The organism is Sphingomonas sorbitolis (assembly GCF_036663875.1).
In the GTDB taxonomy this organism is placed as follows: domain Bacteria; phylum Pseudomonadota; class Alphaproteobacteria; order Sphingomonadales; family Sphingomonadaceae; genus Sphingomonas.
Genome location: NZ_JAXOJS010000004.1, coordinates 1 through 115343, shown reverse-complemented (window position 1 = coordinate 115343; position 115343 = coordinate 1). Strand labels below are relative to the sequence as shown.

General features: G+C 65.1%; 105 protein-coding genes, 2 tRNA genes and 1 pseudogene (1 of these 108 running past the window's edge). 61 read left to right on the top strand and 47 right to left on the bottom strand.

The genetic code is table 11. The features are described 5' to 3' along the window. Positions 1 to 269: the 3' end of a glutamine--fructose-6-phosphate transaminase (isomerizing) gene (gene glmS / locus U1763_RS12620; RefSeq protein WP_332755486.1), read on the top strand. It extends 1555 nt beyond the left edge of the window; 269 of the gene's 1824 nt are visible here — the last part of the coding sequence; its start codon lies off the left edge, out of view; it ends in the stop codon at positions 267 to 269. 440 nt (positions 270 to 709) lie between these two features. Here glmS and U1763_RS12615 read toward each other — a convergent pair whose 3' ends face one another. From U1763_RS12615 to U1763_RS12595, 5 genes are all read right to left on the bottom strand, one after another. Then, entirely contained in the window at positions 710 to 2383 is a 1674-nt protein-coding gene (locus U1763_RS12615) for a TnsD family Tn7-like transposition protein (RefSeq protein WP_332755485.1), read from the bottom strand. Then, positions 2380 to 4128, bottom strand: a complete 1749-nt coding sequence (locus U1763_RS12610; RefSeq protein WP_332755484.1) for an ATP-binding protein — start codon at positions 4126 to 4128, stop codon at positions 2380 to 2382. The genes U1763_RS12615 and U1763_RS12610 overlap by 4 nt, the downstream gene beginning before the upstream one ends. A 1-nt stretch (position 4129) precedes the next feature. Next, complete coding sequence (locus tag U1763_RS12605) at positions 4130 to 6337, bottom strand: TnsB C-terminal domain-containing protein (protein WP_332755483.1); 2208 nt, start codon at positions 6335 to 6337, stop codon at positions 4130 to 4132. Beyond that, the gene (locus U1763_RS12600) at positions 6334 to 7131 is read right to left on the bottom strand and encodes a TnsA endonuclease N-terminal domain-containing protein (protein WP_332755482.1); all 798 of its coding nucleotides are present in this window, start codon (positions 7129 to 7131) and stop codon (positions 6334 to 6336) included. The genes U1763_RS12605 and U1763_RS12600 overlap by 4 nt, the downstream gene beginning before the upstream one ends. 220 nt (positions 7132 to 7351) lie before the next feature. Beyond that, on the bottom strand, positions 7352 to 7846 hold the full coding sequence (locus U1763_RS12595) for a hypothetical protein (RefSeq protein WP_332755481.1): 495 nt from the start codon (positions 7844 to 7846) through the stop codon (positions 7352 to 7354). A gap of 312 nt (positions 7847 to 8158) precedes the next feature. Between U1763_RS12595 and U1763_RS12590 the strand changes: the two genes are divergently transcribed. After that, the gene (locus U1763_RS12590; protein ID WP_332755480.1) at positions 8159 to 9106 is read left to right on the top strand and encodes a TniQ family protein; all 948 of its coding nucleotides are present in this window, start codon (positions 8159 to 8161) and stop codon (positions 9104 to 9106) included. Positions 9107 to 9640: 534 nt separating this feature from the next. Here U1763_RS12590 and U1763_RS12585 read toward each other — a convergent pair. Next, positions 9641 to 10243: a Dps family protein gene (locus tag U1763_RS12585; RefSeq protein WP_332755479.1), complete on the bottom strand. Its 603-nt coding sequence runs from the start codon at positions 10241 to 10243 to the stop codon at positions 9641 to 9643. Positions 10244 to 10431: 188 nt separating this feature from the next. Between U1763_RS12585 and U1763_RS12580 the strand changes: the two genes are divergently transcribed. From U1763_RS12580 to U1763_RS12570, 3 genes are all read left to right on the top strand, one after another. Then, a complete protein-coding gene (locus U1763_RS12580; protein ID WP_132737796.1) occupies positions 10432 to 11346 on the top strand; it encodes an ROK family protein in 915 nt (304 codons plus the stop codon). A gap of 91 nt (positions 11347 to 11437) precedes the next feature. Continuing rightward, positions 11438 to 13339: a GGDEF/EAL domain-containing response regulator gene (locus tag U1763_RS12575; protein ID WP_332755478.1), complete on the top strand. Its 1902-nt coding sequence runs from the start codon at positions 11438 to 11440 to the stop codon at positions 13337 to 13339. After that, entirely contained in the window at positions 13339 to 15222 is a 1884-nt protein-coding gene (locus tag U1763_RS12570; protein WP_332755477.1) for a CHASE4 domain-containing protein, read from the top strand. Before U1763_RS12575 ends, U1763_RS12570 begins: the two co-directional genes overlap by 1 nt. A gap of 20 nt (positions 15223 to 15242) precedes the next feature. On the opposite strand, the gene dinB is transcribed toward U1763_RS12570, so the two are convergent. Further along, positions 15243 to 16325, bottom strand: coding sequence for a DNA polymerase IV (gene dinB, locus U1763_RS12565; RefSeq protein ID WP_332755476.1), 1083 nt, complete (start codon positions 16323 to 16325; stop codon positions 15243 to 15245). 100 nt (positions 16326 to 16425) lie between these two features. Here dinB and U1763_RS12560 point away from each other — a divergent pair, with 100 nt between their 5' ends. Beyond that, entirely contained in the window at positions 16426 to 17853 is a 1428-nt protein-coding gene (locus U1763_RS12560; protein WP_332755475.1) for a phospholipase D-like domain-containing protein, read from the top strand. 169 nt (positions 17854 to 18022) lie between these two features. Here the strand turns inward: U1763_RS12560 and ctrA are convergent, their stop codons facing one another. From ctrA to U1763_RS12545, 3 genes are all read right to left on the bottom strand, one after another. Further along, positions 18023 to 18724 (bottom strand): response regulator transcription factor CtrA, encoded by a 702-nt coding sequence (gene ctrA, locus U1763_RS12555; RefSeq protein WP_055872989.1) that lies wholly within the window; start codon positions 18722 to 18724, stop codon positions 18023 to 18025. Between the two features lie 265 nt (positions 18725 to 18989). After that, positions 18990 to 19247, bottom strand: coding sequence for a hypothetical protein (locus tag U1763_RS12550; RefSeq protein ID WP_332755474.1), 258 nt, complete (start codon positions 19245 to 19247; stop codon positions 18990 to 18992). A 111-nt stretch (positions 19248 to 19358) separates the two neighbouring features. Then, positions 19359 to 20252, bottom strand: a complete 894-nt coding sequence (locus U1763_RS12545) for a LysR family transcriptional regulator (RefSeq protein ID WP_132896179.1) — start codon at positions 20250 to 20252, stop codon at positions 19359 to 19361. Between the two features lie 246 nt (positions 20253 to 20498). Here U1763_RS12545 and U1763_RS12540 point away from each other — a divergent pair, with 246 nt between their 5' ends. Together U1763_RS12540 and wrbA are read left to right on the top strand one after the other, a co-directional pair. Next, complete coding sequence (locus U1763_RS12540) at positions 20499 to 21218, top strand: pirin family protein (RefSeq protein WP_332755473.1); 720 nt, start codon at positions 20499 to 20501, stop codon at positions 21216 to 21218. A 122-nt stretch (positions 21219 to 21340) separates the two neighbouring features. Then, positions 21341 to 21943, top strand: coding sequence for an NAD(P)H:quinone oxidoreductase (wrbA, locus tag U1763_RS12535; RefSeq protein WP_332755472.1), 603 nt, complete (start codon positions 21341 to 21343; stop codon positions 21941 to 21943). A gap of 49 nt (positions 21944 to 21992) precedes the next feature. Here the strand turns inward: wrbA and U1763_RS12530 are convergent, their stop codons facing one another. Further along, positions 21993 to 23243 (bottom strand): arsenic transporter, encoded by a 1251-nt coding sequence (locus U1763_RS12530; protein WP_332755471.1) that lies wholly within the window; start codon positions 23241 to 23243, stop codon positions 21993 to 21995. A 79-nt stretch (positions 23244 to 23322) separates the two neighbouring features. Beyond that, positions 23323 to 24471, bottom strand: coding sequence for a metallophosphoesterase (locus tag U1763_RS12525; RefSeq protein ID WP_332755470.1), 1149 nt, complete (start codon positions 24469 to 24471; stop codon positions 23323 to 23325). 227 nt (positions 24472 to 24698) lie between these two features. Between U1763_RS12525 and U1763_RS12520 the strand changes: the two genes are divergently transcribed. Further along, positions 24699 to 25979 (top strand): MFS transporter, encoded by a 1281-nt coding sequence (locus U1763_RS12520; RefSeq protein WP_332755469.1) that lies wholly within the window; start codon positions 24699 to 24701, stop codon positions 25977 to 25979. A gap of 80 nt (positions 25980 to 26059) precedes the next feature. Here U1763_RS12520 and U1763_RS12515 read toward each other — a convergent pair whose 3' ends face one another. Together U1763_RS12515 and U1763_RS12510 are read right to left on the bottom strand one after the other, a co-directional pair. Next, positions 26060 to 26755 (bottom strand): HD domain-containing protein, encoded by a 696-nt coding sequence (locus tag U1763_RS12515; protein WP_332755468.1) that lies wholly within the window; start codon positions 26753 to 26755, stop codon positions 26060 to 26062. 96 nt (positions 26756 to 26851) lie between these two features. Beyond that, positions 26852 to 27679: an alpha/beta fold hydrolase gene (locus U1763_RS12510; protein ID WP_132737829.1), complete on the bottom strand. Its 828-nt coding sequence runs from the start codon at positions 27677 to 27679 to the stop codon at positions 26852 to 26854. A gap of 264 nt (positions 27680 to 27943) precedes the next feature. Between U1763_RS12510 and U1763_RS12505 the strand changes: the two genes are divergently transcribed. Next, the gene (locus U1763_RS12505; protein ID WP_332755467.1) at positions 27944 to 28972 is read left to right on the top strand and encodes a GlxA family transcriptional regulator; all 1029 of its coding nucleotides are present in this window, start codon (positions 27944 to 27946) and stop codon (positions 28970 to 28972) included. 52 nt (positions 28973 to 29024) lie between these two features. Here U1763_RS12505 and U1763_RS12500 read toward each other — a convergent pair whose 3' ends face one another. Then, a complete protein-coding gene (locus U1763_RS12500; RefSeq protein ID WP_332755466.1) occupies positions 29025 to 29903 on the bottom strand; it encodes a LysR family transcriptional regulator in 879 nt (292 codons plus the stop codon). Positions 29904 to 29996: 93 nt separating this feature from the next. Between U1763_RS12500 and U1763_RS12495 the strand changes: the two genes are divergently transcribed. The 6 genes from U1763_RS12495 to U1763_RS12470 are packed head-to-tail and all read left to right on the top strand — an operon-like array spanning position 29997 to position 36207. Further along, entirely contained in the window at positions 29997 to 31166 is a 1170-nt protein-coding gene (locus U1763_RS12495) for an isovaleryl-CoA dehydrogenase (protein ID WP_332755465.1), read from the top strand. After that, positions 31166 to 32761 (top strand): carboxyl transferase domain-containing protein, encoded by a 1596-nt coding sequence (locus U1763_RS12490; RefSeq protein WP_332755464.1) that lies wholly within the window; start codon positions 31166 to 31168, stop codon positions 32759 to 32761. The genes U1763_RS12495 and U1763_RS12490 overlap by 1 nt, the downstream gene beginning before the upstream one ends. A 5-nt stretch (positions 32762 to 32766) precedes the next feature. Then, a complete protein-coding gene (locus tag U1763_RS12485; protein ID WP_165886499.1) occupies positions 32767 to 33042 on the top strand; it encodes a barstar family protein in 276 nt (91 codons plus the stop codon). Positions 33043 to 33044: 2 nt separating this feature from the next. Continuing rightward, positions 33045 to 34916 (top strand): acetyl/propionyl/methylcrotonyl-CoA carboxylase subunit alpha, encoded by a 1872-nt coding sequence (locus tag U1763_RS12480; protein WP_332755463.1) that lies wholly within the window; start codon positions 33045 to 33047, stop codon positions 34914 to 34916. Then, positions 34916 to 35368, top strand: a complete 453-nt coding sequence (locus tag U1763_RS12475; RefSeq protein WP_332755462.1) for a MaoC family dehydratase — start codon at positions 34916 to 34918, stop codon at positions 35366 to 35368. The genes U1763_RS12480 and U1763_RS12475 overlap by 1 nt, the downstream gene beginning before the upstream one ends. Next, positions 35365 to 36207 (top strand): HpcH/HpaI aldolase/citrate lyase family protein, encoded by an 843-nt coding sequence (locus U1763_RS12470; RefSeq protein ID WP_332755461.1) that lies wholly within the window; start codon positions 35365 to 35367, stop codon positions 36205 to 36207. Before U1763_RS12475 ends, U1763_RS12470 begins: the two co-directional genes overlap by 4 nt. Before the next feature lie 142 nt (positions 36208 to 36349). On the opposite strand, the gene U1763_RS12465 is transcribed toward U1763_RS12470, so the two are convergent. The 5 genes from U1763_RS12465 to U1763_RS12445 all read right to left on the bottom strand — a co-directional run bounded on the left by U1763_RS12465 (position 36350) and on the right by U1763_RS12445 (position 41422). After that, positions 36350 to 36424, bottom strand: a tRNA-Glu gene (locus U1763_RS12465). A gap of 61 nt (positions 36425 to 36485) precedes the next feature. Then, positions 36486 to 38261: a single-stranded-DNA-specific exonuclease RecJ gene (gene recJ / locus U1763_RS12460; protein WP_332755460.1), complete on the bottom strand. Its 1776-nt coding sequence runs from the start codon at positions 38259 to 38261 to the stop codon at positions 36486 to 36488. A gap of 433 nt (positions 38262 to 38694) precedes the next feature. Then, a complete protein-coding gene (locus U1763_RS12455) occupies positions 38695 to 39378 on the bottom strand; it encodes a prolyl hydroxylase family protein (RefSeq protein ID WP_431358286.1) in 684 nt (227 codons plus the stop codon). A 131-nt stretch (positions 39379 to 39509) separates the two neighbouring features. Then, complete coding sequence (locus U1763_RS12450) at positions 39510 to 40457, bottom strand: RcnB family protein (RefSeq protein ID WP_332755459.1); 948 nt, start codon at positions 40455 to 40457, stop codon at positions 39510 to 39512. A gap of 419 nt (positions 40458 to 40876) precedes the next feature. Then, positions 40877 to 41422 (bottom strand): (2Fe-2S)-binding protein, encoded by a 546-nt coding sequence (locus tag U1763_RS12445; RefSeq protein ID WP_132738018.1) that lies wholly within the window; start codon positions 41420 to 41422, stop codon positions 40877 to 40879. A gap of 104 nt (positions 41423 to 41526) precedes the next feature. Between U1763_RS12445 and U1763_RS12440 the strand changes: the two genes are divergently transcribed. After that, positions 41527 to 42822 (top strand): sugar MFS transporter, encoded by a 1296-nt coding sequence (locus tag U1763_RS12440; RefSeq protein WP_332755458.1) that lies wholly within the window; start codon positions 41527 to 41529, stop codon positions 42820 to 42822. A 61-nt stretch (positions 42823 to 42883) separates the two neighbouring features. Here the strand turns inward: U1763_RS12440 and U1763_RS12435 are convergent, their stop codons facing one another. The 4 genes from U1763_RS12435 to U1763_RS12420 form a co-directional block, all read right to left on the bottom strand. After that, positions 42884 to 44023: a CaiB/BaiF CoA transferase family protein gene (locus U1763_RS12435; RefSeq protein ID WP_332755457.1), complete on the bottom strand. Its 1140-nt coding sequence runs from the start codon at positions 44021 to 44023 to the stop codon at positions 42884 to 42886. Positions 44024 to 44156: 133 nt separating this feature from the next. Beyond that, positions 44157 to 45341 carry an acyl-CoA dehydrogenase gene (locus U1763_RS12430; RefSeq protein WP_332755456.1) on the bottom strand — a complete coding sequence of 395 codons (1185 nt, stop codon included), beginning with the start codon at positions 45339 to 45341 and terminating at the stop codon, positions 44157 to 44159. Between the two features lie 67 nt (positions 45342 to 45408). Next, positions 45409 to 45729 carry a hypothetical protein gene (locus U1763_RS12425; protein ID WP_332755455.1) on the bottom strand — a complete coding sequence of 107 codons (321 nt, stop codon included), beginning with the start codon at positions 45727 to 45729 and terminating at the stop codon, positions 45409 to 45411. Between the two features lie 2 nt (positions 45730 to 45731). Further along, positions 45732 to 45908, bottom strand: coding sequence for a hypothetical protein (locus U1763_RS12420; protein ID WP_165911374.1), 177 nt, complete (start codon positions 45906 to 45908; stop codon positions 45732 to 45734). 89 nt (positions 45909 to 45997) lie between these two features. Between U1763_RS12420 and U1763_RS12415 the strand changes: the two genes are divergently transcribed. Continuing rightward, entirely contained in the window at positions 45998 to 46630 is a 633-nt protein-coding gene (locus U1763_RS12415; RefSeq protein ID WP_332755454.1) for a S24 family peptidase, read from the top strand. A gap of 402 nt (positions 46631 to 47032) precedes the next feature. On the opposite strand, the gene U1763_RS12410 is transcribed toward U1763_RS12415, so the two are convergent. Beyond that, the gene (locus U1763_RS12410) at positions 47033 to 47230 is read right to left on the bottom strand and encodes a hypothetical protein (protein ID WP_132738033.1); all 198 of its coding nucleotides are present in this window, start codon (positions 47228 to 47230) and stop codon (positions 47033 to 47035) included. A gap of 219 nt (positions 47231 to 47449) precedes the next feature. Between U1763_RS12410 and U1763_RS12405 the strand changes: the two genes are divergently transcribed. From U1763_RS12405 to tatC, 8 genes and pseudogenes are all read left to right on the top strand, one after another. Further along, complete coding sequence (locus tag U1763_RS12405) at positions 47450 to 49441, top strand: autotransporter assembly complex protein TamA (RefSeq protein ID WP_332755453.1); 1992 nt, start codon at positions 47450 to 47452, stop codon at positions 49439 to 49441. A gap of 59 nt (positions 49442 to 49500) precedes the next feature. Continuing rightward, positions 49501 to 53580 carry a translocation/assembly module TamB domain-containing protein gene (locus U1763_RS12400; RefSeq protein ID WP_332755801.1) on the top strand — a complete coding sequence of 1360 codons (4080 nt, stop codon included), beginning with the start codon at positions 49501 to 49503 and terminating at the stop codon, positions 53578 to 53580. 107 nt (positions 53581 to 53687) lie between these two features. Continuing rightward, positions 53688 to 54689, top strand: coding sequence for a glycoside hydrolase family 3 N-terminal domain-containing protein (locus tag U1763_RS12395; RefSeq protein ID WP_332755452.1), 1002 nt, complete (start codon positions 53688 to 53690; stop codon positions 54687 to 54689). A gap of 407 nt (positions 54690 to 55096) precedes the next feature. Further along, on the top strand, positions 55097 to 55819 hold the full coding sequence (locus tag U1763_RS12390) for a segregation and condensation protein A (protein WP_332755451.1): 723 nt from the start codon (positions 55097 to 55099) through the stop codon (positions 55817 to 55819). After that, positions 55816 to 56424 (top strand): SMC-Scp complex subunit ScpB, encoded by a 609-nt coding sequence (gene scpB / locus U1763_RS12385; protein WP_332755450.1) that lies wholly within the window; start codon positions 55816 to 55818, stop codon positions 56422 to 56424. Before U1763_RS12390 ends, scpB begins: the two co-directional genes overlap by 4 nt. A 28-nt stretch (positions 56425 to 56452) precedes the next feature. Next, positions 56453 to 56698 (top strand): Sec-independent protein translocase subunit TatA, encoded by a 246-nt coding sequence (locus U1763_RS12380; protein ID WP_056416986.1) that lies wholly within the window; start codon positions 56453 to 56455, stop codon positions 56696 to 56698. A gap of 53 nt (positions 56699 to 56751) precedes the next feature. Further along, a pseudogene (gene tatB, locus U1763_RS12375) lies at positions 56752 to 57004 on the top strand (Sec-independent protein translocase protein TatB); the annotation flags it as partial. Positions 57005 to 57364: 360 nt separating this feature from the next. Continuing rightward, entirely contained in the window at positions 57365 to 58147 is a 783-nt protein-coding gene (tatC, locus tag U1763_RS12370; RefSeq protein ID WP_132738053.1) for a twin-arginine translocase subunit TatC, read from the top strand. A gap of 77 nt (positions 58148 to 58224) precedes the next feature. On the opposite strand, the gene U1763_RS12365 is transcribed toward tatC, so the two are convergent. The 3 genes from U1763_RS12365 to U1763_RS12355 all read right to left on the bottom strand — a co-directional run bounded on the left by U1763_RS12365 (position 58225) and on the right by U1763_RS12355 (position 60539). Further along, positions 58225 to 58359 (bottom strand): entericidin A/B family lipoprotein, encoded by a 135-nt coding sequence (locus U1763_RS12365; protein ID WP_132738056.1) that lies wholly within the window; start codon positions 58357 to 58359, stop codon positions 58225 to 58227. A 327-nt stretch (positions 58360 to 58686) separates the two neighbouring features. Then, on the bottom strand, positions 58687 to 60216 hold the full coding sequence (locus U1763_RS12360) for a sensor histidine kinase (RefSeq protein ID WP_332755800.1): 1530 nt from the start codon (positions 60214 to 60216) through the stop codon (positions 58687 to 58689). A 119-nt stretch (positions 60217 to 60335) separates the two neighbouring features. Next, on the bottom strand, positions 60336 to 60539 hold the full coding sequence (locus U1763_RS12355) for a NepR family anti-sigma factor (protein WP_332755449.1): 204 nt from the start codon (positions 60537 to 60539) through the stop codon (positions 60336 to 60338). 247 nt (positions 60540 to 60786) lie between these two features. On the opposite strand from U1763_RS12355, the gene U1763_RS12350 reads away from it, so the two are divergent. From U1763_RS12350 to U1763_RS12340, 3 genes are all read left to right on the top strand, one after another. Next, a complete protein-coding gene (locus tag U1763_RS12350) occupies positions 60787 to 61590 on the top strand; it encodes a response regulator (protein ID WP_132738061.1) in 804 nt (267 codons plus the stop codon). A 133-nt stretch (positions 61591 to 61723) separates the two neighbouring features. Beyond that, positions 61724 to 61861 (top strand): hypothetical protein, encoded by a 138-nt coding sequence (locus tag U1763_RS12345; RefSeq protein ID WP_332755448.1) that lies wholly within the window; start codon positions 61724 to 61726, stop codon positions 61859 to 61861. 128 nt (positions 61862 to 61989) lie between these two features. Next, entirely contained in the window at positions 61990 to 62643 is a 654-nt protein-coding gene (locus U1763_RS12340; RefSeq protein ID WP_132896205.1) for a sigma-70 family RNA polymerase sigma factor, read from the top strand. A gap of 178 nt (positions 62644 to 62821) precedes the next feature. Here U1763_RS12340 and U1763_RS12335 read toward each other — a convergent pair whose 3' ends face one another. Continuing rightward, a complete protein-coding gene (locus tag U1763_RS12335; protein WP_332755447.1) occupies positions 62822 to 63013 on the bottom strand; it encodes a hypothetical protein in 192 nt (63 codons plus the stop codon). Between the two features lie 143 nt (positions 63014 to 63156). Between U1763_RS12335 and U1763_RS12330 the strand changes: the two genes are divergently transcribed. The 7 genes from U1763_RS12330 to U1763_RS12300 all read left to right on the top strand — a co-directional run bounded on the left by U1763_RS12330 (position 63157) and on the right by U1763_RS12300 (position 69838). Beyond that, positions 63157 to 65766: a bifunctional [glutamine synthetase] adenylyltransferase/[glutamine synthetase]-adenylyl-L-tyrosine phosphorylase gene (locus U1763_RS12330; protein ID WP_443026921.1), complete on the top strand. Its 2610-nt coding sequence runs from the start codon at positions 63157 to 63159 to the stop codon at positions 65764 to 65766. Continuing rightward, a complete protein-coding gene (locus tag U1763_RS12325) occupies positions 65759 to 66211 on the top strand; it encodes a peroxiredoxin (RefSeq protein WP_332755445.1) in 453 nt (150 codons plus the stop codon). Before U1763_RS12330 ends, U1763_RS12325 begins: the two co-directional genes overlap by 8 nt. Positions 66212 to 66497: 286 nt before the next feature. Further along, positions 66498 to 67250: a M23 family metallopeptidase gene (locus U1763_RS12320; RefSeq protein ID WP_332755444.1), complete on the top strand. Its 753-nt coding sequence runs from the start codon at positions 66498 to 66500 to the stop codon at positions 67248 to 67250. A 353-nt stretch (positions 67251 to 67603) separates the two neighbouring features. Beyond that, on the top strand, positions 67604 to 67942 hold the full coding sequence (erpA, locus tag U1763_RS12315; RefSeq protein WP_056057508.1) for an iron-sulfur cluster insertion protein ErpA: 339 nt from the start codon (positions 67604 to 67606) through the stop codon (positions 67940 to 67942). 7 nt (positions 67943 to 67949) lie between these two features. Beyond that, the gene (gene xth, locus U1763_RS12310; protein WP_332755443.1) at positions 67950 to 68720 is read left to right on the top strand and encodes an exodeoxyribonuclease III; all 771 of its coding nucleotides are present in this window, start codon (positions 67950 to 67952) and stop codon (positions 68718 to 68720) included. Then, positions 68717 to 69511, top strand: coding sequence for a transporter (locus tag U1763_RS12305; protein WP_332755442.1), 795 nt, complete (start codon positions 68717 to 68719; stop codon positions 69509 to 69511). The genes xth and U1763_RS12305 overlap by 4 nt, the downstream gene beginning before the upstream one ends. Then, entirely contained in the window at positions 69512 to 69838 is a 327-nt protein-coding gene (locus U1763_RS12300; protein ID WP_332755441.1) for a hypothetical protein, read from the top strand. A 48-nt stretch (positions 69839 to 69886) separates the two neighbouring features. Here U1763_RS12300 and U1763_RS12295 read toward each other — a convergent pair whose 3' ends face one another. Then, positions 69887 to 71038, bottom strand: a complete 1152-nt coding sequence (locus tag U1763_RS12295; protein WP_332755440.1) for a GNAT family N-acetyltransferase — start codon at positions 71036 to 71038, stop codon at positions 69887 to 69889. A 161-nt stretch (positions 71039 to 71199) separates the two neighbouring features. Between U1763_RS12295 and U1763_RS12290 the strand changes: the two genes are divergently transcribed. Then, on the top strand, positions 71200 to 72300 hold the full coding sequence (locus U1763_RS12290; protein WP_443026920.1) for a fatty acid desaturase family protein: 1101 nt from the start codon (positions 71200 to 71202) through the stop codon (positions 72298 to 72300). A gap of 75 nt (positions 72301 to 72375) precedes the next feature. Here the strand turns inward: U1763_RS12290 and lptG are convergent, their stop codons facing one another. The 9 genes from lptG to U1763_RS12245 form a co-directional block, all read right to left on the bottom strand. Then, positions 72376 to 73473, bottom strand: a complete 1098-nt coding sequence (gene lptG / locus U1763_RS12285; RefSeq protein WP_132738088.1) for an LPS export ABC transporter permease LptG — start codon at positions 73471 to 73473, stop codon at positions 72376 to 72378. Further along, the gene (gene lptF / locus U1763_RS12280) at positions 73470 to 74675 is read right to left on the bottom strand and encodes an LPS export ABC transporter permease LptF (RefSeq protein ID WP_207894149.1); all 1206 of its coding nucleotides are present in this window, start codon (positions 74673 to 74675) and stop codon (positions 73470 to 73472) included. The genes lptG and lptF overlap by 4 nt, the downstream gene beginning before the upstream one ends. A gap of 89 nt (positions 74676 to 74764) precedes the next feature. Further along, complete coding sequence (locus tag U1763_RS12275; RefSeq protein WP_332755439.1) at positions 74765 to 76717, bottom strand: ATP-binding protein; 1953 nt, start codon at positions 76715 to 76717, stop codon at positions 74765 to 74767. A 203-nt stretch (positions 76718 to 76920) separates the two neighbouring features. Further along, complete coding sequence (spt, locus tag U1763_RS12270; protein WP_332755438.1) at positions 76921 to 78183, bottom strand: serine palmitoyltransferase; 1263 nt, start codon at positions 78181 to 78183, stop codon at positions 76921 to 76923. Between the two features lie 126 nt (positions 78184 to 78309). Beyond that, a complete protein-coding gene (locus U1763_RS12265; RefSeq protein ID WP_133020934.1) occupies positions 78310 to 78555 on the bottom strand; it encodes an acyl carrier protein in 246 nt (81 codons plus the stop codon). A 58-nt stretch (positions 78556 to 78613) separates the two neighbouring features. After that, a complete protein-coding gene (locus U1763_RS12260) occupies positions 78614 to 79513 on the bottom strand; it encodes an NAD-dependent epimerase/dehydratase family protein (RefSeq protein WP_332755437.1) in 900 nt (299 codons plus the stop codon). Positions 79514 to 79604: 91 nt separating this feature from the next. After that, a complete protein-coding gene (proB, locus tag U1763_RS12255) occupies positions 79605 to 80702 on the bottom strand; it encodes a glutamate 5-kinase (protein WP_332755798.1) in 1098 nt (365 codons plus the stop codon). Positions 80703 to 80853: 151 nt separating this feature from the next. Further along, on the bottom strand, positions 80854 to 81900 hold the full coding sequence (gene obgE, locus U1763_RS12250; RefSeq protein WP_056055836.1) for a GTPase ObgE: 1047 nt from the start codon (positions 81898 to 81900) through the stop codon (positions 80854 to 80856). A gap of 66 nt (positions 81901 to 81966) precedes the next feature. After that, entirely contained in the window at positions 81967 to 82566 is a 600-nt protein-coding gene (locus U1763_RS12245; RefSeq protein ID WP_332755436.1) for a TetR/AcrR family transcriptional regulator, read from the bottom strand. A 63-nt stretch (positions 82567 to 82629) separates the two neighbouring features. Here U1763_RS12245 and U1763_RS12240 point away from each other — a divergent pair, with 63 nt between their 5' ends. Then, positions 82630 to 83499 (top strand): metal-dependent hydrolase, encoded by an 870-nt coding sequence (locus U1763_RS12240; RefSeq protein ID WP_332755435.1) that lies wholly within the window; start codon positions 82630 to 82632, stop codon positions 83497 to 83499. A gap of 269 nt (positions 83500 to 83768) precedes the next feature. Here U1763_RS12240 and U1763_RS12235 read toward each other — a convergent pair whose 3' ends face one another. The 4 genes from U1763_RS12235 to hspQ all read right to left on the bottom strand — a co-directional run bounded on the left by U1763_RS12235 (position 83769) and on the right by hspQ (position 85780). Further along, complete coding sequence (locus tag U1763_RS12235; protein WP_332755434.1) at positions 83769 to 84314, bottom strand: GNAT family N-acetyltransferase; 546 nt, start codon at positions 84312 to 84314, stop codon at positions 83769 to 83771. A 174-nt stretch (positions 84315 to 84488) separates the two neighbouring features. Continuing rightward, positions 84489 to 84779, bottom strand: a complete 291-nt coding sequence (rpmA, locus tag U1763_RS12230; RefSeq protein WP_132738101.1) for a 50S ribosomal protein L27 — start codon at positions 84777 to 84779, stop codon at positions 84489 to 84491. A 13-nt stretch (positions 84780 to 84792) separates the two neighbouring features. Further along, positions 84793 to 85140, bottom strand: coding sequence for a 50S ribosomal protein L21 (gene rplU / locus U1763_RS12225; RefSeq protein WP_107963253.1), 348 nt, complete (start codon positions 85138 to 85140; stop codon positions 84793 to 84795). Positions 85141 to 85384: 244 nt separating this feature from the next. Next, on the bottom strand, positions 85385 to 85780 hold the full coding sequence (gene hspQ, locus U1763_RS12220; protein WP_332755433.1) for a heat shock protein HspQ: 396 nt from the start codon (positions 85778 to 85780) through the stop codon (positions 85385 to 85387). A gap of 155 nt (positions 85781 to 85935) precedes the next feature. Here hspQ and U1763_RS12215 point away from each other — a divergent pair. From U1763_RS12215 to U1763_RS12190, 6 genes are all read left to right on the top strand, one after another. Continuing rightward, positions 85936 to 86025 (top strand) — tRNA-Ser (locus U1763_RS12215). Between the two features lie 172 nt (positions 86026 to 86197). Then, on the top strand, positions 86198 to 86884 hold the full coding sequence (locus U1763_RS12210; RefSeq protein ID WP_332755432.1) for a hypothetical protein: 687 nt from the start codon (positions 86198 to 86200) through the stop codon (positions 86882 to 86884). Between the two features lie 670 nt (positions 86885 to 87554). Continuing rightward, the gene (locus U1763_RS12205) at positions 87555 to 88805 is read left to right on the top strand and encodes a lipoprotein-releasing ABC transporter permease subunit (protein WP_332755431.1); all 1251 of its coding nucleotides are present in this window, start codon (positions 87555 to 87557) and stop codon (positions 88803 to 88805) included. A 31-nt stretch (positions 88806 to 88836) separates the two neighbouring features. Then, the gene (locus tag U1763_RS12200) at positions 88837 to 89511 is read left to right on the top strand and encodes an ABC transporter ATP-binding protein (RefSeq protein ID WP_332755797.1); all 675 of its coding nucleotides are present in this window, start codon (positions 88837 to 88839) and stop codon (positions 89509 to 89511) included. Then, entirely contained in the window at positions 89508 to 90104 is a 597-nt protein-coding gene (locus tag U1763_RS12195) for a GNAT family N-acetyltransferase (protein WP_332755430.1), read from the top strand. The genes U1763_RS12200 and U1763_RS12195 overlap by 4 nt, the downstream gene beginning before the upstream one ends. Next, positions 90101 to 90580 carry a glutathione peroxidase gene (locus tag U1763_RS12190; protein WP_332755429.1) on the top strand — a complete coding sequence of 160 codons (480 nt, stop codon included), beginning with the start codon at positions 90101 to 90103 and terminating at the stop codon, positions 90578 to 90580. Before U1763_RS12195 ends, U1763_RS12190 begins: the two co-directional genes overlap by 4 nt. A gap of 222 nt (positions 90581 to 90802) precedes the next feature. Here the strand turns inward: U1763_RS12190 and U1763_RS12185 are convergent, their stop codons facing one another. Then, entirely contained in the window at positions 90803 to 91396 is a 594-nt protein-coding gene (locus U1763_RS12185) for an HdeD family acid-resistance protein (protein WP_332755428.1), read from the bottom strand. A gap of 105 nt (positions 91397 to 91501) precedes the next feature. Here U1763_RS12185 and dnaE point away from each other — a divergent pair, with 105 nt between their 5' ends. Together dnaE and U1763_RS12175 are read left to right on the top strand one after the other, a co-directional pair. Beyond that, positions 91502 to 95065 (top strand): DNA polymerase III subunit alpha, encoded by a 3564-nt coding sequence (gene dnaE, locus U1763_RS12180; RefSeq protein WP_332755427.1) that lies wholly within the window; start codon positions 91502 to 91504, stop codon positions 95063 to 95065. An 18-nt stretch (positions 95066 to 95083) separates the two neighbouring features. Beyond that, positions 95084 to 96676, top strand: coding sequence for a long-chain fatty acid--CoA ligase (locus U1763_RS12175; protein WP_332755426.1), 1593 nt, complete (start codon positions 95084 to 95086; stop codon positions 96674 to 96676). A gap of 64 nt (positions 96677 to 96740) precedes the next feature. Here the strand turns inward: U1763_RS12175 and U1763_RS12170 are convergent, their stop codons facing one another. Together U1763_RS12170 and U1763_RS12165 are read right to left on the bottom strand one after the other, a co-directional pair. Beyond that, positions 96741 to 98519, bottom strand: a complete 1779-nt coding sequence (locus U1763_RS12170) for a cation:proton antiporter domain-containing protein (protein WP_332755425.1) — start codon at positions 98517 to 98519, stop codon at positions 96741 to 96743. 216 nt (positions 98520 to 98735) lie between these two features. Beyond that, on the bottom strand, positions 98736 to 99956 hold the full coding sequence (locus U1763_RS12165) for an NADP-dependent isocitrate dehydrogenase (RefSeq protein WP_132738123.1): 1221 nt from the start codon (positions 99954 to 99956) through the stop codon (positions 98736 to 98738). Between the two features lie 142 nt (positions 99957 to 100098). Between U1763_RS12165 and U1763_RS12160 the strand changes: the two genes are divergently transcribed. Next, positions 100099 to 100827: a phosphatidylserine decarboxylase gene (locus U1763_RS12160; protein WP_332755424.1), complete on the top strand. Its 729-nt coding sequence runs from the start codon at positions 100099 to 100101 to the stop codon at positions 100825 to 100827. Continuing rightward, the gene (locus U1763_RS12155) at positions 100824 to 101675 is read left to right on the top strand and encodes a CDP-alcohol phosphatidyltransferase family protein (RefSeq protein WP_332755423.1); all 852 of its coding nucleotides are present in this window, start codon (positions 100824 to 100826) and stop codon (positions 101673 to 101675) included. Before U1763_RS12160 ends, U1763_RS12155 begins: the two co-directional genes overlap by 4 nt. Here U1763_RS12155 and U1763_RS12150 read toward each other — a convergent pair. Further along, entirely contained in the window at positions 101614 to 101847 is a 234-nt protein-coding gene (locus U1763_RS12150; protein WP_056489532.1) for a hypothetical protein, read from the bottom strand. The two genes, U1763_RS12155 and U1763_RS12150, sit on opposite strands and share 62 nt — an antisense overlap. Before the next feature lie 325 nt (positions 101848 to 102172). Here U1763_RS12150 and rpsB point away from each other — a divergent pair, with 325 nt between their 5' ends. From rpsB to U1763_RS12085, 13 genes are all read left to right on the top strand, one after another. Further along, positions 102173 to 103027 carry a 30S ribosomal protein S2 gene (gene rpsB, locus U1763_RS12145; protein WP_107954782.1) on the top strand — a complete coding sequence of 285 codons (855 nt, stop codon included), beginning with the start codon at positions 102173 to 102175 and terminating at the stop codon, positions 103025 to 103027. A gap of 89 nt (positions 103028 to 103116) precedes the next feature. Then, positions 103117 to 104049, top strand: a complete 933-nt coding sequence (gene tsf, locus U1763_RS12140) for a translation elongation factor Ts (protein ID WP_332755422.1) — start codon at positions 103117 to 103119, stop codon at positions 104047 to 104049. Between the two features lie 763 nt (positions 104050 to 104812). Further along, the gene (pyrH, locus tag U1763_RS12135) at positions 104813 to 105541 is read left to right on the top strand and encodes a UMP kinase (protein ID WP_107954783.1); all 729 of its coding nucleotides are present in this window, start codon (positions 104813 to 104815) and stop codon (positions 105539 to 105541) included. 1 nt (position 105542) lies between these two features. After that, positions 105543 to 106100 (top strand): ribosome recycling factor, encoded by a 558-nt coding sequence (gene frr / locus U1763_RS12130; protein WP_056055952.1) that lies wholly within the window; start codon positions 105543 to 105545, stop codon positions 106098 to 106100. Next, positions 106097 to 106864 (top strand): isoprenyl transferase, encoded by a 768-nt coding sequence (locus U1763_RS12125; RefSeq protein ID WP_132738141.1) that lies wholly within the window; start codon positions 106097 to 106099, stop codon positions 106862 to 106864. Before frr ends, U1763_RS12125 begins: the two co-directional genes overlap by 4 nt. Before the next feature lie 181 nt (positions 106865 to 107045). Beyond that, positions 107046 to 107801, top strand: coding sequence for a phosphatidate cytidylyltransferase (locus U1763_RS12120; RefSeq protein ID WP_332755796.1), 756 nt, complete (start codon positions 107046 to 107048; stop codon positions 107799 to 107801). Further along, the gene (locus tag U1763_RS12115) at positions 107798 to 108955 is read left to right on the top strand and encodes a 1-deoxy-D-xylulose-5-phosphate reductoisomerase (RefSeq protein ID WP_332755421.1); all 1158 of its coding nucleotides are present in this window, start codon (positions 107798 to 107800) and stop codon (positions 108953 to 108955) included. The genes U1763_RS12120 and U1763_RS12115 overlap by 4 nt, the downstream gene beginning before the upstream one ends. Then, positions 108952 to 110085, top strand: coding sequence for an RIP metalloprotease RseP (gene rseP / locus U1763_RS12110; RefSeq protein ID WP_332755420.1), 1134 nt, complete (start codon positions 108952 to 108954; stop codon positions 110083 to 110085). The genes U1763_RS12115 and rseP overlap by 4 nt, the downstream gene beginning before the upstream one ends. A 65-nt stretch (positions 110086 to 110150) precedes the next feature. After that, complete coding sequence (gene bamA, locus U1763_RS12105; RefSeq protein ID WP_443026926.1) at positions 110151 to 112901, top strand: outer membrane protein assembly factor BamA; 2751 nt, start codon at positions 110151 to 110153, stop codon at positions 112899 to 112901. Next, positions 112901 to 113566 (top strand): OmpH family outer membrane protein, encoded by a 666-nt coding sequence (locus U1763_RS12100; RefSeq protein WP_132738152.1) that lies wholly within the window; start codon positions 112901 to 112903, stop codon positions 113564 to 113566. Before bamA ends, U1763_RS12100 begins: the two co-directional genes overlap by 1 nt. Positions 113567 to 113575: 9 nt before the next feature. Continuing rightward, the gene (fabZ, locus tag U1763_RS12095) at positions 113576 to 114079 is read left to right on the top strand and encodes a 3-hydroxyacyl-ACP dehydratase FabZ (protein ID WP_332755419.1); all 504 of its coding nucleotides are present in this window, start codon (positions 113576 to 113578) and stop codon (positions 114077 to 114079) included. A 104-nt stretch (positions 114080 to 114183) separates the two neighbouring features. Further along, positions 114184 to 114414, top strand: coding sequence for a 50S ribosomal protein L31 (rpmE, locus tag U1763_RS12090; RefSeq protein ID WP_055880673.1), 231 nt, complete (start codon positions 114184 to 114186; stop codon positions 114412 to 114414). Between the two features lie 124 nt (positions 114415 to 114538). Further along, complete coding sequence (locus tag U1763_RS12085; RefSeq protein WP_332755418.1) at positions 114539 to 114853, top strand: PilZ domain-containing protein; 315 nt, start codon at positions 114539 to 114541, stop codon at positions 114851 to 114853. Positions 114854 to 115343 lie beyond the last annotated feature (490 nt).

Below are 115343 nucleotides of genomic sequence, written 5' to 3'. Positions count from 1 at the left end.
CGTCGGGGCCGCTGTTCGACAAGACTGTCAGCAACATGCAGGAAGTCATGGCACGCGGCGGCAAGGTCGTGCTGATCTCGGACTATGACGGGATCCAGGCGGCCGGCGAAGGCTGCATGGCGACGATCACCATGCCCAAGGTCCACCCGCTGATCGCGCCGCTGGTCTATGCGGTGCCGGTGCAGCTACTGGCGTATCACGTGGCGGTGCTCAAGGGCACGGATGTCGACCAGCCGCGCAACCTCGCGAAGAGCGTCACGGTCGAGTAGCGTACGAGCGTTCAAATCCTCCTCCTGTGGAACGGTAATAAAGTCGTTCCAAAATCTTAAAGTCGTTCCAAAATACAAGTCGTTCCATTCTTCCGGCGGAATAAAATCATTCCATTCCGCCGGAAGTGAGCGGAAGATCGGCTAAAAAGCAGCCAAACTTGTAAATTAAGGGATTCCTGAATGGGCTTGGTGGCACAGAACGGAACGTCTCTATTCCACCCATTTTCCGGCCGCATCGGAGGTAAAGTTGGAATGGAACGGCTTTAGTTGAAAATGAACCTGAACTATCGTTAATGTGGGAATTGGGGATGAATCCCAAACGGCCTGACAGGCCGTCGATCCGCGAGAATAAAGTCGTTCCAAAACGGAATAAACCGGTTCCATTCCTCGAAAACAAAAAAGAGCCGATTTAATAAAGTCATTCCACTTTCGGTGGGCGCTCAGAGGGAGGGGCTAGATTCGCCGCGCATCAGGTCGTGCACCATCTTCAATTCCGATCCCTTCAGGCCGGCCGCGCGCATCACCTTCCACGCCTGCGCGGTAGGCAGCGCGGTGATAATGGCCTGAGTGCGTCGACGCTGGAATGCCTCGATGGTCTCGCTCATTGCGTGGGCCAACGCGTGCGATCGCGGCATCTTCGCCGCGCGCTTGCGTAGCCAGCCGCGACCGACCGTCTCGCGTTCCAGCGCTTCATAGCTGACACGTCCGGGCGGCACACGAACGCGGATGGCAGCCTCGGCAACAATCAACTCTTTAACCGTATCCCCATCCAGCGCCTGCCAGTCGCGGCGGATGCCGGAAGGTGTACGATTACGTCCTTTCATTTGGCGTTGTAGAGGATCAGCGGCGACAGCCTTCGGCTTTCCCGAAGGCTTGGTCGACCAGGGCAGCGCTAGGCCGAGCGAAGCAGCTTCGCGCACCACAGTCTTGGGATCCAACCCGGTCAGACGTCCGACCTCGCGCAGACTCGCATCAGGCTTCACGAGACGCCTCAGGGCGGCTTCCATTAGCGGACCGCCGCTCCTCAGGCGAGGAGGCCCGACGATCCCTGCAGGCGAAAGGCCGCGCGTGTAGGCATAGCCGCAACCACAGACGAACACGCCGATGCGGGCCGAGCGGTTCGCATAGTGGGTCATGGTCGCGATCACCGTCTCGCTATAATGATCGGCAAGCGGATTCAGGCACGGCCACGGACCAACTCCAAAAGGACCCATGCTGTCGGCTTGTGCATCCAAGAACACGTTCAGCAGGGCGTGAAGCAGCGGATGTACGGCCTTCCGGTGACGGCGCGGCATCGCGGCCAGCCAACCGTGTTCGCCGAGCGACGAGACCGCCGGCGGCAAAAGCTCGAGAGAGGTGTCATAAAAAGTCAGAAAGGCGTCCTCGAGGCGCACCTGCTCCACCTGGCGGCCAGCCGGAACAAAGCCAGCCCTCGCAAGACGACGGTGGTAGTGCGGTCCCCAGTGATCGAAGTCGTGCGCGGGCTGGCCGCCCAGCATCGCCGCCTGCGCGGCCGCGACGAGCTGGAGGCGCTCCCTCACGGTATCGCTGAACGCGACCCCGCCTGTCATGGGCAGACTGACCGGGTCGGGCGCCCAAAATTCATGTCGGCCACGTTCGCTGGCGTCGGCCAACAACAACGATGCACCATGGAGGTGGCAGACAAGGCTTCCAGGCAGTTGATGCGCCCTCAGCCAGCATTCCTCGCCAACCTGTCCTGCCGAGATCATTACGCACACGGGGCAGTAGCGTAGATTGTTCAACGGCTGGATTCTGAAGGCGACGAGGCCAAGGGCCGTCTTCATACTGCCACCGTCACCACTCCTAACCGCTTGCAGTGCCTTCTTACGTCGATCATCCGTCTGGTGGGCGGTGTAATAGGGGAAAAGGGTATGGTCATAGGTCAGACGATCCGCGTCGAACCCACTGCCCACGCGCTCCGCCAGTGCCGAGAGGCCCACCGGCAAATCTAGCGCCGCCACGGTCGTCCTGTGGCCGAACATCGTCTCAACGTGCTTCGACGCCGGCGGGAGACCCACCGAGCGGCGATGACGTGACAGGAAGCCGAACAGAAGTTCGTCTTCAACGATCTCGGGCAGGAAGGACGCCGTCACGCTTTGATGGCCTCCTTCACCGTCTTAGCCAGCCCGGCAGCCTTCAGTGCCTCGATTGGATCCTCAGCGCCCTCGATCGTGGCGCCGATGCCACCAGGCAGATGTGGCTTTGGCGTGAGCTTGAGCCCGGAGCCGCCTGCGCCGCCGCTGCGCTTGCGCGGCGACTTCTCCGCCTTCAACAGGTCAGCTACGGTTTCGGTGATGCCGTAGATGTCATCCAGGGCATTGGACGCAACGGCCTGCGCCACGATGCGCTCGACCAACTCTGCCGCGTGGCCACGCCGGATCAGACCCACCTTCAGACCGGCGAGATGGGAGGATTCGGAATCCTTCTCAGCCGAAGCGATCGCCGTGCGGAGATCGCGCAGACGGCGAAACTCCGTTGCCGGCATGCCCAGAGCGCGTTCGAGCACGTCCTCGACATGCTTCTCGAGCGGCATCAGGTCCGGGATCGTCGCAAGGATGGCCATGTTGCCGTCCCGCAGCGCCGCTAGCATCGGTGCCACGATGCCGAACTCCTCCTTGGCGACCAGGCGGTAGAGCTGCTCGTCAAGCACCTCCTCGTCCCCCATTTCCCCCTTGGAAATGGCGCGCATCTGCGCGAGGATGAGCAGCTTCACGGCGATGTCGATAATGCCCTGGCTTTCGTCGAAGACGGCCTCGGAGATCTCTGGCGTCAGCGGACTGTGAACATTGGTCCACTGGTAGCGCCACATCTCCGTCAGCCAGTCGTCCCACTCCTCTCCACGGCGCAGGGGCTCCCAGTTCGGCTGGCCCAGGCCAGAAGCGCGACGCGCCTCGCGGAACGCGGTCTGGATGATGCTGCGCGCCTCGTTCGTCCCGATCAGCATGATTGGCACGCCAAGCAGGTTCACGAGCGTAACCAGGAAGTTGATCAGCGGCCGCGGTCCCTCGGACGACTGCAGCAGGTGCTGGAGCTCGTCGACCACGATCAGGCCGATTCCATGCAGAACCGCTAGGTGTTGGAGGAGCAGCATCATGTGATCGGCGCCGATCCGCGAGTTTGCGCTGAACGTCTCCGAATACTTCGTGCCTAGACGCTGGTCGATTGCGTCGAACGCCGAGATACAGAAGCTGCGCCGCCCGCCCTTCGACGGACATTCAATCTTGAGGCACGGGATCTGAACGACGTGGTACGACGTCTCGGGGACCACCGTCTCGGGCAAGGAGGACACCACCCGGTCGGAAACCATGGTCTTACCCATTCCCGGCGGACCGATCAGCACGAAGCCTGACGCGCCCATGCCCACGGTGGGCGGACGGGTGGCGGCGACCGCCTTCGCGGTCTCGGTCACGAACCCCTCGTCGACGTTCATCTCCGCGAACTCCTTGGCGAAATCGATGCCCTGCTTGCTGCGAGATCCCAAGAAGCGCTCGATGCCCGCCGCGCTAGAGAGATAGGCCTTGCGGTGCCAGCCGTTGGCCGGGTTGCGCGCCTTGTATCCCTGGCGGATTACCATGTGGATGCGCTCCACCAGCATCACGTGGCGCTCGATCGGCACGCTGACCTCGAACAAGCGCAACACGGCATATTTGCGCTGGTCGTGGGGAAGCTCTCGCTCGCTGTCAGCGTGTTCGGCCGGTACGGTCAGCAGGTCGATCCGCTCAGCCAGCGTCGGCGGCTTGCCGAGAGCACGCGTGAAGGGATTGTTCCAGAGTTCGGGCAGCCAACCGTCGGGTACTTCAGAACTGGTGGGATTGGCTTTGCTGTCAGTCGTGCTCACGCTACTTACTCCTTCCTGCTGCCTTCATCATGTCGCGCATGGTGGGCTTCGCATGCGGTTTCTTGGATACTTCGGGGAATGTGTCTGCCTCGCTCATCCTGCTCGCGTTCTCGGACAGCGACGTCGGTGCTACGACCGGCTCGACGTTCGTTCCCGGCTTCCTCACGCCCATCTTGGTCTGGTATTCCGCGACGTCATCGGCACGATCGAGCTCGCGCTCTACGGCCGTCTTCGCCCGTAGATCACTCGTCTGCTCGGAGTTGCGGTCCTTGTTGGGCAAGGCGTCGTATTTGGCCTTCGCCTCTCCGACTTCTGACTCGTTTTTGGACTCCATGCCGACACGTTTCATGGTTTGCTCGTCCCGACGGTCGGCGGACACATGGTTGACCTCGCGGATATCGTCCTCGACCTCCCATCCGTCCCAGCCCAAGCGACGACGACTGGTTGGGGTCAGCTGCGCGACCTCATATCCGTTCGGCTCTCCGTCGATGTGAACGTAGATAAGATCGACATCGCGTTTGTCGTAGCTGATCGTGACCTTGAAGCGCTTTTTGCGGGCCTTCTCGAACCAGCGTTTCTTGACGGCGTAAGGGCAGGTGTAGTGATTGCCGTGATAGGAGATTCCGAACGGCGTGACAGACGCTTCCGCGGTGGGCAGCAGCGCGAAAAGGAAAAGCTCCTCCTTGGGCGCACGCGGTAGGCCACCGATGTTGCCGATGCCCCAGTTCCAGATTTCGCGCGGCACCGAGGGCACCTTGTCCTCGGTCATCCCTGAGTCGCGCTGATACTTCTTCAGTTCATGGTGGTTGTTGAAGTAGAGGATCTGTCGAATGATGATCCGAGTCAGATCGTCGATGTCGAGCACGGCATCCAGCCGGTAGTCGCGACCGCCGCGCTCCTGGTAGTCGGTGTCTATATACCCTTCGACATAGGGCTTCCAGTCGACCTGTAGGATGCGAAAACGGGATTCGACGATCCCTTTCCAGTCCGCCCTGTAAGCGGCCGCATTCTCAACGGAGATATTGAAGCGCTCGATCGCGCCCAGGATTTTCTGGCTCTCGATCTCGCCGCGATCGCCCTCGAGGATCCCGCAAATGTGATTGCAGGGCCATTCCTCGGGAATAATGGAGATCCCATACTTCGCGCAGAAAGCGACCTTGTCCGTAACGGCATTGGCAAGCGCCGTCATTGCCGCCTGCCATGAGGGCGGATCGAGGCTCAGGGAGAAACCGACGATCATGCGGGAAAAGACGTCGATGACGACGTAGAGCGTAGCCCGCCTCATCAGCTTGCGGCGATTGCGCCGGGAACGGAGATAGACGTCGATGATCGTCGCATCGATCTGGAAGCGTGCCCCCGGACCCCACGCTTCAATGTTGGAATCACTCAACAGAGCGCGGTTTTTCATGTCCCACTTGCGAGCACCAAGACGGCGGCGCTCGGATTCAATACGATCTCGATTACGTTTGACGTGGTAGACGAACTGCTCGAAGCGCGGCAGGCCGGCAGCTTCGTATTCCCCGGTGGGAATGTATTTCGGCCACACCGAGTGCAGTTCTTCCACAATCTCGGAGAAGAACATCCTCATGCAGCGGCGGTAGGCTGCGGGCATGTCGATCTTCGACTTGCGCTCCCACTCGTCCGCTGAGATGAGGAACATGCGCTTCATGTCCTCGGTCACGTTCTTGCCCGACTTGGCGCCATAAACGACAGTACGCCCGCGCTTGGGATCGCCGTCCCGCGCGGGACGATCCTCGCCTTTCGCTCCACAGTTTTCAAGTTTGGAGTCGGTGGAGCCGCGTACCATCCCGCCATCGAAGGCACGCAGCAGAAGGGTTTTAATCCAGCGTTCCGACAAGCCGAGCCGCTGCGCCGTCTCCGTGACAAGCGTGACGCGGTGACGTTTGATGAAAATCGAAGGGACGTGTGTAGTGACAAGGGGCTTAACCACGGACCAGTTCGCCACGCGCTTGGCGAGTTGGGCGTCGGTGAGTTTGTCGTCCGGAGGATAGACAGGCATCATGCCCGTTTGGATGGTCCACGCACCGGACTCGACCATATCGGCGACGTCGACCAGATCAACGGAATGCGGATATTCCTTCGGCTTATCGGCATCCTTGACGAAAATCACCTCGGCTCCGACCCAGAGCACCTTGAGGCGCGGGGGCTCGTTACCGGTCAGAATGATGTCGTGAGGCTGGAGGTTCACGAGGCACCTCCAGCAATGACGACCTGCGTTACAGGACCGCGCATGTTGAGGCGACCGTCACCGACGTGGATCAACAGTCCAGTGGCCAAAAGTCGCTTGCAGGCGCGGATGCCAGTCCCTGGAACCCAGCCGTACTTCGCCTCGGCTTTCTTGATGGCGTCAATCAGCCGGTTCTGAACGGTGTTGGCCAACTCGAACAGCATGTCGGCCGACTCAGCTTCGATGACGTCGCCGCCGACGAGATTGTCGATGTTGCGCCATTCGGCGACCTGCTGGCGGTTCATGCGGTGGTCGACATTCTTGCCGTCCACGACCAGCACGCACTCGATCCCGCGACGCGCCCAGTAGGTGCGCTCGATCTCCAGCTTCTGGATCGTGCGCGGCTTGAGCATGTCTTCGCCCGTTTTGACAGAGAACGCGACCTGCCGACCGCCAACGAGATCCACGAGCAGGTCGGTCGTCATCACCGCGTCGACGCCGTTGGCCGCCGGGTGGCGGACGCCCAGTTCCTCTGCGATGATGATCGTCGTGTGCCGGGGCAGGGGGTACTGCTCTCGGATGTCGATGACACGCGGTGAGGCGTCGAGTTCGAGGAAAACCTCGTTCTCGCCATCGGACAGCAAGTGCATCACGCGACGCGTCTTCGCGCTTAGGGGGCGATGAACGCGGCCTAGCGATGAAAAGTCGTGGATCTTAATCCAGGGGATGTAGTCCTTGCCATGCCCCTGGCCGCGTCCTTCGCACACCAGCTTGGCGATCCTCTTCTCGGTATTGGGATAGCGATGCTTCGCCATGTCCTTCTCCTGCACGCATACGGGGACAGCCGCCCTGACGAGCAGGGACGTCAAACTGTCACCCACCTTGTTCACGGGTGGTCTGTGAGCCGAAGAGGTGTGGAAAAGTTAAGCGCAGCGAACGGGCCACAGCGGGCGAAAACGCACGCTTGACCCGGAATTCGGTATCTGCGATTCAGAACTGGTGGTGACCACGACGACTTCGGTTTGCCGGCTTCGTCTACGACATTTCGATATCCCCTTTTTCGCTCTTGCTGGGTTGAGAAAAGAAATCAGATGACCGGTCATCATCCGTGGGACCGTCCGTTGGCGCGGACGGTCCCTTTCCTTTCATGATCCATGTGGTGCCGACGTGCTCGACGAGCCCACGGCCTTCCATCTTCTTTAGAATCGGCGACAGGCTGGTGCGCGCGACCCGCGTCCCGAACCTAGCCTCGATCGCATCGATGATCTCGCGCACGCCCATTGCCCGACTAGTGTCGTCCAGGACGCCGAGCGCCATGTCGCGGATGGACGGCGTGTCGCCGATCTGGCGGCGATCAGGAAAGTAGCCGAGCAGAGCTTGGTTGGCGGCTAGATCGGTCCGGACGCGCACGGCGCGCGCCTCCAGATCCAGCGCCTCCTTCTCAAGCCTGACGATCGTCGCCCGCACGTCACTCTCCCGCACAACGAGCTGCCGATCGGCAGAATTCGTATCATCAACGTCCATGACCATCTGGATTCCACGCCACCCTCTGAGAGTCAACGTAGATTCCTGATGAACACTAGAGACGGTCTCTAGATTGGCTTGACGATCTAGATCGTGCCCGGATGGGAATACGCAAGTCAGCGCTATTTGAAGAATGTGCTTTCGAGCTTGACATGTTGCGCGGGAGCAACACTAAAGGCCAGAGCTAAAACACCGGAGTCCCGTCACTATGATACGGCCCGTCATACTCGTGATAATGACGCGGTTCCGTTCAGACACGGGAGGTCAGGTTGAGCCTTCTCAACCGAATCACAAGACTGATGATGCCATGCTTCTGGCGTGCCATCGAATTCGCGTCCCCAGTCTCGTGCCCGAAGCGCTATTGCGACCGGCGGCCAAGCGCCGTTCTTCCCTGACCCGTATCCCGGCGAAACCATATACAGCATCGTCGCACGTTATCAGCGGATACGGGGTCTCGATCACGTCGCGCTCTGCATCGATCTGTTCGGCATGGAGAAGCGGGTATTCTCGCCTACGCTACCTACAAGTATCAATCGGATAGCGATGAGGGGAGCGGGTTTGGGACTGCAACCGGAGGATCTCCTCCGAGAGAATACTGCACATGGCTACTATACGGCCTATGCGACCACCGATGCCGCAGATCGGCTAACCGCTGAAATGTTGCCTGATGAAGGAAAGCCGGTGATGTTTGCCGGTCAGCGTGGCGCGCCAGTCGGCCTTCTTGCGCGATTGAGGTTCTGCCCAGCATGCCTGGAATACATGAGGTCCGAGCATGAGGAGACACACTGGCGCCTCATACACCAGATCCCAATTGTCCTGGTGTGCCCACAGCATGGCGAGATCCTGCGCGAAAGTGTTATTTCTGGGACCGGCGTCGTACCCGGATTTCAGGTTCCCAATTCCAAAAACTGCCCGGACGATGCGTCGCCGGTTGTTGCCGAGCACGTGAACCGAGACATGCTCGCGAGGCTCGCGATGGCCGCGACCGAAACGATGTCGAAGCCGCGTCGGAGCCCAGTCGAATGGCGTGAGCTTTTACGTTGCGTACTTGCCGAGCGAGATTTGCTTACGCCTGCAGGGCGCTTACGATTTACGGACATACAGGACGAGATAAACCGCTCGCTCGGGCCCATTGCGCAGGCGTTCCCGCGCATCCGGCTCAAAATTTCCAGTAGGCAGACCTGGTTTGACACCCAGATGACGTCGAGCACATCGAGTTCCACAGATCGGGCCTTGCTAATCGAGCTGGCGTTCGGGTTGATCTGACGATCGCGATCAGGATCATCGCGCGTTAGGGTAAGGGCGCGCCGATTAGGCTGTCTTCGCCACGTTCCGCACGGCTACCTGACCACAAGGACCTCGACGTAAGACGTCCTCAGAGCGTTAACCCGGTCCGCCTGACGGCATACCGAACGCCGTCCCCGCGGAATGTGCCAGGAAATCCTACGTACATCTCTGGCGCTTGCGGTCCTACCATCCTACAATATGTTCCGAGAGAGATCGTGCATCGTGCGACACCCTCGGGGCATTAACGCAACGGAATGGAACGACTCCATTCAGGACGCTACAACCCGAAGGAATGCATAATGCAAAAAATGGAATGAGTTTCACGAACGCAGATCGATTGGATGCCGTGAGGCCGAATGGAACGGCTTTATTCAAGTTCCACACCTCCGCCAGGGGGAGGTGTCACCGAAGATGACGGAGGGGAGGATGCGGAACGCCGGTTTCGCGTACCTCCCCCTCCGTCAGGCAAGTGCCTGCCACCTCCCCCTTGCGGGGGAGGATTTCAGTCTCGCCTTACTTGTCGCTGCGGACCAGTTCGGTCTCGGCGAGATGCTCGGCCAAGAACCACACCTGCGGCTCGTGCGTGCGGATGATGTTGCTCACCAGCAGGTCGTTGGTGCCGTCGTCGCCGGACTCGTCGGCGGCTTCCGCGCCCTCATGCGCCTGTCGCAGGATGATCTCGTGCGCCTCGAGCAGACGTGCGAGCTGGGTCGGGACATCCTCGCGGCCCTTGGGCGGGCGGGGGATCGTCGTCATCTCGGCGACGTCGTGCGCCATCGCGATCGAGATGCCGCCAAGCGCCATGATCCGTTCCGCAATGAGATCGACCAGCGCAGCCTGCTCCTCGTAATGTTTGTCGAGCAGCAGGTGCAGTTGGTAGAAGGTGGCGCCCGACATCTGCCAATGATGCTTCTTGTACATGTCGCGGATCGTCATCGTATCCGCGAGTACCTGGTTCAGCGTCGCGACGCTCTGCGCGCGGGCGTTGTCCTCCAGCGCGATCGGCAGGCGCTTGAGCGCGCCGTAAGGCTGAATCTCGCGGTATTCGACCTTGTACTGCGGCTGCGCCTCGACCGACGTATCGAGCTTGGGCAATTTTGCGGGCTTCTTCGCCATCGGGAAATTCCTGTCTGTTGACGTAAACCGAACTCGTTGAACGCACGACTGCGCGGATCGACTGCGAACGAATTGTCCGCTCACAGTGATCGCGTTCGGTGGGCTTAGCATCATTACCCGTCGGCGCCCCCTTGACTGTGTGGCGTCCACAAAGGAAGCGGGCCGCCGCAACGTGTTGGGAGTTTGGGATGACGGAAGCACCTCTGGTCGCAGGTATCGAACTTGGCGGGACCAAATGCATCTGTATTCTTGCGCGCGGGCCCGACCAGATCGAGGAAACCGTGCGTATCCCGACTACCCGGCCCGACGAGACGATGGCGGCGATCGAAGCCGTGCTCGACCGGTGGAGCGGGTTCGTCGCGATCGGTATCGCCAGCTTCGGTCCGGTCTCGATCGATCGGCATTCGCATGATTACGGCCACATCACCTCGACCCCCAAGCCGGGCTGGGCGGGCACCGATGTCGCAGGGCGGTTGCAGCGCCGGTACGGCGTGCCGACCGGCTTCCACAGCGACGTCGTCGGCGCGGCGCTCGCCGAGGCGTTCTGGGGCGCGGCGAAGGGGCTGCCCGATATCGCGTACGTGACCGTCGGTACCGGCGTCGGCGCGGGGTTGATCGCCAACAACCGCCCGGTCGACGGGCTGACGCATTCCGAGCTCGGCCATATCCGGCCTGCGCGGTTCCACGGCGACGACTGGATCGGCAATTGCCCGTTCCACGGCGCCTGCATCGAGGGGCTCGTCGCCGGTCCGGCGATCGCCGCACGGATCGGTCATCCTGCGGATGAGGCACCGGCCGAGCATCCGGTCTGGGACGGGGTCGCCGATGCGCTGGGGCAGCTGTGTCACACGCTGGTGCTGACCGGGATCCCGCGACGCATCGTGATGGGCGGCGGTGTGATGGGCGCGTCGCACCTGTTCCCCCGCGTCCGCGCAGCGATGACGCGCAGCCTGGGGGGCTATATCACGCTGCCCGAGGTCGCGTTGACCGATACGTTCATCGTACCGCCTGCGCTGGGCAACAATGCCGGGCCGCTCGGGGCGATCGTGCTCGGCGGACAGGCGCTCGGCCATCAGCTGGAAACGTCGTTTACGGCGTCTTAACCGTACCTCGTTACCGCTTCGTAGCAAGAACTGGAGGCACGTATGCCATCGCTGGACGGCGACGGTCGTGTCTCACGAGGAGCGGTTTCCGATGCGCATTCTGATCGTGGACGACGAGCCGCCGATGCACGACAGCTACCGGCGTAGTTTCGCCGGGCCACGATCGCGTACCGGGTCCGCCTTGGACGCGATGGCGGTCGAGCTGTTCGGCGACGACGGCGTCGATGCGACCGACGATGCGCCCCCGTTCGTACTGACCTATTGCGACCAGGGGCTCGACGCGGTCGCCGCGATCGAGCGGGCGGTGGTCGACGATGAGCCGTTCGCGGTTGCGTTCATCGACGTGCGGATGCCGCCGGGAATCGATGGCCGCGAAACCGCGAAACGCATCCGCGCGCTCGATCCGGACATCAACATCGTCATCGTCACCGGCTATTCGGATTTCTCGCCGATCGAGATCAGCAAGGTCGCCGGCCCCGCCGACAAGATCTTCTACATCGCCAAGCCATTCGAGGTTGCCGAGATTTTGCAGACCGCGACCGCACTCGCGCAGCGCTGGCGGAACGATCGTGATCTGGCGACGGCGCGCGACCTGCTCGCGGCACAGGTCGTGCAACTCGAGGAACAGGGTGCCGAACTGGCGGCGAACGAGAGTCGCGCGCTGCACATGGCGACGCACGATTCGCTGACCGACGCACCCAACCGGCTCGCCTTTTTGCGGGCGCTGGCGGCACGGACGCGCGACGAAGGGCTGTTCGCCACCGTGATGATCGATCTCGATCGTTTCAAGCTGGTCAACGACACGCTCGGGCATCTCGCCGGCGATGCGCTGATCCGCGAAATCTGCGTGATACTCAATCAGGCTGCGCCCGAGGGAGCGATCGTCGCGCGGCTCGGCGGCGACGAGTTCGGGATCCTGTTCGAGACGGCGGGCGAGGCGGCGGCGGTGATGGCCTGCGAACTGATCGTGAGCGCGTGCTCGGTCAGTCTGCAGGTGTTCGGCAATTCGGTGCAGGGTGGGGCCTCGGCCGGACTGGTTGTGACCGCGGGCGGGCAGGGCGGCGATCCGGTCGACGTGATCCGCCGTTCCGACCTTGCCCTCAACGACGCGAAGCGCGGCGGGCGCGGCATCGTCCGGCTGTTCGACGAGAGCATGGACGAAGGCATCCGTTTTCGCCGCCGCGTCGAATCCGGTCTCGGCCAGGCCATCGAAAGGGGCGAACTCAGCCTGGTCTATCAGCCGATCGTCTCCCGCGATGCGATCGAGGTGGTCGGGTTTGAGGCGCTGGTCCGGTGGAATACACAGGAATATGGGCTGATGAGCCCGGCGATCTTCATTCCGATCGCGGAGGAATCGAACCTCATCCACGAACTTGGCGACTGGGTGCTGGGCGAGGCGCTCGACGTGCTGAAGCAATGGCCTGGCCAATATGTCTCGGTGAACTTTTCCCCGCGCCAGTTTCGCCGCCACAATTTCGTCGGGCACATCATGAAGAGCGTTCAGCGCGCTGGCATCGCGCCGGCGCGGCTGCAGATCGAGATCACCGAAACCGCGATCTTCGACGATGCGGAGCGTGCCGCCGAAACGCTCTACAAACTTCGGCAAATGGGCTTCCGGATCGCGCTCGACGATTTCGGCACGGGCTATTCGAGCCTCTACAACATCCGCAAGTTCGCGCTGGACTGCCTCAAGATCGACAAGTCGTTCATCGATGGCATGGGCCGCGAACGCGAAAGCGCGGCAATCGTCCATTCGATCATCCATCTCGGCCGCGCCCTCGGCCTCGGCGTCATCGCGGAAGGCGTCGAGACCGAGGCGCAGGTCCAGGCGCTTCGCCTCGCCGGCGCGAGCCATATGCAGGGGTATTTCTTCTCGCGCCCGGTCACCGCCGATCGCGCGCTCGAGATGGCGCTGACCGGCACGGTCGACGGTAGCGACGACGTGTCCAACGACGACCACAAGATCCGCCAGACGTTCGGGATACGCGGCTAATGCCGTCTGCCGCGATGGGCCGGCTGCCGCCTGTTCTGGGCCGGCAGTTCGGACGCACGCGGACACGCTCGTCGCTCGGTGCCAAGCTGGTGATGATCATGACCGCGGTAGGGCTGGTCGCGACGATCGCGATCACGCTGCTGCTCGCCAGCATCATCACGCCCAGCTTCACCCAGCTCGAAGACAAGGCTACCGCCGGGCAGGTCGCGCGGGCGCGCGCTGCGGTATCGGACTATGCCGCCAGCGTCGAAAGTGCGGTGCGCGACTATGGCGACTGGAACGGCAGCTATGCCTACATGGCCGACCCACGCGCCGGTTTCGATCGCGAAAGCCTTTTACCGCAGGCGATGTACGAGATCGGTGTCGACGGCATGGCCTATGTCAGCCCCGCCAATAGCGTCGTGATCGCCCGCTGGCGCGATGCGGCTGGTAGCATGCAGGCGAACATCCGGCGTCAGCAACTGACGACGATGATCGCGCGAACCGATCTTGCCACGGTGCTTGGCCGGCGCAGCTCGGGACGGTTCTATGCCCGTATCGGCGACTCGGTGGCAGCGATCGGCGTTGCCCGCGTCCGTCGTTCGGACGGTAGCGGCACTCCGCGCGGTTATGTCCTGATGGCGCGCGTGATGACGACCGAGCAAGCGTCCACGGTGCTGCGGGCCCGCGCGCAGATCGACACCACAGCGCCCGGCAATGCCGTCGCCATTGCCGCCGACCCCACGAAGCTGACGATTGCGGTGCCGATGATTGGGGCCGATCGTCATGCCGTCGCCAGCGCGCGGTTCAGCGTCCCCCGCGATGTCTCGCTGTTGGGGCGGCGCATGCTGCTGCTCGCGGTTGTCGGCTCGACCATGTTGCTCTTGCTGGTACTGGTGATGCTCCGGCGGATGATCGAGCGGCTCGTGCTGCGTCCGCTGCACCGTGTCGAAAGCCACATGCAGCGGGTGCGGGCATCGGGCTCGCTAGCGCTGCTGGAAGAGGACGGCCGGCGCGACGAGGTTGGCTCGCTCGGCAGGAGCTTCAATGCGATGCTGCGTCAGTTGAAGGACCTGCGCGAACAGATCGAAGTCCAGTCGTTCGATTTGGGACGAAGCGAAAGCGCGGTCGCGGTCATGCACAACGTCCGCAACGCACTGAATCCGATCAGCACCATCCTCAGCCAGGGAATTACGCAGTCCGCCGCGGTCGACCGGACGACGATCGATCGTGCGATCGCCGAACTCGCGCGCGGCGACATACCCGATGCACGTCGCCGCAAACTCAGTATGTTCGTCGCGGCCGCGATCGACGCCGAAACCACCGATCGCGAGACCATGCGCCGCGAACTGGCGATCGGCCGCGAGGCGATGGCGGATGTTCTGGAAATCATCGGCCAGCAACAACGCGCCGCGCATGAACGCCCCGCGCTGGAGGTGTGCGACGTCAGCGACATCATCGCCCGAAATGCGACGATCGCGCGCTATTCGCTGGACACCTCGATCGCGTTCAGTTTTCCCGCCGGCCCGAGCCCGGTGATGGCGAGCCGGGTCATCCTCAGTCAGGTGATCGGCAACATCTTCGGCAACGCGGTCGAATCGATCGTCGCGCGCGGCACGGGCAGCGGATCAATCGTGGCGACCATCACCGAAACGGCAGGCCGGGTCACCGTGGCGATCCGCGACGACGGCGAAGGCTTTTCCCCCGAAGCCGGGGCGATGCTGTTTCAACGCGGGTTCTCGACGCGCGCGCACAAGTCGGGCGGGCTCGGGCTCCACTGGTGCGCCAATTCGATGGCCGCGATGAAGGGAACGCTGCGGTTGGAAAGCGACGGGCCCGGGCTTGGCGCCGTCGCGCTGCTGACGCTGGATGCGGCGGATGCAGCGATCTCCAACGCGGCGTAGCGCGCACCGGGCCGAACAGGTCACAACAGGCTCGGTTGCACCTCGTCGTCGTCGCCCATGATCCCGGACAGCGTCAGGCCGAGCAGCCGCACGCCGTCGGGTACCGGCAGTTGCGCCATCAGCAGTTCGAGTCCTGCTGCAAGGAACGCCGCCTTGTCGGTCACTGCAGCCTGCGACGACCTGGCGCGGGTGATCGTACGGAAATCGGCGTGGCGGAGTTTCAGCGTGATCGTCCGACCGCGCGTGCCGTGTCGTTCGATCCGTACCCATGCAGCATCCGCCACGCGGTGAAGCGCCGCGCGGAGGTCTTCCGCGGTGGTCAGGTTGGTCTCGAACGTGCGCTCCGCCCCAACCGACTTGGCCGCCCGATCGACCCGCACCGGGCGATGGTCGATGCCGCGCGCCGCGCCGTAGAGATAGTCCGCATAACTCCCGAAATGTGCCTGGAGGAACGTCAGCGTCTGCGCGAACAGGTCGGCACCCGTTAGGATCCCCAGCCGCTCCATCTTCTGCGCGGTCACCGGTCCGACGCCGTGGAACCGCTTGACCGGCAGCGACTGGACGAACGCAGCGCCGCGTTTTGGCGTGATGATGCACATCCCGTCGGGCTTGTTCTGATCCGAGGCGAGCTTGGCGATGAACTTGTTGTAGCTCACCCCGGCGGACGCGGTCAGTCCGGTATCCGCCTTGATCCTGGCGCGGATTTCCTCCGCGATCGCCGCCGCGGTGCCAAGACCGCGGATATCCTCGGTCACGTCGAGATACGCTTCGTCGAGCGACAGCGGTTCGACGAGCGCGGTGTAGTCGGCGAAGATCGCGCGGATCTGGTCGGAGACGCCGCGGTACACGTCAAACCGCGGCGGCACGAACACCAGGTCGGGGCAGCGCCGGATCGCGGTTACGGAGGGCATCGCGCTGCGCACACCGAACGCGCGCGCTTCGTAGCTTGCCGCCGCGACCACGCCGCGCGCGCGCGATCCACCGACCGCCACCGGTCTGCCCTTTAGCGAGGGATCGTCGCGCTGCTCGACCGATGCGTAGAAGGCATCCATGTCGACATGGATCACCTTGCGCTGCGCAGGAGGCTGGGTAGGAGGAAGCATCAGCGCGTTAGATAGGCGCGTGAGGGGCGGCGATACAGGGTGCATCCGCAACCAATCGCGCGGCCGCGGGTACTGCCGACGGGCAAACGAAGGGACGCGAATGCAGGTCGGGACGGAATGCTGGCGGGTCGAACGCGCCGAACAGATGGCGGTGATCGTCGATGCGGAGAAGTATTTCCGGACCGCGCGCGTTGCCATGATGGGGGCAAAGCGCCGTATCCTGTTGATCGGCTGGGATTTCGACGCCCGCATCGAGCTCGAACCTGGCGTCGCGAGGCCCGGCGAACCCAAGAAGCTCGGCGAATTCATGCTGTGGTTGGTCGAGCGCGAGCCCGAGCTCGAAGTGTTTGTGCTGCGCTGGGATACCGGCGCGATCAAGTCGCTGTTCCGCGGCTCGACGATTTTCACGATGATGAAGTGGATGAAACATCCGCGCATCCACACCAAGCTCGATGGGCATCATCCGACCGCGGCGTCGCATCATCAGAAGATTGTGATCATCGACGATGCGCTGGCGTTCTGCGGCGGGATCGACATGACCGGCGACCGCTGGGACACGCGCGATCACCGCGACGACGAGCCGCACCGCGTCCAGCCATCCGGCAAGCCGTACAAGCCGTGGCATGACGCGATCAGCGCGGTGCAGGGCCCGATCGCGCATGCGCTGGGCGAGCTGTTCCGTCGCCGCTGGCATCTGGCCGGCGGGATGAAGATGGCGGCGGGTAAGCCGGGCGGGAAGAGCTGGCCCGAGGGGCTTGAGGTCGATTTCCACGACGTCGACGTCGCGATCGCGCGCAGCGAACCCGAAATGTCGGACCAGGAGCCGGTCTACGAGAGTGAGGCGCTGTTCCTGGGCCAGATCGCCCGCGTAAAGCGGCATCTGTACATCGAGAGCCAGTATTTCGCGTCGCGGAAGATCGCCGAGGCGGTCGCCAAGCGGCTCGGCGAAGCCAACGGCCCCGAGATCGTCATCATCAACCCGACCACCGCGCAAGGCTGGCTCGAGCCGATCGCGATGGACACCGCACGCGCGCGGCTGATGGAGGCGCTGCACCGGCGCGACACGTATAACCGGCTGCGGATGTATCATCCGTACACCGCGGGGGGCGAGGCGATCTATTGCCATGCCAAGATCCTGATCGCCGACGAGGACGTGTTCCGGCTCGGCTCTTCGAACATGAACAACCGCTCGCTGCGGCTCGATACCGAATGCGACCTCGCAATCCGCGCCAGCGACGAAGCGACGTCGCAGGGCATTGCGGCGATTCGCGATGGGCTGATCGCGGAACATCTCGGTGTGGAGGTATCGGTGGCGACCGATCTGATCGCCGAGACGGGCTCACTGATCGAAACGATCGAGCGGCTGCGCGGCGAAGGCAAGACGGTACGGCCCTATGAGGTGCCCGATCTGACGTCGGTCGAGGAGTGGCTGGCCGACAACGAGGTGCTCGATCCCGAAGGGCCGGAGGAAATGTTCGAGTCGCTCAGCAAGCGCGGGCTGTTCCGGCGGTTGCGGCGGAAGAAGTAGGGGCGGCCCCGCCCGCGACCCGTCATCCTTACGATAGTCAGGACCCAGGGTTCCGAATACATCGCTTGATTGCCCTGGATCCTGACTTTCGTCAGGATGACGGGGAACACACAAAAGGCCGCGGCACCCCCCGGTACCGCGGCCTCTAGCGCTCCCGAAAACTGGGGAGTTACGCGACCTGTGCTTCGAGCACCTCGTCGGGTTCGCGCAGCACATAGCCGCGACCCCAGACGGTCTCGATGTAATTCTCGCCATCGCATGCCAGGCTGAGCTTCTTGCGGAGCTTGCAGATGAACACGTCGATGATCTTCAACTCGGGCTCGTCCATCCCGCCATAAAGATGGTTGAGGAACATTTCCTTGGTCAGCGTGGTGCCCTTGCGGAGCGAGAGCAGCTCCAGCATCGCATATTCCTTGCCGGTCAGATGGACCCGGCTGCCATCGACTTCGACCGTCTTCGCGTCGAGGTTGACCGCGAGCTTGCCGGTGCGGATGACCGACTGGCTGTGGCCCTTCGAGCGACGGACGACGGCGTGGATGCGCGCGACCAGTTCCTCGCGGTGGAACGGCTTGGTGACGTAATCGTCGGCGCCGAAGCCGAAGCTGCGAACCTTCGAGTCCATCTCGTTGACGCCCGACAGGATCAGTACCGGCGTCGACACGCGCGCGACTCGCAGCCGCTTGAGCACGTCATAGCCGTGCATGTCGGGCAGGTTTAGGTCGAGCAGGATGATGTCGTAATCATACAGCTTGCCCAGATCGAGGCCTTCTTCCCCGAGATCGGTGATGTAGACGTTGAACCCTTCGGTCGTCAGCATCAGCTCGATAGCCTTCGCCGTGGTCGGCTCGTCCTCGATCAGCAGCACCCGCATGCGTCGTCCCCTTTTCGCGAGACCGCCCGACACCCCATGTCAGCAGCTCGACTTCGATTTATTAACCACACAACATCTGAAGGCAAAAGGTTAATTTCGAACTAAGGCTCGCGGCCCTGTACGGTGGCGGGCCAAATCGACGCGCGCTCTGGCGCAGGGGAAATGTAGCCGCCCGGCGGATCGGCACTGCGGCGAGGTTGGCGGATAATTCCAGGCGAGCCCGCACCGTGACGCGAAACGTGCCGCGACATCAGCAATTATTTCATCAACCGCGTGCTGTCTGTCGGTCGACGTCATGGCGAGTCGTTTCGCTGAGCGTCGCGTAGACCGATGCCTGATCAAGATGCGCCCGACGTTGGGAGAGGGTATCGGCAATCGCGGCGGCATTGAGCTCCGCGTCGGCCAACCGCTCATAGTCGGCGGCGGTAACGATGGTGGACAAGGAAAATCTCGATCGCTGGCGGTTGCGCGCATATCGACGCTCGGCGCCGACGTCGATTTGAAGCGACGCCAGGAACGGCACGTCACCGCATAAGGATGCCGATCTGACCCGGAGTGAGCTCTGGGCCGCGTCAGGGCGAGCCGGGGCCGGGACGAGTCGCGCCGCTGAATCGCAGCCGCGCATGCTGTGCGTTCAGAGCGGGTCGCGCAGTCGCCGCGTCAGGAACTCTATCAGTGCTTCGACACGGGCGGGGCGGAGCGGACTGGGTGGGGTCAGAAGATGTAACCCGATCGGGGCAGGCGCCCAGTCGCACAGGATCGTCGTGAGCGCGCCCGTGGCGAGATACGCGTCGATGATGAAATCGGGAAGTCGCGCGATCCCGAGCCCTGCGACCAACGCCGGTATGATCGCCTCGCCGCTATTGGCGGTCAACGGCCCGTGTGCGCGCACCGAAACCTCCGCGCCGCCTGGGCCCTGAAAGCGCCAGGGTCCGACGACGTTGGAATAGCCGAACAGCTTGTGTTCGCCGAGTTGCGCGGGATGTGTCGGCGTACCATGGGCTTCGAGATAGCGCGGCGCTGCGACGAGATGCGCCTGGATCGTGCACAGCCTGCGCGCGCGGAGCGAACTGTCGGGGAGTTCGGCGATACGCAGTGCGACGTCGAACCCTTCGGCGACGATGTCGACGCGCGCGTCCGACAGGTGCAGGTCGACCTCGATCCCCGGATGCGCGGCGAGGAATTCGGCGAGCAAGGGCGCGACGTTGGTGATGCCGAAGCTCATCGGCGCGGCGAGGCGGACGCGGCCGGTCGGCGCGCTGGCCGCGTCGTTGGCAGATTCCTCCGCAAGCCGCGCTTCGGCGAGGATGCGCGCGGCGTGCTCGGCGAGCGGCTTGCCGGCCTCGGTCAGCGCGAGCCTGCGCGAGGTGCGGTGGAACAGCGACTGGCCGAGATGCGCCTCCAGCCGGGTGATCGCCTTCGACACGGTCGCCTTGCTCAGCCCGATCGCATCGGCGGCGGCGCTGAACGAGCGATGCTCGACGACGCTGGCGAAGATCGCCCATGCTTCGAGATCGGGCAGGCGCATAAGGGGAGCTCCTCCATTGTATCCCCCCGCAAGGGGGAGGTGGCGCCGTAGGCGACGTAGGGGGAGGACACGCAACAGACGTAGCGCCTGCCTCCCCCTCCGTCTGGCAAGTGCCAGCCACCTCCCCCTGGCGGGGGAGGATTAAATCCTACCCGCTACGCTAGCACCGAAACGATCGGTTTCCAGCGTTTCTATTTACGTTCCTATCGCCGCGCTTATCTTGGCTGCAACCAGTGGAGACATTTCATGACGACCACGACGATGACCAAGATCGACCGCCGCCCCTTCGAAAGCCTCGGCCATGCCGATCATGGCTGGCTTAATGCGCGTCACCATTTCTCGTTCGCTAGCTACTATGACCCCGCGCGGATGGGCTGGGGCGCGATCCGGGTGTGGAACGACGACCAGATCGCCGCGAATTCGGGCTTCCCGCCGCATCCGCACCAGGACATGGAGATCATCACCTATGTCCGCAGCGGCGCGATCACGCATCAGGACTCGCTCGGCAACAAAGGGCGTACCGAAGCGGGCGACGTCCAGGTGATGAGCGCCGGCACCGGCGTCCGCCATGCCGAGTATAACCTCGAGCCCGAGACGACGACGATCTTCCAGATCTGGATCGAACCTTCGCGCAAGGGCGGTTCGCCGAGCTGGGGTGCCAAGCCATTCCCTAAGGGCGAACGCTCGGGGCAGTTCGTGACGCTCGCGAGTGGGTTCGAAGGGGACGGCGATGCCTTGCCGATCCGCGCGAATGCCCGTGTCCTGGCGGCGACGTTGAAGGCCGGCGACAGCGTCAACTATGCGATTGGCGAGGGGCGGCACGTGTATCTGGTGCCTGCGACCGGCGCGATCACGATCGGCGACGAAGCGTTCGGCGCACGCGACGGTGCGGCGCTGCTCGGCGGTCAGACTGTCACGATCACGGCACAGGATGATGCCGAGATCGTTCTGGTCGACTCGGAATAAACTCGCGCGGCAACCTAACCGTCACCCCAGCGAACGCTGGGGTATCCCGGTTCGGGCCGCCGCACTCGCCTCATGAAGACCCCAGCGTCCGCTGGGGTGACGGACTTTCCAGGAGACTGACAATGACCAAGGTTCTCGTGCTGTATTACTCGTCCTACGGCCATATCGAGCAGATGGCGGATGCCGTCGCCGAGGGCGCGCGCGCCGGTGGTGCCGAGGTCGATATCCGCCGCGTCGCCGAAACCGCACCGCAGTCGGTAGTCGAAGCCGCGCACTTCAAGACCGACACCGCGCATGCCGAGATCGAAGGCCCCGCCGCGCTAGAACAGTATAACGCGATCATCGTCGGCGCACCGACCCGCTTCGGCCGGATGCCCGCGCAGATGGCGCAGTTCTGGGACACGACCGGTGGCCAGTGGTTCTCGGGCGCGCTGATCGGCAAGGTCGGCGGCGCGTTCACCTCGACCGCCAGCCAGCATGGTGGGCAGGAAACGACGTTGTTCTCGATCATCACCAACCTGATCCATCACGGCATGACGATCGTCGGGCTCGATTACGGCTTCCAGGCGCAGATGGGCGTCGACACGGTCAAGGGCGGCTCGCCCTACGGTGCGACGACGATCTCGGACGGCGACGGCAGCCGTATGCCGAGCAAGGAAGAGCTCGGTGGCGCCCGCTATCAGGGCAAGCGGATCGCCGAGACCGCGGCCAAGCTGAGCGCCTGAACCGAGACGCGACGCGGGCGACAACGCCCGCGTCGTTTTGCGCTTGCGATCAGCCGATCAGCAGGCGCGCGCCCAGCGCGGCGAACAGGGCGGGTGGCATGACAACCGCGCCCACCTTCAGGAAGCGCCAGAAGCCGACATCCTCGCCTTCGCGACGGATCGCGGTGAGCCACAGGATCGTTGCCAGCGAGCCGGTGATCGACAGGTTAGGCCCGATGTCGACGCCGATCAGCAACCCGTCGGTGACGATCTGCGGGACATGCGCCTGACCAAGCGTGGTACTGGCGATCAGTCCGGCGGGCAGGTTGTTCATCAGGTTCGATCCGAACGCCAAGATCGTTCCTGCGATCCCGGCAGTTGCCGCTGGCGAATGTGCAGCGCCCTCCGCCAGCCAGCGCGCAAGCATCGCGATCACGCCGGTGCTCGCCAGCGCCTCGACCAGCACGAACAGCCCCGCTACGAGCGGCAGCACTGCCCACGACACCGATCGCAGCGTCGTCACCGGCGATTTGCGGCCACCGATGCAGATCGCCGCGGTGGTCGCGATGCCCGCCAGGCACGTCGGCAGCCCGAGATCATAGCCGCGGGCCGACGCGACGATCAGCAGCACCGCGGTCGCGACAATCCCGCCGAGCGCGACCAGCCCGCCACGTGGTAGCCTGGTGGTTTCTACGTCGGTCTCGCACGTCCCGCCGAGCCGCTCGCGCTCGACCCAGCGCAACATCGCGAACGTCACGCCGATCGCCATCACCGACGGCAGCGCGAACGACGCCATCCACGCGCCGAGCGTCGGCATCTGGCCACCGTACAGTACGAGATTGGCGGGGTTCGAGATCGGCAGCACGAAGCTCGCCGCATTGGCGATCAGCGCGCACGCGAACAGCATCGGCAGCGGATCCGCCTTCGCCTTCTTCGCCGCGGCATAGACCGCCGGCGTGAGCACGACCGCGGTCGCATCGTTCGACAGGAACGTCGTGACGACGATGCCGACGCCGAACACCAGCGCGAACAGCCGGCTGGTCGAGCCCTTCGCCATCTGGACGGCGTGCACCGCGACCCAGTCGAACAGCCCTTCCGCGCGCGCCACCTCGGACAGCAGCATCATGCCGATCAGGAACAGATAGACGTCGCCGCCTTTCAGCACTGCGGTCCACGCATCGCCGATCGGCAGCAGGCCGAACACGATGAGCACGACCGCGCTGGTCACGGCCCACACCGCTTCGGGAAGCTTGAACGGCCGGGTAATGACGCCGAACGTCGCGATGAAGCAGATCGCCCAGATCGCGTACCGGGCCACCATGTCGGGGTGTGTCACGTATGGGGTACCCCGTTAGAAACCATCTGTCGTGCGGCTAGAGCATGGTCGCTCGTCATGCGGATCACCAGTCCAGGCCGTTCTTGTTCGGGCCACGCTGCGCACCGTCGATCCCACGCTCAGGCCATGCGCCAATGGCGTGGACGTCGCGGCCCAGGGCAGTTGGCGGATTGCGCTTGAGACGCGGTGGTCCGGGGCGGTCGACGGGCCGAGGCGCGCGGACGAGAATCTCGATCACGTCCTCACCGCCATCGCTGCGGACTGTCAGCCGGTGTAGACCATCGGCGGCACCGTCGATCGTCGCTTCCCACAGCCCCGCTTCGTTGCGCGTCATCGCGACCGCGACGCCATCGTCGAGCCGGGCGAAGGCTTGGGTCGGGGCAGGGTGGCCGAAGATCTTGGCGCGAACGACGAAGGACCCGTTCGGGACATGGCCTAAGTGATCCGGATCGGTGATCAGGCGACGATCGGCGGGCGCGGTGATCTGCACCAAAGGCCAAGGATCGTCGATCGCCTGGAACCGCCAGCTCGGCACGCCGTCGTCGAGCGTTACGACCGAGAACCCCGGTGCGCCCTCTTCGATCTGGCCGGTCGAGCGCGTCGCGCCATAGACGACGCGGCCATCGTTGAGCAGCTCGTTGTAATGCGTGTGCCCGGTATCGACGAACGCGACGCGGTGTGCGGCGAACAGCCCGGCAATCCCGTCCGGGTCGTCGCGCAGATCACCTGGATACGCATGCATGAACACGGCGCTGCGCAAACCGGCGGCGGTCGCGGCGCTCAGTTCGCGTTCGATCCACCGCCGCTGGTCGGGGTCGATCCGAAAATCGGGGCCACCGTCACCGGCGGATACGATATCGAGGAACAGGCAACGATAGCCGTTCATCGTGACGGCATAGGGCGCCAAGTTGGTCGTGATCGCATGCATTGCGGTCAGGTCGCCGGGTTCGAAATCATGATCGCCTGCCAGCACATGCCAGGGAAGCGACAGCCCGGTCATCGCGTCGGCGATCCGCGCATATTGGTCGTCCGTCCCGTGATTGGCATTGTCGCCCGGCAGGAATGCGAAATCGACGGCGCTGCCCTCAGGCCCCCGACCCATATGCGCCTGCGCCGTCGCCACAAGTGCGCGAAATCGCGACAGTCCTTCATACCCATCGGCGTCGTCGACATGCAGGTCGCCAAAGTGAATCCAGGTCAGGCATCCTGCCATTATAGTTGCTTTCAAGTCATTTCTGCCTTTCGCAGCCAAGCGCAACGATGAAGGCATCGTTCCGTGACATTTTCTTCATGATTTGAACCTGAACCTGCTCGTTCAGTTTCGGTTTAACCTACGAGATCATTGGAAAAAAGCGGATCGTATATATTCTTCGGCATCGGAAACTTTGCCGCCGGCCAGATCTTTAGCGCTCGACGAAAAGCGACTTCGAAGGACTCTTGATGGCCACTACCGCGGACAAGGCGCCCGAAATCACAAGTGGAAGCGGGCAGTCCGGCAAGGTCCCCACGCGGACCCTCGACGCGCTGAACTTCTTTCTGGCCGACGTCCGCGATGGTCTCGGGCCGTATCTGGCGATCTACCTGATCGCGGTGCGTGGGCCCGCGCATGGCTGGAACGAAGCGACCGTCGGCGCGATCCTCACGATCGCCGGGATCGTAGGGCTGATCTCGCAGACCCCGGCCGGCAGCCTGATCGACCGCGCCAAGAACAAACCCCGGATCGTGATGATCGCTGCGTTGCTCGTCACGCTCAGCAGCATCTCGCTGCCGGTCGTCAGCGGCTTTACCGCGGTCGCCGTGACGCAGTCGATCGCGGCGATCGCCGGCGCGGTGTTCGCCCCCGCGATCTCGGCGATCACGCTCGGGCTGGTCGGACCCAAGCTGTTCGCCAAGCGCGTCGGCCGCAACGAGGCGTTCAACCACGCCGGCAACGCGGTGTCGGCGGCGCTGGCGGGCGTTCTCGCGTGGAAGTTCGGCCCGGTCGTCGTGTTCTGGCTGATGGGCGGGTTGACCGTCGCCAGCATCATCAGTGCGTCGCGCCTGAAGAACGAGGATATCGACAATGCGGTCGCGCGCGGGCTCGATTGCGAACCCGACGAGGGCGACGACGATTGCGAGCAGCCGAGCGGGTGGAAGGCCTTGCTCGAGAACAAGCCGCTGATGATCTTCGCGCTGACCGCGTTCCTGTTCCACCTCGCCAACGCGGCGATGCTGACCTCGGTCAGCCAGCTGCTCGCGCGGACCGTCGGCAAGGATCAGGCAACCTCGCTTACTGCCGCCTGCATCGTCGCGGCGCAGCTGGTGATGGTGCCGGTCGCGATCGTCGTCGGGCGGAACACCGATCGCTGGGGGACCAAGCCGCTGTTCCTGGTCGCCTTCGCATTTCTCGCCGCGCGCGGTGCGCTGTACACCGTGTCGGACAATCCATGGTGGCTGGTCGGCGTGCAGGCGCTGGACGGCGTCGGCGCAGGGATCTTCGGCGCGTTGTTCCCGGTTGTGATCGCCGACCTGACCAAGGGCACCGGCCGCTTCAACGTCAGCCAGGGCGCGGTGGCGAGTGCGCAGGGTTTGGGCGCGGCGCTGTCGGCGACTCTGGCGGGCGCGATCATCGTTTGGGCGGGCTACACCGTCAGCTTCCTGACACTCGCAACGATCGCCGCGCTGGGGCTGGGGCTGTACGTGCTGGCGATGCCCGAGACCAAGGACAAGCTCACGTCCTAAACGTGGATCGTGGCTGGCTTCGCGCTTTAGCGGCTCGGCCCACGTGTTCGAGCGTGATGAGAGCCCCGGGGCAGGGGCAGTTATTCCGCAAAAGGGCCGGCGGCGATCGCGTCCACCCATGACGGGGCGTGGTAATCGGGGAGATAGCGGTCGCCGAAGTCGCGGATAAAGGTGTCGTAAGTCGACTCCGGTTGGGTTGTTGCCATGGCGATTGCGCAACTGGCGAACTCGGTCTTGAAGTCGAGCCGAGGGACCGCATCGATCACCGCGGCGATCTCGGCCGGATCCAGCGTGGCGTAGTCCGCGGTTCCAAAATCCACGCCGATACCGCGCGATGACAAGGCGACTTCGGTCTCCTTGAACAGGCTGATCGAGTGGGTGACGTGCGGCGCGATCCCATCCCATACGAGCTGCGCGCGGCGATCATCGAATCCCAGGTCGCGCACGAACGCGCGCGCGACGTTGGCGCCGTTGACCTCGAACCGGTGTGGGCCCTTGCCGTGCGCGGTAAAGCCCAGGTCGTGGAGCAGGGTGGTCACCGCGACGATCTCGGCGTCGAACGGTTCGTTGCGCCGCGCGCCGATCTTGGCCGCGAATATCCAGGATCGGGTGACGTGGTTGAACAGCACCGGTGACATGCGATCACGTGCGAAGTCGAACGCCTTCAGGATTGCCGGTGTCTCAATGAGATCGGCGAACCGGGCGCGTAGCTGGCCGTGCGATAGCGGGTCGGATACGACCGCGAGGATCGCGGCGTCTGGCAGGGTCGAGGACATGGCGAGTCTCCCGCGCGCCCGCGCAACGCGGCGGCGTGATGGACGAACAGGATCTATCGGTTGGCGGACGGGGGAATAACCCGTCCGCCGTCCCGCTCAGCTACGGATGAACGCCAGGATATCCGGGTTCAGCACATCGGCGTGGATCGTTGCCATGCCGTGCGGATAGCCGGGATAGGTCTTGATCGAGCCGTTCTTGAGCAGCTTGACCGCCATCCGCCCGGTCGTATCGATCGGGCAGACCTGGTCGTCCTCGCCGTGCAGGATCAGCACGGGCTGGTCGATCGATTGCAGATCGGCGGTGAAGTCGGTGTCGGCGAACGCGGTGATGCAGTCATATTGCGCCTTGATGTCGCCGACCATCGCCTGCCGCATCCAGTTGGCGGAGACGGCGGGCAGGATTTTGGCGCCGGCGCGGTTGAAACCGTAGAACGGGCCGGTCGCGAATCCGTTGTAGAAGTCCGCGCGATTGGCGGCGGTGCCGGCGCGGATGCCGTCGATCGCCTCGGGAGGCACGCCATTGGGGTTGGTCGGCGACCGCGTGAGCCGCGGCGGGATCGCGCCGATCAGCACCGCCTTGGCGACGCGGCCGTTGCTGCCATATTTCGCGACATAGCGGATCGCCTCGCCACCGCCGGTCGAGTGACCGATGTGGATGGCATTGCGCAAGCCCAGATGCGCGGTGACCGCCGCGACGTCGGCGGCATAGGTATCCATGTCGTTGCCGCTGGATGCCGGGCTCGACCGGCCATGCCCGCGACGATCATGCGCGATCACGCGATAGCCCTGCTGCGAGAAGAACATCATCTGCGTGTCCCAGTCGTCGCCACTGAGCGGCCAGCCATGATGAAACACGATCGGCTGCCCCGCGCCCCATTCCTTGTAGAAGATTTCGGTGCCATCCTTGACGGTGATCGTGCTCATGGTCTTGTCTCCTGCAGCGTGTTGACCGTGTTTCAGCGGACCGGCCATGCTTTCACCACCAAGCGCGAGCGCGGATATGATCGCGGTTCCCAAAAGAATATCGCGACGCGACCCACTGAGAAGTGGCTGTATTCCTGAATGCTTGGGCGTCGGCATGGTGTGATCCCCGAATAGTGTCGGCGTGTTGCCGCCATGGGTGTATTAACTTGCATCTATTACGGGCGTGACGGGCCGAACTGACAAAACGCGGGGGAAAACTGACAAATGACGACCCGAACCATCATCGCGCCCCGACCCGTGGAGATCGCCATCGTCGTGCGGGACAAGGTCATGCTCGGTATCGTCCACGGGCTGACCGACCTGTTCCGGATCACCGACGATCTGAGCCGGATGCGTCTGGGCGTGGATGCGCCGGTCGTTCGGCTCAGCCACTTCGCCGATACCGGCGCCGGCGGGATCATGCGGACCTTCGATACGGTCCCCGACGCGATCACAGTTACAGGCGCAGCTATCCAACCGGACATGCCTAGCGTCATCATCATTCCTCCGTGCGAGACCGCTGCGCTGGGTATCGAGACCGACCGCAAATGGTCGGACTGGCTCACGGCGCGTCATGCGGCGGGGGCGGTGCTCGGATCGATCTGTGGCGGGACGTTCCTGTTGGCGCAGACGGGGCTGCTCGACGGACGTCGCGCCACCACGCACCTGATCTGCGCACCCGATCTGGCGACGATGTTCCCCACCGTGCAGGTCGATTTCGACGCGTTGCTGACCGAGGAGGACGACCTGATCACGGTCGGCGGGGTGATGGCATGGACCGACCTCGGGCTCGTCGTCGTCCGGCGCTTGCTGGGTGCTGTCGCGATGATGGAGACCGCGCGCTTCATGATGATCGATCCGCCGGGGCGGGAGCAGCGCTTCTACAGCACCTTCTCGCCCGAGATGGGACACGGCGATGCCGCGATCCTGAAGACGCAGCGGCATTTGCACGCGCGCGGCCCGCTCAAGGCGAGCGTCACCGACATGGCTGGTTGGTCGGGGCTCGAATTGCGTACGTTCGCGCGGCGGTTCCATGGGGCCACGGGATTGCGGCCGAACGAATATCACCAGCGCCTGCGGATCGAAAAGGCCCGGGAGATGCTGGAGACGACGACGACGCCGATCAACCAGGTCGCGTATGATGTCGGGTATGGCGATCCGGGGTCGTTCCGCCTGACATTTTCCAAACTGATGGGGTTAAGCCCGCGGGACTATCGAAAGCGATTTGGTCACGCCGCCGGCTTGCAGCCCTGAACGCCAATGCATGGTCGCACGGAACGGGACATGGTGCGCGACCTGCCGATAGTCAGCGCGTTTCGTCGGGATGAACCGCTGCGACCAGCGCCGTGATCGTGGGGGATTGCGCGAGCTCGTTCGGGTCGGCGTGCGGGGCGAAGACGAGGCCGATGTCGCGCGTGAAGTCGAAGCCCTCAAGATGTGCTCGGACGATGCCGGGTTCGCCGAAACAATCGGGCATCACCGTGATGCCGAGGCCCGCGCGGACATAGCTCAGCGCCTTGTCGTCGCTGGTCGTGCGCGACGCGAACACCGGGCGCACGCCCCGCGTCGTAAAGAAGCGGCTGGTCTCGGGCAGCAGTTCGCAGTGGCGACGGACGATCATGGGATCGTTGCCGAGTTCCTCCGCGCGGATCACGTCGCGACCCGCAAGCGGGTGCGACACGCCTAGCGCAAGACTGTAGCCTTCGGTGAAGAGCCGCTGGCTGGCGTAGTCGTCACCGTCGCGCAGCAGCATCAGCGCGACGTCGATCCGGCCGCGCGCAAGCCGCTCGCGCAGGTCGCGCTCCTTGCCCTCGACGATCTCGATCTGGCTGCCGGCGCCGCGCGACCGGTGTTCGCGGAGGAAATCCTCGATCCAGCGGCGCGGCGTCGTCGCCAGCACGCCGAGCCGCAGCGTCTGCTGGGTCGGCGTGCCGATCACCTCGCGTTCGGCAGCGGCGAAGGTCGCCTCGATCGTGCGGGCATGGGAGACTAGCCGCGCGCCGGCATCGGTCAGCGCGACGCGTCGGTTGGTGCGGTTGAACAGCGGGTGGCCCAGCGCGGTTTCGAGCTTGGCGATCCCGACCGACAGGGTGGGCTGCGACACGTTGCAGGCAGCGGCGGCACGCGAGAAGTTGCCGGTATCGATGACGGATAGGAAATACCGCAGATGATAGCGATCGATCATAGGCGTTATCTATAGCGTTGATCGCGATCTTTCAATTTTCCAGCGATCGGGCAATCCCGTAGATAGTCGTCAAAAGATCGACAGGAGACGATGATGGCAGACCTGAATTTCGGGCTCGGCGAGATGGCCGACACGATCCGCGACACCACGCGGCGGTTCGCGCTCGACCGGATCGAGCCGATCGCGGCGCGCATCGATGCCGAGGACAGTTTTCCCCGCGAGCTATGGCCCGAAATGGGCGCGCTCGGGCTGCATGGCATCACCGTCGAGGAAAAGGATGGCGGGCTCGGGCTTGGCTATCTCGAGCATCTGATCGCGTGCGAGGAGATCAGCCGGTCGTCCGCATCGGTCGGGCTCAGCTATGGCGCGCATTCGAACCTGTGCGTCAACCAGATCCGCCGTTGGGGCAATGCGGAACAGAAGGCGAAGTACCTGCCCAAGCTGATCTCCGGCGAGCATGTCGGCAGCCTTGCCATGTCGGAAGCGGGCGCGGGCTCGGACGTCGTGTCGATGAAGCTGCGTGCGGACAAGGTCGATAGCGGCTGGCGGCTGAACGGCACCAAGTTCTGGATCACCAACGCGACCTATGCTGACACGCTGGTCGTGTACGCCAAGACGATCCCCGACGCCGGATCGAAGGGCATCACCGCGTTCCTGATCGAGAAGGATTTCGCCGGTTTCTCGATCGGGCAGAAAATCGACAAGGTCGGGATGCGCGGATCGCCGACCGCCGAACTCGTGTTCGACGATTGCTTCGTGGCGGAGAGCCAAGTGATGGGCCCGCTCAACGGCGGCGTCGGCGTGCTGATGTCGGGGCTGGATTACGAGCGCGTGGTGCTGTCGGGCATCCAGCTCGGGATCATGCAGGCCTGTCTCGACGTGGTGCTTCCTTACGTTCGCGAGCGCAAGCAGTTCGGCCGGCCGATCGGCGAGTTCCAGCTGATGCAGGCGAAAATCGCGGACATGTACGTCGCGCTCAATTCGTCGCGCGCGTATGTCTATGCCGTCGCCAAGGCGTGCGACGCGGGCCAGACGACGCGGTTCGATGCCGCGGGCTGTATCCTGCTGGCGTCCGAGAACGCGGTGAAGGTCGCGAACGAGGCGATCCAGGCGCTGGGCGGGGCGGGCTATACCAAGGACTGGCCGGTCGAGCGGTATTGGCGCGACGCCAAGCTGCTCGATATCGGTGCGGGGACGAACGAGGTCCGCCGGATGCTGGTCGGGCGCGAGCTGATCGGCCACGACGCGCCTAAGGCCCAGTAATGCCGACGCTCACGACACAGGTCGATGCGACGTCCGAGGCGTTCCAGGCGAACGCCGCGCATAACCGGGCGCTGGCGGAGACGCTGCGAGCAACCATCGCGAAGACCGCCTTGGGTGGGTCGGAACAGCATCGTGCGCGGCATGTGTCACGCGGGAAGCTGTTGCCGCGCGACCGCGTCGAGCGGTTGCTCGATCCGGGATCGCCGTTCCTGGAGGTCGGCGCGCTGGCGTCGAACGGCATGTACGACGACGGCGCGCCCGGTGCGGGGATGATCGCCGGGATCGGTCGCGTGTCGGGGCGCGAGTGCATGATCGTCGCGAACGACGCCACCGTGAAGGGCGGCGCCTATTATCCGATGACCGTGAAGAAGCATCTGCGCGCGCAGGAGATCGCGCGCGAAAACCGCCTGCCGTGCATCTATTTGGTCGATAGCGGCGGCGCCAATCTGCCGCATCAGGCGGAGGTGTTTCCCGACCGCGATCACTTTGGCCGGATCTTCTTCAACCAGGCGCAGATGTCCGCCGAGGGCATCGCGCAGATCGCCTGCGTGATGGGAAGCTGCACCGCGGGCGGCGCCTATGTGCCGGCGATGTCGGACGAGAGCGTGATCGTCCGCAACCAGGGGACGATCTTCCTCGCCGGCCCGCCGCTGGTGAAGGCGGCGACAGGCGAGGTGATCTCGGCCGAGGAACTGGGCGGCGCGGAAACGCATGGCCGCAAGTCGGGCGTGGTCGATCATGTCGCGGAGACTGACGAGCACGCGCTGCTGATCGTCCGCGATATCGTCGCGACGCTCAACCATCCGAAGACCGTCGACATCGAGATCGCCACCCCGCGCGCGCCCAAATACGATCCGGCGGAGCTGTACGGCATCGTGCCGCAGGACGTTCGCGCACCCTATGACGTGCGCGAGGTGATCGCGCGGATCGTCGACGACTCGGAGTTCCACGAGTTCAAGGCGTTATACGGCACCACGTTGGTGTGCGGATTCGCGAAGATCTGGGGGATGCCGGTTGCGATCCTCGCCAACAACGGCGTGCTGTTTTCGGAATCCGCTCTGAAGGGTGCGCATTTCATCGAACTCGCCTGCCAGCGCCGCGTGCCGTTGCTGTTTCTGCAGAACATCTCGGGCTTCATGGTCGGCGGCAAATACGAGGCGGAGGGGATCGCCAAGAACGGCGCCAAACTGGTGACCGCGGTGGCGACCGCGTCGGTGCCCAAGATCACCGTCCTCATCGGCGGCAGCTTCGGCGCGGGGAATTACGGGATGTGCGGGCGTGCGTTTGCCCCGCGTTTCCTGTTCACCTGGCCCAATGCGCGGATCTCGGTGATGGGCGGCGAGCAGGCGGCGAGCGTGCTGGCGACCGTCCACCGCGACGCGGACAGCTGGACGCCGGAGCAGGCTGAGGCCTTCAAGGCGCCGGTCCGCCAGAAATACGAGGACGAGGGCAATCCCTATTACGCCACCGCGCGGCTGTGGGACGACGGGATCATCGACCCCGCGCAGACCCGCGATGTGCTCGGTCTCGCCCTTTCCGCCACGCTGAACCCGCCGATCCCCGAGCGCGCGCAGTTCGGCCTGTTCCGGATGTGATGGGCATGGACCTGACCATCGACGGCGCGACGGTCGCCGACGAAGCGGCCTTCCATACGCTGATCCGCGAGGCGTCGGGCGTGGAATGGTATGGCGGCAGTCTCGACGCGTTGTTCGACCTGCTCGTAGCAGTCGTCGCGCCGCCGATCCGCCTGCACATCGTCAACGCCGCAGCGGCGCGCGCGACGATCGGCGCGCGGTTCGATCGCATCGTCACCGTCATCCTGGACGCGGTCGCCGAACGTGGCACCGACGCCGTCGCCCTGCGACTGGAGAGCTAAGCATGATCCAGAGTCTTCTCATCGCCAATCGCGGCGAGATCGCCCGCCGCATCATCCGCACCGCCCGGCGGCTCGGCATCCGCACGATCGCGGTCCATTCCGACGTCGATTCCGGCATGCCGTTCGTCCGCGAGGCGGACGAAGCGGTGTGCATCGGTACCGCGGCGGCGACCGACAGCTATCTGCGGCAGGACCGCCTGCTGGAGGCGGCACGCGCGACCGGCGCGGAAGCGGTCCACCCCGGCTACGGCTTCCTGTCGGAGAATGCCGAGTTCGCCGAGAGCGTGATCGCCGCCGGTCTCGTCTGGGTCGGTGCGCCGCCCGCGGCGATCCGCGCGATGGGGCTGAAGGACGCCGCCAAGGAGCGGATGATCGCCGCGGGCGTGCCCGTCACGCCGGGCTATCTCGGCGCGGACCAGTCGCCCGCGCGATTGCAGGCGGAGGCCGACGCGATCGGCTATCCGGTGCTCATCAAGGCGGTGGCGGGCGGCGGTGGCAAGGGCATGCGCAAGGTCGATGCCGCGGCCGACTTCGCCGAGATGCTGGAGAGCTGCAAGCGCGAGGCCGCGGCGTCGTTCGGCAACACGCAGGTGCTGATCGAGAAATACATCCTCTCGCCGCGCCACATCGAGGTGCAGGTGTTCGGCGATACGCACGGGCAGGCGGTCCATCTGTTCGAGCGCGACTGTTCGCTGCAACGCCGCCATCAGAAGGTGATCGAGGAAGCGCCCGCACCCGGCATGGACGACGCGACGCGGGCGGCGGTCTGCGAGGCGGCCGTGAAGGCGGCGCGTGCGGTCGACTATGTCGGTGCGGGGACGATCGAGTTCATCGCCGACGGATCGGAGGGCCTGCGTGCCGATCGGATCTGGTTCATGGAGATGAACACCCGGCTCCAGGTCGAGCATCCGGTGACCGAGGCGATCACCGGGCAGGATCTGGTCGAGTGGCAGTTGCGCGTCGCGAGCGGCGAACCTCTGCCGAAGCGGCAAGACGAGCTGTCGATCACCGGCTGGGCGATGGAAGCGCGGCTCTATGCCGAGAACCCGAGCACGGGGTTCCTGCCGTCGACCGGGCCGCTCGACCGGCTGCGCTTTCCCGCCGGCGTCCGCATCGACAGCGGCGTCGAGGAGGGAGGCGAGGTTACGCCCTATTACGATCCGATGATCGCCAAGCTGATCGTCCACGGGACGACACGGCGCGAAGCTGCAGCCAAGCTGGCGGCGGCGGCGCGCGGTACGCAGGTCTGGCCGGTGAGGACCAACGCCGCGTTCCTTGCGCGTGCCGCGGCGCATCCGGATTTCGTCGCGGGGCGGGTCGATACCGGGTTCATCGAGCGTCATGCCGATGCGCTGATCCCGGCGGCGGAGCCTTCGCTGGCTGTGCTGGCGGCGGCGGCGGCGGCGATCCTGCCTGCCGTGACCGGCGATCCCTGGACCAGCCTGCGTGGGTTCCGCACCAATGCGGCGCCGTCCTCGCAGGTCGCAGTCGAGGTCGCGGGCAAGCCGTATCTCGTCACTGGCGACCAGGCGTCGGCGGCGGTCGTTGCGGACGGCGTGCTGTTCCTTGACGGCGAGGCATGGCCGTTCGGTCCGCGCCGAGCCGACCACATCGCCGGGGCGGGCGAGGGCGATGGTGCGATCCTGGCGCCCATGCCGGGCCGCGTCATCGCGGTGCTGGTCGAGGACGGGCAGGCGGTGACCAAGGGCCAGCGAATGCTGGTGCTGGAGGCGATGAAGATGGAGCAGGCGTTACTCGCGCCGTTCGATGGCGTCGTCGCGGAGCTGAAGGTAACCGAAGGCGCGCAGGTATCCGAAGGCACGATGCTCGCGCGGATCGATAAGTTGGTGCCGAGCAACGGGGAGAGCGAATGATGGCCGGGCGTTTCTACGATGACTGGACGGTCGGCGACACGATCGTCCATGAGATCCGTCGCACCGTGACCGAGACCGACAATCTGTTGTTCACGGTGATGACGCACAACCCGCAGCCCTTGCACCTCGACGCCGAGGCCGCGCGCGCGAGCGAGTTCGGGCAGATTCTGGTCAACGGCACCTTCACCTTCGCGCTGATGGTGGGGCTGTCGGTGGGGGACACGACGCTCGGCACGCTGGTCGCGAACCTTGGCTACGACAAGCTCGTCATGCCGAAGCCGGTGTTCATCGGTGACACGCTGCGCGCCGAAACCGAGGTGCATGCGCTCAAGGAAAGCCGGTCGCGACCCGATGCGGGGATCGTCACGTTCGCGCACCGCCTGCTCAACCAGCGCGACGAGATCGTGTGCCAGTGCCTGCGCAGCGCGCTGATCAAGCGATCTGCGGCATGAGGCTGCGATCGCTGCTGTTCGTGCCGGGCGATCGGCCTGAACGGTTCGACAAGGCCGCGGCGAGTGGTGCCGACGCGCTGATCCTCGACCTGGAGGATTCGGTGGCGGCATCGGCCAAGGACGCCGCGCGAGCGGCGGTCGCGGCGCGGTTGCGCACGGAGCGGGGTGGGGTCGCGGTCTTCGTTCGGATCAACCCGCTCGATACCGATCTGAGCAGCGAAGACCTCGTGGCGCTGCGCGGCCCCTCGCCGGACGCAATCGTGCTGCCCAAGGCGGAAGGGGCGGCCAGCGTTCGCTTGCTAGCCGAGCGGCTAACCGAGGCAGGAATCGACGCCCCGATCCTGCCGATCGCGACCGAGACTCCCGCTGCGATTTTCCAACTCGGCAGCTATGCTGGGTGTGGCGTGGCGCTCGCCGGGCTGACCTGGGGGGCGGAGGACCTGCCCGCCGCGATTGGCGCGGCAACCTCGCGTGAGGACGATGGCCGCTATACGGCGCCGTATGAGATGGTGCGGTCGCTCGCGCTGTTCGGCGCGCATGCGGCGGGGGTACCGGCGATCGAGACGGTCTACCCCGCGTTTCGCGATGTGGAGGGGCTGGCGGCGTATGCAAAGCGCGCGGCGCGCGATGGTTTCACGGGCATGATGGCGATCCACCCGGCGCAGGTGGCGACGATCAACGCCGCGTTTACGCCCGATGCGGCGCAGATCGCACATGCGCGCGCGATCGTCGCTGCCTTCGCTGCACAACCGGAGGCAGGCGCATTGCAGGTCGATGGTCGGATGGTGGACGCACCACATCTAAAGCAGGCACGCCGAATACTCGACCGCGCGACGTAGACGGCACGATTCAAGTGCGGTCGCGGCATGTCCTTGACAGTAATTCGTGGAAACCGCCCACCAGAAGGCCGGGAGCAAAATCATTCCGATGTCGAGGGCAACCGCTCTAGTTTCACTCACCAAACGCGCTGTTTTCAGCCGATGGTGACCCCTACGGGAATCGAACCCGTGCTTCAGCCGTGAAAGGGCCGCGTCCTAACCGCTAGACGAAGGGGCCTGCGTGGTGGAGGCCGACTAAGGGGAAGGGGGCGAGGCGTCAAGCGTTTCGATACAAGAATTTAGTCTGCCCACGCCGCGTCCTCGACATGAAGCTCGGCCGAGGGGCGTGAGGACCAGTCGTCGATCTTCGCGCGGCCCGCCAGCCAGAGTTTGCGGTGGGGGGCGGCACCGAGCAGGGCCTGGCCGAGTGCGGATTCGGCTGAGCGGAACGCCATCGCCTTGATGCTGCGGCCGTCGTCGCCCGCGACGATCGTGCGGACGTGGCCGTTGCCGACGATATCCGCCTTGATGACGCGGACCGGGCCCATCGCGACGCGTGGCGCGGGCCAGCCCATGCCGTAGGGGCCGCCGGCTTCCATTGATTCGACGAGGCCGGGGTTGACGCCGCCGGCCGCAAGGACGGCGTCGAGCAGCAGCGCGCGGTCGCCGTTCGAGCGCTCGACCGCGGCGGCGAGGCGCTCTTCGAGGAAGTCAGTGAAGGCGGGGATGGCGGCCTCGGCGATCGTCAGGCCGGCCGCCATCGCATGGCCTCCGCCGGCGACGAGCAAGCCGTGTTCGCGGGCGGCCATGACCGCTGCGCCGAGGTCGACACCGGGGATCGATCGGCCGGAGCCCTTGCCGATGCCGTTCTCGTCGATCGCGATGACGATCGACGGGCGGCCGAGCTTTTCTTTCAGGCGACCGGCGACGATGCCGATCACGCCGGGGTGCCAGCCGTGGCCGGCGACGACGGCGACCGCACGGTCTCGGCTGGAGAGGAGGTCGGCGGCTTCCTGCACGGCGGTTTCGATTGCGCGACGTTCTTCGTTGAGGCGATCGAGTTCTGTGGCGATCTGGCGGGCTTCGTCCGGGTCCTGCGTGGTCAGCAGGCGGACGCCGAGGTCTGCGCGACCGACGCGGCCACCGGCGTTGATGCGGGGACCAAGTGCGAAGCCGAGGTCGGTGCAGGTCGGGTTGCGGGTCAGGCGCGAGGCTTCGATCAAGGCTGCGACGCCGATGTTCTTGCGTGCGCCCATGACTTTCAGACCCTGCGCGACGAACGCGCGGTTGAGGCCGCGGAGTTGGGCGACGTCGGCGACGGTGCCTAGCGCGACGATGTCGAGCAGGTCGATCAACTTCGGCTCGGCGCGGTCCTTGAAGAAGCCGCGCGCGCGGAGCGTGCGGACGAGCGCGGCGGCGGCGAGGAAGCACATCCCGACCGCGGCAAGATGGCCATGCGCGGCGCCCTCGGTCTCGTCGAGCCGGTTGGGATTGACCAGCGCCAGCGCGTGCGGGAGCGCGGTCGAGCATTTGTGATGGTCGATGACGATCACGTCGACTGCCGCGTCACGGGCGGCGTCGAGTGCGTCGAACGCTTGCGCGCCGCAGTCGACCGTGACGATCAGCGAGGCGCCTTCGCCGGCGAGGCGGACGAGTGCTTCGCCCGACGGGCCATAGCCTTCGAGCAGGCGGTCGGGGATGTAGGGGCGGGCTTCGATGCCGAGATCGCGCAGGACCAGGACCATGAGCGCGGCGGAGGTGGCGCCGTCGACGTCGTAATCGCCGAAGATCGCGACCTGTTCGCCGGCTTGCACGGCGTCGGCGAGGCGGTCGGCGGCGCGGTCCATGTCGCGGAAGATCGACGGGTCGGGCATGAACGCGCGGATCGACGGCGTGCGGTGCGCGTCGAGCGCGTCGCGGGGGCAGCCCCTAGCGAGCAGGAGCTGGGTGACGAGATCGTCGCCCGAGCCGCCCCCGAAAGCGTCGACGCCAAAGCCGTCCCGGCCGTCGGCGGCGAGCGCGCGCCAGCGCCAGGGTTGGCCGAGGATGGAGGAGGTTACGCCTAGAACTGTCATGCCTTGGACGTAGTGGCTGCGGGGGGATTGTCGAGCGGACCGTGCATTGGGCGAGCGCTCGCACCGTCATCCTGACGAAAGTCAGGATCCAGGATTACGGAAGTGGGCGTTCATGGCTCTGCCTGACTTTCGTCAGGATAACGTGAAGGGGGTGGAAAGGGTGCTTGTTGGTGGGGGGCGGTGGAAGGAGAAGACGCTCCCGCCCCCCGCACCCGTTCGTGCTGAGTAGCGACCGAGTAGCTTCGCAGAAGCGTATCGAGGGTGCGTATCGAAGCATGGGTTCCGCGACCCAACCTGTCCTTCGATACGCCGTCTCGATACGCCGCCTTCGGCGACTACTCGACGGCTACTCAGGACGAACGGGGGGATGAGGAATCCGCGCCGGGGGCTCCGCGACGGGGGAGGGGGCGAGCTGGCGGTCTACTCGCCCCCCTCACTTGATCCACGGCCGCTCGCGGAACCACTTCGTCACGATATACTTCACGCCCTCCATCACCGGCATGCCCTCGTGCAGCGTCAGCCCGTTCGGCGTCCCGTCCGGGTTCATGTTGTTCCATGCGAGCAGCATGCCGCGTTTCGGGGCGATCTTGATGCCCGCCTGCGGGAACCACGTCGCGCCGCCCTCGGGGACGTCGTTGAGGAACACCATCGCGGTCCAGGTGCGCTGGCCGCCCTGTTCCTGCATCTTGGCCCAATAGCTTTCGGACTCGTGGAAATAATCATGGTGCGCGCGGAATTGCTGGCCGGGGGCGTAGCGCTGGCCCTGCATCGTCTCGCCGTGGAGCAGGTCTATCCCGAGCAGCGTCGCGATCGCCTCGTCGGTCGGCTGGACCTCGGGAGACCAGCGATCCATGTCGCAGCTTTCCGAGGTGCGGAAGCTGCTGTTCGGGCGATCGGACAACAAGGTCGACGGCCGCCGCTTGGAGTCGATCATCGCGATCAGCTGCTTGCAGGTCTTCGGATCGAGGAAGTCGGACTGGTAATAGAACTGCACCGTGTCCATCGCGATACGCTGTACCGCGGGATTGGCGTTCAGTCGGGCGGCGACCTGCGATCCGGCGGCCTGGCGGAGGGCCATGGCCGGATCGACCTTCTTGGCTTTTGAAAAGATACCCACGCCGCAGGATTTGGCGAACTCGCCCCGAAAGGCAAGAGGGGGAAACGCAAGAGCCCCGCGGCGACGTCTGTCACCACGGGGCTCTCCCCTGTTACTGCGTGACGGGTAGGCGCAATTCTTAGAGGGGGCGCCTACCAGAAGATGTCGTACACCGTGTCGACCACGCGGCCGCTGTCGAGATCGACCAGCAACGCGTCGTTGTAATAGCGCACCCAGCGATACGGGCCGTACGCCTCGGGCAGGCGGTAGGTGTACGGGTCCTGGATCCAGTAATTCTGGTTGTAGAGGATGCTGTTCAGCGAGAAGCCGACGCCGAAGCGACGATAGCCCGACCCCCAGCCGCTCGGCGCATAGTAGCGCGGAAGGCGATAGGCGCCGCGGTTCGACGCGCGGTAGTTGCTCCAGGCGTAGCGGTTGTCGTTGCGCCAGCCGCGGTTCCAAGCGCCGCCCTGGTTGTAGTGCCCCTGATTGTAGCCACCGCGGCCATAGCCCGGGACGTTGCCGTAGGCACGGTTGGGCTGGCGGTTCTGGTAGCCGTCACGGCCGCCGTTGCGCCAGTCGCCCCGACCGTCGCCTCGACCGTCATTGCGTCCATTGCGGTCGAACTGGCCGCGATTTACCTGTTGGTTGCCGCGATCGAAGCCGGGGCGACCTTGGTCGCGGTTCCAGCCGCCGCGATCCTGACCGGCTTGCGGGCCGGGACGATTTTGGCCGTTCCACCCCTGGCCGTTGCCACGCTGACCGTTCCAGTCGGGCCGGCCGCGACCATCCGGGCCGTCACCACGTACCTGAGCCTGTACGCCGAGGTCGGCGCGCTGCGGGCGCTGGCCCTGGTCCGGCGCGGCGGGACGATCGGGACGCTGCTGCTGGAAAGCCTGGCCGTCCGGGCGCGGTCCGCGGTCGGGGCGGTCACCGCGATCAGGGCGCTGGCCACGATCCTGGCGCGAACCATCGTTGCCGCGGTCCCCGCGGTCGCCGCGGTCCTGGTCGACCTGCTGCGCGGTGGCGGCGGTCGCCATCGTCGTAGCCGGCACCAACGCCGACGCTGCCATCAAGAGTTTGAGTAACTTGCCCGTCATCGCCGTGGTCCTCGACTGCCGGCGCACGAGCCGGCTCCTATGATGTGTTGGTTCTAGGCGTTGCGGGGTGTGGAGAGGCTGAATGGGTTCGTCAGCGATTAGACAGGTTGGGGTGGCGAGGGCGGTTGATCGCTGCATCGTGTCGTAGCCGCCACCCCGGCGGAGGCCGGGGCCCAGTTGGGGATGGAATGTAACGACGTGCTGCGATCTGTCACGCTGGACGTTCCAACTGGGCCCCGGCCTCCGCCGGGGTGGTGCAGCGGCGGGGTGGCGGCAGCTACAGGGGCGGTCGCTACACGGACGGCAGTTGCATGGGCGACCTATCCAACGGCGCGCCCTCCTTGTTCTCCCGCGAAGGCGGGAGCCCAGACTGGACTCCCGCCTTCGCGGGAGAACAAGCTTGGTTATGAGCAGGGCCGCTACCGCGCCGGCGGCGGCACCAGCGCTGGCACCAGCCGAGCGGAGTCCGCCGGATCGATCCCCGGCCGCGGCCCAGCCGGAATAACCTCTTCCCCGCGCATCGCCCGCCCGGCGCGCTGCACCGCCTCGACCACCCGAGGATACACCCCGCACCGACACAGATTGGTGATCTGCTCGCGGATCAGTTCTTCGCCCGGATCCGCATTGCGCTTCAGCAACGCCGCCGCCGCCATGATCATCCCCGGAATGCAGAACCCGCATTGTGGCACCGCCTCCGCGATGAACGCCAGTTGCACCGGATGATTGCGCTCCCTCGACAGGCCCTCGATCGTCGTGACGTACGCGCCCTCGATCGATCCAATCGGCACGCGACAGCTCCGCATCGCGCGCCCATCGATATCGACCGTGCATGCACCGCAATGGCCGGTGCCGCAGCCATATTTCGTCCCCGTCAGGTTCGACGCATCGCGCAGCGCCCACAGCAGCGGCGTATCGTTATCGAGCCGGTATTCGATCGGCTCGTTGTTGACGGTGAAGCGGCTCATGCCCGCCGTCCTAGCGCGCCGCACGGGATCGCACCAACCGGCATTGCCACGCGGCGGCCCCCCGGCTTATGTCGCACGCAAATACCGCGAGAGGGCGCAACACGATGCACGTCGATACCAAATCCACCGCCGCAGCCGGAGGCGATGCCAGCCACGGCTACGACGCGCCCGACCTGCGCGTGTTCGTGTTCGCGCTGTTCTTCATCTTCGGCGGCATTACCTCGCTGAACGACATCATCATCCCCAAGATGAAGGAGCTCTTCACGCTCGACCACGCGACCGCGATGCTGGTCCAGTCGGCGTTCTTCCTCGCCTATGCGCTGTTCTCGATCCCCGCCGCCGCGATCGTACGCAAGGCTGGCTACATGCGGACCGCGTCGATCGGTCTGGTGACGATGACCGCGGGCTGCCTGCTGTTCATCCCCGCCGCAGGGCAGGCGAGCTTCGGCATGTTCCTGTTCGCGCTGTTCGTGCTCGGCGCAGGGATCACCGTGGTGCAGGTCGTCGCCAACCCGCTGATCTCGGCGCTCGGCCATCCCAAGTCCGCCTCTAGCCGGCTGACCTTCGCGCAGGCGTTCAACTCGCTCGGCACCACGATCTTCCCGTATGTCGGCTCCGCGCTGATCCTCGGCGGGCTGGCGACGGTCGATTCCTCGACGCTCACCGGCGCCGCGCTCGATGCGTACCGGACGGAATCGTCGCGGACGGTCGTGCACACCTATATCGGCCTCGCGATCGCGCTGCTGATCGTCGCCGCGGTGGTGTGGACCCGCCGCAACCGGCTCAACGAGGAGCAGGACCAGACCGGCAGCATCTTCCATGCGTTCACGTTGCTGAAGCGCCCGCGCTTCGCGATGGGGACGGCGTGCATCTTCCTGTACGTCGGCGCCGAGGTCGCGGTCGGCTCGCTGATCGTCAATTACCTGATGCAGCCGAGCGTGATGGGCCTGAGCGACGTCGCAGCTGGCAAGCACGTGCCGTTCTACTGGGGCGGCGCGCTGGTCGGCCGGTTCATCGGCGCGTACGTGCTGAACAAGGTGTCGCCCGGCAAGGTGCTCGCGGGCGTCGCGACGGGCACGCTGGCGCTGATCCTGATCTCGGCGAACACGGAGGGCGCGCTGTCGGGCTGGGCATTGCTCGCGATCGGGTTGATGAACGCGGTGATGTTCCCGACGATCTTCTCGCTGGCGTCCGAAGGTCTCGGCAAGCGTGCGGCGGAGGGGTCGGGCGTGATCGCCACGGCGATCGTCGGCGGCGCGATCGTCCCGTATCTGACGGGTATGCTGGCGGACAAGTCGGGCAGCCTGCACTTCGCGCTGCTGCTCCCGGCGATCTGCTACGCGCTGATCCTGGCGTACGGGCTTTACGCTCGGAAGCCGGTAGTCGAAGCGGCCTACTGAGCGTGTTCCCCCGCGAAGGCGGGGGCCCAGACTGTGTCCCCGCCTTCGCGGGGACACATGCTTAGTCGGTAGACCCAAGCATCGGCGCCGCCCGTCCGGTTGCCAGATCGGCATCCGAAAACCGGATCGGCGTACGCAGCCCTGGGACCAGAGACCCATCCGGCCGCGCGACGTCGATCGCCATCCCCCGCGCGATAACCTGCGGATCATCGAACGCCTGCGCTACCGTATTGATCGGCCCGGCCGGCACCCCGACCGCCTCCAGACGCGCCAGCAACTCGAGCTTCGGCACCAGAGACGTCGCCGCCTCGATCCCCGCGAACAAGACGTCCTTAAACGCCAGCCGCCCCGCATTGGTCGCGAACCGCGGATCGTCGCGCATCGCGGGCAAGCCCATCGCGTCGCAGAACCGCCGGAACTGCCCGTCATTCCCGACCGCCAGGATGAACCACCCATCGGCACACGGAAACACCGCATACGGACACACGTTCATATGCGCATTCCCGACCCGCGTCGGCGACACGCCGCTTGCGAACCAGTTCATCGCCTGGTTGGCCAGCACGCCGGTCATCGTATCGAGCAACGCCATGTCGATTTGCTGACCCCGGCCGGTCCGCTCGCGCATCGCCAGCGCCGCCTGGATCGCGATCACCGAATATAGCCCAGTCATGATGTCGGCGAACGCCACGCCGATCTTCTGCGGCGCGCCATCAGGCTCGCCGGTCAGGTCCATGATCCCGCTCATCCCCTGGACGATGAAGTCGTAGCCGGCGCGGGGTGCGTAGGGCCCGTCCTGCCCGAACCCGGTGATCGAGCAATACACCAGCCGCGGGTTGACCGCAGAGAGCGAAGCGTAGTCGAGCCCGTATTTGACGAGCCCGCCGACCTTGAAGTTCTCGATCACGACGTCGGCGTCGGCGATCAGCGCACGGACAACTGCCTGCCCTTCCAGCGTGGTAAAGTCGGCGACGACCGACCGCTTCCCGCGGTTGGCCGCATGAAAATACGCGGCGTCGCGGCTGCCGTCCGGGTTGTCGATGAACGGCGGGCCCCAGGTGCGCGTATCATCCCCGGCCGGGCTTTCGATCTTGACCACCTCGGCACCGAGATCGGCAAGCACTTGGCCTGCCCAAGGCCCAGCCAGAATGCGTGCGAGTTCGACGACCTTCAAGCCGGCGAGGGGGGAAGGTTTGTCCTCCACGATCACAGCACCACCCCGGCGGAGGCCGGGGCCCAATTGGAAAGGTTGGAGTAACAACGCGCAGCGTCAGCCAATACCCGTTCCCCAATTGGGCCCCGGCCTCTGCCGGGGTGGTAGGACGTCGGGGCTGAACTCAAAACGCAGCGATACCCGTGATCGCCCGCCCTAGGATCAACGCATGCACATCATGCGCGCCCTCGTACGTGTTGACCGTCTCCAGGTTCATCAGGTGGCGCATCACCTGATACTCGCCCGAGATGCCATTCCCGCCGTGCATGTCGCGAGACATCCGCGCGATATCGAGCGCCTTGCCGACGTTGTTGCGCTTCACGATCGAGACCATTTCCGGCGCGAACCGGCCCTCGTCCATCAGCCGCCCGACGCGCAACGACGCCTGCAACCCGAGCGCGATCTCGGTCTCCATGTCTGCCAGCTTCTTCTGGAACAGCTGCCGCCCGGCCAGCGGCGTGCCGAACTGGTTGCGGTCCAGCCCGTATTGCCGCGCCGCATGGAAACAGAATTCCGCCGCGCCCAGCGCACCCCAGGAAATCCCGTAGCGCGCCCGGTTGAGGCACCCGAACGGCCCCTTCAATCCCTGCACGTCGGGAAGCAGCGCATCGTCGCCGACGTCGACCTCATCCATCATCACCATGCCCGTGATCGACGCGCGCAACGACAGCTTGCCCTCGATCTTGGGCGTCTCCAGCCCCTTCATCCCGCGCTCCAGGATGAAGCCGCGGATGCCGCCGCCATGCTCGTCGGACTTCGCCCAGATCACGAACACGTCGGCGATCGGCGAGTTGGAAATCCACGTCTTCGCGCCCGAGATCACATAGCCGTTGGCCGTCTTCTTCGCCCGCGTCGTCATCCCGCCGGGATCCGAGCCCGCGTCCGGTTCGGTCAGCCCGAAGCAGCCGATCCACTCGCCGGTCGCGAGCTTGGGCAGGTATTTGCGCTTCTGCTCTTCGGACCCGAATGCGTTGATCGGGTACATCACCAGGCTCGACTGCACCGACATCATCGATCGATAGCCTGAGTCGATCCGCTCCACCTCGCGCGCGACCAGCCCGTACGCGACGTACGACGCGCCGACGCCGCCATATTCCTCGGGGATCGTCGGCCCGAGCAGGCCCAGTTCGCCCATCTCGCGGAAAATCGCGGGATCGGTATGCTCGTGCTGGAACGCGTCGATGATCCTGGGCGCCAGCTTGTCGTCGGCATACGCCTTCGCGCTGTCGCGGATCATCCGCTCGTCCTCGCTCAACTGATCGTCGAGCAGGAACGGATCCGCCCAATCGAACTTGCCCATTCCGGCCATCTGCATCTCCTTCGTTGACCGCCGACTTCGTGGTTCGGCAGGCGAAAGTCCAGCCCTGACGAGCCGTTTAAGCATCGATCAGCGTCAGTACCGCGATCGTCACGTGCTCCCGGTCGCCGATCGTCTCAACGCAGTCGACCGATAGATCGGCGACGATATGCCCGCGCAGCGCGAACTCCGCGTCGGGCAGGCCATCGATCCAGTCTTGAAGACCGGGTACGGGGACCGCCGCGATCGTCAGCCGGTGGAGCGTCCCGACAAACGTCGCGCTCGCCCACGGGGTGCACGCGATCGACTCGACGTGCATCGTCAGGCCCGCCGCACTCGCGTGACCCCGAAGCGCGCGGATCAGCAGCGTACCCACATCGGGGCCGCGGATCGCGTCCATTCTCATGATCCGTTGCTCGCAATAAATGCCTCGATCCGCGCCACCATCGGTTCGCGCGCCTGACGACCGCGTCGCAGGTCATGCACGAGCCGCGGATCGCCGACTGCCAGCCGCCCGAACTTGGTCATCGGCATGCCGGTCTGCCGCAGATATCGATCGATCTTCATGAGAATCGTCACCGTCGTTCCTCCCGAGTCCCTTGCCCTGTTCTTGATCTGTTCCGCGAAATCCTACTTGTCTAGGAAATTTCCTACGCTAGGGTCGGGTAGTGTCGAAAATTGCATCCGATCCCGACCCCAGGACTGCGCTCGCGACGCTGGCGGCGGCGCGCGGCGATAGCCTTGCGGCGCTGTCGGCGATGCTCGGGCGCAATGCGGCGTATCTCCAGCAATATGTCCGCCGCGGATCGCCGCGAACCCTAGGCGAACGCGATCGGCGATTGCTGTCGGCCTATCTCGGCGTGAGCGAGGTCGTGCTCGGCGCACCACCTCATCGCGCGACGGGTTTCCGGATCCGCAAACTCGATGTCGCTGCGTCCGCAGGGCCGGGTGCGCAGATCGATGGCGAAATCGTGCTGGGCACGGACACGCTAGACCCTGGCCTAGCGCGGAGACTCGGGTTGAAGGACGGGCAGGCGGCGATCATTCGGGTCCGTGGCAATTCGATGGAGCCGGGGCTGTTCGACGGCGATCACATCGTAGTGGATACCGCGGACCGGACGCCGCGTGCGAAGGGCGGGGTGTATGTCATCCGGATCGACGACGCGGTGATGGTGAAGCGGGTTGCGTTGGCAGGTGGGCAGCTGGTGGCGACCAGCGACAACCCCGCGGCGGGACCGATCCCGAAGGGACGGATCGCCGTGATCGGCCGCGTCGTGTGGCAAATGCGCGAGCCGCGTTGAGGCGGTGAACGTATCGGGTCCGTGCGATCCTCCCCCGCAAGGGGGAGGTGGCAGGCGTGAGCCTGACGGAGGGGGAGGAAAGAGCAACCGCCGTTGCGTGTCCTCCCCCTCCGTCCCCTTCGGCGACACCTCCCCCTGGCGGGGGAGGATCGCGAGTTCGATCTGTCCGGGTCCGCCTGTCTGTGCCGACCACCGCTCGTGCCGACTTTCGTTCGTGCTGACCCCCGTTCGTGCTGAGTAGCGACCGAGTAGCTCCGTCAGGAGCGTATCGAGGGCGCGTATCGAAGCATGGGGGCCGCGCGCCAACCTGTCCTTCGATACGCCGTCTCGATACGCTGCGTTGCAGCTACTCGACGGCTACTCAGGACGAACGGATGGGGGTGGAAAGGCAGGAGTGGCCTTCTACCGCCGGTCCTTAACCCACACCAGAACCGCAGCAATCACGCCCAGTCCCGTCCCGACCAGAAACCCCGGCGTGGCCTGCCCGATCGCAAAGCCGACTCCCGCGCCGCCCAGCATGCCGAGCGCGACGAGGAACCCGCCCGCGGCGCTGGGGTCCTTGTGGGGGGGGAGGGTGTCGCGGGAAGTCGGATCGGCCATCGCCCTGTCCTGCCACGCGCCGCGCCCGGATGCCAGCTACCCGCCGCTGCTCGATGCTCCCTATCCGGTTTATGCGATGCCGACCTCACGTCGCGCTGGGCTACTATATGCTGCGGTCGAGCGCCCACGCCTCATGACACGCCTATGCCCGGATGAAACGTGGCGGAAATACGGCGTTACATACTGTTCCGCCACGACAAGCCCGGCTAGGAGCCGGACATGGTGTTCCGCGTCGGGCGAGCCGGGCCGGCCGCCGCCTTTTTCGTTCTGACGACCGCCGGGGCCGTATCCGCCGCGGGCGCACAGACCACGCCTGCTCGCGCGCAGACTTCGACGACGCCACCAGCCGGCGCGGCGGCCGATACGCCGATGTCGCTCGATCCCAATTCGCCGCTCGCCGCGCTCCCCGATATCGGTGTCGCCTGGCCTGACCTCGCGAGCTCGCCGATGGACCCAGCGGCGACAATCGCCGCGGTCGATGCCAATGAGGAGAGCCGCTATGCCTGGCGGATCGATGGTATCGACGGGATCAACGACGCCCTTCTCCGCCAGCGGTTCGCCGCCCTGTCGACGCTCGACGCGAACGATCACCAGGCTGCCAACGCCGCGCAACTCGATCGCCGGGCGCGCGAGGATGCCGACCTGCTCAACAGCCTGCTCCGCGCGCAGGGCTATTACGACGCCAACGTCGTCACGCGGGTCGAGCCCGGCGCGAAGCCAATGGTCGTGCTGTCGGCCACCCCCGGCACGCTCTACACCTTCAAGGGTGTGACGATCGACGGCATAGCCGCGGCGGGCGACAAGGCGCCGGGCCTCGTCACCGCGTTCGGCGTGAAGCCCGAGGATCCGGTCAATTCCGACGCGATCGTCGCGGGCCAAGCCAAGCTGACGACGCAGATCGGCCGCGAGGGCTTTCCGTTCGCCAAGGTCGGCGACCCTGCGATCGTCGTCGATCACGCCACGCGCACCGCGACGCTCGATCTGTCCGTGCAACCCGGCGGCGCGCGCAAATTCGGGCAGATCGTCGCACTCCCCGGCAACCGCGTGTTCGGCGCCGACCACGTCGCGGAGATCGCGCGCTTTTCGCCGGGCGATCTGTACGACGCGACCAAGCTGGACGATCTCCGCCGTGCGCTGATCCAGACCAGCCTGGTGTCTTCGGTCGATCTGAAGCCGGTGCAGGGCGCGACTCCCGACACCGTCGACGTCGCGGTCAAGCTCGACCCCGCGCCGCCGCACACCGTCGCGGGCGAGCTCGGCTACGGCACCGGCGAAGGCGCGCGCGCGGAACTCAGCTGGACGCACCGCAACCTGTTCCCGCCCGAGGGCGCGCTGACGCTGCGCGGCGTGTTGGGAACGCAAGAACAGCTCGGCTCGATCGTGTTCCGGCGCAACAATTTCCAGGCGCGCGACCGTGTGCTGACGCTCCAGGCGTCCGCGGTGCACACAAACCGCGACGCCTATGATGCGAAGACGTTCTCGCTCGCGGGCAGCCTCGAGCGCCAGACCAACATCTTCTTTCAGAAGACTTGGACTTGGTCGGTCGGTGCCGAGCTGCTGGCGTCGGACGAGCGCGACGTGATCCTGTCGACCGGCGATCCGCGCCGCCGTACCTTCTTCATCGGCGCGCTGCCGACCAGCCTCAATTACGACGGCTCGGACGACCTGCTCAATCCGACCAAGGGCTTCCGCCTCGGCGGGCGGCTCAGCCCCGAAGTATCGTTGCAGGGCTCGGTGTTCGGCTATGCGCGGACCCAGTTCGACGGCAGCGTCTATCAGCCGTTCGGCGAGCGCGTGGTGCTTGCCGCGCGCACCCGGCTCGGCACCATAGTGGGCGCGCCGCGCGATCAGGTCGCGCCGTCGCGGCGTTTCTACGCCGGCGGCGGCGCGTCGGTGCGCGGCTATGGCTATCAGTCGATCGGCCCGCGCGACCCCAATAATGATCCGATCGGCGGCCGCAGCCTGACCGAATTCTCGATCGAGGCGCGGGTGCGCGTGCTCGGCAGTTTCGGAATCGTGCCGTTCCTCGACGCGGGCAACATCTACACCTCGCCGCTGCCGAAATTCACCGGGCTGCAATACGGCACCGGGATTGGCGTGCGCTATTATTCGAACTTCGGGCCGATCCGTCTCGACGTCGGCACGCCGATCAACCCGCAACCGGGTGACAGCCGGATCGCGGTGTACGTGTCGCTGGGGCAGGCGTTTTGACCGAGGAGGCTCTCCCAAAACGCCGGATCGCGTGGTGGCGGTGGATCGTCAGCGCCATCATGGCGTTGCTCGTGATCGTCGGTACCGCGTTGCTCATCGTCGACACGGGGATCGGCCACCGCTTCGTCGCGGACCGGATCGCCGCGATCAAGACCGCCAACGGGCTACGCTTCACGGTCGGGCGGATCGACGGCTCGCTATACGGCGATACGCGGCTGATCGATCTGCGCGTGTACGATCTTGAGGGGCTGGTCTTCCAGGCGCCCAACGTCACGCTCGACTGGTCGCCGTTCGACTGGTTTTCGAACCGGCTCGAGATCCAGCGGCTGATCGTCGATCGCGCGATCCTGACCCACACGCCGCGCACTCGGCCGTCCAAGACGCGCGGCCCGATCCTGCCCGATTTCGATATCCATATCGGCAAGCTCTCGGTCGGGCGGCTGACGCTGGCGAAGCGCGTGCTGGGGACGCAGCGGATCGGCACACTCGAAGGCCGTGCCGACATTCGCTCGGGTCGGGCGCTGGTCGACCTGAAGGCACGCGTTGCCGGCAGCGACGATCTGAAGCTGCGGATCGATGCCGAGCCCGCACGTGATCGCTTCGACATCGACGTCGCCGCAAAGGGGGCCGCGGGCGGTGTGCTCGCGCGGATGGTGAAGGCGAAGGGGCCGGTCGCGCTCGCGGTCACCGGTGACGGCAGCTGGGCGAAGTGGAACGGCCGCGCGAACGGCATGGTCGGCGCGACCCGAGTCGTCGATCTCGCGCTCGCACAAGTCGCCGGGCGCTACACGCTGTCGGGTACGCTTTCGCCGTGGTCGCTGCTGCATGGTCGCCTGCAACGGCTGACCGCGCCACGCGTGCTCGTCAACGGCAGCGCGGGGTTCGCTAACCGTCGGCTGGACGGCCAGCTTTCGCTCCGCACGCCAGCGCTCGCGATCGATACGACGGGGATCGTCGATCTCGGCGCAAACGCCTACCGCGACGTGCGGATCAAGGCACGACTGCTGCGACCGCCTGCGCTGTTCGACAACATGACCGGCAACATGGTCGAGCTCCGCGCAATCCTCGACGGCCCGTTCGCGACCGCAGCGTTCGACTACCGCCTCGACGCGAGCCGCTTCGCGTTCGACCAGACCGGTTTCGAGAACGCGCACGCCGCCGGCAAGGGCCGCCTGTCCGCCGCGCCGGTGACCGTCCCGATCCGCTTCACCGCCGCGCGCGTGACCGGAGTCGGCAGCGTGGCGGGCGGGATCCTGCGCAGCCTGTCGGTCGACGGGCTGCTCCGCGTGACGCCGACGCTACTCACCGGCGACGCCCTCAAGCTCCGGTCCGACAAGCTCACCGGCAGCATCAATCTGGCGGTCGACCTGCGCAACGGTCAGTTCGAGGTCGGCATCAACGGTGGCTTGGGGCGGTATCTGATCCCCGGTCTCGGCATCGTCGACGTGAAATCGACCTTGCGGGTCGTCCCCGGCCCGAACCGCAAGGGCACGCGCGTCATCGGCCAAGGCAGCGCGCAGATGGTGCGGCTTGACAACGCCTTCTTCCGCAGTCTCGCGGGCGGGTTGCCGCGGATCACCACCGACCTCGAACGCACCACCGACGGCGTCCTGCACTTCACGAACCTCGTGCTAACCGCGCCGCAGATCCGGCTGACCGGCAATGGGTATCGCCGGCGCGATGGCACTTTCCATTTCGAGGGCGGCGGGCGCCAGCAGACCTACGGCCCGCTCACGCTCAAACTCGACGGCCAGATCGAGAAGCCGACGCTCGACCTCGTCTTCGCCAGCCCCAACGCCACGCTCGGCCTGTCGAACATCCGCGCGCATCTCGATCCGACGCCGCAGGGGTTCGCCTTCACCGCAGCCGGCGGATCGCGGCTCGGGGCGTTCACCACCAACGGCGCGATCCTGTTGCCACCGGGCGCCGGCGCGACGATCCAGGTCGCCGCGCTCAAAGTCGCCGGCACGCGCGCGAGCGGCAATGTCGCGGTGGTCGATGGCGGCTTCAACGGCGCGCTGGCAGTCGCAGGCGGCGGTATCTCGGGTGAACTCCTGTTCCGCCCGGTCGGCCAGATCCAGCGCATCGAAGGGCATCTCGCCGCCAAGGCCGCGACGCTCGACACCGTCGCGCTCCGCTCGGGCAAGCTCGATTTCGTCACGTTGCTCGATCCCGCCGGCACCTCGATCGAGGCCACCGCGACCGGCCTCGGGCTGCGTCGCGGCGCGCTCAGCCTCGCCCGGCTCAACGGGTCCGCGTCGCTCCGTGGCGGCGTCGGCACGATCAAGGCGTCGATCGCCGGCTCCCGCGGCCGGGCGTTCGACATCCAGAGCGTCACGCAGGTCACCGCCAACAGCTACGCGATCTCGGCGCAAGGCACGCTCGATGGCCGCCCGCTGAAGCTGCTGACCCCGGCAATCGTCACCCAGGCCGAGGACGGCTGGCACCTCGCGCCGACCAGGCTCAGCTTCTCGGGGGGCGAGGCACAGATCGGCGGCCGCTTCACCGCCGCCAGCACCGCGATCGACGCCAGCCTGACGCGGATGCCGCTCGCGATCCTCGACATCGCCTATCCCGGACTCGGCCTCAGCGGGAGCGCGTCGGGCAGCGTCACGGTCGCGACCGCGAATGGCGCCGCGCCGACGGGGAAGGCGAACGTCACGATTCGCGGGCTTAGCCGCGCCGGTCTCGTCCTCTCCTCGCGCCCGATCGACGTCGGCGTCGCGGCGGTGCTCTCCCCCGACAAGCTCGGCCTGCGCGCGGTGATCGCCTCGGGCGGCAAGACGATCGGCCGCGCGCAGGCGCAACTCGCGCCGCTCGGGCAGGGCGATCTGGCGTCGCGGATCAGCAACGCCCGCCTGTTCGGCCAGCTGCGGTATAGTGGCCCCGCCGACACGCTCTGGCGGTTGACGGGCGTCGAGCTGTTCGACCTGTCGGGCCCGGTCGCGATCGGCGCGGACGTCGTCGGCACGCTCGCCAACCCGACGCTCCGCGGTATCGTTCAGGCAAACGGCGCGCGGATCGAGAGCGCGACCACCGGCACCGTCCTGTCCAACGTCCAGGCGACCGGCCGTTTCGGCGGATCGCGGCTCGTGATCGACCGGTTCGGCGCCGACGCGGGCAAGGGCGGCCGCGTAACCGGCACCGGCCAGTTCGAGTTCGCCGCCGCCAACGGTGTCGGTCTCGATCTGACCTTGCAGGCCGACAAGGCGGTGATGATCAACCGCGATGATATCGGCGCGACCGTCTCCGGGCCACTCACGTTCAAGTCGAACGGCTCGGGCGGCACGATCGCGGGCGACGTGGTGTTGAACAAGAGCCGCTACCGCCTCGGCCAGGCCACCGCTGCCAGTGCCGTCCCGCAACTCAACATCCGCGAGATCAACCTGCCCGATGGTGGCGAGGAGATCGAGACGCCGACCAAGCCCTGGACGCTGGCGATCAAGGCGCGCGCGCCGAACCAGGTGATGGTCAGCGGGCTCGGGCTTACCAGCGAATGGTCCGCCAACCTCCAGATCGCCGGCCAGCCCGAGAACCCGGCGATCACCGGCCGCGCGACGCTGATCCGCGGCGATTACGAGTTCGCCGGTCGCAAGTTCGAACTCGCGCGCGGCGTGATCCGCTTCGACGGACAGGTGCCCGCCAACCCCGCGCTCGATATCGAGGCGAACGCGGATTCGACCGGGCTCAGCGCGTCGATCCGGGTGACGGGGTACGCGCTGAAACCCGAGATCAGCTTCACCAGCACGCCGGCCTTGCCCGAGGACGAGCTGCTTTCGCGGCTGCTGTTCGGCACCTCGATCACCAATCTGTCCGCACCCGAGGCGCTGCAGCTGGCGGCGGCGGTGGCGGCGTTGCAGGGCGGCGGCAGCGGGCTCAATCCGATCAACGCGGTGCGCCGTGCGGCCGGGCTCGACCGTCTGCGCATTCTGCCGGCCGATCCGCAGACCGGGCAGGGCACCTCGATCGCGGCGGGTAAATACGTGACGCGGCGGCTGTATGCGGAGATCGTCACCGACGGTCAGGGCTATTCGGCAACCCAGGTCGAGTTCCAGGTTACGCGGTGGCTGTCGCTGTTGTCGAGCATCTCGACGCTCGGCCGCCAGAGCGCGAACGTCCGCGTGTCGAAGGATTATTGAGCAACCCCGTTCGGGCTGAGCAAAGTCGAAGCCGCTTCAGATGCGCAGGCCCTTCGACTTCGCTCAGGGCGAACGGTAAGGGAATTTTTTCGGTTTAGGACCCAGTCATGAAGCCCGTCATCTTCGGCCTGTCCGGCCCCGTCCTCACGCCCCAGGAACGCGCGTTCTTCGCCGAGTGCGAGCCTGCCGGCTACATCCTGTTCAAGCGCAACATCGTCGACCGCGCGCAGGTCCGCGCGCTGACAGATTCGCTCCGCGAACTGGCCGGACGCGACGATCTGGCGATCCTGATCGACCAGGAGGGGGGACGCGTCGCGCGGATGGGGCCCCCTGAATGGCCTGCATTCCCTGCGGGCCCGGTGTTCGACGCGGCGTACGAGCGCGCGCCGATGACCGCGATCCAGGCGGCGCGCGCAAACGGGCAGGCACTGGGGGTGATGCTCAGCGAGGTCGGCATCACCGTCGACTGCGCGCCGCTGCTCGACGTGTCGCAGCCGGATACGACCGAGGCGGTGTCGTGCCGCACCTACGGGTCGGACCCGATGCGGGTGGCGGCGTTGGGTCGGGCGATGCTCGAGGGTCTGGCAGAAGGCGGCGTCGTTGGTGTCGTCAAGCACATGCCCGGTCACGGTCGCGCCAAGCTCGACACGCACCACCACCTCCCGACAGTCACCGCAACCGATGCCGAGCTCGAGATCGACCTCGAACCGTTCCGCACGCTCAACCAGGTACCGATGGGGATGACCTCGCATATCGTCTTCGACGCGTGGGACGCCGACCGCCCCGCGACGCTGTCGCCGATCGTGATCGACCGGATCATCCGCGAGCGGATTGGCTTCGACGGGCTGTTGATGACCGACGATATCGACATGAAGGCGCTCTCCGGCACCGCTGGCGACAAGGCGGCCGGCGCGATCGCGGCTGGGTGCGATCTGGTGCTCGATTGCTGGGCGCGAATGGACGAGATGGTCGAGATCGCCGGGCGGCTGGAGGAAATCTCGCCAGCGGCGCGCGCGCGGTTGGACCGGGCGATGGCGTCGGTCGGGGCGGCGAAGGGTAATTTTGCCGAACTGATCGCTACGCGGGACGCGCTGTTGGCGCGGGTCTGAGCTTATTTAAGACTAGTGCACATCTCCCTATTCACCTCCCCGGCGGAGGCCGGGGTCCAGTTGGAGAGGTCGCAGTAACGAAGCGCGACGCCGACAATTGACGTCCCCCAACTGGGCCCCGGCCTCCGCCGGGGTGGATCTTTGGTAAGCGTGGTGCTTGGAACCTGTGCTTCGATACGCGCCTTCGATACGGCTCTGACGAGCTTACTCGGCCGCTACTCAGCACGAACGGTTTGGGGGGGGCGTCAGTTTGCGGGGAGAGCTTGAGGTTGCGTGACCCGCCCCATGAGCCAGAGCCACGTCACTCCATCCGCGCGCCAGCCGTCTCCATCGCCAGCGCCTTCTCGCGCCAAGCTACCGCACCACCCCGGGATGCACTGTTTTCCTGCATGCTGTAGCGTGCGCCAATGGACGACGCCCAACTGACGCTGGATCTCGACGGGTGGGAGGGGCCGCTCGATCTGTTGCTATCGCTCGCGCGCGGGCAGAAGGTCGATCTGCGGAAGATTTCGATCCTCGCGCTGGTCGAGCAGTATCTCGCCTATGTCGACTCCGCGCGCGCGCTGAAGCTGGAACTAGCGGCGGACTATCTCGTGATGGCGGCGTGGCTGGCGTATCTGAAATCGGCGTTGCTGTTGCCGCGCGATCCGCTCGCCGAGCCGGACCCGGAAGAACTCGCGCTGCGGCTGCAACTCCGGCTCGAGCGACTGAGTGCGATGCGCGAGGCGGGCGCCCGGCTGATGGCGCGCGATCGGACCGGGCGCGACGTCTTCCTGCGGGGCGCACCGGAGGGGCTGCGGACTGTGCGGAAGGCGGCGTGGCAGGCGGAAATCTTCGACCTGATCGCCGCTTACGGTCGGATTTCCGCACGGACGCGGCCGGTGATGCACGTTGTCGCCGACCGTGAGGTGATGACGCTGGAGGCGGCGCTGGAGCGCGTGTCGATGCTGGTCGGCGAACGGATCGACTGGAGCGTGATCGAGAGCTTCCTGCCCGAAGCAGGCGAACGGTTGCGGCGCTCGGCGCTCGCATCGAGTTTCGTCGCGGCGCTCGAACTCGCGCGACAGGGGAAGATCGACCTGCGTCAGGCCTCGCCGTTCGCGCCACTCTATCTCAGGGCGCGCGCATGACGCCGCCGGACGATTACGTGCGCGCGGTGGAGGCGGTGCTGTTCGCGGCCGAGAGCCCGCTGACGATCGACTCGATCCGCGCGCATGTCGGGGCGGGCGATGTCCGCGCGGCGCTGGACCGGCTGACGGCCGATTATGCCGGGCGCGGTATCCATATCGTCCGGCGCGGCGAGCGGTGGCAGTTCCAGACCGCGCCGGACATGGCGCACATGCTCCGCCGCGACCGCGAGGAGCCGCGCAAGCTCAGCCGCGCCGGCATCGAGACGCTCGCGATCATCGCCTATCACGAGCCGGTCACGCGCGCGGAAATCGAGGCGATTCGCGGGGTGCAAATCTTCAAGGGGACGCTCGATGTGCTGATGGAGGCGGGCTGGGTAAAACCGGCGGGGCGGCGCGAGGTGCCGGGGCGGCCGCTGATGTTCGCGACGAGCCCCGAATTTCTCGTCCATTTTGGGCTGGCGAGCCGCCGCGACCTGCCGGGGATCGACGATTTGCGCGCCGCCGGGCTGCTCGATCCGGTCGATCTCGCCTTCGATCGGCTCGAAGATAATGAAGATGGCGGGGGGATGGCGCAATCTCTGGCATTGGGACGGGATGAGCCTTAGATAGGGTCCAGTTTTCAGGAGAATGGCCATGGGCGGTTTTAGCCCGATTCACTTGCTCGTCCTCGCGGTTGTCGCGATCCTCCTTCTTGGCGGCGGTCGGTTCTCGAACCTGATGGGCGATGTCGCCAAGGGCGTGAAGAACTTCAAGAAGGGCATGTCGGAGAACGACGACGAGACGCCGGCCAAGCCGTCGGCGCGGATCGAAGCGCAGAAGTCTGCCGATCCCGCGTTCGATCGCGACGGCAATCGCGTCCGCGACGACCGTCCTGCCTGAAGCAAGCGTGCTTGAAGTTGGCAGAGTTGAAGACCCTAGATAGGCGCGGCTGAATGTTCGATATCGCGCCCTCCGAGTTCCTGCTCGTGGCATTCGTCGCGCTCGTCGTGATCGGTCCGAAGGACCTCCCCAAGGCGATGCGCGTGGTCGGCTATTGGGTCGGCAAGGCGCGCGGGGTCGCGCGACAATTCCGCTCGGGCTTCGATTCGATGGTTCGCGAGGCTGAACTCGAAGAGATGGAAAAGCGCTGGGCGTCGGAAAACGAACGCATCATGCGCGAGCATCCGCAGACGGGTGCGGACGCAGCGGCGGATACCGCGCAGGTCGTGCATTCGCCGGAAACGGACGAGCACCGGCGCGACTACCGGTCTATCGACGATGCGGACGATCACACGAACGAGCCGGTGATGGTCGAGAAGCCGGTAGTGGCCGCCGCTCCGTCCGACGGCGCACCCCCCGCCGGGTCATCGTCCCCCGCCGCCTCGTCCGGCACGGCTGCGGTTCCGACCGACCATGACGGTAGGCTGCACGCGGATCGTGACAAGGATGCTCTGGATACTCCGGTTTCGACCGTGGTCCATCCCGACGACAAGACCGGCAAGTCCGACATAGCGTCATCGTGAGCGTTATGGTTGTGAACGCCTCCCCAAACGCCGAAAGCATAGCATGAGCGAGATCGACGCAAGCCGGGCGCCGTTGCTCGACCATCTGATCGAGCTGCGGCGGCGGTTGCTGTACTGCATCGCCGCGCTGGTCGTGACGTTCGGGATCGCGATGTATTTTGCCGAGGATATCTTCGGCTTCCTGGTCCACCCCCTGCTCGCGGCGGGGCAGAACAAGGTGATCTATACCGAGATCTTCGAGGCATTCTTCGTCCAGATCAAGGTGGCGTTCTTCGCGGCGATGATGCTGTCGTTCCCGGTGATCGCGAACCAGCTCTGGCAGTTCGTCGCGCCGGGCCTGTACAAGAAGGAGAAGCGTGCGCTCCTGCCGTTCATCCTCGCGACTCCGGTGCTGTTCCTGACTGGCGCGGCGATGGCCTATTACATCGCGATTCCGATGGCGTTGCACTTCCTGCTCGGGTTCGACGGGATGGTCGGCGGGATTCACCGCGAGGCGCTGCCGGCGATCGGCAACTACCTCTCGTTCACGATGCAATTCCTGTTCGGCTTCGGGATCTCGTTCCTGCTGCCAGTGCTGCTGATGCTGCTGGAGCGGGCGGGGATCGTCACGCGTAAGCAACTGATCGGTGCGCGGCGCTACGCGATCGTTGCGGCCTTCGCGATCGCAGCGGTGCTGACGCCGCCGGATATCGGGTCGCAGCTGTTGCTGGCGATCCCGCTGGTCATTCTGTACGAACTCGCGTTGATCGGCATCTGGTTCACCGAGCGTAGCCGGGCAAAGGCCAAGGCGGTCGAGGGCGAGTCCACCGATATCGTCGAAAGCTGAAGGCTACCAAAGACCGATACGAAAACGGGGTCCGGTGCATGTGCACCGGACCCCGTTCCGTATCAAAAGCGCGAGGCTTACTTGGCGCTGTCTGCGGTCTTCGCGACGGTCTTGCCCGCCGATGCCACGTCCTTGCCTGCACCCTCAACGGTGTTGCATGCCGAAACCATGAGCGCGCCTGCGACGACAACCAATCCAACCAACTTACGCATGAAACTTCCTCCTAGAAAAGGCACGAATGCCACCGGGGGTGAAATGTTCGGGATCGCGGTTCGTTCCGATCGACCGGGCACTATTTGCGCGGATTCAGCGGCTTGCGCACGGGCATCGCGCACCGAACGATAAAGGCCCGGATGCATCACCGGGGGGGGGGAGGGTGATGCATCCGGGCCTATGACTTGGACAGCGAGAGCGGGGGGGCATAAAGTCGCTGTCCGAAATGTTGAACGGCGACCGCCCCAAGATGTTCCCGTCGCGCGACGATTATCCGAAAAAAAACTAGGGCTAACAAGTATTAACCGTAGGCGACTTGCTGCCGATCAGTCGCGTCCCTTGACCGTGAACGCGATCTCGTAGGCGCCGACCAGCGGGTCGTGGTGCAAGGGCGAGCGCAACTGCCGCGACAGGCCTTCCATGACGCGGCCATAGCGCACCACCGCCTCGCGGAATGCATCGCTCTCCACGAGGGCGCGCGAGACAACACGCAACAGCGCGCGTTCGGGGGCGTCGGCAGGCTTGACGACGATCCGGATCTGCGCGGCGGGATCACACGATATCGCCAGCTCGATCGTTTCGGTCGCCAGGAACGCGATCGCCACGGCGACGTCCTGATTGACCAGGTATGGATCGATATCGAGCGTGATCCCCAATCCATGCGATCGTTCGGACGCAGTCGCACGAATGTTCGCCGACAGTTCGCCGATCATCGTCCGCAGGTTCAGGCCGCGATTCTCTTCGAGTTCGGCGAAATGATTACGGTGGACCACGGCGAGCGCATCGACACGGCGCTGGATCGACGCATAGGCGACCGTCGCATCCTCGCTCGGCGCGCTACGCGCATGGAAATTGATGAGACTGGAAATGACCTGCAGGTTGTTCTTGACCCGGTGATGCACTTCGCGCGTCAATTTGGTCTGGCGGACGAGCCCCTCCGCGAGCCCGGCTTCGTGCAGGGCCACAGTCTGGCTGATCGCCTGGAAGGTGTCGCCGAGTTCGCGGATTTCCTGTGCCGGCAATGTCCGGACCTCGCCGAGATCGAGCGTCTCACCCGGTGTAAACGCGGCGACTGCACCCCGCAGGCGGCGGAGTGGTCGGATCAACAGACGGTCGACGACGAACCATGCGATGCTTGCTGCTGCGAGCCACATTAGCAATGGAAGCAGCATCGCCACGACCAGCGACGAGGTGACCGGCGCACTTCGGATGCTGGTGCGCAAGGCGATCCCGGCAACGCCCAGATCGGTCCGCATCGTCTCCATGCGATCGAGCGGGCGTTCGTCCGGGATGGTCTCGAGCGTCAAGGCATCTTCGTCGAGCACCAGCGCGCTGCTGAAGGTGAGTGCGCGGCTGGACGGGCGGCCGATCTTCTGGAGGAACGGCTGCGGGAAATAAGCGCGTGCGAACGTATCGCCACCGGGCCCGGAGATCGCCAGCACCAGCCCGCGGTTGGGGATGATATCCGCCGTGATCGGCATATCGGTCTGGCGGAGCGCCGCCGGCATCGGGATCGGCGTGCCGCATAATACGGTGCCGGCGCGGTCGGTGATGACGAACCGTGTGCCGGCGGAGGATTGCTGGGCGAACACGCCTTGGGCACGCGCGCAACTCGGCGCGTCGGCGGGATCGTTACCGAGAGCGTTCACCGCGACCCGCAACGCGGTCATGTCGCCGACCAACTCGATCGCGATCGCCCGCGCGCTTTCGTTCGCGGTCACGCGCAGGCGCGCCCGCGCCTCGGTATCGGCCAGGCGAGTCGTCTGGAAGGTTGCGAAAACGGCTATGAGCGCCAACGGCAACAATGCCGCGCTGAGGATCAGAAACAGCTTGGCGCCCGTGGGCAGCCGCCCCATCGCCGAAATCAGCCGGGTTTCGCGTCGGCCGTCGGTCTGGTCGTCATGCTCGGTGGCAATGGCGGTTACGGCGGGCTGAACTGGGATGGAATTTTGCGGCGAGGCCATGCGGCCCGCGCTCAGTCTAGCTTGCCGAGAAGGTCCAGCAGATCCTCCGGGATCGCCTCATCGACGGTTTTCTGATAAACCGAACGAAGGGCCGACCCCATTTGCTGATCCTTGTCCGGCCCCTTTGTGGAGGTGGTAGCAGGCACTGAATTCTGCGTGTCGTGGCCCAAACTCAAAACTTCCCCCTGCACGACGCGAACCTGATCATCTGGCATACCATGTCACAAAAGGGCGATATGCAAACCCGCCACGACGGATGTCGAGCGGGTTGCGGAGTCGCCTACGATGGAGGTGAAACCAAACACTGTCTCGTTAGTTCCCTGTTCAAGCGAAAATCGAACCTCTGGTCCAGCCCTATGTGCCTTTTGGATCAAAGGATGCTTTTTCGGCTATCGCCATTGCAATGATACGAGGCACCCGACACATGAGGGGCCGCGTAGGATCAGGGAGTATTCGTTACCCATGTCGCTTGGACAGCAACTCGCACCGCACCTTCCCTTTTTGCGGCGCTACGGCCGGGCCCTGACCGGCAGTCAGATGCACGGCGACAAATATGTGCGCGCTACGCTCGAGGCGATCGTCGCCGCACCCGAAGAGTTTCCGCGGGACGTCGATCCCCGCCTGGGCCTGTATCGGATGTTCCAGGTGATCTGGAATTCGGCCAACTTCGACGAGGTTGCCGATGAAACGGTATCGGACGGCGGCGGTCATGAGGCGGTGGCGCGTGCGCGTCTCGCTCGTATGACGCCACTGTCGCGTCAGGCCCTGCTGCTGACCGCGATGGAAGGCTTCACGCCAGAGGACGCGGCCTATTTGATCGAGGTCGATTCGAGCGAAGTCGACGATCTCGTCGCCGAGGCGCTTTCCGAGATCGAGAGCCAGACGCGGGCCAAGGTCCTCATCATCGAGGACGAACCGATCATCGCGATGGATATCGAGACGATCGTTCGGGATCTGGGCCACGATGTAACGGGTGTTGCCGTCACCCGCGACGAAGCGGTCGCGCTGGCGATGGAAACGCGGCCAGGCCTCGTGCTGGCCGACATCCAGCTTGCCGACGACAGTTCGGGCATCGACGCCGTCAAGGATATCCTTGCCGAGTTCGAGGTTCCGGTGATCTTCATTACCGCATTCCCCGAGCGTCTGCTGACCGGCGAGCGTCCCGAGCCGACGTTCCTGATCACCAAGCCGTTCCAGCGCTCCACGGTGAAGGCGGCGATCAGCCAGGCGCTGTTCTTCGATCAGGCAACCGTTCCTGTCGCGTAAGATCAGCTGCTGAAATGCGGTAGTAGCGGTCAGTTTTTTCCAACCGCTTGATCGCGTGTACGTGTCGATGCATCTTGGGTTCGCTTCCGTAAATGGTTGCGGACCCAAAACGGTTTTCGGGGGTTTACTCGACATGGCTGATCCGAACGAACCCATTCATATTGCCACCGAAGATGCCCGCGCAGGCTCCACCCCGCATATGACCCGGTATATCCTCGTCATATCCCTGGTGCTCATCATAGCGATATTTGGCTTCCTCGTTATTCGCTGACATAAGTTAGGCGTACATGGCTGGCATTGCCGGTGTGAACGCCTATGTTTGCCTGCAACCTGCTACGCTTGAAGCAGCACGTCCGATGACGCGCTCGTAAGCTAACGATCGATACTGACAGGATTTTCATGGTTCAGCCTGCTCCACATACCGACGATGAGGACGATATCGACGAAGTCGTCGCGCCGGTGGAGCATGTCTCTTTGTCCGACGCCGAGTTCAAGGTTCAGCTTGCGCAGGTGATCCCTCATCTGCGTGCGTTCGGGCGCTCGCTATCCGGAAGCCGCGATCTCGCGGACGATCTGGTTCAGGAGACGCTGCTCAAGGCTTGGGCGGCGCGTCTGCGGTTCCAGGCTGGCACCAACATGCGCGCCTGGACCTTCATCATCCTGCGCAACCTGTATCTGTCGCAGATGCGTCGCGCGCGCTTCAAGGGCGAGTGGGACGATCTGGTAGCAGACCGCATTCTCGCCGCGCCTGCTAGCCAAGATCGTCACGTCGAACTCGGCGACATGCAGCGTGCGCTGATGCATCTTCCGCAGCCGCAGCGTGAGGCGCTGATTCTCGTCGGTGCGGGTGGCTTCGCATACGAAGAGGCCGCCGAAATCTGCAACGTCGCGGTCGGCACGATCAAGAGCCGCGTCGCGCGCGGTCGCGTCGCGTTGGAGACGATCCTGACCGACGGCTCGCTGCCATCACGCCGCGATCATGAGACGGACACCAGCAAGACGGCGCTCGATTCGATCATGGGTGACGTCGAACATCTGAGTCGCGGTCGATAAACGGCGATGTATAGCGCTCACCCCGGACATTTTCCGGGATGGTCGGTGCCGCAGTTCACTGTCTGAAAGTTACGCGGTGCCGTGGACGCCGAAATGGGTCGGCGACGCTGGACCGCTTCGAACAGGCGTGCCCAAATCATGGCCTGGCTAAGCTGGTGCTGCCCGGGTGGCTTCCCGATCAGTGGAAGCTCTGGCCCGTTTCATCCAGGTGGCGCAAAAGTCGCGCCATATCTGCGGGCAAGCCATCCTGTTCACCAAAGGCGTTGCGCAGCACGTCGCCGACCGCGTCGGTGACGCGGGGGCGCCGCACAATCTGTTGGCCATCCGTTTCGCGTTTGATCGTGAGAGAAGAATACATCATACCGCGCACAACGTGCGATCGCGAAATTGGTTGCTTTCGTTTGTCAAGCGATACTTTTAATTATTGAGTATTGCGGGGTGGTCATGCCGATTACTGAACATAAGTTAGATAACGCGGTTGATCGCGCCCGCCTGTGGTCGCCTTTTCTATCGATGATCCTCGACCGTGAGCCGGTCATCGCGCGATCGTTCGCGGCGGGACGTCTTGATCTGGGTTTGTCGAGCGCCGAGTCCGATATGCCGGTCGCAAAACGGTTGAGGCTCGAACGGCGCGCGATGGCGCTCAACGTCGCCGTCGGTGATCTGGCGGGTGTGCTCGACCTCACCGCGGTGACAGGGGCGCTGACCCGCTTCGCCGACTATGCACTCGATACCGCGATCCGTGCCGCGATCGAGGAGCGGACGCCCGGCGCAGAGCCGCTCGGCTTTACCGCGATCGCGCTCGGCAAGCAGGGTAGCGGCGAGCTCAATTATTCGTCGGACATCGATCCGATCCTGCTGTTCGACCCCGCGACGCTGCCACGGAAACCGCGCGAGGAGCCCGAGCAGGCGGCGGTGCGGATCGGCAAGCGCGTCGTCGAGCTGCTTCAGGCGCGTGACGGCGACGGCTATGTCCTGCGCGTCGACCTGCGGTTGAGGCCCTCGCCCGAGATCACACCGATCGTCCTGCCGGTCGAGGCGGCGATCGGCTATTACGAGGCGCAGGCGCTGCCGTGGGAGCGCGCCGCGTTCATTCGCGCGCGGGCTGCGGCCGGCGACATTGCTCTGGGGCAGGGGTTTCTCGACGCGATCCGGCCGTTCGTCTGGCGCCGCGCGCTCGATTTCGGGGCGATCGGCGAAATTCGCGGGATCTCGGCGCGGATCCGCGATCATCATTCGCAGGGGCAGGCGTTCGGTCCCGGCTACGATCTGAAGCGCGGGCGGGGCGGGATACGCGAGGCGGAGTTCTTCGCGCAGATCCACCAGCTGATCCATGGCGGGCGCGATCGGAGCGTCCGTGCGCCCGCGACTCGCGATGCGCTCGCGCGGCTTGCCGAAGCGGGCTGGATCGGTACCGACGAGTCGCAGGCGCTGATCGATGGTTACACGTTGCTCCGGACGATCGAGCATCGCGTGCAGATGATCGACGATCGCCAGACGCACGCGCTGCCGACCGACGAGGCGCTCGACCGGGTCGCCAAACTGCACGGGCTGGAGGATGCAGGTGCGCTATTGGAGCTGCTCGCACCGCGGGTGGCGGCGACCGGGCGGATCTACGATGCGCTCGACGACACCGTGCGCCCCGCCTTCTCGCATGACTCGGTGACGCTGGAGGCTGATCTCGCCGCTGCCGGGTTCGACGAGCCCGAGTCTGCGCGCCGTCGGATCGAGGCGTGGCGTGGCGGGGCCTATCCGGCGCTGCGCAGTCTGGCCGCGCGCGAGGCGCTGGAGGCGGTGTTGCCGACCCTCGTCACTGCGTTTGCGACCGCACCGGTGCCGCAGGCGGCATTGCTCCGGCTCGATGCACTGCTCGAACGCCTGCCGAGCGCGATCAACATCTTTCGTCTGCTGGAAGCGCGGCCGGGGCTGGCGACGTTACTCGCCGCGATCCTCAGCCATGCGCCGACTCTCGCCGACGATCTTGGGCGACGACCGAACCTGCTCGACGGCCTGATCGACGCCACCGCGTTCGAGCCGGTCGGCGATATCGCTGCGCTGGAGGCGGCGATGCGCGCAGGCGATGCCGGGGGCGATTACCAGGCGCGGCTTGATCATGTCCGCCGGGTGGTCGGCGAATTGCGCTTTGCGCTCGGGGCGCAGATCGTCGCGGGCGCGTCCGATCCGCTGCATGTCGCCGCGGGCTATGCGCGGGTGGCGGAGGCAGCGATCGGCGTGCTGGCGCGCGCGACGATCGAGGAGTTCGCCAAGGCGCATGGGGCGGTGCCGGGCGGCGAGCTCGTCATCCTCGCGCTCGGGCGGATGGGCGGCGCGATGCTTACGCACGCGTCCGATCTCGACCTGATCTATCTGTTCACGGGCGACTTCACCGCGGAGTCCGACGGGCCGAAACCGCTTGGTGCAACGCTGTATTACAATCGGCTCGCCCAGCGCGTGACCGCGGCGCTATCGGTCGCGACCGCCGCCGGCCCGCTCTACCAGATCGACACGCGGCTGCGGCCATCGGGCGGGCAGGGGCCGCTGGTCGTCACGCTCGACAGCTTCGCCCGCTACCAGCGCGAGGATGCGTGGACGTGGGAGCATATGGCTCTCACCCGGGCCCGCCCCGTGTTCGGCTCGCTGGACGCGCGCGCCGCGGTCGCGGAGATCGTCCGCGGCGTCCTCGAAGGTGATCGCCCGACTCGCGACGTGGTCGCCGAGGCGCGGTCGATGCGCGCGGACATGGCAGCGCACAAGCCACCCAATGGGCCGCTCGATGCCAAGCTTCTCCCCGGCGGTCTCGTCGACCTGGAGTTCGCGGTGCACGTCGTCCAGCTGGTCAACCGCGCCGGGTTCGATCCCAATCTGGGCACCGCGATCGATCGGCTTACGACTAAAGGCCTCGCCCCGCCGACGTTGCGTGCGGCACATGACGTGCTGACCCGGCTGCTGGTCACGCTGCGCCTAGTCGCGCCGGATGCTGCGCCGCCGGGTCACGCGACGGAAGAACTGATCGCGCGCGCGATTGGCGTCGCGGACTGGCCGGCGGTGGTTGCCACGCTCGAATCGACGCGGCAGGAGGTTCGCCAATTCTGGGCACAGGTAACGGGACACCAAGATGGATGAAGGGTCAAAGATCCCCGACGTGACGGTCACGATTGACAACACAGCCGTGTCGCTGGCGAGCCTCGGCACGCCGCTTGTGGTGTATTTCTACCCGAAGGACGACACCTCGGGCTGCACCACCGAGGCGAAGGACTTTTCCGCGCTCGCCGACGCGTTCCAGACTGCTGGCGTAAAGGTCGTCGGCATCTCGAAGGACACGCCCGCCTCGCACGCGAAATTCACCGCCAAGCATGCGCTTACCGTGCAACTCGCCAGCGATGTCGGCGGCGTCGCCTGCGAGGCGTTCGGCGTCTGGGTCGAGAAGGCGATGTACGGCAAGAAGTACATGGGGATCGAGCGCGCGACGTTCCTGTTCGGCGCCGACGGCACGCTCGCCAAGGTGTGGCACAAGGTCCGCGTTCCGGGCCATGCCGACGCCGTGCTGGCCGCTGCAAAGGCGCTCTGAAGACGTCTCCGTAAGGCCCCGGGATTCGCAGATATTCCGGCGCCTTGCGGCATCGTTCCCGCTTTGGTGCCCTGATCCGCATCAACTCGCCGCATCAACCTGCCGCCCCGCCGCTAGAACGCTCGCGCGCCCTTGCCCGGAACGGCCGTATTTGGCCTAACTCGCATTGTCTGGGGCGCGGAGGGGCTGCGAGTCAGGACAGAGTTTCGGTGCCGTGCGCTTTCACGCGAACGGCCCTGCATTTTTGTGTCGGGGACCAATGGTCGAATTTACCGCAGCAGCCATCGTGACGCGCTTCAAAACCGCGTCCGTGACCGCCACATCATCCGTTTTCCGCCGGGTTGCCGGTGCCGCCGCAATGATCGCGCTATCCGGCTTCGGCGTCGCCGCCCAGGCGCAGGTCGCCACGTCGACCAACGGCGCTAAGCTGCACCACATTGCAGCCACCGGCGGTCCGATGATCGCCGCCAACACCGAGGAAGCCAACGCCGATCTCCGTGCCGACGCGCAGTTCCGCACGCTGTTCCAGACATGGAAGAAGCTCGACGCGACCCAGCAGGGCGTAATCGCGATCCCGTCGGTCCAGCCGGTCCACTCGCTGTCCTTCACCAGCAATTTCGGGATCCGCTCGGATCCGTTCCGCGGCACCGCGGCGATGCATGCCGGCGTCGACATTCCCGGCCCGGTCGGCACGCCGATCTACGCTACCGCCGACGGCATCATCGCGCACGCGGGTCGCCAGGGCGGCTATGGCAACATGGTCGAGATCAGCCACGGGAAGGGCATCGCGACTCGCTATGGTCACCTTTCCAAGATCCTCGTCGCCGACAACGCCCGCGTCACCCGCGGGCAGCTGATTGCGCTGATGGGCTCGACCGGCCGCTCGACCGGCCCGCATCTTCACTATGAAGTCCGTATCGACGGCCACGCGGTCAACCCGATCCCGTTCCTGACCACCGCTGATTACCTGCTCGCCGCCCAGGACCGCTCGGTCAACGCGATCCCCGTTTCGACGGGCGGCCCCGCCGCACAGGACTAATGCCGACGCAGGCGTAGGCGCCAATAGTAGGGCACACCCCGTCATCCCGGCGAAAGCCGGGACCTCGACTCACGGGGACGGACTACCGTCCAGCACTCCCGTCATCTCAGCGAAAGCTGGGATCTCCCTCCCCAAGGACGGACCATCAGCATGAGATCCCAGCTTTCGCTGGGATGACGGGCGAGGCAGCGGTGACGGGTGAGGCAGCGGTGACGGTTCCACGGACGGCGGCGGTCCTACAGGAAGAGGGCGGTCCCCCCAGGCGAGGCCGCAGTTTCACGGGCGAGGTGCAGGCCCACACCCCCGCAAACCCCGAGGTTGCCGCAAGTTACTCGACCCCCTATCTCCCAGACATGGCAACGCTGGTTCAAGACATCATCCTCACCCCCTCCGCAGCAGCGCGCGTCGCGGCGATCGCCGTCAAGCAGGGGAAGCCGGCGATCCTGCGACTTTCGGTCGACGGCGGCGGCTGTTCCGGGTTCCAGTACAAGTTTGGGTTCGCCGACTCGGTCGAGTCCGACGACGTAATCGCCGAGCATGACGGCGTGAAGCTCGTCGTCGACAGCGTCAGCATCGATCTCGTCCGCGGCTGCGCGGTCGATTACGTCGAGTCGCTCGCCGGCGCCGCGTTCAAGGTCGAGAACCCCAACGCCGCCTCGGGTTGCGGCTGCGGCTCCAGCTTCTCGGTCTGATCGCCTCATGAAAATCGTCACGTACAACGTAAACGGCATCAAGGCGCGGTTGCCGCGGCTGATCGAGTATCTCGTCGAAGCGCAGCCCGACATCGTCTGCCTTCAGGAGCTCAAGTCGAGCGACGACACTTTCCCGATCGCCGATATCGAAGCGGTCGGCTACGGCGCGGTGTGGCACGGCCAGAAGGCCTGGAACGGCGTCGCGATCCTCGCGAAAAGCGGCACGCCGGTGGTCCGCCAGCGCGGCCTCAACGGCGAACCCGAGGACGACCACAGCCGCTATATCGAAGCGGAAATCGATGGCTTGATCGTCGCTGCGTTGTATCTCCCCAACGGCAACCCGCAACCGGGGCCCAAATTCGACTACAAACTCCGCTGGATGGACCGCCTCGCCGACCGCGCACGCGTAATCCTGGCTGAAGAAAAGCCAGCGATCCTCGCAGGCGATTACAACGTCATCGCCAATGACGACGACACCTACTCGGTCCGCGCGATGCAGGACGATGCGCTGATGCAGCCCGAAAGCCGCGAGCATTACCGCGCGCTCGTCGCGCAGGGCTGGACCGACGCGCTTCGCACGCAATTCCCCAAGGGCGGCGTCTGGACGTTCTGGGATTACCAGGCCGGCGCGTGGCAGCGCGATGCCGGGTTCCGCATCGATCACCTGCTGCTCAGCCCGCAGGCCGCCGATCGGATGATCGATGCCGGCGTCGACAAGGCCTATCGCGGTCGCGAAAAGGCGAGCGACCATGCACCGACCTGGGTCCGGTTGCGATGAAGGCGCTATCGGTCGCCCTGCTGTCGTTCGCGGCACTGTACGCGACCAGCGCCAGCGCGCAGGACCGCGAATATTGCCCTGAGCGGCCCGGGCTCGACACGCCCGCCTGCACGATCGCGCCGGGCAAGATTTCGGTCGAGACGTCAATCGCAGACTGGACGCGCGACGATCAGCCCGGTTCGCGCGAGGACAACATCCTGTTCGGCGACACGCTGGTCCGCGTCGGCGTGAGCGATACGATCGAGGCGCGGATCGGCTGGGCGCCGTTCGGGCATGACCGAAAACGCGACTCGACGGGCGTCGATACGGTCAACGGGGTCGGCGACGTGTCGCTCGGAATGAAGGCGAACCTGCTCAATCCGGATGGCTCGGGAGTGTCGGTGTCGGTGCTGCCGTTCGTGACGCTGCCGGTCGGACGGTCTTCGATCGGTGCAGGCGACTGGGGTGCGGGGTTTCTCGTGCCGCTGACCTACGAACTGTCGGACACGGTCTCGCTCGATCTGACACCGGAGATCGATGCGGCGGTCGATCAGGACGGCAACGGCCGGCATCTGGCGTACAGCTCGACCGCCGGCCTGGCGTTCAAGGTCGCGAAGGACTTCACGCTCACCGGCGAAGTGCAGGCGTTGCGCGACAACGATCCCGACCAGCATGCGACGCAGGCGCTCGCCGCGCTGTCGCTGGCGTGGATGGCGAACGACGATCTCCAGTTCGACATCCTCGGTGCGGCGGGGCTCAACGACGACACCCCGGATACGCGGGTGTATGCCGGAATATCGCGGCGGTTCTAGATGTTGGCCGGCCTGTTCCTGCTCCAAGCGGTAGCCGGGCCGCCGCTTCCGCCGGAACTGCGCAAGCGCGTCGCGCGAGCGACGATGCCGTGTCCGGTACAGACCGATCCCTACGGTGAGATCGTCGTCTGCGCGCGACCGACCGACCAGCGGCTCGCCAAGCTTCCCCAGCCGGTCCAGCCACCGCCCTTCGATCCGCTGTCGTTCCGCCTGCCCGGGGGCGGCAAGGGCAACGTCCACGCGATTCGCAGCGAACTGCCCGGTGCGGTCGGGCAGGGGGGCGCGGTAACGCTGAAGATGCCGTTCGGCAGGGGGGAGCGGGAGTAGCGCGTACACCCCCTTCCGTCAGGATGACGGAAGGTGAGGGGCCGCCCCCTACAGCGTCCGTTCGTACACCTGATACACCTTGTTCACCCGGCTCTCGATCGTCTCGGCGATCGAGCGCATCCCCTGGTTGTCGTCGAGGATCCAGCCGATCTCGGCCCGGCTCGCACCATAATTCGCGACCGACGCACGGCGGATATACTCGATCATCATGAAGGCCAGCTGGCTCGCCATCCGCGACGCCTGCAGTTCCTTCACCACCCCCATCAGCGGCACGCGTACCGTCCGCACCTTGGGTTTGCGCAACCACCACAAGAGTTTGGCCCAGCCGAACGGGAGCAGGCTGCCGTTCAGCGGCTTGATCGCCTCGTTCAGGTCGGGGAGCGTGATCATGAACGCGACCGGCCTGCCATCCAGTTCGGCGATGCGGATCAGGTCGTTGAAGACGATCGGCTTCAGCTTCACGCCGACGTCCTTGATCTCGGGCGGGGTGAGCGGCACGAACCCCCAATTGTCCTTCCACGCATCGTTGAGGATCGCGAGGATGATCGCCGCCTCCTCCTCGAACTTGGTCTTGTCGACGTTGCGAACGGTGATCCGCGCGTTCTTCTCGCCCGACTTGATGATGCGCTGGACGATCGGCGGGAACTGCTTCGTGACGTCGACCTCATAGGTCATCAGCTGCTTGATCGGGCGATATTGCGCCCATTCGATCCAGCCGCGATATTCGCGCTTGGCATGGCCCATCATGATCGTCGGCGGATGATCGTAACCGTCGATCAGCAGGCCCGGCTCCTCCCAGATCGACATGCTGATCGGCCCCATCGCGCGCGTCATGCCCTGTTCGCGCAGCCACGCTTCGGCGCGCGCGAGCAGCGCCTGGAAGATGTCCTGCCGCTCCGCCTCCATTAGGCCCCAATGGCCGACGCCGGGACCGAAGCCCTGCTCGGGCGGCATCGTCAGCGCGAGCGTATCGATGTGCGCGGAAATCCGCCCGACCACGCGGCCGTCTTCCTCGGCGAGGAACAATTGCGCCTTGGCATGGCTGAACCAGCCATTCTTCTCAGGCGTGATCAGCCCCAGCGCCTCGGACTTCAGCGGCGGCACCCAGTTGGGATCGTCCGCGTAGAGGCGAAACGGCAGGTCGATGAAGATCTTCCGGTCTTTCTTCGTCTCGACCGGACGGATCGTAAGCTTGGCCATGTGTCGTTCCCGAAAGCGCAGTCGAGCGTGTCTAGCCAGCGATGCCGACAAAGGCGAGTACATGCGTTATCGGCCGCTACTGTCACGGTGATTGCGTTTCCTCCGCAGGCGGGTGGGCCGACAACCTGTAAATGCCACGCTGCAGCCATTATCTTCGGGCAATGGATATGCCCATGGACACATCGCTCAGCCTCGCCCGCGGCAAGGCCGCTCCCGTTCCGCCGATCGGCGTCGTTCGCGTTGCAGACGACAAGGCGATGCTGCGTGCCGCCGCCGACCTGACGCGCGACCTCGTGAAGCCGCGACCGGCGGTATATTGGGGCGACCTGATCGCGTCGATGGTGCTGGGCTATAGCGCGCTGTTCGTGGCAGCGACGAGCGATTCTATGGCGGTCGCGGTGATCGCCGCGGTCGCATCCGTGCTCGGCTTGTATCGCGGGCTGAGCTTCATCCACGAAGTCAGCCACATGAAGCATGCGTCGGTGCCGAACTTCAGGCTGGGTTGGAATATCCTCGTCGGCGTGCCGATGATGACGCCGTCGTTCATGTACGAGGGCGTGCACAACCTCCACCACGCCAAGACGCGCTACGGCACGGTCGAGGATCCCGAGTATCTGCCGCTCGCGCTGATGAAGCCCTGGACGTTGCCGCTGTTCATCGTCGTGTCGGCACTGGCGCCGATCGCGCTGATCGTCCGGTTCGCGATCCTGTCGCCGCTGTCGCTGCTCTCGCCGAAGCTGCGGACGATAGTGGTCGAGCGCTATTCCGCGCTGGCGATCAACCCGCAGTTCCGCCGTCGCGCGCCGGAAGACGAGGCCAAGGCCTATTGGAACCGCCTCGAGATCGCAGCGAGCCTGTGGGCTATCACGCTGATCGCGATCACGGTGACGGGCGTGCTGCCGTTGCGCGCGTTCCTGACGATCCTGGGCGTAGCCTCGGCGTTCGCGGTGCTCAATCAGGTCCGCACCTTGGTGGCGCATCTGTGGGAGAATGACGGCGAGCCAATGACGGTGACCGCGCAGTATCTCGACACGGTCAACGTGCCGCCGCCGGCGTTGCTGCCCGCGCTGTGGGCGCCGGTGGGTCTGCGCTATCACGCGCTGCATCACCTGCTGCCAGGACTGCCCTATCACGCGCTCGGTGAGGCACATCGGCGTATTTCGGCGGAGCTGGATGCGATGTCGCCGTATCACAAGGCGAGCTATCCGGGATTGCCGGGGCTGGTGAGCAAGATCGCCCGCAGCACGATGGTTAGGCGCTAGGAGAAAGTGTGTTCCCCCGCGAAGGCGGGGGTCCAGACTGGGCTCCCGCCTTCGCGGGGGAACAAGGTCTTCGGTTTATTCCTCGGACCGTATCAGCACAGCTTCCCCGATAAGGAAGAACAGCAGGAACGGCGCCCACGCCGCCAAAAACGGTGGATAGGCGCCGAGATTGCCCATCGCCAACGCGAAATTATCTGCGACGAAGAACGCAAACCCCAGGCCCATCCCGATCACCGCGCGCACGAACAGCTTGCCCGACCGCGCGATGCCGAACGCCGCGACCGCCCCCAGCAACGGCATCAGCACCGACGACAGCGGTCCCGAAAGCTTGTGCCACAACGACCCTTCGAGCGCCTTGGTCGGCCGCCCCGCATCGGACAGGTCGCCGATCGCCGCCTTCAACGCGCCGAACGACAGCCCATCCGCATCGACGCTCGCCAGCGTGAACTGATCGGGCCGTACGTCCTTCGCGATCACGATAGAGCCGAGGTTGGTGACGGTACCGCGCGCCACATCGAACCGCGTCGCAGGTTCGACCAGCCAGCCACCACCGGCGCGCTTGCCGTGATCGGCACGCAGGATCGCGACGAGGTTGCCACCGGTACGATCGTACAGCGTGATCCCACCCAGCCGTGTCGCATCGCCGCGCCCTCGGATCTGATTGACCTCGATCAAGTCGTCGCCATCGCGGACCCACACGTTGGCGCGGTCGCCGCGATCGATCGGCAGCTTGCCGTAATTCACCTTCTGCCACTGGTTCAGCGTCGCGGTCGAACGCGCCACGACCCGGTCGTTGAACGCGAAGCTGATCACCGCGACACCGAGGCTCGCCACCAATAGCGGCGCGAGCACCTGATGCGCGGACAGGCCCGAACCCTTCAGCGCGACGATCTCGCTGTTCTGGTTCATCGTGATCAGCGTCAGGATCGTGCCCAGTAGCACCGAGAAGGGCAGGAACCGCGACACGATCTGCGGCACGCGCAGCGCGACATATTGCCAGACCTGCGCATCGCCATTGCCGGGATAGGCAAGGATATCGCCCGACTCGCTCAGGAGGTCGAGCGCCTGGAGCACCAGCACCAACGCCGCGAGTACGGCGAACGTCCGCACCAGGAACATCCGCCCCATGTAGATCGCGACCGTGCGCGACGGGAAGAAGCTGACGGTTTTCATGCGGTCTTGCTCGTCTGCGACTTGGGCCGGAAGCCCGGAATGCGCTTGGTGATTGCCTTGAACGTCTTCGAGAACACGCGTTCGAGCGCGCCGATCGGTTGGCCACCCGGCACATAGGCGATGGTGTAATACATCCACAGGATCAGCCCGGCGAAGATCGTGAACGGCACCCACAGCGCGATGATCGGGTCGATCCGGCCAAGCTCGCCGACGTCCGCGGCATACTGGTTCACCTTGTGATAGGTGACGATCATCACGATCGACAGGAACACGCCGAGCGCGGACGACGATCGCTTCGGCGGCACGCCAAGCGCGAGCGCGAGCAGCGGCAACAGGAACATCGTCGCGACTTCGGCGAGGCGGAAGTGGAATTCCGACCGGCTGCCGTCACGCTGCTCCAGCGTCGCACCGCGCTGGCCCTGTTTGGCCAGTTCGGGCAGCGTATATTCGAGATTGCGACCGCCGCGGCTGCGGAAGCTCTCGAACTTGGGCAGGTTGATCGGCAGATCGTGGCTGGTGAAGGTCAGCACGCGCGGCGTCTTGAACTCGGGCTTGTCGTGGACGAGCGTGCCGTTGGCGAGGCGGAAGATGATGACGTTGGGATCGTCGGTCGCCAGGAACTTGCCCTTCTCCGCGGTGACGCCCAGCCAGTCGCCAGTCTGAGTCGATGCATGGACGAAAATGCCAGACAGCTCGCGGCCCTTGTCCTTGCTCTCCTCGATCCGCAGCGTCATCCGCTGGCCGAGATTGGTGAACTCGCCGACTTTGATCGATGCGCCGAGCGCACCCGTGCGCAGCTCGAACCGCAGGCCCTCGTAATAATAGCGGGCGATCGGCTGGACATAGCCGACGATCGCGAGGTTCAGCAGCGCCAGCGCGATCGTGTACATATACGGCACGCGCAGCAGCCGGTTGTAGCTCATGCCGACGCCGCGTAGCACGTCCAGCTCTGACGAGGTCGACAGCCGCCGGAACGCGAGCAGGATGCCCAGCATCAGCCCGATCGGGATGCCAAGCCCCAGATATTCGGGCAGTAGGTTGGCGAGCATCCGCCACACGACGCTGATCGGCCCGCCTTGCGTCGCGACGAAATTGAACAGCCCGAGCATGCGATCGAGTACGAACAGCATGACGGCGATCAGCAGCGTCGAGAACAGCGGCACCGCGATCAGCCGGGCCATGTAGCGGTCGATGGATTTCATGCGCGGGTTGGGCTCGGTATGCTGGGTCGCGCGGGTATAGGGGCGGCGGGGCGGGGCGTCATCCTCAATCGCAACACGTCAGTGAACGATCATTCCGCGGCGATACGATCGGCTGCGGCCCGGCGATCTGCCGTCATTGCGGTGACGACCGCGCGTTCCAGGCCATTGAGTGTAAACGGCTTGCGCAACACCTCGTGCCCCCCGAACTGCGCGACGTTCACCTCGCCCGCAAAGCCAGTGACGAACAGCACTGCGATATGCGGATAAAGCGGGGAGAGTGCGGCGATCATCTCCGGGCCGGTCTGGCGCGGCATCAGCACGTCGGAGATGATCAGCCTGATAGCCGGGTTTGCCGCCAGCAGGGCAGGGGCGGCGAGCGGATCGTCGCAGCCAATCGGATGATGGCCGATCTCTTCCAGCGCGCCGGTCGTCGCCGCCAGCACGCGCGGATCGTCCTCCACCACCAGGATATGCAGCGTCTCCGGCATCTTCGGCGCGATTGGATCCGCCACTATCATCGGAACGGTCGGCAAAGGGAGCGTGCCCAAAGCGGCGGCGCGGGGGAGATAGAGCGTGACGGTCGTTCCCTCGCCCGGTGCAGAGACGATGCCGACTTCACCGTGCAGTTGCTGGACCAGCGCGAAGATCTGGCTGAGCCCGAGTCCCGTGCCCTTGCCGACTTCCTTGGTTGTGAAGAACGGCTCGAATACGCGTTCGGCGACGTCTGGCGCCATTCCGCAACCGTCATCGCGGACGGTGATCGTCACATAATCGCCTGCCGCGCACCGCCCGACTTGCTCGGCTGCCAGGGTTGTCGTGCCGGTCGCGACCGTCAACATGCCGCGTCCGTTCATCGCGTCGCGCGCGTTGACCGCGAGGTTGAGGACGGCGTTCTCCAACTGGACGCGGTCGGCGCGGACGCAGCCGCCGGCCGCATCGTCACGGACGATGATCATGATCGCGTCGCCCAGGGTGCGATCGAGCAGGTCCGACATCCCGGCGACCAGCGCGGCGGCGTCGATCGTCTCGGCCTTCAGCGAATCCTCGCGGCTGAAGGCGAGCAGCCGGCGGGTTAGCGCCGCCGCGCGGTTCGCGCCTTCGGTGGCGCTGTCGATGTGCCGACGCGCAGCCAAAGGATCGGCGGCGACGCTGCGCCGGGCAAGCTCCAGGCCGCCCAGCACCACCGCCAGCATATTGTTGAAGTCGTGCGCGATCCCGCCGGTGAGCTGGCCGACGGCTTCCATCTTCTGGATCTGGCGTAACTTGGCTTCCTGCACGCGCAATTCGGCGGTGGCGGTGGCGACTGCGGCGGTCAGCTCGTTGGCACGCTCGCGCTCCAGTTCGGCGTCGGCCTGCGCGACCGCGCGATCGCCAACCGCGCGGATCGTGAACCAGCCCAGCAGGATCGCGCCCAGCACGATCAGCACGCCGAACACCGCGAGCACCCCCGCGACCCAGCTGGAGCGCTCGACTGAGCCCATCGCGGTTGCGGTCCGATCGTCCAACAGCGCGCGTTCGCGGGCAATGAGCGTGTCGAGAGTCGTGTTGATCTCGGCGAGGGTCGGCGATTTCCGCGCCTGGTAATAGCGCGCGAGCGCCTGGCCGTTCTTGCCGTAACTCGTGTTGAGCGCAGTCAGCGACAATTCCCGGCCGCGCGAATCATAGGCCGTGCGGAGCCGGTCGACTCGCGGTTGCTGCTCGGGATTGTCGTTGGTGATCCGGTCGAGACGATCGATCTGCGTACCGGCCAGCAGCCATTCGTCGAAATACAATTGGCCGAGCTGCTTGTCGCCGCTGATCACGTAGCGGCCAAGCGACGCCTCCGACTGAGCAATCGTGCCCGACAGCGTGCGGGCCAGGATCATCACGTCGTAGCTGTGAGCTTGCAGTTCCAACGCGCGGTCGCGCTGGCGATTGGCATTGCCGAGCGTCACGATGAGCGCGATTAGCACGGCGGCGCCGAGCAGTCCCATCACGACAAGCATGATGATCCGCCAGGTCGCTCCGCCCCCCAGGGCCGCGGTCTGGGCCTCGCTTCGCATCACCAGGCCATCCTAACGCGTCGTTGCCCCCGCGCAATGATTTCGCGAGCGGTTACAGATGGTATCATCCTCCCGTCTTTATCCTCACCTGCAAGGGGAGGTGGCAGCGGCAGGCTGACGGAGGGGTATCGCGCTATCGACAGGCCGACACCCCTCCGTCTGGCAAGAGCCAGCCACTTCCCCTTAGAGGGGAGGATCAAGGATCAGCCGATCACACCTACGGCGCGCCCAGCCGCCTCGAACATCCCCAGGATCGTCGTGATCTGCTCGTCGGTATGCTCCGCGCACAGCGAGCAGCGCAGCAGGAACGTCCCCGCGGGAGTCGCCGGAGGACGCGCCATGTTCACGTACAGCCCGCCCTCGAGCAGCGACTGCCAGATCGCGATCGCCTGTTGCTGGTCGGTCAGGATCACCGCGATGATCGCCGAGTCGGACGTCTCGGTACCGAGCTTGAACCCCATCGCCTTCAGCCCGCCATGCAGACGGCGCGCGTTCTTCCAGAGCTGTGCGCGCTTGTCGTGCGCGGTCATCAGCTTGCGGATCGAGGTCGCGGCGGTCGCGACCACCGAGGGCGGCAACGAGGCGGTGAAGATGTACGGGCGGCAGGCGAACCGCACCATTTCGAACTTCGGATGGTTCGACACGACGAATCCGCCGACCGTGCCAACCGACTTCGAGAACGTCCCGACGACGAAATCGACGTCGTCGGTCAGCCCCATCTCCTCGTACACGCCGCGCCCGTTGGGGCCGAAAAAGCCCATCGAATGCGCCTCGTCGACCAGCACCATGCAGCCATGCTTCTTGGCGACCGCGACCATTTCCTTCAGCGGGGCGATGTCGCCGAGCATCGAATAGACGCCTTCGAGCACCACCAGCTTGCCGGCCTCCTTCGGCAGGCGGCCGAGCCGCTTGTCGAGATCGCTCACGTCGTTGTGGCGAAAGCGGACGATCTCGGCATTGCCCTGCTTGCAGCCGTCGTAGATCGAGGCGTGGCTGTCGGCGTCGAGGATGACGTATTCGCCCTTGCCGGCGAGCGTCGAGATGATCCCGAGATTGGCCATGTACCCGGTCGAGAACACGATCGCGCCGGTCATGTCGTAGAATTCGCGGAGTGCCTGTTCGACGTCGATATGATCGTGGAACGTGCCGTTGAGCATCCGGCTGCCGTTGGTGCCCGACCCGAACGCGTCGAGCGCGTCCTTGCCCGCCTGGATGACGTCGGGGTCGAACGTCATGCCCATGTAGTTGTATGTGCCGAGCAGGATCGTATCCTTGCCGCGGATCACCGCCTGCGTTGGGCCCTTCACCTCGTCCATGACGATCGCGAACGGATTGCGCACGCCACTGGCGATCAGCGCCTCGCGTTCGGCGATCAGCGCGTCGAATTTCGACATGAGGTCGCGTTCGGTGGCGACCTCCGGAGCATCGACGGGGAGGGCGTGGGCGGTGGTGGCGGCTTCGGTCATGTTAGATTCCATGAGGTTGGAATGTGTCGTCTTTTCCCCCCACCCCGTTCGGGCTGAGCGAAGTCGAAGCCTCGCCTCACGGGGCCACCCTTCGACTTCGCTCAGGGCGAACGAGGGAGGGTAGTGTTAGGCGGCCTTCAATTTAGCGACCGCATCGACCAGCTGGCCGACCGTCTCGATCTCGGCTTGCATGTTCATCGTGATGATGATGTCGAATTCGTCCTCGATCGCGGCGACGAAATCCATCACGGTCAGGCTGTCCCACTCCAGGTCGCCCTGGAACGTCGTCGCATCGGTGAGCGGGGCGTTCTTCTTGTTGAACGGCTCGATCTGCGCGGTGACGGTGTCGTAGATCTGCTGGCGGTCGCTCATGATAATCCCTTCGGTGTCGCAGCGATCCCTGACAGGAAATTGCGGCGGCTTTTCGGCGCTATAGCAGCCCGGCGGCGCGATACCACGCCGCGGTTTGCGCGAGTGCCTGCGGGGTCGGGACGGACGGCGTCCACAGCGCGGCCGGCGGCGGCTTGTGAGAGACCCAGTCGGGGTGGCAAAAATAACTGACCCGGTCGCGCGTCAACTTGGCCTTGCGACGGCGAACGAGCCGGTCGGCGGCGGACGCCAGTTTCAGGAGCGCGCGCGGTGTCGAGAAGACCTTGACCGGCTTGCCCACGGCCACGCCGATCGCGCGCGCGAAGTCGCGGTTGTCCCAGCCGTTCGGCACCCCGTCGTCGGGCTCCATGATCGACAACGCATCGGCACTCTCGGCGAGCGCGAGGAGCAGCGCGGTCAGGTCCTCGACGTACAGCAGCGAGACGCGCGTGCCGGCCGGGGGCATCGGCACGTAACCCGACCGTGCCGCCTTGAAGACGTCGAGTAGCTCGTGGTCGCGCGGGCCGAAGATCGCGGGCGGGCGGACGATCGTCCAGTCCAGCCCCGACGTCTGCACGCGCGTCTCTGCCTCGGCCTTCGACCAGCCATAGTTCGACAGCGTCGGCTCGCGCGCGGCAAGCGAGGAGACGTGGACGAAGCGGCGGATGCCGGCTGCCCGCGTCGCCTGGAGAATGCCTTCGGTGCCGGCGACGTTACCCTTGCCGAAGCTTGCCCGGTCGGGGGCGTTAACGACACCGGCGACGTGGATGACCACGTCCGCGCCTTCGACCAAGGTCGCGAGGCTCTTGGGGCGATCGAGTGCGCCTTCGATCCAGGTCACGCCGATGCGCTTGGCCTGCGGCTTCCGCGCGAGCGCACGGACGGTGTGCCCGGTCTCCAGCGCGTGGTCGATCAGGTGGCTGCCGACGAACCCGGTGCCGCCCGTGATGGCGAGAATCATGAGCCCATTCCCCAGACAGAAGCTTGTTCACCCGCGAAGGCGGGTGCCCAGACTGGGCACCCGCCTTCGCGGGTGAACAATGCTTGGCCGATCATACGAGCGCCAGATGATTGCGGTGCACAAGCGCGGATCTTGGAGCATACCCAAGGATCGCCGCATGATCGTCGCTATGGCGACCAAGCAGACGCGCGGTGTCGGCCGCATCATATTCTGCAAGTCCCCGCGCGACCGTCCCGTTTGGTCCTTCGATCGTGACCAGATCGCCGCGCATGAAGCCGCCATCGATTCGAGTCGCGCCCGTGGCGAGCAGACTCCGACCCTGGCCGAGCGCAGACGCAGCCCCCGCATCGACATGGATCGCACCCTTCGCGGTAAGCCCCCCCGCAAGCCAGGCCTTCCGTGCAGACGCCGTCCGCTCAGCCGTAAAGATCGTATGACGGGCAGGGGTCGACAGCGGATGCTCGATCCGCCCCGACGCTATCACCAGCGGAATGCCTGCTCCGGTCGCGATCCGTGCCGCGGCGATCTTCGAGGCCATGCCACCCGATCCCATGCCCGAGCCCGACCCGTCGTCCGCCATCCCCGCCACCGCATCGATCCGCGGCACGCTGGCGATATGAGTCGCGGACGGATCGGTATGCGGGTTGGCGGTGTAGAGCCCGTCGACGTCGGACAGCAGGATCACGCCCTGCGCGCCGGCGGCCTGCGCGACGCGGGCAGCAAGGCGGTCATTGTCGCCGAACCGGATTTCCTCGGTCGCGACGCTGTCGTTCTCGTTGATGACCGGTACGACCTTCAGCGACAGCAGCCGGTTGAGCGTCGCGGCGGCGTTGAGATAGCGGCGGCGGTCTTCGAGATCATCCAGCGTGACAAGGATCTGCGCCGCGTTGAGATTTTGCGCTGCGAGGAGTTCAGCCCAGACCTGACTGAGCGCGATCTGGCCGGTGGCGGCGGCGGCCTGTGCGTCCTCGAGACTTGCCCGGCCGCCCTTGGGGAGACCTAGACGCCGAGCGCCGAGCGCGATCGCGCCAGACGAAACGATGGCAACCTGCTGGCCTTCGCTAGTCCGGGCGGCAATGTCAGCGACTAAGCCGGTCAGCCACTCCCGCCGAACGCTCCCATTAGGATCGACCAGCAACGCCGACCCGATCTTCACGATCAGCCGCGCGCAAGACGACGGTGGAAACATCACGCATTCCCCTCCCGCTTGCGGGAGGGTTTAGGGGAGGGGCGGGCGTGACCTGTCGGCAAGAAAGCCCTCCCCCGACCCCTCCCGCAAGCGGGAGGGGAGAAATCTGGAACCAACCCTTTCCCCGCAGGGGAGAGGGCTAAGACGACACCTAAAGCGGCGACCATGCGACCGGCACTTCGCCTTCTTCCAGTTCCTTCGCCGCGCCCGGAGCTGGCCCGATCGCCTCGATCAGCTGGTCCAGCACAGCCTCGATCCCCGCGCCACTCGCGCCCGAAATCGCCATCACCTCGGCACCACTGGCTTCCGCCAGTTCCGCCGACAGCGCCGCGATCAGCTCCGGATCGAGCATGTCGATCTTGTTCAGCGCAACGATCACCTTCTTGTCGGTGAGCCCCTCGCCGTAATTCTCCAGCTCGTCGCGCACGATCCGGTACGATTCGGCCACGTCACGGTCGTTCGCATCGACCAGATGCAGCAGCACTCGGCACCGCTCGATATGCCCGAGGAATCGGTCGCCGATCCCCGCACCCTCGGCCGCGCCCTGGATCAGCCCTGGAATATCCGCGACCACGAACTCGCGCTGCTTGTGTCGCACCACGCCCAGCTGCGGGCGCGTGGTCGTGAAGGCGTATTCACCGACCTTGGCCTGCGCATTCGTCACCTGGTTGATGAAGGTCGACTTGCCCGCATTCGGCAAGCCAACGAGGCCCGCATCGGCAAGCAGCTTCAGCCGCAGCCAGACCCACGCCTCGCCGAACGGCCAGCCGGTGCCGTGCTGGCGCGGAGTGCGGTTGGTCGACGTCTTGTAGCTCGCATTGCCGCGCCCGCCGTCGCCACCACGGAACAGCACTTCGCGCTGGCCGACCTCGGTGAAGTCGATCAGCACCTCTTCCTTGTCCTCCGACAGCACCTGCGTGCCGAGCGGAACGCGGATTACAAGGTCCTTGCCGCCCGCGCCGGTGCGGTTCGAGCCCGATCCGCCCGAGCCGCGGGGCGCGCGGAAATGCTGCGTGTAGCGGAAGTCGATCAGCGTGTTCAGGCCGGCGATGCATTCGAACACGATGTCGCCGCCCTTGCCGCCATTGCCGCCGTCGGGGCCGCCATATTCGATATATTTCTCGCGGCGGAAACTGACGGCACCGGGGCCGCCCTCACCCGAACGTACGTAGATCTTGGCTTGGTCTAGAAAATGCATCGCCGCCCCATAGCGAAATTGGCGAAAATCTCCACCCTCTGCGATTCGCGCAAAGACTCGATCGCTTCAGGCGCAGGTTGGAGCGGCCGCATCCTTGCTCGCGAGCAACGCATCGAGCGCCAGTTCGCGTGCCTTGCCGACCGGCAACCCGAGCGCGCGCGCCATCGGTGCGCCCATCAGCGCATCGCCGAGCGCCATCAGCACCAGCGTCAACGTCTGCTCCTGGATCGGCTGGTCGCCGGGCATGTCGCCCTCCGCCAGCTCGTCGACGAGGTCGTGGATCGCGGTCAGGATCGGATCGAGCGCATTGGTGTTGCCCGACAGGATCATCCAGCTCGCCAGCGCCCCCGCGCCGCCCTTGCCGAACGCGTCGAAGGTCATCTCGACAACCTCACGCGGGGCGAGCTCGCCCGCCCGCACGCGCAGCACCGCCGCGCCGATCGTCCCGACGATGTCCGCCGCCATCCGCGTGATCAGCGCGGTATGCAGCGCCTCCGCCGAACCGAAATGGTGCAGCAGGTTGGCGTGCGTACGCCCGACGCGGCCTGCCACGGCCTTCAAGGTCACCGCGCTTGGGCCGCTCTCCACGAGCAGGGCGCGCGCAGCCTCGACGGCGGCTTCACGCGATTCGGTGGGGGAGAGTCGCTTGCGCGGTGTTGACGTCACGGACCGGGAAACCTATTTACATCAATGTAAGTAACGAGTGCTCATTCCTGTTTGGAGGTTTCCGTGGCGAAAGCAACCACGCCTGCCGATCTGACGATCACCCCGCGCGACCGCCGCTTCGGTCGCGGTGCTGCGATTCGTCGCTGGTGGCTGAACGACGATCCGATCGCGACCGCGTTCTATAATGCACTGTCGGTGACGTTTCCGAAGGGCGAGGGCTATTTCGTCGACAGCGTCAGGAAGTTTCGCGAGGGCACGCCGCCCAAGCTCCACACCGAGATCAACGCCTTCATCAAGCAGGAGGTGATCCACACCCGCGAGCACGTCGCGTTCAACCGCCACGTCACCGACCAGGGTTACGACGTCGCTCCGCTGATGGCCGATGTCGATGCGCAGTTGGCGATCACCAAGGACAAACCCGAGATTGCGAGCCTCGCCGCGACCACCGCGCTCGAGCATTTCACCGCGATGCTGGCGCACGAACTGATCGCCAATCCGAAGCATCTGGCCGGTGGCGACGAGCAGGCGGCAGCATTGTGGCTGTGGCACGCAGCCGAGGAGATCGAGCACAAGGGTGTCGCCTACGACACCTGGCTGCACGCCACGCGCGACTGGCCGCGGCTGCTGCGGTGGCGGATCAAGTCGAAGGTGATGCTGATCACGACCTGGCGCTTCTTCACCGGGCGTGCGCGCGGAATGGCGGAACTGCTGCGGCAGGACGGGATGACCGGACCGCGCGTGTGGGCGCGGATGGCGTGGTACGCGTTCGGTAATCCGGGGATGGCGCGGAAGGTCGCGGGTGTCTGGGCTGCCTATTTCCTGCCGGGGTTCCATCCGTGGAAGCACGACGACCGCGCGCTGATCGGGCTGGCGGAGAGCGAGTATGAGGCGGCGGTGTTGCCGATAGCGAAGCGGGTGGTGGCGGTGGCCTGAGCCTTCTCCCGTCATCCTGACGAAAGTCAGGATCCAGAGCCATTAGCGACTGCGCCCGTTACCCTGGATCCTGACTTTCGTCAGGATGACGGAGCTTTGTGGAACATGACTCGCAGGCTGCCATCTGACATCAATCCACCCCGGCGGAGGCCGGGGCCCAATTGGGGGACGTCGCTAACGCAGGTCAGCGCTCCGTTATTGCAACCTTTCCAATTGGGCCCCGGCCTTCGCCGGGGTGGTGGTAAGTGCTTAGGAAACGGCGGTCTAAATCACGCCGCCAAAGGCATCGGCGCACATCGGTCGTCATCCAGATCCAGCTCGAACATCACCGCCGGCGCCTCGCCACCCCGCCCGCGCGACGTCCGTGGTTCGACCCGCCCCGTAGGCCGAAACCCGAGCTTCGCCAACACGCGCCCCGACGCCGGGTTATCCACGAAATGAAACGCATCCAGCCGGCGCAGGCCCAGCGCATGCCGCGCCATCGCCACCACCGCCTCGCCAGCTTCGGTCGCATAGCCGCGACCCCATGCGTCAGGCGCCAGCCAATAGCCAAGTTCATGGCCCGCATCCGCCGCGCGGATACCGATCCCGCCGACGAGTCGCGGCGCGCCTGCTTCCATCGTCTCGATCATGAAATGTGGGTCGTGCGGCCCACGCGGCTGCGCCAGAAACGCCTCGGCATCGCCCAGCGCATACGGCCACGGCGCACGCGCCAGCTTGGCGACCACCGACTCATGGCCGATCGCCCGCGCCAGTGCGGGCGCATCTTCCGGCCAACCCGGCCGCAACGTCAGTCTCTTGGTGCGCGCGAACACGGCTCTCTCCTATCGCGTCATTGGCTGCGCGCATGCCACGTCGGGATGACGGGACCGCGACAGCCGCGTGGAGGGAGCAATAAAAAAGGGAGCCGGGGTGACCCGTCTCCCTTGTTCAGGTTCGCTTTCGCGACCCGGGTCACCCTGGTGGGCAACCCGGATGGTTACCCGATGTTATTCGGCTGCTACCGGCATCTCTGCCGTGTCGTTCGCTGCCAGCTCGACCGAGCAGAATTTGCGCCCGAGTTTGCCCTGGCTGAACACGACGCGGCCATCGACCAGCGCGAACAGCGTGTGGTCCGTACCAATACCGACGTTGGTGCCTGGGTAGAACTTCGTCCCGCGCTGACGCACGAGAATGTTGCCGGCGACGCACGCCTGGCCACCGAACTTCTTGACGCCGAGGCGACGACCGGCCGAATCGCGACCGTTGCGCGAAGAGCCGCCTGCTTTCTTATGTGCCATCTGAAGCTACTCCTTATGCCTGAGCGGCCGGGGCGGTGTCGCCCTCGTTGCTCTTGGCGGTCTGGCCACCAACGCTGACGATCTTCAGGATCGTGTGCTGCTGGCGATGGCCGTTCTTACGACGATAGTTGTGACGACGACGCTTCTTGAAGACGATGACCTTGTCCGCCTTCGCCTGCGCGATGATCTCTGCAGCGACGACGAAGCCCTCGACGGACCGCAGCTCCGAGCCTTCGCCCGCCAGCAGAACGTCACCAAGCGTCACCGACGCACCTGCATCGCCCTCGATCTTCTCGATGACGATCTTATCTCCGGCGGCGACGCGATACTGCTTGCCGCCCGTGCGCACGACTGCGAACATGGCCCTTGTCACTTTCCAAATACATGTGCCCCACGAACGCAAGGTCCGCCGGGAGAAGCCGGGCAGCTAAGGGAGGGGGGCAGAGTTGTCAACCGCGAAGGGGCGCGGGAGGGTGGTAAAGATGAAGAGTGTGGTGTCGTCTACCGCACCGTCGCAAGATTGTTTCTCCGCGAAGGCGGGGACCCAGACCGGACGGCTGCCTTCGCGGGAGAATAAGTGTCTTTAGACGACGGCGCGATTCGCCTTAGTGCCGGTGAACCTGCCGCAGCGCATACCGGCCATCCGCATAGTCGCTGAACAACCCCGAGATCGCCGGATGATCGACTGGCTCGTCGCTATCGTCCGGCACCAGGTTCTGCTGGCTGACATACGCGACGTAGCTCGACTCCATGTTCTCCGCGAGCAGATGGTAGAACGGCTGATCCTTGCGCGGACGGATATCCTCCGGAATCGCCGCATACCATTCGTCGCTGTTCGCGAAGACGGGATCCACATCGAAGATCACCCCGCGGAAATCGAACAGCCGGTGCCGCACGACGTCGCCGATCGAGAAATTCGCGTGCGAGATCGGCGGCGCGAGCACCTCGACGGGGATGAGCGGGCTGGTGATGTCGTGAGCGATACTGTCGTGTCGGGGCATATCCGCCAATTTAGGGTCTGTTTTGCGCCGCACAAGGAAAACGCGCCAGCTGGAGCCCGCAACCCCGAAATCCGCTTGCGTACCCAGGGGCACTTCATTAGAGGCCGCGCTTCGACCGATCGGAGGGACTGTTCGCAGCACCTTGGATGACCTGCGGAGAGGTGGCAGAGTGGTCGAATGTACCGCACTCGAAATGCGGCGTACCCGCGAGGGTACCGTGGGTTCGAATCCCACCCTCTCCGCCATTATTTGCTGACATCGCTGGATACATCGCCCTTGCTGGGGCCCCATGTCCGTGCGTGAACTCGCGCTTCGCGTGGCTAAGACCGCGTGGTTAAAGCTGCAGAAACTCTGCTCTTTCGGCGGTTCGACACGAATGGGTCGTAGCGCATGCCCCACAGTAACGGGGGAAGCGTGATGAAGACGATGGTACAGGCGGGCGTAAAGGCAGGCGTCATGGCAGGGGCCGCGCTGCTCGCGAGTTCGGGATCTGCCGGCGCACAGAATTTTGCCTATTGGCCAGCGCCGGTGACGACCGCCGCGAGTCCGGCGTTGATGTCGTATTTCCCGATGGGGACGCCGCTGACGCTTCGGTCGCGCACGCAGGTGTCGACCAAAATGAACGCGCCGGGCGACCGTCTCTATCTGGAGGTGGCGGAGAGCCTGTCATACCGCGGCCAAGTCGTGATCCCCGCAGGGTCGGTCGCCGTTGCCGAAGTCGCAGCGGTGCAGCGCAACGGGCATTTCGGCAAGAAGGGCAAGCTGGAGATCCGGCTGCTCTATATCGATACGCCCAACGGTCCGGTCCGGTTGAGCGGCCAGGCGAACGACGAGGGGACCAGCGGAACGATCACTTCGGTCGCGACGATCATGTTTGCGTCGGTGCTGGGCTTTCTCGTGCACGGGACGAGCGCGCAATTGCCGCCGGGCACCGTCGTTCGCGCCTATCTCGCGGAAGATCTAAGGTTCGCGGTCCAGCCATGGCAGCAGGTCGCGGCGACGCAGGTGCGTCCCGACATGGCGCCCGCCATGGCCCAGCCCGCGCCAGCGACTTCCGAGCAAGGCGCGCTGACGGGGCAGGCGATCGCATCGGCGCGGCGCTGACATCGCGCTGACATCGGAGCGACCTCGGCTCGACGGCTGATCCTATGCCGGCCGGGGGGGGCGTGATTAAATCCTCCCCCGCCAGGGTGGGGTGGCGTCTAAGGCGACGGAGGGGGAGGGCGTGACATGCGTGAGCGTCACCTCTCTCGTCCGTTTGGCACGCGCGAACTTCCGACCAAGTGCAATGCGCCTGTCCGTCGTCATCGATGCATGAACGGCGCGGCAAACACCGCCAGGTTACGGATCCGCCAAGTATCACGAAGTATAGATGCAGCAACGAACTACGGCGGACAAGCAAACGCCCGGACCGTTGCCGATCCGGGCGCCTGCGTGACGATCGCTCGTCAGCCCCCATTTTTGTGCTTCCGCTCTGCACTTGCGTGCGGCGTAAAAGCAGTCCCCGAACCACGGCCGTTGCCGGTGTCTCAGCGAGGTTTTTGCTAGTTATGTTGCCGGGATTTGTCACGGTGTTTGCGCGTGCTGCGGCACGATTGAATACGCCCTGTGGCGATTACGCAACATACCAATCTAGCCATCGGCGAGAGCATACCCATGACGCTGCGATCTCCGCTCCCCTCCAACTCGCGCGCCACCTTGCGCGTGTTGCCTCGCGCGGGGCCGCGTCCTAGAGCCGCAGGACTGTTTCCCTAACGATCGAACCCGGCTGCCCATGATCCTGTCCCGCTACGAACGGATGATAGCCCGCCGCTATCTGCTGCCGGGCAAAGGCGAGGCGTTCATCTTCCTCGTCGCCTCGATCAGCCTGGTCGCGGTGATGCTCGGCGTCGCCGCGCTCGTCATCGTGATGAGCGTGATGAACGGCTTCCGCGCCGAGCTGTTCGACAAGATCGTCGGGCTCAACGGCCATGCGGTGGTGCAGGGCGTCGGCGGCAAGCTGCCCGACTGGCGCGAGATTGTCGCGCAGGCCCGCGCGACCCCCGGCGTGACCAGCGCCGTGCCGCTGATCGAACAGCCGCTCGCCGCCACCTATAACGGGCGCGCCGAGGCGGTGCTGGTCCGCGGGATGCGCGTCGACGACATCCGCCGCAACTCGACGATCCAGAACAAGATCGTGATGGGCTCGCTATCGTCGATCACGCAAGGCAGCGGCCGGATCGCGATTGGCTCGCGGCTGGCGGAGTCGCTCGGTGCGCAGGTTGGCTCGGAAATCTCGCTGTTCAGCCCGCAGGGGCAGACGACGCCGTTCGGCACCGTGCCGCGGATCGTCAGCTACACCGTCGGGGCGATCTTCGAGATCGGCGTCTACGATTACGACAAGGCGTACATCATCATGCCGATCGAGGACGCGCAGACGCTCCTCCTGATGGGCGATGCGGCGGGCATGGTCGAGATCAAGACGGTAAATGCGGACAAGGTCGGCGAGATCCTTAAGCCGCTGGCCGACAAGATCGGCGGGCAGGCGATCATCCAGGACTGGCGGACGATGAACGCGCAGCTGTTCGAGGCGCTGGCGGTCGAACGGGTGGCGATGTTCACCGTGCTGTCGATCATCATCCTGGTCGCGGTGTTCAACATCCTGTCGTCGTTGATCATGCTGGTCCGCGCCAAGACCCGCGACATTGCAATCTTGCGGACGATGGGTGCGACGCGAGGGGGGCTGATGCGGATTTTCATCGTCGTCGGCACCACGATCGGCGCGCTCGGGACACTGGCGGGGCTCGGGCTCGGCTTCATCTTCCTGTTCTACCGACAGGGTGTGGTGAACTTCGTCCAGCTGGTCACCGGCCAGAACCTTTGGGATCCGTCGATCCGCTATCTGACCGAACTCCCGTCGAAGACCGACCCCGTCGAGATCATCGTGATCGCGGCGATGGCGTTGATCTTCAGCTTCCTCGCGACGCTCTATCCGGCCTGGAAAGCGGCGAGTACCGACCCCGTGCAGGTGCTGCGTTATGAATGAAGGTCTCCGAATCGATCGTCAGATCGAGCGTATGGACGATTACGTCCTCCAGACCAGCGGGCTGACCAAGAGCTTCACGCAGGGTGGCGCGACGATCGACGTGCTGCGCGGCGTCGACCTCGCGATCGCACCGGGCGAGATCGTCGCGTTGCTCGGTCCATCGGGCTCGGGCAAGTCGACGCTGTTGCAAGCCGTGGGTCTGCTCGAGGGCGGCTTTCAGGGATCGATCAGGATTGCCGGCACCGAGGCGGCCAAGCTCAACGCGCATGAGCGCACGGTCGTCCGCCGCGACAGCCTCGGCTTCGTCTACCAGTTCCACCACCTTCTCCCCGATTTCAACGCGACCGAGAATGTCGTGCTGCCACAGCTCGTCCACGGCGCCACCCGCGCCGAGGCGGATGCGCGGTCGGCGGAATTGCTGACCCAGCTCGGGCTGGGTCACCGCCTGACGCATCGCCCGAGCCAGCTCTCCGGCGGCGAGCAGCAGCGCGTCGCGGTGGCGCGTGCGCTCGCCAACAAGCCTGCGCTGGTGCTGGCGGACGAGCCGACCGGCAATCTCGACGAGCATACTGCGGACATCGTCTTCGCCGAGTTCGTCCGCCTGGTTCGCGAACAGGGGACGGCGGCGCTGGTCGCGACGCATAACGAACGGCTGGCAGCGCGCATGGACCGCGTATTTCGGCTGCACGAGGGACGGCTGGCGTGAGCTGGGGCGAGACGCCGACGCTCACCGGGCGTCACGTCACGCTCCGCCCTTTGGTCGCCGACGACATGGACGCGCTGGTCGCGGCGGCGTCGGCGGACAATTTATGGGACACGTTCTACGCCAACGTCGCGATGATGAAGGCGCCCGACCGCTGGCTCGCGGCGGCGTTGCGCGAACAGGACTTCGGGCGGGCACGGCTGTTCGCGGTGGTGGCTGGCGGCATCGTCGTCGGCACCACGCGCTTCATGCGGATGAACGAGGGCAACAAGCGGCTTGAGATTGGCGGCACCTTCTACGCCAAATCCGTACAGCGCACCGGCGTCAACACCGAAGCCAAGCTGATGCTGCTGACGCATGCGTTCGACGCCCTCGGCTGCGAATGCGCCCAGATCCGCACCGACTCGCTCAACAAGAACTCGCAGCGCGCGATCGAACGCCTCGGTGCCAGGCGTGACGGCGTGCTGCGCGGACACCAGGTGATGGCCGACGGCCGCTTGCGCGACACCGTCGTCTACAGCATCCTCCGCCACGAATGGCCGGGCGTGCGTCAGAACCTGGCGTATCTGCTGGCCCGCAACGAGGACCGCCCATGACCGCGATCACCGACTTCACCGTAAAGACCGCCGACGGCTCCGCGGCTTCGCTAGAGTCGTATCGCGGCAAGGTGCTGCTGATCGTCAACACCGCCTCGAAATGCGGCTTCACACCGCAATATGATGGCCTCGAAGCGCTCCACCGCGACTATGCCGAGCGCGGGTTCGAAGTGCTCGCTTTCCCGTGCAACCAATTTGGCGGGCAGGAGCCGGGTGATGCAGCGGAGATCGCCAATTTCTGCACGCTCACGTACGACGTGACGTTCCCGATCTTCGCCAAGGTAGACGTCAACGGGGCAGGGGCCGACCCGCTGTTCGAGCGGTTGAAGTCGGACGCGCCGGGGGTCCTCGGGTCAAAAGCGATCAAGTGGAACTTCACGAAGTTCCTAGTCGGTCGCGACGGCACCGTCCTCGACCGCTACGCCCCAACGACAAAGCCCGAAGACATCCGCAAGGATATCGAGAAGCTGCTCTAGAAGCAGTCACCCCACAAACGGCACCACCCCGGCGAAGGCCGGGGCCCAGTTGGAAAGGTCGCAGTAACGAAGCGCCGGCCTCAGTTAGCGACGTCCCCCAACTGGGCCCCGGCCTCCGCCGGGGTGGCACAGTATGCAGGATGGCAGCGCAATTCAAAAGTAAGAATGTTCCCCCGCGAAGGCGGGGGCCCAGACTGGACTCCCGCCTTCGCGGGAGAACACTTACGCGGTCACTGAAAACGCCGGCGCGCCCTTCTTATGCGCCAGCGCGGAAGCAACCGAAGTAACCCCACCAAACAAGAAGCTAATCCCCAGCACATACCCCGGCAACGTCAACGCCGACCAAGGCAACGTCGCCAGCACGATCACCGCCAGTACGACGTTCACCACCCCCAGCGCGATCATCAACCCCTTGCCACGCCGAAACCGCGCCCCGAGCCCGATCTCCAGCGCCCCGCGCACACCAAGCCAAACCGCAATCAGCAACGTAAGCGAGATCGCGCCCGTCGCAGGCTCGAACGCCATGATCAGCCCGATCACCAGCGACACCAACCCGAACCCGATCGCATAGCCGCGCCCTTCATGCCCCTTGCCGGCAAACCCCGACACGATCGACACGATTCCGGCCGCGATGAAGAACGCCCCGATCACCAAAGTCGCGGCATAGGTCGCGGAAAACGGCGACGCGAACGCCATGATCCCGAGCACAACGGACAACACGCCATAGGCCAGGATCCATCCCCAGCCAGCGCCTGCCCGCGGCGTCCCCGCAGCCGTGGTTTCGGTATCGGCAAAGCGCCCGCGTGGATCGGTCATAATAAAGCTCCCAGAAGTCCCCGCCGCAACGGCTCGTCGTGTCCGGGGTTCCGATCGGACTCATCCCCGCTGGTCGAATCACGCCACAGCGCCTACCTCCGGTCGATGCATTCCGGTTACGTCCCCCTCCGCGTTTTCTCCTGCTACACCATGCTCGACGGCGCCATCGATCCGAAGGCGATCGCCAAGCAGGCGCGCGCACTCGGCTTCCCAGCCGCCGCCCTCACCGATCGCAACGGGCTCTACGCCGCGATGGCCTATTCGGACGCTGCCAAGAAGGACGGCGTCCAGCCGATCATCGGCGTCATGCTCGGCGTCGGCCGCCCCGACATGCCCGACGGCGTCGCGACGCAGTTCGACTGGCTCGCGCTCTACGCGCAGAACATGACCGGCTACGACAACCTCTGCGCGCTCGTCTCGATGGCGCATCTCGACCGCCCGATCGAGATGCCCGCGCATGTCGACTTCGCCGCGCTCGAACGCCACACCGACGGCCTGATCGCGCTGACCGCGGGCGGCGAGGGCGGTCTTGCGCGGCTCTTCGCGGAAGGCCAGCCAGATCGCGCCCGCGCCTATCTCGATCGTCTCCAGGGGCTGTTCGACGACCGCCTCTACATCGAACTCTCGCGCCGTAACGACGCGATCGAGATGGCGGCCGAAAACGACCTCATCGACATCGCCTATGAGCGCAACCTGCCACTCGTCGCAACCAACCCCTGCTGCTTCACCGAGAGCGCGTTCGGCGACGCGCACGACGCCATGCTCTGCATCGCGCACTCGACCTATGTCGAGACCGAGGACCGCATCCGCAGCTGCCCAGAAGCCTGGATGAAGCCGGCCAAGGTCATGCACGAGATGTTCGCCGACCTGCCCGAGGCGATCGCGAACACCTTGGTCGTCGCGCAGCGCTGCGCGGTGATGGCCCCGTACCGCAAGCCGATCCTCCCCAGCCTCGCCGGCGATATCGAAGGCGAGGCCAAGCTCCTCCGCGACGACGCCGAAGCCGGTCTCGAAGCGCGTCTCGCCCGTATCACCGAACTCCACGGAGAAGGCGAAGACGGCTGGCGCGAGGTATACCGCAAACGCCTCGCGTTCGAGGTCGACGTGATCGTCCAGATGGGCTTCCCCGGCTATTTCCTGATCGTCGCCGACTTCATCAAGTGGGCGAAGGACCATGACATCCCGGTCGGCCCGGGCCGTGGTTCGGGCGCAGGCTCGGTCGTCGCCTGGTCGCTGACGATCACGGACCTGGATCCGATCAAATTGGGTCTGCTGTTCGAGCGCTTCCTGAACCCGGAACGCGTGTCGATGCCCGATTTCGACATCGATTTCTGCGAAACCCGGCGTGTGGAGGTAATCCGCTACGTCCAGGAGAAATACGGCCGCGATCAGGTCGCGCAGATCATCACCTTCGGGAAGCTGAAGGCGCGCGCGGTGCTCAAGGACACCGGCCGCGTGCTCCAGATGAGCTACGGCCAGATCGATCGCCTCGCCAAACTGGTCCCGAACCACCCGACCGACCCTTGGACGCTGGAACGCGCGCTCAACGGCGTTGGCGAACTGGCGAAGGAATACGCCAACGACAACGGCGTCCGGAAGCTGCTCGATCTGGCGATGAAGCTGGAGGGCCTGCCGCGCCACTCGTCCACGCACGCCGCCGGCGTTGTGATTGGTGATCGGCCCTTGGCGCAGCTAGTCCCGCTCTACCGCGATCCGCGTTCCGACATGCCCGTCACGCAGTTCGACATGAAATATGTCGAGGGCGCCGGCCTCGTGAAGTTCGATTTTCTCGGGCTGAAGACGCTGTCGGTGCTCCAGAAGGCGGTGCAACTGCTCGCCAAGCGCGGCGTAACGGTCGATCTCGAGGCGCTCGAATGGGACGATTCGGGCGTCTATGCGCTGCTGCAAAAGGGCGACACCGTCGGCGTGTTCCAGCTCGAGTCGGAGGGCATGCGCCGCACGCTGTCCGCCGTCCGCCCGTCCAATTTCGGCGACATCATCGCGCTCGTGTCGCTCTACCGACCGGGCCCGATGGACAACATCCCGTCGTTCGGCCGCCGCAAGAACGGCACCGAGGCGATCGACTACCCGCACCCGCTGCTCGAACCGATCCTGTCGGAGACCTATGGGATCTTCGTCTACCAGGAACAGGTCATGCAGGCAGCCCAGGTGCTGGCCGGCTTCTCGCTCGGCGGCGCCGATCTGCTGCGTCGCGCGATGGGCAAGAAGGTGAAGGCCGAGATGGACGCGCAGCGCGCGGGGTTCGTCGAGGGCTGCCTGAGCGTCAACGGCATCAAGAAGGCCGAGGCCAACGCGCTGTTCGACTTGATCGACAAGTTCGCCGGCTATGGCTTCAACAAGAGCCACGCGGCGGCTTACGCGCTGCTGGCGTACCAGACTGCGTGGCTGAAGGCGCACCACCCGCACGAATTCTTTGCCGCCTCGATGTGTTACGACCTCCACCAGACCGACAAGCTCGCGATCTTCACCGATGACATGCGCCGCTTGGGGATCACCGCGCTGCCGCCCTGCATCAACGCGAGCCAGGCCGAGTTCGATGTCGAGGTTTTGGCGGATACTGACGCCCAACCAGCAGAATGTTCACCCGCGAAGGCGGGTGCCCAGACTGGGTCCCCGCCTTCGCGGGGAAACAACCTTGCTGTGCGGTATGCGCTCGGTGCCCTGAAAAGCGTCGGCGAAGGCGCAATGGAAAAGCTCATCGTCGAGCGCGTCCAGAACGGCCCGTTCGCCGGCCTCGACGACCTCGCCAAGCGAGTCGACCCGCGCCTCCTCAACAAGCGCCAGCTCGAGACGCTCGCCGCCGCCGGCGCGTTCGACTCGTTCGAGCCCAACCGCGCCGGCATCCACGCCACTGCGGAAACCATCCTCGCGATCGCCGCGCGCACGCACGAACAGAAGACCAGCGGGCAGGGCGGCCTGTTCGGCGACGCCGAGCCCGCCGGCGATGCGATCAAGCTCCCCCCCTCGGTCCGCTGGACGCTCAGCCAGCGCATGGACCAGGAAAAGGAAGCGTTCGGGTTCTATTTCTCCGCGCACCCGGTCGACCGCCACCGCCACATCGCCAACAGCCACGGCGCCCGCGCCTACACTGCGCTGTCCGAGCTCAACATCCCCGACGACGGCAGCCGCGCCGGCGCGACGATGGCGGTGCTGGTCGAGGACGCGCGCTACCGCACGTCCGCCCGCGGCAAGCGCTTCATGATGGCGCAATGCTCGGACGCCAGCGGCCAGTTCATGGCGACCTGCTTCGACGAACAGGTCTCGCGCGATCTCGAAGAGGCGGCGAAGGCCGGCGGCTGCGGCCTGATCACCGTCGAGCTCGACCGCAAGCCCGGCGAGGACACCCCGCGCGTCAGCATCAAGCGCATCCAGCCATTCGAGGGCCTCGCCAACCTCGCGCGCTTCCAGGTGGTCGTGACGATCTCCGAGATGACCGCGTTTGCCGGCCTAGCCGCGCTGCTCGCCGAGCATCGCGGCGCGCGCGGCGAAGTGCGTGTCCGCGCGCAACTCCCCGATGGCGAGGTCTGCATCCTGCTAGGCCGCGACTTTCTCCTCGACGGGGAGCTTGTCGAGCACATCGAGTCGTTGCACGGTGTCACCAAGGTCGAGCTGAAGACCTCGGAAACGAGGCTCGCTCTGGTCGGTTAACAGCTTGGGAGAGCGAGAATGCTTGGTGGAATGCAGGATTTCGAGCTTCGTGTTCCCCGCCTGATCGATCACGCGGCGCGGGAGCACGGGGCGAGGGAACTCGTCAGCTACTGGGCCGACGGTCGCGAGACGCGCACCAACTGGGCCGGCATCTCCCGCGACGCCCGCAAACTGGCTCAAGCGCTCGAAAAGCTCGGCGTAGCCCCCGGCGACCGGGTCGCTACGCTGGCGATGAACCACGCGCACCACCTCGTCGCTTGGTACGGCACGATCGGCATGGGCGGCGTGATCCACACCATCAACCCGCGGCTGTTCGACGAACAGCTCGTCTACATCGCCAACCACGCCGAAGACCGCGTGATGCTCTACGACAAGGCGTTCCAGCCACTGGTCGATCGCCTTCGCGCACAGTGGACCAGCATCCGCCACTACGTCTGCTTCGACGATCTCGGCTCTGATGGTTTCCAAGCGCTCCTCGACGCCGAGGACGGCGATTACGAATGGGTCGAGGGTGCCGAGCGCGAGCCGTGCATGCTCTGCTACACCAGCGGCACCACCGGCAATCCGAAGGGCGTGCTCTACACGCACCGTTCGACGCTGATCCACGCCATGGCCGAGGTCGCGCCGTGGGTGTTCGATCTCTCGCCGAACGCGGTCGTGCTGCCGGTGGTCCCGATGTTCCACGCCGCCGCCTGGGGCCTGCCGTTCGCCTGTGCGCTGTCGGGCGCAAAGGTCGTCTATTCCGCGGTCAACGACCCCGCCGTGCTGTGCCGGCTGATGAACGATGAGAAGGTCACGCACTCCGCCGGCGTGCCGACCGTCTGGCTCGCGATGTTCGGCCACATGGACGCGACCGGCGATGCGCCGCGCTACCTGAAGCAGGTGACGATCGGCGGCTCGGCAGCCCCGCGGGCGATGATCGAGCGGATCATGGGCATGGGCGCCACGGTCAAGCACCTCTGGGGCATGACCGAGACGTCACCGATCGGCACCGCCGGCTTCGCGCCCCCGCACTGGGACGACATGACGCATGACGAGAAGCTCGACCTCGTCGGCAAGCAGGGCAGCGTGCCGTTCGGCATCGAACTCCGCATCATCGATGACGAGGGCAAGGTCCTCGCCCGCGACGGCAAGGTCGCCGGCCGCTTGCAGGTGAGGGGCCCCTGGGTCGTCCAACGCTATTTCGGCGCCGACGAAGATGCGGTGGACAAGGAAGGCTGGTTCGACACCGGCGATGTCGCGATGCTCCACGCCGACGGCACGATGCAGATCACCGATCGCTCGAAGGACGTCATCAAGTCCGGCGGCGAATGGATCAGCTCGGTCGACCTGGAGAACGCCGCGGTCGGTTGCCCAGGCGTCGCGGAAGCGGCGGCGATCGGCATCTACCACCCCAAATGGGACGAACGGCCCTTGCTGCTGGTCGTCCGCAAGCCCGGTAGCGAGGTCGCCGAACAGGCGATCCTCGATCATTTGGCCAAGCACGTCGCCAAATGGTGGCTCCCCGACGCGATCGTCTTCGTCGACGACCTGCCGCATACCGCTACCGGCAAACTCCTGAAAACCGCCCTCCGCGAACGCTTCAAGGATTTCGCGCTGGCCGCCGCCTGATCGATCCGCTCACCGCCGTCATTTGATAACCAGGTACAACGAGCCTCGCTCGACACTTACACCGCTACACCGCGCGGGGTGTTCGCTTGGCCTTTCTGATCCGGGGCTCGGCGATCATGTCGGCGGCCGCCTTGATCTCCTGACGAAGCTCGTCGCGCTTCTCATGGATCGAGGCGATGACGGGCCCCATCGCTACCCCGAGATCGACCAGCACCGCCTCCGCCAACTGCAGCGAACTCTCCAAAGTCTCCGGCACCGCATCCGTCACGCCCGCCCGGTACAGCTCGGCCGCATGCGCCGTATCGCGCGCGCGCGCCACGATCGGCAGATCCGGCGCCAAGGCCCGCACCCGCCGCGCCAACCGCACCGTCAACACCGGATCGTCCATCGTCAGGATCAGCGCCTTGGCGGTATGCAGCTTCAGCCGGTCCACCAGTTCCGGGCGAGCGACATCGCCGAACAGTACCGGATGGCCTTGGGCGCGCGCGGCTTCGACCGAGTCGATGTCCGCCTCGACCGCGACGTATTTCTGCCTATGGACCGCGAGCATGTCCGCCACCATCCGACCCACCCGGCCAAAGCCGATCACGACCGTTCCCGGCCCGTCCTCATCGATCTCGATATCGCCTGCATCGGCACCCGATCGGCTTTCCAGTTGACGCGAGACGGTGCGGCCCAGTTTTGCCAGCAGCGGCGTGATCGTCAGCCCGATCGCGGTGACCGTCTGCCAGAACGACGCAGTCGACGGCAGGATCAGCTGTGCCTGTGCGGCGGTGGCCAGGACGATAAGCGTCGTCTCGGACGGACTGCCCATCAGCAGGCCGGTTTCCGCTGCAACGCCGCGCCGGGAGTTGGCGACGCGCAGGAACAGGAACGTCACGATCGCCTTGGTCGCGACCACGCCGGTCACCGCAAGCAGCAGCGATGGCCAGTTCTGCGCGATCAGCCGGAGGTCGAGGCTCATGCCGACGGTGATCAGGAACACGCCGAGCGCGAGGCCCTTGAATGGCGCGGTGATGACCTCGACCTCGCTGTGGTACTCGGTCTCGGCGATCAGCAGTCCCGCCAGCAGCGCGCCGACGATCGGCGACAGTCCGGCGGCGGTGGTCGCGACGCTGGCGACGATCACTACCAGCAGCGACGCCGCGAGGAAGAGTTCTGGGCTCTTGGTCCGCGCGGCCTGTCCGAACAGGCGGGGCAGGACGAGCCGTCCGCCGACATACATCGCGACCACCGTCAGCCCGCCGCGCAACGCGACTCCGGCGATGTTCGACCATCCGTCCGCGCTTGCGGTCGGGGCGAGCGCACCGAGTACGAAGATGATCGGAACGAGCGCCAGATCCTCGAACAACAGCATCGCGAACGCACCACGTCCAACCGCGCCGGTGGTGCCGACGAGCGGCAGGACCAGTGCGGTGGATGAGAGCGCCAATGCGAACCCAAGGCCAATCGCGCCCGCCCATTCCTGGCCGATGAAGTGCAGCGCAACGCCGATGATCAGCGCCGAGCCGATTAGTTCGGCGGCGCCGGTGCCGAAAACCAGACGCTTCATCGACCATAGCCGCTTGAACGAGAGTTCGAGGCCGATCGAGAACAGCAGCAGGATGATCCCGAACTCGGCGAACGGCTCGATCGATTCCGGATTGGATATGGTCAGGTAATACAGCCACGGCGCCGACCCGGTTAGCGAGCCCAAGCCGGCCGGCCCGACCAACAGCCCGACCAGGATGAAACCGATAACGGGGCTGACCCGGAACCGCGCGAACGCGGGAATGACGAGGCCCGCCGCGCCGAGAATGACGAGCGTGTCGCTGAAACCTTGATTGTCGAGCCGTAATGCCATGCGTGCGACCTTAGGGGACGCATGACGGAATTGTCACCCGTGGTGACGTGCTGCCGCAATCGGCAGCGGAAAGAGGTGTATTTCCCTCCGTCATCCTGACGAAAGTCAGGATCCGGAGCCAAAAACGTCAGCGTCTGTAACGCTGGGTCCTGATGTTCGTCAGGATGACGGGAGGGACAAGGCCCCGCTCCCTTTAGGGGGAGCGGGGCAGTGCGATCAGGCCCAGTTGGCCATTTCGGTCTCGAGGTTCGCGCGCACCTGCTCGAAGAACTGCTCGGTCGTCATCCAGGGCTGATCCGGGCCGATCAGGATCGCGAGATCCTTGGTCATGTGGCCGTTCTCCACCGTCTGGACGCAGACGCGCTCGAGCGTCTCGGCGAACTTCGTCACGTCGGGCGTGTCGTCGAACTTGCCGCGATACTTCAGGCCACCGGTCCATGCGAAGATCGACGCGATCGGGTTGGTCGAGGTCGCCTTGCCCTGCTCGTGCATGCGGAAGTGACGCGTGACGGTGCCGTGCGCCGCCTCGGCCTCCACCGTCTTGCCGTCCGGGGTCAGCAGGATCGAGGTCATCAGGCCGAGCGACCCGAAGCCCTGTGCGACCTGGTCCGACTGGACGTCGCCGTCATAGTTCTTACAGGCCCAGACGAACTCGCCGTTCCACTTCAGCGCGCTAGCGACCATGTCGTCGATCAGGCGATGCTCGTAGACGATGCCCGCTTCCTTGAACTTATCCTTGAACTCGGCCTCGAACACCTCGGCGAACAGGTCCTTGAAGCGGCCGTCATAGGCCTTGAGGATCGTGTTCTTAGTCGACAGATACACCGGCCACTTCAGGTTGAGGCCGTAGTGCATCGACGCGCGCGCGAAATCGCGGATCGAATCGTCGAGGTTGTACATCGCCATCGCGACGCCCGCCGACGGGAACTGGAATACTTCGCGGTCGATGACCGTGCCGTCGTCGCCTTCGAAGACGAGGCGCAGCTTGCCCGGACCCGGGACTAGATAGTCGGTCGCGCGGTACTGATCGCCGAACGCGTGACGGCCGACGACGATCGGGTGCGTCCAGCCCGGGATCAGGCGGGGCACGTTCTTGATCACGATCGGCTCGCGGAAGATGGTCCCGCCGAGGATGTTGCGGATCGTGCCGTTCGGCGACTTCCACATCTTCTTCAGGCCGAACTCGGTGACGCGCTGCTCGTCGGGCGTGATCGTCGCGCACTTGACGGCAACGCCGTGCTTCTGCGTGGCGAGCGCGCTGTCGATCGTGACCTGATCGTCGGTCGCGTCGCGATGCTCGACGCCGAGATCGTAATAATCGAGCTGGATGTCGAGATACGGCTTGATCAGGCGCTCGCGGATCCATTCCCAGATGATCCGGGTCATCTCGTCGCCATCGATCTCCACGATCGGATTCTTTACCTTGATCTTCGCCATATCCGGGTCCTTCGGGGGAGGGGTTTGGGGAGCGTCTAGGGGAGCATGCCGCCACGATCAACCATTGGACAACCACTGGTCCTGTAAGGAAAAGCCGGTTCATCGTTGTATCGCGCGTCCTGCACGGATAGACCCGCGGGTTATGGCATCGCTCGACAAGCCGCCCGTCACGACCTCCACGGTCAAATGGCGATTTCCCACAGTCCATCCGGAAGGCCACAAATACGTCGCGATCGCGACCGGCATCACACTGTTGCTGACGATTGTCAGCCACGTGCTGTTCTGGCCGATGGTCGGCGTCGTGATCTGGGTCGCGACGTTCTTTCGCGATCCGATCCGCACGACCCCTCAGGGTGAAGGCCTGATCGTCGCGCCGGCTGATGGGCTGATCACGATGATCCAGCGCGTGCCGATCCCGCGCGAACTCGCCGGTGAGAATGGCCTTGGCGATGCGCCGCTGGTCCGCGTGTCGATCTTCATGTCGGTGTTCGACGTGCACATCAATCGCACGCCGATCGCCGGGACTATCCGCCAAGTCGTTTATATTTCGGGCAAGTTCCTCAACGCCGACCTCGACAAGGCCAGCGACGAGAACGAGCGCCAGCATTTTGTCGTTGAAGATCGCCACGGCATGCGGGTCGGCTTCACGCAGATCGCGGGCCTCGTCGCGCGTCGTATCCTCGGCTTCGTGAAGGCTGGCGACATGGTCGCGGCCGGCCAGCGCATCGGGCTGATCCGGTTCGGCAGCCGCGTCGACGTGTACCTGCCCGATCATGTCGTACCGCAGGTCTGCCTCGGTCAGCGCAGCGTTGCAGGTGAGACCGTGCTGGGTCGCGTCGGTGGTGTTCCGGTCGGTGGTGTCGCGCAATGATTGATCGCGACGAGATCGATGACGGTTCGACCGACGCACGCGGTCGCGGGAAGTTCGGTCGCACCCGCCGGGCGCCGCGCGGTCTTCCGCTGCGCGCGGTCGCGCCCAATGCCGTAACCGCACTGGCGTTGTGCTCAGGCCTTAGCGGCGTGCGATTTGCGATCGGCGGCGAATGGCAAAGCGCCGTCGCGATGATCATGGTTGCCGGCGTGCTCGACGGGCTCGACGGCCGCATCGCCCGGATGCTCCACGGCGAAAGCCGTTTCGGCGCCGAGCTCGACTCTTTGTCCGACGCGATCTCGTTCGGCGTAGCGCCCGCGCTGATCGTCTATCTCTGGTCGCTGGCGGCGCTGCCCCGCGTCGGCTGGATCTGTTCGCTGATCCTCGCGGTGTTCTGCGCGCTGCGTCTCGCGCGCTTCAATGCCAAGATCGACGAAAGCCATCAGCCGCATAAATCGGCCGGCTTCCTTACTGGGGTTCCGGCTCCAGCAGGAGCAGGCCTGGCACTGATGCCGATGTTCTTTTGGTTCTGGACCGATGAGCCGAAATTCGCGTCGCCCTATTTTGTGGCGCCGTGGGTAGCGTTCGTCGCTCTTCTTATGGTCTCGAGTATCGCCACCTATTCGTGGAGTTCGGTCAAACTCCGCAGCAACATCCGGTTCGAGGCCATCGCGCTCGTCGTACTGCTCGGCGCCGCTATAGTGAGCGCGCCGTGGCACACGCTCAGCATCATCTGCGTGCTCTACCTGCTCTCGATGCCGTTCAGCATCGCGAGCTACGCCAAGATCAGGCGGCAGCGTTCCAGCGGCGGGCGGGCACCGGAGCCGACGTCGAAGCCCAGCGCCTGACCGCGATCCGTCGCTCCGCAACGGCCAGCGTGCGGAGCGGCTGGAACGCGGGTTCGACGTTGCCCATCGCGAGGCGGACGATACGGTCCCACTGCGGCGCGATCGACGAGACGATCATCATGCCGGCGACCGCGAATGCACCAGCAAAAACCATGAAGCTCAGAACCAACATCACGTCCGCCTTCCTATGAGTTGCGAACAAATTCCTAATATCCGCAAACACTTGGTCAGAAACATCGTTCCACTCGTCGCATTTCGAATCCCGTCATGCCGGGGTGATTCCGCGCCGAGTCGAACATCTGTTCCTCTCTGAGCCCTTTATGTTCTCATTGCGTTCCATGAGTCAAGCGGGCCTTGTGCGATTGCTTTTCGAATAGAGCCACGCTAAGGGCCCCGCCTCTAACCCCGCATGGGAAGCATCATAGCCCGGTGCGTCACGGTCATTCGGCCACGACGTCATCCGCTTCCCAGAGGCACAACCGGAAGGATATATCCCTATGGCGGCTCCAGTCGTCTCCATGCAGCAGCTCATCGAAACGGGCGCGCATTTCGGCCACCAGACTCATCGGTGGAACCCCAAGATGAAGCCTTACATCTTCGGTGATCGTAACGGCGTCCACATCCTCGACCTTTCGCAGACCGTGCCGCTGTTCGCGCGTGCGCTCGAATTCGTCTCGTCGGCGGTTGCCGGTGGCGGCAAGGTCCTGTTCGTCGGCACCAAGCGCCAGGCGCAGGAGCCCGTCGCGGACGCAGCGCGTCGTTCGGGCCAGCACTTCGTCAACCATCGCTGGTTGGGCGGCATGCTCACCAACTGGAAGACCATCTCGGGTTCGATCAAGCGTCTTAAGACGCTCGAGGAAATGCTGTCGGGCGACACCGTCGGCCTGACCAAGAAGGAAGTCCTTCAGCTCACCCGCGAGAAGGACAAGCTCGAGCTTTCGCTCGGCGGCATCCGCGACATGGGCGGCATTCCCGACGTGATGTTCGTGATCGACGCGAACAAGGAAGAGCTGGCGATCAAGGAAGCCAACACGCTGGGTATTCCCGTCGTCGCGATCCTCGATTCGAACGTGTCGCCGGACGGCATCGCCTTCCCGGTTCCCGCGAATGACGACGCAGCCCGCGCCATCCGCCTGTACTGCGAGGCGATCGCGATCGCCGCGACGCGCGGCGGCCAGGAGCAGCAGCGCCGCACCGGTGCCGACATCGGCGCGATGATCGAGCCGCCGAAGGAAGAGGCACTGAGCGCAGACCCCGTCGTCGAGGCGTCTGCCGACACGACCGAGGCTGCTGCGAACGCCGATATCGCTGCCGAGCTGGCAGCCGAGGGTGAGCGCCAGATCGACGCATAAGCGTCGTCGCCGAACCGTCATGCGGGCGGGGTAGGGCGAAAGCTCTGCCTCGCCCGCAACCATATTCAGACCTAAAAAGGATTAGAGACATGGCCGATATCACGGCAGCGATGGTCAAGGATCTGCGCGAGAAGAGCGGCGCGGGCATGATGGATTGCAAGAAGGCGCTGAGCGAGAACGCCGGCGACATGGAGCAGGCAATGGATTGGCTGCGTACCAAGGGGCTCGCAGCCGCCGCCAAGAAGTCCAGCCGTACCGCGGCCGAGGGCCTCGTCGGCGTCGCCGTGTCGGGCAGCAAGGGCGCAGCGGTCGAAGTTAATTCGGAGACCGATTTCGTCGCGAAGAACGACCAGTTCCAGTCGTTCGTCCGTGACGTCACGCAGATCGCGCTCGCAACCGGTGGCGACATCGAGGCGCTGAAGTCGCAGGCGATGCCATCGGGCAAGACCGTCGAGGAAGTCCTGACGAACAACGTCGCGACGATCGGCGAGAACCAGTCGCTGCGCCGCTCGCGCACGCTGGAAGTCAGCAAGGGTGCGGTCGTTCCGTACATCCACAATGCAGCGGCTCCCGGCCTCGGCAAGATCGGCGTGCTCGTTGCGCTTGAGTCGGAGGCTTCGGACGAGGTTCTCCAGGCACTCGGCAAGCAGCTTGCGATGCACATCGCTGCTGCCTTCCCGAAGGCGCTGAACGAAGCCGACCTCGACGAGTCCGAGATCGAGCGCGAGCGCGCGATCGCGACCGAGAAGGCCGCCGAGTCGGGCAAGCCTGCCGACATCATCGCCAAGATGGTCGAGGGCGGCATCGCCAAGTATCGCAAGGAGCACGCGCTGGTCAGCCAGCTGTTCGTGATGGACGGCAAGACCAAGATCTCCGACGTCGTTGCCAAGGCCGGCAAGGACGCGGGCGCCGAGATCAAGCTGGTGGACTATGTCCGCTTCCAGCTCGGCGAGGGCATCGAGAAGGAGCAGTCCGACTTCGCAGCCGAGGTTGCTGCTGCGAGCGGCGTGCCACAGGCGTAAGCTGACCTTCTCCCTTCGTGGGAGAGGGCATTGGAGATCGAGCGCTCGCCAAACACCCTCCGTCATGCCGGGCTTGTTCCGGCATCCACGGTTCCGCAAACCGCCGGTCGGTGATTACGCGGAACGGTGGACCCCGGAACAGGTCCGGGGTGACGGAGTGGGTTTGGCGGGCGTTCCGCGGGTCTGATCTCAGTTCCTCCCTCGCCCCTCCGGGGAGAGGGAAGGGGCCCGCGGCCACATTGCCGTGGGAAGGGTGAGGGGAGTGGTTGGGTCTCGAACCTCACGCCCCCTCATCCGGCCCTGCCGGGCCACCTTCTCCCCGAGGGGAGAAGAATAGGCCTCGTCCACCATGCCGGGCTCGTTCCGGTATCCAGGGGGCTGCAAGTCATCGATCCGTAAACCTTTCGAGGCGGTAACAGCATGTGATATCGGCCAGACGATCCCTCGCCTCGGCACCTCCCCGGCGAAGGCCGGGGTTCAGGTGGAATACGAAGGTGACGATGGGCGTCTTCAATTACATCGACCTTGCCAAATGGACCCCGGCCTCCGCCGGGGAGGCGTCGTTGCAGGTGTCGCTGATTCCAGATTGGCCAGCCGTGATACTTCCTCCGCATTCCGGGAGAATGACAAGCAGCTGGACCCAGCCCAGCCCATTTTCCGTCTCGTCTCCACCCAGTTTCGATGCACGCGCCGCGCAGCGCTTCACATCTCGGGCCTCGCCGCCTAAGGTCCGCGCCGCCCCGCCAATCACAATTCGAGATTTATGACGCCTCCGCGCTACAAACGTATCCTGCTGAAACTGTCGGGCGAAGTCCTGATGGGACCGTCGGGCCTGTCGATCGATCCGACCGTCACCGCCCGCGTCGCGCAGGAAATCGCCGACATCAAGGCCAAGGGCTACGAGATCTGCATCGTCGTCGGTGGCGGCAACATCTTCCGCGGTATGGCGGGCGCGGCACGCGGCATGGACCGGGCGACCGGCGATTACATGGGCATGCTCGCGACCGTCATGAACGCGCTGGCCGTGCAGAACGCGCTGGAGCAGATCGGCGTCGACACGCGCGTCCAGTCGGCGATCCCGATGGCGTCGGTCTGCGAGCCGTTCATCCGCCGCCGCGCCGAGCGTCACTTGGAGAAGGGTCGCGTCGTGATCTTCGCGGCGGGCGTCGGCAGCCCTTATTTCACCACCGATTCGGGCGCCGCTCTGCGTGCTGCCGAGATGAAGTGCGATGCGCTGTTCAAGGGCACTTCGGTCGACGGCGTGTATAACGCCGACCCGAAGACGCACCCGGACGCGGTGCGCTACGAAACGGTCACGTACAGCCGCGTGCTGTCCGACGACCTCAAGGTCATGGACGCGAGCGCGATCGCGCTGTGCCGCGACAACAACATCCCGATCGTCGTCTTCAACATCCGCGAACCCGGCAATCTCGCCGCGGTGTTGGCGGGTGATGGCGTGTCGACGATCGTCCAGAACGAGCAGGAGCTTTAAGATGGCTGCATACGACAAGACCGACCTCGAACGCCGCATGGCGGGTGCCGTCGAAGCGCTGAAGAGCGATCTCGCTGGCCTGCGCACGGGCCGCGCGTCGACCGCGCTGCTCGATCCGGTGATGGTGACGGTGTACGGCTCGTCGATGCCGCTGAACCAGGTCGCGACCGTGTCGGCGCCCGAGCCGCGGATGCTGTCGGTGCAGGTCTGGGACAAGTCGAACGTCGGCCCGACCGACAAGGCGATCCGCTCGGCCGGCCTCGGGCTCAACCCGATCGTCGACGGCCAGACGCTGCGCCTGCCGATCCCTGATTTGACCGAGGAGCGCCGCAAGGAACTCGCCAAGCTCGCGGGCCAGTACGCCGAGAAGGCGCGCATCGCGGTCCGTAACGTCCGTCGCGACGGCATGGATTCGCTAAAGGTCGACGAGAAGAAGGGCGTGTTCGGCGAGGACGAGCGCAAGCGTCACGAGACCGAAGTCCAGAAGCTGACCGACAGCATCATCGCCGAGCTCGATGCGACCGCGACCGCCAAGGAAAAGGAAATCCTGGGCAAGTGAGGGCGTTCGGCGCCGCTTCGGCGGGGGCTACCTCCGCCGCGCCGCTCGTCGCCGTCCCCTCGGGCGGGGCGGTGCCGCGTCATGTCGCGATCATCATGGACGGTAACGGCCGCTGGGCGAAGAAGCGGTTCCTGCCGCGCTTCGCCGGGCACAAGGCCGGCGTCGAGGCGGTGCGCAAGGTGACGCGCGCCGCGCGCGCGATGGGGATCGAGGCGCTGACGCTGTATGCGTTCTCGTCCGAGAACTGGCGGCGTCCGGCCGAAGAGGTCAGCGACCTGATGGGGCTGCTGCGGCATTTCATCCGTAGCGACCTCGACGAACTCGCGCGCGAGAACGTCCGGCTGCGCGTGATTGGCGATTATCACAGCTTTTCGCCCGATCTGGTGGCGATGGTCGATGACGCCATCGCGCGGACTGCGGGCAATACCGGTCCGATCCTTGCGATCGCGCTCAACTACGGCGCGCATGCCGAGTTGGTCGGCGCGGCACGGCGTCTTGCCGAGCGTGCGCGTGACGGCGCGCTCGATCCTGCCAGCATCGACGTCGGCACGATCGAAGCCGAACTCGACACGCATGACCTGCCGCCGCTCGACCTGATGATCCGCACCTCGGGCGAGCAGCGACTGTCGAACTTCCTGTTGTGGCAGGCGGCGTATGCGGAACTGCTGTTCGTCGACACGCTCTGGCCCGATTTCGATGCGGCCGCGCTTGCCGATGCGGTAGCGGCGTTTGGGCAGCGTCAACGCCGCTACGGTGGGCTGTGAATTTCCTGTTCCCTCGCGAACGCGGGGGCGCGGGAGCCAGGCACTCCAACATGCGTGACCCTGGACCCCCGCCTTCGCGGGCGAACACTTGTAGGTTTGGAGTGGCCCTTTGACGACCCTGCCAGACCCGGCGAACGCGCCCGACCAGGTGCTGCGAACGCCGTCCAATCTGAAGCTCCGCATGATCGCCAGCGTCGCGATGATTGCCGTCGCCAGCATCGCGCTGACGCTCGGCGGGATCGCGTTCTGGGTGCTCGGCGTGGTCGCGGCGCTGTTCATGATGGCGGAATGGTCGATGCTGCAAGGCGCCGACGCCAAGACCAAGCGGATGACGCAGTTCGCGCTGTCGGTGCCGCTCGCGCTGATGGCGCCCGCGTCGCTGATCTTGGTGATCCACGATTTCTTCACGCTGGGTCTGCTCGCGGGCGCGGCGTTCTTCGTCGTCATCACCACGCGCAAGCCACCGCTCGCGCTCGGCATCCTCTATTGCGGCCTTCCGGTACTCGCGCTGATGATCATCCGGCGGCAGGACGAGGGTATCCTCTTCACGCTGTGGGCGCTGTCGCTGGTGTGGGCGTGCGATATCGGCGCGTTCTTCACCGGGCGGACGCTGGGCGGGCCCAAGCTCGCGCCGGTGATCAGCCCGAACAAGACATGGTCGGGGCTGATCGGTGGCGTCGTGCTGGCGAGCGCGGTCGCGGCGGTGCTGCACGTCCAATACGGCCTGCCGATGCGGATGACGCTGGCGACGCCGGTGCTCGCCGTGCTCGCGCAGATGGGCGATCTTTATGAGAGTTGGTTGAAGAGAGTGGCAGGCGTGAAGGACAGCGGCAACATCCTGCCCGGCCATGGCGGCGTGATGGATCGCCTCGACGGGCTGGTGCCGGTCGCGCCGGTCGCGGCGCTCCTTGTCCTGCTGCCGCATTTCTACGCATGAAGACCGTCACGATCTTGGGCGCGACCGGCTCGGTCGGCACCTCGACGCTCGACCTGATCGAGCGTGAACCCGATCACTTCCGTGTCGTCGCGCTGACCGCGAACTGCGATGTGACCAAGCTCGCCGCCGCGGCGATCCGGACCAAGGCCGAGTTCGCCGTCGTCGCGGATGAGGGCTGCCTCCCCGAATTGCGCGAGGCGCTGGCGGGCACCGGCATCCGCGCAGGCGGTGGTGCCGATGCGATTGCCGAGGCGGCTGCGTCGGGAGCCGAGTGGACGATGGGCGCGATCGTCGGTTGCGCGGGGCTCAAGCCGGTTATGGCGGCGATCGAGCAGGGCGGTACCGTCGTGATCGCCAACAAGGAGCCTCTGGTTTCGGCCGGCGACGTGATCCTCGCCGCGGCCAAGCGGACCGGCGCGACGTTGTTGCCCGCGGATTCCGAACACAACGCGATCTTCCAGTGCTTCGACGCGACTCGGCCCGAGCGCGTGCGGCGGATCATCCTCACGTGCAGCGGCGGGCCGTTCCGCGACTGGACGATCGAGCAGATGCGCGGCGTGACGCTCGAACAGGCGGTCAAGCATCCCAACTGGTCGATGGGCGCAAAGATTTCGGTCGATTCGGCGACCTGCATGAACAAGGGCCTCGAACTGATCGAGGCCGCCCGGTTGTTTCCGATCCCGCACGACCGGATCGAGATCGTCATCCACCCGCAATCGGTGGTCCACAGCCTCGTCGATTATGTCGACGGCTCGGTTCTCGCGCAGCTCGGGCCCCCCGACATGCGGACGCCGATCGCGCATACGCTCGCATGGCCCGACCGGATGGCGACGCCGATGGCCCCGCTAGACCTGGTCGGAATCGGCCGACTCGACTTCGAGGCGCCCGATCCGGTGCGTTTCCCGGCCTTGCGACTCGCGCGCGAAGCGTTGGATGCGGGCGGGGCGCGGCCGGCAATCCTCAACGCCGCCAACGAAGTCGCGGTCGAAGCCTTCCTCAAGCGCCGGATTTGTTTCCTCGAAATTGCCGCAATCGTAGAGGATACGCTAATGCGCTATAACCCGGCCGCACCGGACAGCGTCGATGCCGTGCTGGCGATCGACGCCGAGGCGCGGATCCTGGCGGGCAAGCGTGTAGAGGATTGCGTGGTTTGATCGAAACGCCGGGTATCCTGCTGACCATATTGTCGTTCGTCCTGGTGATCGGGCCGCTTGTGTTCGTGCACGAGATGGGACATTACCTCGCTGGACGCTTTTTCGGGATCAAGGCGGATGCCTTCGCGATCGGCTTCGGCCGCGAGATCGCCGGGTTCACCGACAGCCGCGGCACCCGCTGGAAGTTCGGCTGGTTACCGCTCGGCGGCTATGTGAAGTTCGCGGGCGATATGAACCCGGCGAGTCAGCCCTCGGCCGAATGGCTGTCGCTACCCGCCGAAGAACGCCAGCGCACCTTCCAGTCGAAGCCGGTATGGCAGCGCGCGATCGTCGTCGCCGCGGGCCCGGTCGTCAATTTCGTCGTCGCGATCCTGATTCTCGCTGGTTTCGCGTTTGCTTACGGCGACATTCGCATGCCGCCGGTCGTCGGGGGCACGATGCCCGGTAGCGCTGCGGCCGCGGCCGGATTGCAGGTCGGCGACCGGATCACCGCGATTGGCGGACGGTCGGTAGAGACGTTCGACGATCTCGCCCGCTTCGCCCGCATCCGCGCCGGCGAGCGCACGCAGATCGACGCGGTGCGCGGTGGCCAGACGGTATCGCGCGATCTCGTGATCGGCACCGAATTGCAGCGCGATCGCTTCGGCAACGAATACAAGATCGGCCGCCTCGGCATCGCCGGCAGCAAGCCCGTGATCGTCCCCGTCAGCCTGATCGAAGCGCCGGTGATCGCGGTGAAGCGCACCGGTGAGATCGTCTCGATGATGGTCGAGACGCTGAGCCAGGTCATCACCGGGCGCCGCTCGGTCAACGAACTCGGCGGGCCGCTCAGCATCGCCAAGGTGTCGGGCGAACAGATGTCGCTCGGGCTCGATGCTTATGTCTTCTTGATCGCCCTGGTCTCGATCAATCTGGGGTTCATCAATCTGCTGCCAGTGCCGATGCTCGATGGCGGTCACCTGTTTTTTTATGCGATCGAAGCGGTGCGCAGGCGCCCGGTCGAGCCGCAGGTTCAGGAATGGGCGTTTCGGGGCGGCCTCGCGGCAATTCTCGCGCTGATGCTGCTGGTGACGTTCAACGATCTCGGCAATTTCGGGCTGTGGAAAAATCTGGCCGGCTTGATCGGCTGACGACGATAGGGCAGGGCGGGCGCGCCTTGTATGTGCACGTTTTTGGGGTGGGTTTGGTGACAGCGATCAACGGTTACGATTTCGCGCGGACGGGCGCCCTGCTTCTCGCAGGCACGATCCTGTCCGGCGCGCCCGCGTTCGCGCAGACCGCACCGGTCGCGACGACGACCCCGGCCCCGGTCCGCAATCCCGTCACGGGGGCGGTCAATAGTGTAACGCCCGTCGCGGCTCCGGTATCCGCCGGCACGATCAAGACTTTGCGAGTCGAGGGATCACAGCGGATCGAGGCCGAGACGGTGCTGAGCTACACCAAGCTGCGCATCGGTATTCCGTACACTGCGGAAACGCTCGATCAGGCGCTGAAGGACCTGCAGGCCAGTGACCTGTTCGCGGATTATTCGATCGCCGGTGTCGAGACGGGCAACATCGTGCTGCGCGTGCGTGAGAACCCGATCATCAACCGGGTAATCATCGAGGGCAACAAGGCGCTCAAGACCGACAAGATCACCAAGGAGATCAAGCTCGCACCGCGCCAGATCTTCACGCGCACCGCGGTCCGTCAGGACATTTCGCGGATCATCGAACTCTATCGCCGCCAGGGCCGTTTTGCCGCGGTGATCGATCCGAAGATGGTCAACCTCGACCAGAACCGCGTCGACGTGGTGTTCGAGGTCAGCGAGGGGCCGAAGTCGAAGGTCCGCCAGATCAACATCCTCGGCAACGAGGTGTTCTCGGACGATCAGATTCGCGGCCAGATGGCGACCAAGCAGTCGCGGCTGTTCCGCCTGCTGTCGTCGGCGACCAGCTACGATCAGGATCGCCTGTCCTACGATCAGCAGAAGCTCCGCCAGTTCTACCTGACGCAGGGCTATGCCGATTTCCGTGTCACCTCGGCGGTCGCGGAGCTGACGCCGGACAAGAAGGACTTCATCATCACGTACGTGGTGGAGGAGGGCAAACGCTACAAGTTCGGCGACGTGACCGTCGACAGCCAGATCCGCGACTTCGACAACAAGAAGCTCGCGGCGACGCTGCCGCTCAAGAAAGGCGACTGGTACAACGCGAAGCTGGTCGAGGATTCGGTCGACAACCTCAGCCAGACCGCGGGCCTGTTCGGCTATGCGTTCACCGAGGTGAACCCGGAGTTCCAGAAGGACGCCGAAACGCTGACGATGGGGATTAATTTTAACATCGCCGAAGCCAAGCGGACCTATGTCGAGCGGATCGAGATCAACGGCAACACGCAGACGCAGGACAAGGTCGTCCGGCGCGAGATCCGCCTGGCCGAGGGCGACGCGTTCAACAGCTTCCAGGTGAAACGTTCGCAGGATCGCATCAACTCGCTCGGCTATTTCGCCGACAAGATGGAAATCAAGCAGCTGCCGGGCTCCGCGCCCGATCGCGTGATCCTCGAGACCAACCTTGAAGAGAAGTCGACCGGCGAGCTCCAGCTGTCGGCCGGTTATTCGAGCCTCGAGCGCTTCATCGTCCAGGCGAACATCACGCAGCGCAACTTCCGCGGCAAGGGCCAGGAACTGCGCGCCGGTGTCAATTATTCGAGCTATTCGAAGTCGATCGAGCTGGGCTTTACCGAGCCCTACCTGTTCGACAAGAACATCGCGCTCGGTGGCGACATCTTCCGCCGCGACTACAACTCGTTCAACTATGTCGGCAATGATCGCCAGACCAACTATTCGCAGGTCTCGACCGGCTTCCAGCTGCGTACCGGCGTGCCGCTGACCGAATTCTGGTCGCTATCGGGTCGTTACGGTCTGTCGTATGACGAAGTCAGCCTGGACAGTCAGTATCTGAACGCCGACGGGTCGTGTAACCTCCTGGTTGCAGGGCGCTATCTGTGCGAGGCCATCGGCAATCGGTGGACCTCGTCGGTCGGCTATTCGGTCAGCCGCGATACGCTGAACAGCCGTCTACGCCCGACCGCCGGTTCGCGCTTCTCGTTCAGCCAGGACTTTGCCGGTCTCGGCGGCGACGTGAAGTATCTGCGTACCCGCCTTGAAGGATCGAAGTACGTCAACCTGGGTAGCGGTTTCATCGGATCGCTGATCGGCGAGGGTGGCTATATTCATCCGCTCGAGAAGAGCCGCGGGCCTGGTATCGATGCGATCCGTATCACCGATCGCTTCTATCTTGGTGAGCCGCAGTTCCGCGGCTTCGACATCCGCGGCGTCGGCCCGCGTATCCTGCGCGCAGCATATAGCGACGGAACGCCAGCACAGATCCTCGCGACCGATCGCAACTCGATCCAGGACGACGCGCTCGGTGGTCGCGCTTATTATCTGGCGCGTGCCGAAATCGAGATTCCGTTGGGCTCGGGCGCGCGTGAGCTCGGACTGCGGCCGTCGGTCTACGCGCAGATGGGCAGCCTGTTCGGGATCAAGCGTCCGTTGCCGACCGCGACATTCGAGACGGCGGTCGATCCGGCCACCGGCAAGGAATATGTGAAGTCCAACTTCACGCCAGCCGTCAATTCTCTGGGTGCGCCGCTTTATACCTATACGACCACCAGCTCGTCCGGTGCGCCGGTAACGGCGAACACGACGTGTTCGACGGGGTCGCCCGACGCAGCAGGGACCTCATGCATCGGTACGACAGCCAATCCACGCGCGCAGGCCGAGCAGACTCCATTTGTCGAAAGCTTCCTCGGCAACTCGGCCCGGCCGCGTTTGTCGATCGGTGTCGGCGTCAACTGGAACTCGCCGTTCGGCCCGCTTCGTATCGATCTCGCCAGGGCTCTGCTCAAGCAGAAGGGCGACGACCCCAAACTCATTACTTTCAACGTAGGGACACAGTTCTGATGACGACGTTCAAGACGCTTCTCCTCGCCGCAGCGCTCGTTGCGCCGGCCGCCATGACCGCAACCGCCGCCGATGCGCAGGTTTCGGGTATCGCCGTCGCCGATGCGCAGGGCGCGATCGCCAACTCGAAGGCCTGGAACGCTGCGCGTGCCCAGATCGAGACGACCTACAAGGCACAGCTCGACCAGGCCGAGACGCGTCGCCAGGCGGTTGCCCGTGAGCTTCAGCCGTTGGTTACCGCGTTCCAGACCGCCCAGCGTGCACCGGGCGCGACCGAAGCGACGCTGCGTCCGCAGGCTCAGGCGATCCAGACCCGCGAGAACGCCGCCAACCAGGAACTCGCTCGCCTGACGCAGCCCGCCCAGCGCGCGCAGCAATATGCGATCGAGCAGATCCAGGCGAAGCTCAGCGACGCTGTGACGGCTGCCGTCCGTGCCAAGAACGTCAGCCTGTTGCTGCGTCCCGAGGCCGCATTGTTCGCACAGCCGACCGCCGACATCACCGCGGCAATCACCACCGAGCTCGATCGTCTGGTGCCGTCGGTCAGCACCGCCGTCCCGGCGAACTGGCAGCCGAACCAGCAGGGTGGCCAGCAGCAGCAGGGCGCAGCACCAGCACCGGCTGGTCGTGCACCGGCAGCCACGCGCACCCCGCAGGGTCGCTAAGCTACACCGATGACCGATATCGTGAACGATACTGAGGCAAAAGGCCTGACTGCGGCAAAAGGCCTGGGTCCGCTCGATATCGGGCGCGTCATGGCCGCGTTGCCGCATCGCTATCCGTTGCTGCTGGTCGATCGTGTCGAGGATTTGATCCTCGACACGTCGATCACCGCGATCAAGGCGGTGTCGATGAACGAGCAGTTCTTCCAGGGGCATTTCCCTGGGCGTCCGATCATGCCGGGCGTGCTGATCGTCGAGGCGATGGCGCAGGCCGCGGGGATTCTCGCGGTCGAGTCGCTGGGTCTCGCGGGCTCGGGCAAGCTCGTCTATTTCATGGCGATCGACGGCGCGAAGTTCCGCAAGCCGGTCGAGCCGGGCGTATTGCTGAAACTCGAAGTGACGTTCGTCCAGAAGCGCAGTGCGGTGTGCAAGTTCGCCGGTCGCGCGCTGGTCGACGGGCAACTGGTTGCCGAAGCGAACTTCACCGCGATGATCGCCGACCCGCCTAAAGTCTGAGGCTAAGGCTTCAGGCCCGCGTTCTTGTAAAATCGGGCGCGTCCGTGTACGGGCGCGCCTTCCTTTTCAGGCTGGTCGGAACCAGCCACATACGGAGAATTCCCATGAAGGCCGATACGCACCCCGATTATCACATGATCACCGTCCAGATGACCGATGGCAGCAAGTACCAGACCCGCACCACCTGGGGTAAGGAAGGCGATGTGATGACGCTCGAGATCGATCCGCTCGCGCATCCGGCATGGACCGGCGGCCGCGGCACGATGCTCGATACCGGCGGCCAGGTCGCGCGCTTCAACAAGCGTTTCGGTGGCGGTCTCACGCTCCGTAAGTAAGTGTAAACCCCGGAGCGGATTGATACTAAACCGTTCCGGGGTCATTTCTTAAGATCACGTTAGGTAACGGCGGCTAGGCTTGTGACTGCAAGCCAGACTTAGGACTCGCAAGGACGAGGACGCCATGTTCGCCGCCGATTTCGAACCCGCAGAGCGCGCCAGCCGCCGCGGTTCTCCCCGTGCTCCTGTCGCGTTGGACGTCAGCATCGGCAAGACGCGCCGCACTTTGTGCAAGGTCGTCGACATCTCGATAAACGGCGCGCGGCTCCAGACCTATTCGGCGCTGAAGCGCGGGACCAGCATCTGGCTCAACCTGCCGCAGATCGGCCAGATCGTTGCCGAAGTCATCTGGGCGGACGATTTTACCGCCGGCTGCAAGTTCCGCAAACCGCTATCGATCGAAGCGTTCGATGCGCTCATCCGGGATCACCCGGCGTAGCGTCGCTAATAGCGATCACGTCCGAGTCGCACGATGGCACCTTCACCAATACGACTCTGTGCTCCGGGACATGATGGCCGCCGGCAATCCCGGCGTCGCATCGGACGAGCCCCGCAATTTCGAAATCTCGAGTTGGTGTGGGCCAAACCGACGGTCGCGGAATGACTTACAGCGAGCAGCGTCTCAGGAGTAGGTGGCAACGAGAGCCCGTAGAGCGGTGCCGGAGCCAAAAAATGGAAAACCGACCAAAAACTGTAAAAAAGCGTTTGACGGTGTGGGGAGGTGGTCTTAGAGGGGTGTCACCGCAGCGGGGTGCCTTAGTGGTTACCGCGGTGGTCGCAAAAAACCAGATGCTGCAAGCTTTCTCGGAAGAGAGGGTTATGCGAGTGTCGGTATTTTTGTCGGCTCTTTGACATTGTAGGTTAAGATGAAGGGACATGTGGGCGGCGGCTTGCGGTTTCTGGGGTCCTCAAGGCTCCGGAGTATCGTT

Bases quoted from the DNA above. Each gene is read 5' to 3' on its own strand.
- U1763_RS12600 (WP_332755482.1), bottom strand. From the start codon at position 7,131: ATGGCGAAGCATCGCTATCCCAATACCGAGAAGAGGATCGCCAAGCTG.
- U1763_RS12595 (WP_332755481.1), bottom strand. From the start codon at position 7,846: ATGGTCATGGACGTTGATGATACGAATTCTGCCGATCGGCAGCTCGTT.
- U1763_RS12585 (WP_332755479.1), bottom strand. From the start codon at position 10,243: ATGGCGAAGAAGCCCGCAAAATTGCCCAAGCTCGATACGTCGGTCGAG.
- U1763_RS12580 (WP_132737796.1), top strand. From the start codon at position 10,432: ATGACGGAAGCACCTCTGGTCGCAGGTATCGAACTTGGCGGGACCAAA.
- U1763_RS12575 (WP_332755478.1), top strand. From the start codon at position 11,438: ATGCGCATTCTGATCGTGGACGACGAGCCGCCGATGCACGACAGCTAC.
- U1763_RS12570 (WP_332755477.1), top strand. From the start codon at position 13,339: ATGCCGTCTGCCGCGATGGGCCGGCTGCCGCCTGTTCTGGGCCGGCAG.
- dinB (WP_332755476.1), bottom strand. From the start codon at position 16,325: ATGCTTCCTCCTACCCAGCCTCCTGCGCAGCGCAAGGTGATCCATGTC.
- U1763_RS12560 (WP_332755475.1), top strand. From the start codon at position 16,426: ATGCAGGTCGGGACGGAATGCTGGCGGGTCGAACGCGCCGAACAGATG.
- ctrA (WP_055872989.1), bottom strand. From the start codon at position 18,724: ATGCGGGTGCTGCTGATCGAGGACGAGCCGACCACGGCGAAGGCTATC.
- U1763_RS12545 (WP_132896179.1), bottom strand. From the start codon at position 20,252: ATGCGCCTGCCCGATCTCGAAGCATGGGCGATCTTCGCCAGCGTCGTC.
- U1763_RS12540 (WP_332755473.1), top strand. From the start codon at position 20,499: ATGACGACCACGACGATGACCAAGATCGACCGCCGCCCCTTCGAAAGC.
- wrbA (WP_332755472.1), top strand. From the start codon at position 21,341: ATGACCAAGGTTCTCGTGCTGTATTACTCGTCCTACGGCCATATCGAG.
- U1763_RS12530 (WP_332755471.1), bottom strand. From the start codon at position 23,243: ATGGTGGCCCGGTACGCGATCTGGGCGATCTGCTTCATCGCGACGTTC.
- U1763_RS12525 (WP_332755470.1), bottom strand. From the start codon at position 24,471: ATGGCAGGATGCCTGACCTGGATTCACTTTGGCGACCTGCATGTCGAC.
- U1763_RS12520 (WP_332755469.1), top strand. From the start codon at position 24,699: ATGGCCACTACCGCGGACAAGGCGCCCGAAATCACAAGTGGAAGCGGG.
- U1763_RS12515 (WP_332755468.1), bottom strand. From the start codon at position 26,755: ATGTCCTCGACCCTGCCAGACGCCGCGATCCTCGCGGTCGTATCCGAC.
- U1763_RS12510 (WP_132737829.1), bottom strand. From the start codon at position 27,679: ATGAGCACGATCACCGTCAAGGATGGCACCGAAATCTTCTACAAGGAA.
- U1763_RS12505 (WP_332755467.1), top strand. From the start codon at position 27,944: ATGACGACCCGAACCATCATCGCGCCCCGACCCGTGGAGATCGCCATC.
- U1763_RS12500 (WP_332755466.1), bottom strand. From the start codon at position 29,903: ATGATCGATCGCTATCATCTGCGGTATTTCCTATCCGTCATCGATACC.
- U1763_RS12495 (WP_332755465.1), top strand. From the start codon at position 29,997: ATGGCAGACCTGAATTTCGGGCTCGGCGAGATGGCCGACACGATCCGC.
- U1763_RS12490 (WP_332755464.1), top strand. From the start codon at position 31,166: ATGCCGACGCTCACGACACAGGTCGATGCGACGTCCGAGGCGTTCCAG.
- U1763_RS12485 (WP_165886499.1), top strand. From the start codon at position 32,767: ATGGACCTGACCATCGACGGCGCGACGGTCGCCGACGAAGCGGCCTTC.
- U1763_RS12480 (WP_332755463.1), top strand. From the start codon at position 33,045: ATGATCCAGAGTCTTCTCATCGCCAATCGCGGCGAGATCGCCCGCCGC.
- U1763_RS12475 (WP_332755462.1), top strand. From the start codon at position 34,916: ATGGCCGGGCGTTTCTACGATGACTGGACGGTCGGCGACACGATCGTC.
- U1763_RS12470 (WP_332755461.1), top strand. From the start codon at position 35,365: ATGAGGCTGCGATCGCTGCTGTTCGTGCCGGGCGATCGGCCTGAACGG.
- recJ (WP_332755460.1), bottom strand. From the start codon at position 38,261: ATGACAGTTCTAGGCGTAACCTCCTCCATCCTCGGCCAACCCTGGCGC.
- U1763_RS12450 (WP_332755459.1), bottom strand. From the start codon at position 40,457: ATGACGGGCAAGTTACTCAAACTCTTGATGGCAGCGTCGGCGTTGGTG.
- U1763_RS12445 (WP_132738018.1), bottom strand. From the start codon at position 41,422: ATGAGCCGCTTCACCGTCAACAACGAGCCGATCGAATACCGGCTCGAT.
- U1763_RS12440 (WP_332755458.1), top strand. From the start codon at position 41,527: ATGCACGTCGATACCAAATCCACCGCCGCAGCCGGAGGCGATGCCAGC.
- U1763_RS12430 (WP_332755456.1), bottom strand. From the start codon at position 45,341: ATGGCCGGAATGGGCAAGTTCGATTGGGCGGATCCGTTCCTGCTCGAC.
- U1763_RS12425 (WP_332755455.1), bottom strand. From the start codon at position 45,729: ATGGACGCGATCCGCGGCCCCGATGTGGGTACGCTGCTGATCCGCGCG.
- U1763_RS12410 (WP_132738033.1), bottom strand. From the start codon at position 47,230: ATGGCCGATCCGACTTCCCGCGACACCCTCCCCCCCCACAAGGACCCC.
- U1763_RS12405 (WP_332755453.1), top strand. From the start codon at position 47,450: ATGGTGTTCCGCGTCGGGCGAGCCGGGCCGGCCGCCGCCTTTTTCGTT.
- U1763_RS12400 (WP_332755801.1), top strand. From the start codon at position 49,501: ATGGCGTTGCTCGTGATCGTCGGTACCGCGTTGCTCATCGTCGACACG.
- U1763_RS12395 (WP_332755452.1), top strand. From the start codon at position 53,688: ATGAAGCCCGTCATCTTCGGCCTGTCCGGCCCCGTCCTCACGCCCCAG.
- U1763_RS12390 (WP_332755451.1), top strand. From the start codon at position 55,097: ATGGACGACGCCCAACTGACGCTGGATCTCGACGGGTGGGAGGGGCCG.
- scpB (WP_332755450.1), top strand. From the start codon at position 55,816: ATGACGCCGCCGGACGATTACGTGCGCGCGGTGGAGGCGGTGCTGTTC.
- U1763_RS12380 (WP_056416986.1), top strand. From the start codon at position 56,453: ATGGGCGGTTTTAGCCCGATTCACTTGCTCGTCCTCGCGGTTGTCGCG.
- tatC (WP_132738053.1), top strand. From the start codon at position 57,365: ATGAGCGAGATCGACGCAAGCCGGGCGCCGTTGCTCGACCATCTGATC.
- U1763_RS12365 (WP_132738056.1), bottom strand. From the start codon at position 58,359: ATGCGTAAGTTGGTTGGATTGGTTGTCGTCGCAGGCGCGCTCATGGTT.
- U1763_RS12360 (WP_332755800.1), bottom strand. From the start codon at position 60,216: ATGGGGCGGCTGCCCACGGGCGCCAAGCTGTTTCTGATCCTCAGCGCG.
- U1763_RS12355 (WP_332755449.1), bottom strand. From the start codon at position 60,539: ATGCCAGATGATCAGGTTCGCGTCGTGCAGGGGGAAGTTTTGAGTTTG.
- U1763_RS12350 (WP_132738061.1), top strand. From the start codon at position 60,787: ATGTCGCTTGGACAGCAACTCGCACCGCACCTTCCCTTTTTGCGGCGC.
- U1763_RS12345 (WP_332755448.1), top strand. From the start codon at position 61,724: ATGGCTGATCCGAACGAACCCATTCATATTGCCACCGAAGATGCCCGC.
- U1763_RS12340 (WP_132896205.1), top strand. From the start codon at position 61,990: ATGGTTCAGCCTGCTCCACATACCGACGATGAGGACGATATCGACGAA.
- U1763_RS12330 (WP_443026921.1), top strand. From the start codon at position 63,157: ATGATCCTCGACCGTGAGCCGGTCATCGCGCGATCGTTCGCGGCGGGA.
- U1763_RS12325 (WP_332755445.1), top strand. From the start codon at position 65,759: ATGGATGAAGGGTCAAAGATCCCCGACGTGACGGTCACGATTGACAAC.
- erpA (WP_056057508.1), top strand. From the start codon at position 67,604: ATGGCAACGCTGGTTCAAGACATCATCCTCACCCCCTCCGCAGCAGCG.
- xth (WP_332755443.1), top strand. From the start codon at position 67,950: ATGAAAATCGTCACGTACAACGTAAACGGCATCAAGGCGCGGTTGCCG.
- U1763_RS12305 (WP_332755442.1), top strand. From the start codon at position 68,717: ATGAAGGCGCTATCGGTCGCCCTGCTGTCGTTCGCGGCACTGTACGCG.
- U1763_RS12300 (WP_332755441.1), top strand. From the start codon at position 69,512: ATGTTGGCCGGCCTGTTCCTGCTCCAAGCGGTAGCCGGGCCGCCGCTT.
- U1763_RS12295 (WP_332755440.1), bottom strand. From the start codon at position 71,038: ATGGCCAAGCTTACGATCCGTCCGGTCGAGACGAAGAAAGACCGGAAG.
- U1763_RS12290 (WP_443026920.1), top strand. From the start codon at position 71,200: ATGGATATGCCCATGGACACATCGCTCAGCCTCGCCCGCGGCAAGGCC.
- lptG (WP_132738088.1), bottom strand. From the start codon at position 73,473: ATGAAAACCGTCAGCTTCTTCCCGTCGCGCACGGTCGCGATCTACATG.
- lptF (WP_207894149.1), bottom strand. From the start codon at position 74,675: ATGAAATCCATCGACCGCTACATGGCCCGGCTGATCGCGGTGCCGCTG.
- U1763_RS12275 (WP_332755439.1), bottom strand. From the start codon at position 76,717: ATGCGAAGCGAGGCCCAGACCGCGGCCCTGGGGGGCGGAGCGACCTGG.
- spt (WP_332755438.1), bottom strand. From the start codon at position 78,183: ATGACCGAAGCCGCCACCACCGCCCACGCCCTCCCCGTCGATGCTCCG.
- U1763_RS12265 (WP_133020934.1), bottom strand. From the start codon at position 78,555: ATGAGCGACCGCCAGCAGATCTACGACACCGTCACCGCGCAGATCGAG.
- U1763_RS12260 (WP_332755437.1), bottom strand. From the start codon at position 79,513: ATGATTCTCGCCATCACGGGCGGCACCGGGTTCGTCGGCAGCCACCTG.
- proB (WP_332755798.1), bottom strand. From the start codon at position 80,702: ATGTTTCCACCGTCGTCTTGCGCGCGGCTGATCGTGAAGATCGGGTCG.
- obgE (WP_056055836.1), bottom strand. From the start codon at position 81,900: ATGCATTTTCTAGACCAAGCCAAGATCTACGTACGTTCGGGTGAGGGC.
- rpmA (WP_132738101.1), bottom strand. From the start codon at position 84,779: ATGGCACATAAGAAAGCAGGCGGCTCTTCGCGCAACGGTCGCGATTCG.
- rplU (WP_107963253.1), bottom strand. From the start codon at position 85,140: ATGTTCGCAGTCGTGCGCACGGGCGGCAAGCAGTATCGCGTCGCCGCC.
- hspQ (WP_332755433.1), bottom strand. From the start codon at position 85,780: ATGCCCCGACACGACAGTATCGCTCACGACATCACCAGCCCGCTCATC.
- U1763_RS12210 (WP_332755432.1), top strand. From the start codon at position 86,198: ATGAAGACGATGGTACAGGCGGGCGTAAAGGCAGGCGTCATGGCAGGG.
- U1763_RS12205 (WP_332755431.1), top strand. From the start codon at position 87,555: ATGATCCTGTCCCGCTACGAACGGATGATAGCCCGCCGCTATCTGCTG.
- U1763_RS12200 (WP_332755797.1), top strand. From the start codon at position 88,837: ATGGACGATTACGTCCTCCAGACCAGCGGGCTGACCAAGAGCTTCACG.
- U1763_RS12190 (WP_332755429.1), top strand. From the start codon at position 90,101: ATGACCGCGATCACCGACTTCACCGTAAAGACCGCCGACGGCTCCGCG.
- U1763_RS12185 (WP_332755428.1), bottom strand. From the start codon at position 91,396: ATGACCGATCCACGCGGGCGCTTTGCCGATACCGAAACCACGGCTGCG.
- dnaE (WP_332755427.1), top strand. From the start codon at position 91,502: ATGCATTCCGGTTACGTCCCCCTCCGCGTTTTCTCCTGCTACACCATG.
- U1763_RS12175 (WP_332755426.1), top strand. From the start codon at position 95,084: ATGCTTGGTGGAATGCAGGATTTCGAGCTTCGTGTTCCCCGCCTGATC.
- U1763_RS12170 (WP_332755425.1), bottom strand. From the start codon at position 98,519: ATGGCATTACGGCTCGACAATCAAGGTTTCAGCGACACGCTCGTCATT.
- U1763_RS12165 (WP_132738123.1), bottom strand. From the start codon at position 99,956: ATGGCGAAGATCAAGGTAAAGAATCCGATCGTGGAGATCGATGGCGAC.
- U1763_RS12160 (WP_332755424.1), top strand. From the start codon at position 100,099: ATGGCATCGCTCGACAAGCCGCCCGTCACGACCTCCACGGTCAAATGG.
- U1763_RS12155 (WP_332755423.1), top strand. From the start codon at position 100,824: ATGATTGATCGCGACGAGATCGATGACGGTTCGACCGACGCACGCGGT.
- U1763_RS12150 (WP_056489532.1), bottom strand. From the start codon at position 101,847: ATGTTGGTTCTGAGCTTCATGGTTTTTGCTGGTGCATTCGCGGTCGCC.
- rpsB (WP_107954782.1), top strand. From the start codon at position 102,173: ATGGCGGCTCCAGTCGTCTCCATGCAGCAGCTCATCGAAACGGGCGCG.
- tsf (WP_332755422.1), top strand. From the start codon at position 103,117: ATGGCCGATATCACGGCAGCGATGGTCAAGGATCTGCGCGAGAAGAGC.
- pyrH (WP_107954783.1), top strand. From the start codon at position 104,813: ATGACGCCTCCGCGCTACAAACGTATCCTGCTGAAACTGTCGGGCGAA.
- frr (WP_056055952.1), top strand. From the start codon at position 105,543: ATGGCTGCATACGACAAGACCGACCTCGAACGCCGCATGGCGGGTGCC.
- U1763_RS12120 (WP_332755796.1), top strand. From the start codon at position 107,046: ATGATCGCCAGCGTCGCGATGATTGCCGTCGCCAGCATCGCGCTGACG.
- U1763_RS12115 (WP_332755421.1), top strand. From the start codon at position 107,798: ATGAAGACCGTCACGATCTTGGGCGCGACCGGCTCGGTCGGCACCTCG.
- U1763_RS12100 (WP_132738152.1), top strand. From the start codon at position 112,901: ATGACGACGTTCAAGACGCTTCTCCTCGCCGCAGCGCTCGTTGCGCCG.
- fabZ (WP_332755419.1), top strand. From the start codon at position 113,576: ATGACCGATATCGTGAACGATACTGAGGCAAAAGGCCTGACTGCGGCA.
- rpmE (WP_055880673.1), top strand. From the start codon at position 114,184: ATGAAGGCCGATACGCACCCCGATTATCACATGATCACCGTCCAGATG.
- U1763_RS12085 (WP_332755418.1), top strand. From the start codon at position 114,539: ATGTTCGCCGCCGATTTCGAACCCGCAGAGCGCGCCAGCCGCCGCGGT.